This is a genomic window from Salmonella sp. SG203, assembly GCF_013350575.1.
Classification (GTDB): domain Bacteria; phylum Pseudomonadota; class Gammaproteobacteria; order Enterobacterales; family Enterobacteriaceae; genus Salmonella; species Salmonella enterica.
The window spans coordinates 1-114,361 of record NZ_SNMT01000007.1 but is presented as its reverse complement, the minus strand read 5'-3'; the positions used below and the strand labels follow the sequence as shown (position 1 = coordinate 114,361).

Annotated in this window: 117 protein-coding genes and 1 pseudogene (1 of these 118 cut by a window edge); 47 read left to right on the top strand and 71 right to left on the bottom strand. The window is 53.9% G+C overall.

Annotation, left to right across the window (positions count from 1 at the left end; all coding sequences use genetic code 11):
- On the bottom strand, nt 1-71 hold the 5' end (the start) of the coding sequence (locus tag HV477_RS12595; RefSeq protein ID WP_000172399.1) for an oxidoreductase. It extends 967 nt beyond the left edge of the window; only the first 71 of its 1,038 coding nucleotides appear in the window; the start codon lies at nt 69-71; its stop codon lies beyond the left edge, outside the window.
- Between the two features lie 468 nt (nt 72-539).
- Here HV477_RS12595 and yhhY point away from each other — a divergent pair, with 468 nt between their 5' ends.
- From yhhY to HV477_RS12570, 5 genes are all read left to right on the top strand, one after another.
- Nucleotides 540-1,028 carry an N-acetyltransferase gene (gene yhhY, locus HV477_RS12590; RefSeq protein WP_001290279.1) on the top strand — a complete coding sequence of 163 codons (489 nt, stop codon included), beginning with the start codon at nt 540-542 and terminating at the stop codon, nt 1,026-1,028.
- A gap of 265 nt (nt 1,029-1,293) precedes the next feature.
- Nucleotides 1,294-2,508 carry a PfkB family carbohydrate kinase gene (locus HV477_RS12585; RefSeq protein ID WP_079898864.1) on the top strand — a complete coding sequence of 405 codons (1,215 nt, stop codon included), beginning with the start codon at nt 1,294-1,296 and terminating at the stop codon, nt 2,506-2,508.
- A gap of 15 nt (nt 2,509-2,523) precedes the next feature.
- Nucleotides 2,524-3,285: a glutamine amidotransferase gene (locus tag HV477_RS12580; protein ID WP_079898865.1), complete on the top strand. Its 762-nt coding sequence runs from the start codon at nt 2,524-2,526 to the stop codon at nt 3,283-3,285.
- 53 nt (nt 3,286-3,338) lie between these two features.
- Complete coding sequence (locus tag HV477_RS12575; protein ID WP_023227427.1) at nt 3,339-4,310, top strand: DMT family transporter; 972 nt, start codon at nt 3,339-3,341, stop codon at nt 4,308-4,310.
- Entirely contained in the window at nt 4,307-5,341 is a 1,035-nt protein-coding gene (locus HV477_RS12570) for a phosphotriesterase (RefSeq protein WP_000675705.1), read from the top strand. The genes HV477_RS12575 and HV477_RS12570 overlap by 4 nt, the downstream gene beginning before the upstream one ends.
- A gap of 44 nt (nt 5,342-5,385) precedes the next feature.
- Here HV477_RS12570 and ggt read toward each other — a convergent pair whose 3' ends face one another.
- Nucleotides 5,386-7,128 carry a gamma-glutamyltransferase gene (gene ggt, locus HV477_RS12565; protein WP_079898866.1) on the bottom strand — a complete coding sequence of 581 codons (1,743 nt, stop codon included), beginning with the start codon at nt 7,126-7,128 and terminating at the stop codon, nt 5,386-5,388.
- A gap of 125 nt (nt 7,129-7,253) precedes the next feature.
- Between ggt and HV477_RS12560 the strand changes: the two genes are divergently transcribed.
- Nucleotides 7,254-7,670 carry a DUF2756 family protein gene (locus HV477_RS12560; protein ID WP_000826041.1) on the top strand — a complete coding sequence of 139 codons (417 nt, stop codon included), beginning with the start codon at nt 7,254-7,256 and terminating at the stop codon, nt 7,668-7,670.
- Between the two features lie 12 nt (nt 7,671-7,682).
- On the opposite strand, the gene ugpQ is transcribed toward HV477_RS12560, so the two are convergent.
- The 11 genes from ugpQ to livK all read right to left on the bottom strand — a co-directional run bounded on the left by ugpQ (nt 7,683) and on the right by livK (nt 18,165).
- Entirely contained in the window at nt 7,683-8,423 is a 741-nt protein-coding gene (gene ugpQ, locus HV477_RS12555) for a glycerophosphodiester phosphodiesterase (protein WP_023233974.1), read from the bottom strand.
- A complete protein-coding gene (locus HV477_RS12550) occupies nt 8,420-9,490 on the bottom strand; it encodes a sn-glycerol-3-phosphate import ATP-binding protein UgpC (protein WP_000907836.1) in 1,071 nt (356 codons plus the stop codon). Before HV477_RS12550 ends, ugpQ begins: the two co-directional genes overlap by 4 nt.
- 1 nt (nt 9,491) lies before the next feature.
- Nucleotides 9,492-10,337 (bottom strand): sn-glycerol-3-phosphate ABC transporter permease UgpE, encoded by an 846-nt coding sequence (gene ugpE / locus HV477_RS12545; protein WP_000572196.1) that lies wholly within the window; start codon nt 10,335-10,337, stop codon nt 9,492-9,494.
- Nucleotides 10,334-11,221, bottom strand: a complete 888-nt coding sequence (gene ugpA, locus HV477_RS12540) for a sn-glycerol-3-phosphate ABC transporter permease UgpA (RefSeq protein ID WP_000099303.1) — start codon at nt 11,219-11,221, stop codon at nt 10,334-10,336. Before ugpA ends, ugpE begins: the two co-directional genes overlap by 4 nt.
- A gap of 104 nt (nt 11,222-11,325) precedes the next feature.
- A complete protein-coding gene (gene ugpB / locus HV477_RS12535; RefSeq protein ID WP_000624747.1) occupies nt 11,326-12,642 on the bottom strand; it encodes a sn-glycerol-3-phosphate ABC transporter substrate-binding protein UgpB in 1,317 nt (438 codons plus the stop codon).
- 232 nt (nt 12,643-12,874) lie between these two features.
- Nucleotides 12,875-13,153 (bottom strand): hypothetical protein, encoded by a 279-nt coding sequence (locus tag HV477_RS12530; protein WP_000621260.1) that lies wholly within the window; start codon nt 13,151-13,153, stop codon nt 12,875-12,877.
- Between the two features lie 163 nt (nt 13,154-13,316).
- On the bottom strand, nt 13,317-14,030 hold the full coding sequence (gene livF / locus HV477_RS12525) for a high-affinity branched-chain amino acid ABC transporter ATP-binding protein LivF (RefSeq protein ID WP_000416114.1): 714 nt from the start codon (nt 14,028-14,030) through the stop codon (nt 13,317-13,319).
- Nucleotide 14,031: 1 nt separating this feature from the next.
- The gene (gene livG / locus HV477_RS12520) at nt 14,032-14,799 is read right to left on the bottom strand and encodes a high-affinity branched-chain amino acid ABC transporter ATP-binding protein LivG (protein WP_175065039.1); all 768 of its coding nucleotides are present in this window, start codon (nt 14,797-14,799) and stop codon (nt 14,032-14,034) included.
- Nucleotides 14,796-16,073 (bottom strand): branched chain amino acid ABC transporter permease LivM, encoded by a 1,278-nt coding sequence (gene livM, locus HV477_RS12515; RefSeq protein ID WP_079898868.1) that lies wholly within the window; start codon nt 16,071-16,073, stop codon nt 14,796-14,798. The genes livG and livM overlap by 4 nt, the downstream gene beginning before the upstream one ends.
- Entirely contained in the window at nt 16,070-16,996 is a 927-nt protein-coding gene (livH, locus tag HV477_RS12510; protein ID WP_000003007.1) for a high-affinity branched-chain amino acid ABC transporter permease LivH, read from the bottom strand. Before livH ends, livM begins: the two co-directional genes overlap by 4 nt.
- Before the next feature lie 59 nt (nt 16,997-17,055).
- Nucleotides 17,056-18,165, bottom strand: a complete 1,110-nt coding sequence (gene livK, locus HV477_RS12505; protein WP_000822976.1) for a high-affinity branched-chain amino acid ABC transporter substrate-binding protein LivK — start codon at nt 18,163-18,165, stop codon at nt 17,056-17,058.
- Nucleotides 18,166-18,586: 421 nt separating this feature from the next.
- On the opposite strand from livK, the gene panM reads away from it, so the two are divergent.
- Together panM and HV477_RS12495 are read left to right on the top strand one after the other, a co-directional pair.
- A complete protein-coding gene (gene panM, locus HV477_RS12500) occupies nt 18,587-18,970 on the top strand; it encodes an aspartate 1-decarboxylase autocleavage activator PanM (RefSeq protein ID WP_000778873.1) in 384 nt (127 codons plus the stop codon).
- On the top strand, nt 18,948-19,082 hold the full coding sequence (locus HV477_RS12495; protein WP_001517957.1) for a hypothetical protein: 135 nt from the start codon (nt 18,948-18,950) through the stop codon (nt 19,080-19,082). The genes panM and HV477_RS12495 overlap by 23 nt, the downstream gene beginning before the upstream one ends.
- A 70-nt stretch (nt 19,083-19,152) precedes the next feature.
- On the opposite strand, the gene livJ is transcribed toward HV477_RS12495, so the two are convergent.
- The 5 genes from livJ to ftsY form a co-directional block, all read right to left on the bottom strand.
- Nucleotides 19,153-20,256, bottom strand: coding sequence for a branched chain amino acid ABC transporter substrate-binding protein LivJ (gene livJ, locus HV477_RS12490; protein ID WP_072276828.1), 1,104 nt, complete (start codon nt 20,254-20,256; stop codon nt 19,153-19,155).
- Between the two features lie 321 nt (nt 20,257-20,577).
- Entirely contained in the window at nt 20,578-21,432 is an 855-nt protein-coding gene (gene rpoH / locus HV477_RS12485; RefSeq protein WP_000159621.1) for an RNA polymerase sigma factor RpoH, read from the bottom strand.
- Nucleotides 21,433-21,677: 245 nt separating this feature from the next.
- Nucleotides 21,678-22,733: a permease-like cell division protein FtsX gene (gene ftsX / locus HV477_RS12480; protein WP_001081707.1), complete on the bottom strand. Its 1,056-nt coding sequence runs from the start codon at nt 22,731-22,733 to the stop codon at nt 21,678-21,680.
- Nucleotides 22,726-23,394 carry a cell division ATP-binding protein FtsE gene (ftsE, locus tag HV477_RS12475; protein WP_000617729.1) on the bottom strand — a complete coding sequence of 223 codons (669 nt, stop codon included), beginning with the start codon at nt 23,392-23,394 and terminating at the stop codon, nt 22,726-22,728. Before ftsE ends, ftsX begins: the two co-directional genes overlap by 8 nt.
- Nucleotides 23,395-23,396: 2 nt before the next feature.
- Nucleotides 23,397-24,872, bottom strand: a complete 1,476-nt coding sequence (gene ftsY / locus HV477_RS12470) for a signal recognition particle-docking protein FtsY (protein WP_079898869.1) — start codon at nt 24,870-24,872, stop codon at nt 23,397-23,399.
- A 125-nt stretch (nt 24,873-24,997) separates the two neighbouring features.
- On the opposite strand from ftsY, the gene rsmD reads away from it, so the two are divergent.
- Together rsmD and HV477_RS12460 are read left to right on the top strand one after the other, a co-directional pair.
- A complete protein-coding gene (gene rsmD, locus HV477_RS12465; RefSeq protein WP_000743277.1) occupies nt 24,998-25,594 on the top strand; it encodes a 16S rRNA (guanine(966)-N(2))-methyltransferase in 597 nt (198 codons plus the stop codon).
- Entirely contained in the window at nt 25,584-25,853 is a 270-nt protein-coding gene (locus HV477_RS12460) for a DUF1145 family protein (protein ID WP_000906757.1), read from the top strand. The genes rsmD and HV477_RS12460 overlap by 11 nt, the downstream gene beginning before the upstream one ends.
- A gap of 21 nt (nt 25,854-25,874) precedes the next feature.
- On the opposite strand, the gene HV477_RS12455 is transcribed toward HV477_RS12460, so the two are convergent.
- A complete protein-coding gene (locus tag HV477_RS12455; protein ID WP_079898870.1) occupies nt 25,875-26,246 on the bottom strand; it encodes a DUF2500 domain-containing protein in 372 nt (123 codons plus the stop codon).
- 141 nt (nt 26,247-26,387) lie between these two features.
- On the opposite strand from HV477_RS12455, the gene HV477_RS12450 reads away from it, so the two are divergent.
- The 3 genes from HV477_RS12450 (at nt 26,388) to HV477_RS12440 (ending at nt 31,136) form a co-directional block, all read left to right on the top strand.
- Nucleotides 26,388-27,014: a lysoplasmalogenase gene (locus tag HV477_RS12450; RefSeq protein WP_000964735.1), complete on the top strand. Its 627-nt coding sequence runs from the start codon at nt 26,388-26,390 to the stop codon at nt 27,012-27,014.
- Nucleotides 27,015-27,094: 80 nt separating this feature from the next.
- Nucleotides 27,095-29,293: a Zn(II)/Cd(II)/Pb(II) translocating P-type ATPase ZntA gene (gene zntA, locus HV477_RS12445; protein ID WP_000106655.1), complete on the top strand. Its 2,199-nt coding sequence runs from the start codon at nt 27,095-27,097 to the stop codon at nt 29,291-29,293.
- 199 nt (nt 29,294-29,492) lie between these two features.
- Nucleotides 29,493-31,136, top strand: a complete 1,644-nt coding sequence (locus HV477_RS12440) for a methyl-accepting chemotaxis citrate transducer (RefSeq protein ID WP_001620698.1) — start codon at nt 29,493-29,495, stop codon at nt 31,134-31,136.
- Nucleotides 31,137-31,159: 23 nt separating this feature from the next.
- Here HV477_RS12440 and tusA read toward each other — a convergent pair whose 3' ends face one another.
- A complete protein-coding gene (tusA, locus tag HV477_RS12435; protein WP_001541054.1) occupies nt 31,160-31,405 on the bottom strand; it encodes a sulfurtransferase TusA in 246 nt (81 codons plus the stop codon).
- A 169-nt stretch (nt 31,406-31,574) separates the two neighbouring features.
- On the opposite strand from tusA, the gene HV477_RS12430 reads away from it, so the two are divergent.
- Together HV477_RS12430 and HV477_RS12425 are read left to right on the top strand one after the other, a co-directional pair.
- Nucleotides 31,575-32,240, top strand: a complete 666-nt coding sequence (locus tag HV477_RS12430) for a 7-cyano-7-deazaguanine/7-aminomethyl-7-deazaguanine transporter (RefSeq protein WP_001519906.1) — start codon at nt 31,575-31,577, stop codon at nt 32,238-32,240.
- Between the two features lie 72 nt (nt 32,241-32,312).
- Nucleotides 32,313-32,870 carry a DcrB family lipoprotein gene (locus tag HV477_RS12425; protein ID WP_001245277.1) on the top strand — a complete coding sequence of 186 codons (558 nt, stop codon included), beginning with the start codon at nt 32,313-32,315 and terminating at the stop codon, nt 32,868-32,870.
- A gap of 3 nt (nt 32,871-32,873) precedes the next feature.
- On the opposite strand, the gene HV477_RS12420 is transcribed toward HV477_RS12425, so the two are convergent.
- Complete coding sequence (locus tag HV477_RS12420) at nt 32,874-34,133, bottom strand: MFS transporter (RefSeq protein WP_077906106.1); 1,260 nt, start codon at nt 34,131-34,133, stop codon at nt 32,874-32,876.
- 89 nt (nt 34,134-34,222) lie between these two features.
- Here HV477_RS12420 and HV477_RS12415 point away from each other — a divergent pair, with 89 nt between their 5' ends.
- From HV477_RS12415 to nikR, 3 genes are all read left to right on the top strand, one after another.
- Complete coding sequence (locus HV477_RS12415) at nt 34,223-35,272, top strand: AI-2E family transporter (protein WP_000179589.1); 1,050 nt, start codon at nt 34,223-34,225, stop codon at nt 35,270-35,272.
- A gap of 51 nt (nt 35,273-35,323) precedes the next feature.
- Nucleotides 35,324-35,902: a 4'-phosphopantetheinyl transferase AcpT gene (gene acpT, locus HV477_RS12410; protein ID WP_000284366.1), complete on the top strand. Its 579-nt coding sequence runs from the start codon at nt 35,324-35,326 to the stop codon at nt 35,900-35,902.
- 90 nt (nt 35,903-35,992) lie between these two features.
- Nucleotides 35,993-36,394 (top strand): nickel-responsive transcriptional regulator NikR, encoded by a 402-nt coding sequence (gene nikR, locus HV477_RS12405; protein WP_001190057.1) that lies wholly within the window; start codon nt 35,993-35,995, stop codon nt 36,392-36,394.
- A gap of 89 nt (nt 36,395-36,483) precedes the next feature.
- On the opposite strand, the gene HV477_RS12400 is transcribed toward nikR, so the two are convergent.
- The 4 genes from HV477_RS12400 to HV477_RS12385 all read right to left on the bottom strand — a co-directional run bounded on the left by HV477_RS12400 (nt 36,484) and on the right by HV477_RS12385 (nt 42,915).
- Nucleotides 36,484-37,608 (bottom strand): ABC transporter permease, encoded by a 1,125-nt coding sequence (locus HV477_RS12400; protein ID WP_001214755.1) that lies wholly within the window; start codon nt 37,606-37,608, stop codon nt 36,484-36,486.
- Nucleotides 37,608-40,349 (bottom strand): ribosome-associated ATPase/putative transporter RbbA, encoded by a 2,742-nt coding sequence (gene rbbA, locus HV477_RS12395; protein WP_079898871.1) that lies wholly within the window; start codon nt 40,347-40,349, stop codon nt 37,608-37,610. The genes HV477_RS12400 and rbbA overlap by 1 nt, the downstream gene beginning before the upstream one ends.
- Nucleotides 40,346-41,413, bottom strand: coding sequence for an HlyD family secretion protein (locus HV477_RS12390; protein ID WP_000359837.1), 1,068 nt, complete (start codon nt 41,411-41,413; stop codon nt 40,346-40,348). Before HV477_RS12390 ends, rbbA begins: the two co-directional genes overlap by 4 nt.
- Before the next feature lie 305 nt (nt 41,414-41,718).
- Nucleotides 41,719-42,915, bottom strand: a complete 1,197-nt coding sequence (locus HV477_RS12385; protein ID WP_079898873.1) for an NAD(P)/FAD-dependent oxidoreductase — start codon at nt 42,913-42,915, stop codon at nt 41,719-41,721.
- Between the two features lie 230 nt (nt 42,916-43,145).
- Here HV477_RS12385 and pitA point away from each other — a divergent pair, with 230 nt between their 5' ends.
- Entirely contained in the window at nt 43,146-44,642 is a 1,497-nt protein-coding gene (gene pitA, locus HV477_RS12380) for an inorganic phosphate transporter PitA (protein ID WP_000902764.1), read from the top strand.
- 140 nt (nt 44,643-44,782) lie between these two features.
- On the opposite strand, the gene uspB is transcribed toward pitA, so the two are convergent.
- Nucleotides 44,783-45,118 carry a universal stress protein UspB gene (uspB, locus tag HV477_RS12375; protein WP_000626193.1) on the bottom strand — a complete coding sequence of 112 codons (336 nt, stop codon included), beginning with the start codon at nt 45,116-45,118 and terminating at the stop codon, nt 44,783-44,785.
- A 387-nt stretch (nt 45,119-45,505) separates the two neighbouring features.
- Between uspB and uspA the strand changes: the two genes are divergently transcribed.
- Together uspA and dtpB are read left to right on the top strand one after the other, a co-directional pair.
- Nucleotides 45,506-45,940: a universal stress protein UspA gene (gene uspA, locus HV477_RS12370; protein WP_000323565.1), complete on the top strand. Its 435-nt coding sequence runs from the start codon at nt 45,506-45,508 to the stop codon at nt 45,938-45,940.
- A gap of 324 nt (nt 45,941-46,264) precedes the next feature.
- Complete coding sequence (gene dtpB / locus HV477_RS12365) at nt 46,265-47,737, top strand: dipeptide/tripeptide permease DtpB (protein ID WP_001098275.1); 1,473 nt, start codon at nt 46,265-46,267, stop codon at nt 47,735-47,737.
- A 91-nt stretch (nt 47,738-47,828) separates the two neighbouring features.
- On the opposite strand, the gene rsmJ is transcribed toward dtpB, so the two are convergent.
- From rsmJ to HV477_RS12350, 3 genes are all read right to left on the bottom strand, one after another.
- Nucleotides 47,829-48,587, bottom strand: coding sequence for a 16S rRNA (guanine(1516)-N(2))-methyltransferase RsmJ (rsmJ, locus tag HV477_RS12360; RefSeq protein ID WP_023250588.1), 759 nt, complete (start codon nt 48,585-48,587; stop codon nt 47,829-47,831).
- A gap of 6 nt (nt 48,588-48,593) precedes the next feature.
- Complete coding sequence (gene prlC / locus HV477_RS12355) at nt 48,594-50,636, bottom strand: oligopeptidase A (RefSeq protein WP_000184178.1); 2,043 nt, start codon at nt 50,634-50,636, stop codon at nt 48,594-48,596.
- A 181-nt stretch (nt 50,637-50,817) separates the two neighbouring features.
- On the bottom strand, nt 50,818-52,089 hold the full coding sequence (locus HV477_RS12350) for a phosphatase PAP2 family protein (RefSeq protein WP_000766151.1): 1,272 nt from the start codon (nt 52,087-52,089) through the stop codon (nt 50,818-50,820).
- A 210-nt stretch (nt 52,090-52,299) separates the two neighbouring features.
- Here HV477_RS12350 and HV477_RS12345 point away from each other — a divergent pair, with 210 nt between their 5' ends.
- Both HV477_RS12345 and gorA read left to right on the top strand, forming a co-directional pair.
- The gene (locus tag HV477_RS12345) at nt 52,300-53,142 is read left to right on the top strand and encodes a 23S rRNA (adenine(2030)-N(6))-methyltransferase RlmJ (RefSeq protein WP_000954233.1); all 843 of its coding nucleotides are present in this window, start codon (nt 52,300-52,302) and stop codon (nt 53,140-53,142) included.
- Between the two features lie 104 nt (nt 53,143-53,246).
- A complete protein-coding gene (gene gorA, locus HV477_RS12340) occupies nt 53,247-54,599 on the top strand; it encodes a glutathione-disulfide reductase (protein WP_000160780.1) in 1,353 nt (450 codons plus the stop codon).
- 46 nt (nt 54,600-54,645) lie between these two features.
- On the opposite strand, the gene fraE is transcribed toward gorA, so the two are convergent.
- The 5 genes from fraE to HV477_RS12315 all read right to left on the bottom strand — a co-directional run bounded on the left by fraE (nt 54,646) and on the right by HV477_RS12315 (nt 59,902).
- The gene (gene fraE / locus HV477_RS12335; RefSeq protein ID WP_079898874.1) at nt 54,646-55,689 is read right to left on the bottom strand and encodes a fructose-asparagine asparaginase; all 1,044 of its coding nucleotides are present in this window, start codon (nt 55,687-55,689) and stop codon (nt 54,646-54,648) included.
- 58 nt (nt 55,690-55,747) lie between these two features.
- Entirely contained in the window at nt 55,748-57,067 is a 1,320-nt protein-coding gene (locus HV477_RS12330) for an anaerobic C4-dicarboxylate transporter family protein (RefSeq protein ID WP_000498935.1), read from the bottom strand.
- Nucleotides 57,068-57,120: 53 nt separating this feature from the next.
- Nucleotides 57,121-57,966 (bottom strand): fructose-aspartate kinase, encoded by an 846-nt coding sequence (gene fraD, locus HV477_RS12325; RefSeq protein ID WP_000028433.1) that lies wholly within the window; start codon nt 57,964-57,966, stop codon nt 57,121-57,123.
- A 63-nt stretch (nt 57,967-58,029) separates the two neighbouring features.
- The gene (fraB, locus tag HV477_RS12320) at nt 58,030-59,007 is read right to left on the bottom strand and encodes a 6-phosphofructose-aspartate deglycase (protein ID WP_010989080.1); all 978 of its coding nucleotides are present in this window, start codon (nt 59,005-59,007) and stop codon (nt 58,030-58,032) included.
- 175 nt (nt 59,008-59,182) lie between these two features.
- Nucleotides 59,183-59,902 carry a GntR family transcriptional regulator gene (locus tag HV477_RS12315; RefSeq protein ID WP_000572565.1) on the bottom strand — a complete coding sequence of 240 codons (720 nt, stop codon included), beginning with the start codon at nt 59,900-59,902 and terminating at the stop codon, nt 59,183-59,185.
- Between the two features lie 326 nt (nt 59,903-60,228).
- Between HV477_RS12315 and HV477_RS12310 the strand changes: the two genes are divergently transcribed.
- The gene (locus tag HV477_RS12310; RefSeq protein WP_000934257.1) at nt 60,229-61,878 is read left to right on the top strand and encodes an alpha,alpha-trehalase; all 1,650 of its coding nucleotides are present in this window, start codon (nt 60,229-60,231) and stop codon (nt 61,876-61,878) included.
- A 12-nt stretch (nt 61,879-61,890) separates the two neighbouring features.
- Here the strand turns inward: HV477_RS12310 and HV477_RS12305 are convergent, their stop codons facing one another.
- Nucleotides 61,891-63,480 carry an STY4199 family HEPN domain-containing protein gene (locus HV477_RS12305; protein ID WP_023193893.1) on the bottom strand — a complete coding sequence of 530 codons (1,590 nt, stop codon included), beginning with the start codon at nt 63,478-63,480 and terminating at the stop codon, nt 61,891-61,893.
- 280 nt (nt 63,481-63,760) lie between these two features.
- Between HV477_RS12305 and HV477_RS12300 the strand changes: the two genes are divergently transcribed.
- On the top strand, nt 63,761-64,117 hold the full coding sequence (locus HV477_RS12300; protein ID WP_001522059.1) for a glycoside hydrolase family protein: 357 nt from the start codon (nt 63,761-63,763) through the stop codon (nt 64,115-64,117).
- A gap of 5 nt (nt 64,118-64,122) precedes the next feature.
- On the opposite strand, the gene HV477_RS12295 is transcribed toward HV477_RS12300, so the two are convergent.
- Nucleotides 64,123-64,725, bottom strand: a complete 603-nt coding sequence (locus tag HV477_RS12295) for a response regulator transcription factor (RefSeq protein WP_001196081.1) — start codon at nt 64,723-64,725, stop codon at nt 64,123-64,125.
- A gap of 630 nt (nt 64,726-65,355) precedes the next feature.
- Here HV477_RS12295 and HV477_RS12290 point away from each other — a divergent pair.
- The 3 genes from HV477_RS12290 (at nt 65,356) to HV477_RS12280 (ending at nt 69,029) form a co-directional block, all read left to right on the top strand.
- Nucleotides 65,356-66,255: a LysR family transcriptional regulator gene (locus tag HV477_RS12290; protein WP_000358051.1), complete on the top strand. Its 900-nt coding sequence runs from the start codon at nt 65,356-65,358 to the stop codon at nt 66,253-66,255.
- 72 nt (nt 66,256-66,327) lie between these two features.
- Nucleotides 66,328-67,356 carry an inner membrane protein YhjD gene (gene yhjD / locus HV477_RS12285; RefSeq protein ID WP_079898875.1) on the top strand — a complete coding sequence of 343 codons (1,029 nt, stop codon included), beginning with the start codon at nt 66,328-66,330 and terminating at the stop codon, nt 67,354-67,356.
- Between the two features lie 350 nt (nt 67,357-67,706).
- Nucleotides 67,707-69,029, top strand: coding sequence for an MFS transporter (locus tag HV477_RS12280; RefSeq protein WP_001148981.1), 1,323 nt, complete (start codon nt 67,707-67,709; stop codon nt 69,027-69,029).
- 39 nt (nt 69,030-69,068) lie between these two features.
- Here HV477_RS12280 and HV477_RS12275 read toward each other — a convergent pair whose 3' ends face one another.
- Nucleotides 69,069-71,129: an AsmA family protein gene (locus tag HV477_RS12275; RefSeq protein ID WP_000158674.1), complete on the bottom strand. Its 2,061-nt coding sequence runs from the start codon at nt 71,127-71,129 to the stop codon at nt 69,069-69,071.
- Nucleotides 71,130-71,238: 109 nt separating this feature from the next.
- Nucleotides 71,239-72,006: a cyclic-guanylate-specific phosphodiesterase gene (pdeH, locus tag HV477_RS12270; protein WP_000595625.1), complete on the bottom strand. Its 768-nt coding sequence runs from the start codon at nt 72,004-72,006 to the stop codon at nt 71,239-71,241.
- Between the two features lie 229 nt (nt 72,007-72,235).
- Here pdeH and HV477_RS12265 point away from each other — a divergent pair, with 229 nt between their 5' ends.
- Complete coding sequence (locus tag HV477_RS12265) at nt 72,236-73,165, top strand: sugar kinase (RefSeq protein ID WP_000037586.1); 930 nt, start codon at nt 72,236-72,238, stop codon at nt 73,163-73,165.
- 53 nt (nt 73,166-73,218) lie between these two features.
- On the opposite strand, the gene HV477_RS12260 is transcribed toward HV477_RS12265, so the two are convergent.
- From HV477_RS12260 to bcsR, 9 genes are all read right to left on the bottom strand, one after another.
- Nucleotides 73,219-74,706: a pitrilysin family protein gene (locus HV477_RS12260; protein ID WP_001163181.1), complete on the bottom strand. Its 1,488-nt coding sequence runs from the start codon at nt 74,704-74,706 to the stop codon at nt 73,219-73,221.
- 219 nt (nt 74,707-74,925) lie between these two features.
- Nucleotides 74,926-76,212, bottom strand: a complete 1,287-nt coding sequence (dctA, locus tag HV477_RS12255) for a C4-dicarboxylate transporter DctC (protein ID WP_000858228.1) — start codon at nt 76,210-76,212, stop codon at nt 74,926-74,928.
- A gap of 157 nt (nt 76,213-76,369) precedes the next feature.
- Complete coding sequence (hmsP, locus tag HV477_RS12250) at nt 76,370-78,376, bottom strand: biofilm formation regulator HmsP (RefSeq protein WP_079898876.1); 2,007 nt, start codon at nt 78,374-78,376, stop codon at nt 76,370-76,372.
- 173 nt (nt 78,377-78,549) lie between these two features.
- A complete protein-coding gene (gene bcsC, locus HV477_RS12245; RefSeq protein WP_131535276.1) occupies nt 78,550-82,092 on the bottom strand; it encodes a cellulose synthase complex outer membrane protein BcsC in 3,543 nt (1,180 codons plus the stop codon).
- A complete protein-coding gene (gene bcsZ, locus HV477_RS12240; protein WP_017465356.1) occupies nt 82,074-83,183 on the bottom strand; it encodes a cellulose synthase complex periplasmic endoglucanase BcsZ in 1,110 nt (369 codons plus the stop codon). The genes bcsC and bcsZ overlap by 19 nt, the downstream gene beginning before the upstream one ends.
- Nucleotides 83,184-83,186: 3 nt before the next feature.
- Nucleotides 83,187-85,487, bottom strand: a complete 2,301-nt coding sequence (gene bcsB, locus HV477_RS12235) for a cellulose biosynthesis cyclic di-GMP-binding regulatory protein BcsB (protein WP_079898878.1) — start codon at nt 85,485-85,487, stop codon at nt 83,187-83,189.
- A 10-nt stretch (nt 85,488-85,497) separates the two neighbouring features.
- The gene (bcsA, locus tag HV477_RS12230) at nt 85,498-88,122 is read right to left on the bottom strand and encodes a UDP-forming cellulose synthase catalytic subunit (protein ID WP_001728751.1); all 2,625 of its coding nucleotides are present in this window, start codon (nt 88,120-88,122) and stop codon (nt 85,498-85,500) included.
- Nucleotides 88,119-88,871: a cellulose biosynthesis protein BcsQ gene (gene bcsQ, locus HV477_RS12225; protein WP_023204142.1), complete on the bottom strand. Its 753-nt coding sequence runs from the start codon at nt 88,869-88,871 to the stop codon at nt 88,119-88,121. The genes bcsA and bcsQ overlap by 4 nt, the downstream gene beginning before the upstream one ends.
- On the bottom strand, nt 88,872-89,075 hold the full coding sequence (gene bcsR / locus HV477_RS12220; protein ID WP_000282616.1) for a cellulose biosynthesis protein BcsR: 204 nt from the start codon (nt 89,073-89,075) through the stop codon (nt 88,872-88,874).
- A 244-nt stretch (nt 89,076-89,319) separates the two neighbouring features.
- On the opposite strand from bcsR, the pseudogene HV477_RS12215 reads away from it, so the two are divergent.
- Nucleotides 89,320-89,955 (top strand): annotated as a pseudogene (locus tag HV477_RS12215) (BcsE family c-di-GMP-binding protein); the annotation flags it as partial.
- A 193-nt stretch (nt 89,956-90,148) separates the two neighbouring features.
- On the top strand, nt 90,149-90,400 hold the full coding sequence (locus HV477_RS12210; RefSeq protein WP_175065038.1) for a hypothetical protein: 252 nt from the start codon (nt 90,149-90,151) through the stop codon (nt 90,398-90,400).
- 362 nt (nt 90,401-90,762) lie between these two features.
- Here the strand turns inward: HV477_RS12210 and HV477_RS12205 are convergent, their stop codons facing one another.
- From HV477_RS12205 to HV477_RS12095, 23 genes are read right to left on the bottom strand one after another with little or no spacing between them, the layout of a single operon-like run.
- Nucleotides 90,763-91,323 (bottom strand): Mor transcription activator family protein, encoded by a 561-nt coding sequence (locus HV477_RS12205; protein ID WP_175065037.1) that lies wholly within the window; start codon nt 91,321-91,323, stop codon nt 90,763-90,765.
- Nucleotides 91,324-91,346: 23 nt separating this feature from the next.
- Nucleotides 91,347-91,787 carry a gp16 family protein gene (locus HV477_RS12200; protein WP_175065036.1) on the bottom strand — a complete coding sequence of 147 codons (441 nt, stop codon included), beginning with the start codon at nt 91,785-91,787 and terminating at the stop codon, nt 91,347-91,349.
- Nucleotides 91,784-92,290 (bottom strand): hypothetical protein, encoded by a 507-nt coding sequence (locus HV477_RS12195; RefSeq protein ID WP_175065035.1) that lies wholly within the window; start codon nt 92,288-92,290, stop codon nt 91,784-91,786. The genes HV477_RS12200 and HV477_RS12195 overlap by 4 nt, the downstream gene beginning before the upstream one ends.
- Entirely contained in the window at nt 92,287-92,967 is a 681-nt protein-coding gene (locus HV477_RS12190) for a DUF2786 domain-containing protein (protein ID WP_175065034.1), read from the bottom strand. Before HV477_RS12190 ends, HV477_RS12195 begins: the two co-directional genes overlap by 4 nt.
- A complete protein-coding gene (locus HV477_RS12185; RefSeq protein ID WP_175065033.1) occupies nt 92,957-93,874 on the bottom strand; it encodes a hypothetical protein in 918 nt (305 codons plus the stop codon). Before HV477_RS12185 ends, HV477_RS12190 begins: the two co-directional genes overlap by 11 nt.
- A 21-nt stretch (nt 93,875-93,895) precedes the next feature.
- Entirely contained in the window at nt 93,896-94,159 is a 264-nt protein-coding gene (locus HV477_RS12180) for a hypothetical protein (protein ID WP_175065032.1), read from the bottom strand.
- A gap of 19 nt (nt 94,160-94,178) precedes the next feature.
- A complete protein-coding gene (locus HV477_RS12175) occupies nt 94,179-94,442 on the bottom strand; it encodes a hypothetical protein (RefSeq protein WP_175065031.1) in 264 nt (87 codons plus the stop codon).
- 2 nt (nt 94,443-94,444) lie between these two features.
- Complete coding sequence (locus HV477_RS12170) at nt 94,445-94,642, bottom strand: hypothetical protein (protein WP_175065030.1); 198 nt, start codon at nt 94,640-94,642, stop codon at nt 94,445-94,447.
- On the bottom strand, nt 94,629-94,838 hold the full coding sequence (locus HV477_RS12165; protein ID WP_175065029.1) for a hypothetical protein: 210 nt from the start codon (nt 94,836-94,838) through the stop codon (nt 94,629-94,631). Before HV477_RS12165 ends, HV477_RS12170 begins: the two co-directional genes overlap by 14 nt.
- Nucleotides 94,813-95,001 (bottom strand): hypothetical protein, encoded by a 189-nt coding sequence (locus tag HV477_RS12160; protein WP_175065028.1) that lies wholly within the window; start codon nt 94,999-95,001, stop codon nt 94,813-94,815. Before HV477_RS12160 ends, HV477_RS12165 begins: the two co-directional genes overlap by 26 nt.
- Complete coding sequence (locus tag HV477_RS12155) at nt 95,001-95,537, bottom strand: host-nuclease inhibitor Gam family protein (protein ID WP_175065027.1); 537 nt, start codon at nt 95,535-95,537, stop codon at nt 95,001-95,003. Before HV477_RS12155 ends, HV477_RS12160 begins: the two co-directional genes overlap by 1 nt.
- Nucleotides 95,538-95,559: 22 nt before the next feature.
- On the bottom strand, nt 95,560-95,799 hold the full coding sequence (locus HV477_RS12150; RefSeq protein ID WP_175065026.1) for a hypothetical protein: 240 nt from the start codon (nt 95,797-95,799) through the stop codon (nt 95,560-95,562).
- On the bottom strand, nt 95,799-96,086 hold the full coding sequence (locus tag HV477_RS12145) for a hypothetical protein (RefSeq protein ID WP_175065025.1): 288 nt from the start codon (nt 96,084-96,086) through the stop codon (nt 95,799-95,801). The genes HV477_RS12150 and HV477_RS12145 overlap by 1 nt, the downstream gene beginning before the upstream one ends.
- On the bottom strand, nt 96,086-96,463 hold the full coding sequence (locus HV477_RS12140) for a DUF2528 family protein (protein ID WP_175065024.1): 378 nt from the start codon (nt 96,461-96,463) through the stop codon (nt 96,086-96,088). The genes HV477_RS12145 and HV477_RS12140 overlap by 1 nt, the downstream gene beginning before the upstream one ends.
- 9 nt (nt 96,464-96,472) lie before the next feature.
- Complete coding sequence (locus HV477_RS12135) at nt 96,473-97,660, bottom strand: ExeA family protein (protein WP_175065023.1); 1,188 nt, start codon at nt 97,658-97,660, stop codon at nt 96,473-96,475.
- Between the two features lie 12 nt (nt 97,661-97,672).
- Entirely contained in the window at nt 97,673-97,921 is a 249-nt protein-coding gene (locus tag HV477_RS12130) for a hypothetical protein (protein ID WP_175065022.1), read from the bottom strand.
- A gap of 44 nt (nt 97,922-97,965) precedes the next feature.
- Nucleotides 97,966-98,115 (bottom strand): hypothetical protein, encoded by a 150-nt coding sequence (locus HV477_RS12125; RefSeq protein ID WP_175065021.1) that lies wholly within the window; start codon nt 98,113-98,115, stop codon nt 97,966-97,968.
- Nucleotides 98,116-98,152: 37 nt separating this feature from the next.
- Nucleotides 98,153-99,961: a DDE-type integrase/transposase/recombinase gene (locus HV477_RS12120; RefSeq protein ID WP_175065020.1), complete on the bottom strand. Its 1,809-nt coding sequence runs from the start codon at nt 99,959-99,961 to the stop codon at nt 98,153-98,155.
- A 2-nt stretch (nt 99,962-99,963) separates the two neighbouring features.
- On the bottom strand, nt 99,964-100,194 hold the full coding sequence (locus tag HV477_RS12115) for a hypothetical protein (protein ID WP_175065019.1): 231 nt from the start codon (nt 100,192-100,194) through the stop codon (nt 99,964-99,966).
- Complete coding sequence (locus HV477_RS12110; RefSeq protein ID WP_175065018.1) at nt 100,191-100,433, bottom strand: hypothetical protein; 243 nt, start codon at nt 100,431-100,433, stop codon at nt 100,191-100,193. Before HV477_RS12110 ends, HV477_RS12115 begins: the two co-directional genes overlap by 4 nt.
- On the bottom strand, nt 100,423-101,358 hold the full coding sequence (locus HV477_RS12105; RefSeq protein ID WP_175065017.1) for a DUF3102 domain-containing protein: 936 nt from the start codon (nt 101,356-101,358) through the stop codon (nt 100,423-100,425). Before HV477_RS12105 ends, HV477_RS12110 begins: the two co-directional genes overlap by 11 nt.
- Nucleotides 101,359-101,371: 13 nt before the next feature.
- On the bottom strand, nt 101,372-101,680 hold the full coding sequence (locus tag HV477_RS12100) for a helix-turn-helix domain-containing protein (protein WP_175065016.1): 309 nt from the start codon (nt 101,678-101,680) through the stop codon (nt 101,372-101,374).
- Nucleotides 101,681-101,725: 45 nt separating this feature from the next.
- Nucleotides 101,726-101,914 carry a DNA-binding protein gene (locus HV477_RS12095; RefSeq protein ID WP_175065015.1) on the bottom strand — a complete coding sequence of 63 codons (189 nt, stop codon included), beginning with the start codon at nt 101,912-101,914 and terminating at the stop codon, nt 101,726-101,728.
- Between the two features lie 77 nt (nt 101,915-101,991).
- Here HV477_RS12095 and HV477_RS12090 point away from each other — a divergent pair, with 77 nt between their 5' ends.
- Both HV477_RS12090 and HV477_RS12085 read left to right on the top strand, forming a co-directional pair.
- On the top strand, nt 101,992-102,342 hold the full coding sequence (locus HV477_RS12090) for an AlpA family transcriptional regulator (RefSeq protein WP_175065014.1): 351 nt from the start codon (nt 101,992-101,994) through the stop codon (nt 102,340-102,342).
- Nucleotides 102,343-102,883: 541 nt separating this feature from the next.
- A complete protein-coding gene (locus HV477_RS12085) occupies nt 102,884-103,351 on the top strand; it encodes a hypothetical protein (protein WP_175065013.1) in 468 nt (155 codons plus the stop codon).
- A gap of 1 nt (nt 103,352) precedes the next feature.
- Here the strand turns inward: HV477_RS12085 and HV477_RS12080 are convergent, their stop codons facing one another.
- Nucleotides 103,353-104,246 (bottom strand): hypothetical protein, encoded by an 894-nt coding sequence (locus HV477_RS12080; protein ID WP_175065012.1) that lies wholly within the window; start codon nt 104,244-104,246, stop codon nt 103,353-103,355.
- A gap of 131 nt (nt 104,247-104,377) precedes the next feature.
- Here HV477_RS12080 and HV477_RS12075 point away from each other — a divergent pair, with 131 nt between their 5' ends.
- From HV477_RS12075 to HV477_RS29005, 14 genes are all read left to right on the top strand, one after another.
- Nucleotides 104,378-104,737, top strand: coding sequence for a putative holin (locus tag HV477_RS12075; protein ID WP_175065011.1), 360 nt, complete (start codon nt 104,378-104,380; stop codon nt 104,735-104,737).
- A gap of 2 nt (nt 104,738-104,739) precedes the next feature.
- On the top strand, nt 104,740-105,468 hold the full coding sequence (locus HV477_RS12070; protein ID WP_175065044.1) for a transglycosylase SLT domain-containing protein: 729 nt from the start codon (nt 104,740-104,742) through the stop codon (nt 105,466-105,468).
- Nucleotides 105,458-106,099, top strand: coding sequence for a hypothetical protein (locus tag HV477_RS12065; protein ID WP_175065010.1), 642 nt, complete (start codon nt 105,458-105,460; stop codon nt 106,097-106,099). Before HV477_RS12070 ends, HV477_RS12065 begins: the two co-directional genes overlap by 11 nt.
- Nucleotides 106,096-106,419 carry a hypothetical protein gene (locus tag HV477_RS12060; RefSeq protein ID WP_175065009.1) on the top strand — a complete coding sequence of 108 codons (324 nt, stop codon included), beginning with the start codon at nt 106,096-106,098 and terminating at the stop codon, nt 106,417-106,419. The genes HV477_RS12065 and HV477_RS12060 overlap by 4 nt, the downstream gene beginning before the upstream one ends.
- Before the next feature lies 1 nt (nt 106,420).
- The gene (locus HV477_RS12055; protein ID WP_175065008.1) at nt 106,421-106,732 is read left to right on the top strand and encodes a hypothetical protein; all 312 of its coding nucleotides are present in this window, start codon (nt 106,421-106,423) and stop codon (nt 106,730-106,732) included.
- Between the two features lie 2 nt (nt 106,733-106,734).
- Complete coding sequence (locus HV477_RS12050; RefSeq protein WP_175065007.1) at nt 106,735-107,289, top strand: DUF3486 family protein; 555 nt, start codon at nt 106,735-106,737, stop codon at nt 107,287-107,289.
- A complete protein-coding gene (locus HV477_RS12045; RefSeq protein ID WP_175065006.1) occupies nt 107,286-108,602 on the top strand; it encodes a terminase large subunit domain-containing protein in 1,317 nt (438 codons plus the stop codon). Before HV477_RS12050 ends, HV477_RS12045 begins: the two co-directional genes overlap by 4 nt.
- Entirely contained in the window at nt 108,602-110,122 is a 1,521-nt protein-coding gene (locus HV477_RS12040) for a DUF935 domain-containing protein (protein ID WP_175065005.1), read from the top strand. The genes HV477_RS12045 and HV477_RS12040 overlap by 1 nt, the downstream gene beginning before the upstream one ends.
- Entirely contained in the window at nt 110,106-110,963 is an 858-nt protein-coding gene (locus HV477_RS12035) for a phage minor head protein (RefSeq protein WP_254621657.1), read from the top strand. Before HV477_RS12040 ends, HV477_RS12035 begins: the two co-directional genes overlap by 17 nt.
- Nucleotides 110,960-111,511: a phage virion morphogenesis protein gene (locus HV477_RS12030; RefSeq protein WP_175065004.1), complete on the top strand. Its 552-nt coding sequence runs from the start codon at nt 110,960-110,962 to the stop codon at nt 111,509-111,511. The genes HV477_RS12035 and HV477_RS12030 overlap by 4 nt, the downstream gene beginning before the upstream one ends.
- Nucleotides 111,512-111,755: 244 nt before the next feature.
- Complete coding sequence (locus tag HV477_RS12025) at nt 111,756-112,895, top strand: peptidase (RefSeq protein WP_175065003.1); 1,140 nt, start codon at nt 111,756-111,758, stop codon at nt 112,893-112,895.
- 9 nt (nt 112,896-112,904) lie between these two features.
- Nucleotides 112,905-113,858, top strand: coding sequence for a hypothetical protein (locus HV477_RS12020; RefSeq protein WP_175065002.1), 954 nt, complete (start codon nt 112,905-112,907; stop codon nt 113,856-113,858).
- Between the two features lie 2 nt (nt 113,859-113,860).
- Nucleotides 113,861-114,202, top strand: a complete 342-nt coding sequence (locus tag HV477_RS12015) for a capsid cement protein (protein ID WP_217487779.1) — start codon at nt 113,861-113,863, stop codon at nt 114,200-114,202.
- On the top strand, nt 114,203-114,361 hold a 159-nt coding region (locus tag HV477_RS29005), incomplete at its 3' end, for a phage protein Gp36 family protein (protein ID WP_175064998.1).

Here is a 114,361-nt window from a genome sequence, read left to right as displayed (position 1 = left end):
TTCAGAACGTAGGGGAGATGGTAACGGGTGGTACTTTTGCCGAATCCAATAAATGCGCAGTGTAAGGTCATGAGACGATCCTTTTGAAGATGATTGTTTACACCATAGCGCAAAGCGTGAGGAGACTGAATGTTGGATTCTTTGCCGGATGCGGAGAAGCCTTTTCGGGCCTACAAAAGCAGATGCCTCAAGATCAGCCGTCGGCGTCGCGGTCAGTTTGTTCACGGCAAGCGCGCAGGGCCCGGAGCGTGCTAAATGTACGTGAGGAGCACGAGCACTTCCCGGGGACAAAATGACAAGTAAGCCAGGCTGAAACAAAACCCAAAAAAAAAAGCCAGCAAAAGCTGGCCAAAATAATACTGGAAGCAATGTGAGCAATGTCGTGCTTTCAGGTTCTCCGTAGGGGTTCCCCTGAATGCAAGGCAATAATAATCATTCTCATTCGCACTTGTCTACTTCTTTTTGCAAAAAAATGCGGTTGACGGAATTTTCTTTCTCAGCGAGTGTAAATACACAATTAACCCTGCAGGAGATAAGGAATGAGTGAAATAGTGATACGCCACGCTGAACCGAAAGATTACGACGCCATTCGTCAGATCCACGCCCAGCCGGAGGTGTACCACAACACGCTACAGGTTCCTCATCCTTCCCTCGAAATGTGGCAGGCGCGGCTAACCGAGCAAGCCGGGGTTAAACAACTGGTTGCCTGCATTGACGATATTGTCGTTGGCCATCTTTCTATTCAGGTCACCCAACGCCCTCGCCGCAGCCACGTGGCCGATTTTGGTATCTGCGTGGATGCCCGGTGGCACAATCGCGGTATTGCCAGCGCGCTGATCCGCACGATGATCGACATGTGCGACAACTGGCTGCGCGTCGAGCGTATTGAGCTAACAGTGTTTGTTGATAACGAGCCCGCGGTGGCGGTGTATAAGAAGTACGGCTTTGAAATCGAAGGCACCGGTAAGAAATACGGCCTGCGCAACGGTGAGTACGTTGATGCGTACTTTATGGCGCGCGTGAAATAGCGCTTCCCCGCCCCATCCTGTGGGGCGAAACGTCACAAACCTTCATCACATTCCAGTTATTGCAACCTACTTCCCCTATATCAAAACAATAACCATCTGAATTTCATGGTTATTGCCACTTTAAACTTTATCACCGTTTTTTCCGTAATTTTAGCAATATTAATATTACATTTTTGTTTTTTTTTTGGTTTCTGCCATCACTTTATGGTGACAATCACAACAATATACTCCTCCCGGGACTAATTTAACCACGGTGAGGTAAAAAATGAAATTTGAACGCCATCATAGAATATTGAAGGAACTCAGTATTTCGGGAGTTGTAAAACTTTCAAATCTGGCGAAAAGTCTCAAGGTAACAAAGGAAACTATTCGTTCAGATCTCAATGAACTTGCCGGACAGGGATATCTTACTCGCTGTCATGGTGGTGCATTTATTACCCTTGATTCTCTTGATAACGTCGCAAAAAATGAAATTGCTTATGTGCTGGAAAAATATGAATCAGCGCAGAAAATAAAAAAAGGTCTCTCTGCCATGAAAAATAATGTATGTGTTATTGGCTCGTTCAATGTTGATATTATCAGTTATCTACCGAGATTACCCTCAACGGGAGAATCATTGCTGGCCGATAAATTTATTTTTTCACCCGGCGGTAAGGGATGTAATCAGGCATTAGCAGCAAGCTATGCCGATTCTGATGTGCATTTTATTACTAAAGTCGGCTCAGATCATTTTAGTGATTACGCCATTAATTTTATAAACTCATCAAAAATCCATAAAAGTGTTATCTACCAGACCAAAGAAACACAAACAGGTACAGCAACCATCATGGTGAATGGAGATACCGGAGATAACGTCATCGCTATCTACCCTGGCGCCAACATGACAATTTCCCCTGATGAAATCACCATTCAGAAAGAAGCCATTGTTCATTCAGATATTGTTCTTGTCCAACTGGAGACGAATTACGAAGCGCTGCAGCAAACAATTCGTCTCGCACAAAAAAATGACATACCGGTCATCATCAATCCAGCGCCATACAATGACATGGTTAACACCATCATTGATAACATTGACTATATTACGCCAAATGAAACGGAAGCAGGCCTGCTGGCCAATATGGCGGTTAATGATATCGAATCAGCCAAATGCGCGGCCAAAATTATTCATCAGAAAGGCGTCAAAAATACCATTATTACATTAGGTAGCAAAGGTTCGCTTGCTTATGACGGCACACAATTCATCTATTCCCCGGCATTTCCGGCAGTTGTAAAAAATACGGCGGGAGCGGGTGACGCTTTCAATGGCGCCCTCGCATCTGGTCTTGCAAAAGGAAAGTCACTGGCATCCGCATTGTGCTACGCCAGCGCATTTGCCTCACTTGCGGTTGAAACTCCTAATGCCTCTGATATGCCGGAAAACGACTCCGTTCTTCATCGTATTCAGGGTTCACATTACAAACAAACTATCTCTACTCACTAAATCAAGGAGCAGACTATGAACAATACGCAGAAAAAACTAAAGGTGCTCTTTATTGGAGAATCCTGGCATATTCATATGATTCATTCAAAAGGTTATGACAGTTTCACCTCCAGTAAATATGAAGAAGGCGCCACATGGTTACTGGAATGCTTGAGGAAGGGCGGCGTTGATATTGATTACATGCCTGCCCACACGGTACAAATTGCCTTTCCAGAGAGTATTGACGAATTCAACCGTTACGATGTGATTGTTATTAGCGACATTGGTAGTAATACCTTCCTGCTACAAAATGAAACCTTCTATCAGCTAAAAATAAAGCCAAACGCTCTGGAATCCATTAAAGAGTACGTCAAAAATGGCGGTGGACTACTCATGATTGGCGGTTATCTGTCATTTATGGGTATTGAGGCAAAAGCCAATTATAAGAACACCGTTCTTGCTGAGGTTCTGCCAGTTATTATGCTTGACGGCGATGACCGGGTAGAAAAGCCAGAGGGTATTTGTGCTGAGGCTGTCTCACCTGAACATCCTGTTGTTAACGGGTTCTCAGATTACCCGGTATTTCTTGGATATAACCAGGTCGTCGCCAGAGACGATGCCGATGTCGTATTAACAATAAATAATGACCCATTGTTAGTGTTCGGTGAATACCAACAGGGTAAAACCGCCTGCTTTATGAGTGACTGCTCCCCACACTGGGGAACCCAGCAGTTTATGTCATGGCCATTTTATACCGACCTGTGGGTCAACACGCTTCAATTCATCGCCAGAAAATAAAAAACAATGGAGTAACGAAAGTTACTCCTTTTATAAAATATAAGGATTGATGTATGAACAAGAATAAGTACTCAACCCCCTTACTGATGCTTGCCACCATCTTAGCCGGTATGCTTTCCCCGATGCAGTCTGCCGTTAATGGGCAGTTAGGACATTGGTTACAAGACGGTAATGCTTGCGCAGTAATCTCGTTTGCCAGCGGTCTGGTCGTCATGTTTTTTATTATTATTGCGCGCAAAGAAACACGCCAGCAATTCGCCTCAATCCCTACGCTGATTAAAAAGAGAAAAATCCCGCTATGGAATTGGTTTGCAGGATTATGCGGGGCGATGGTCGTATTTTCTGAAGGCGCATCTGCCAGCGCGCTGGGCGTTGCCACCTTTCAAACGGCATTAATTTCCGCTCTGCTCCTTTCCGGCCTGCTGTGCGACCGTTTTGGCGTTGGTGTGGATGAGAAGAAATATTTTACGCCATGGCGCATTACTGGCGCATTGTTCGCCGTTATCGCCACCATTTTTGTCGTGTCGCCACAGTGGCACTCAACCTCGTTTATCCTGCTCGCTATCCTCCCCTTTTTGGCAGGGTTACTCGCTGGCTGGCAGCCTGCGGGGAATGCTAAAGTCGCCGAGGCAACGGGCTCCATGCTGGTGTCCATTACATGGAACTTCATCGTCGGCTTCTGTGTCCTGGGCGCGGCGCTGGCGATACGTATCGCATTAGGCCATGTCACCATCCAGTTACCCGATACATGGTGGATGTATCTCGGTGGCCCGCTGGGTCTGCTGTCCATAGGGCTAATGGCGATTCTGGTGAGAGGCTTAGGGCTATTGATGCTGGGTGTAGCGTCAACAGCAGGCCAACTGCTTGGCTCAGTGCTAATTGATGAATTGATCCCTTCATTAGGCAATACGGTCTACCTGGTCACCATCATCGGTACGCTGTTCGCGTTAGTCGGTGCGATTGTGACCACCATCCCTGAATACAGAGCATCCAAAATGGCGCAAAGAATGGAGGTGTCAGAATGAAAGGTTTCCTGCAAACCGTAACAGGCCCGGTGGCGCATACGGATATGGGGCTGACGCTACCGCATGAACATCTGTTTAACGATCTGTCTTCGGTCGTAGACGAGCCACATTATGCTTTTTCACAGCAACTGGTGGGAAAGAAAGTCAGTGCTGACCTGCAGTGGGGGCTGAAACACGACCCATACTGCTGCGCCGATAATATGGACCGCAAAGAGATTGATGATGTTATCTTCGAAATCAATAACTTTATGGCTTTAGGCGGCAGGACGATTGTCGACGCCACCGGTTCAGAATCCATTGGGCGGGACGCCTCAGCGCTGCGAGAAGTTGCCTTAAAAACGGGTTTGAATATCGTTGCGTCATCCGGGCCTTATCTGGAGAAATTTGAAAGCACCCGGATACATAAACCTGTTGAGCTGTTAGCCTCACTCATTGATAAAGAACTGAATCAGGGTATTGGCGAGACGGATATTCGCGCTGGCATGATCGGTGAAATCGGCGTATCCCCCGCGTTTACCCAAGCGGAGCGCAACAGCCTGCGGGCAGCGTCTCTGGCACAATGTAACAACCCCCATACGGCGATGAATATCCATATGCCAGGGTGGCTGCGACTGGGTGATGAGGTGCTGGATATCGTGCTGGAAGAAATGAACGTCTCTCCGGCAAAAGTCTCGCTGGCGCATTCGGACCCTTCAGGAAAAGATGTCGTCTATCAACGTAAAATGCTCGACCGCGGCGTATGGCTTGAATTTGACATGATTGGTCTGGACATAACCTTTCCAAAAGAAGGTGTCGCGCCGGGCGTTCAGGAGACCGCAGATGCAGTAGCGAATCTGATTGCACTGGGTTACGCCGACCAAATCGTTTTAAGCCATGATGTTTTTCTCAAACAGATGTGGGCGAAAAATGGCGGAAATGGCTGGGGGTTTGTCCCGAATGTCTTCCTCGCCTATCTGGCTGCTCGCGGAGTAGACAACGATACTCTGCGCAAGCTTTGTATTGATAATCCAGCCCGATTACTCACGGCATAATCTGCAAATAGCCCGGTGTCTGACACCGGGCCTGGAATTAAAAATCAGTATCCCGCCGTTAAATCATCCACCGAACGCGGGTCAGACGCGCCATACAGTTCGCCATCCGGTCCAACCATAATACTTTGGGTGCTGCCCATCGCTTCTTTCAGCGCAACTTTCTGCCCTTTCTGTTCCAGCAACTTTAGCGTATCGGGGCTGAAGCCCTTTTCTACCCGCAGTTCGTCCGGCAACCATTGATGATGGAAACGCGGCGCGTTGGTCGCTTCGGCGACGTTCATGCCAAAATCAATGCTGCTCACTACCATTTGCAGCACGGTAGTGATGATTCGACTCCCGCCAGGACTACCGGTCACCAGCCAGGTTTTGCCGTCTTTTACCACGATAGTCGGCGACATCGACGACAGCGGACGTTTTTTTGGTTCGACCGCGTTAGCATCGCCGCCCACCAGGCCATAAACATTGGGTACACCGGGTTTAGCAGAAAAATCATCCATTTGATTATTCAGCAGAATACCGGTATTTCCCGCCACAATTCCTGTGCCGAAGGTGGTGTTCAGGGTATAGGTCACCGCCACGGCATTGCCGTCTTTATCCACCACCGAGAAGTGGGTGGTCTGGTTGCTTTCATACGGGGCGAGCTTGCCAGGTTTGATCTGGCTGGAAGGTTTTGCCTTATTAATATCAATTTGATCGGCCAGCGTTTTCGCATAGGCTTTGTGGGTCAGCGCCTGCCACGGCACTTTCACAAAGTCCGGATCGCCCAGATACTCTGAGCGGTCAGCGTAGGCATATTTTTCCGCTTCCGCCATGATTTGCATGGCATCGGCGCTGCCAAAGCCGTACTTCTTTATGTCGAAGTTTTCAAGAATATTCAGGATCTGCACGATGTGAATACCGCCCGAGGATGGCGGCGGCATGGAGAAGACCTGATACCCGCGATAGTCACCACTGATGGGCGTACGCTCAACGGCTTTATAGCTGGCTAAATCCTCTTTGGTCATCAGCCCGCCGTTCTTCTGCATTTCCCCGGCAATCTGGTCGGCAATCGCCCCTTTATAAAACGCATCCGGGCCGTTTTCGGCAATCATTTCCAGGCTTTTCGCCAGATTCTTCTGGACCAGCTTATCGCCTTTTTTCAGCGGCTCGCCGTCTTTCCAGAAAATGGCTTTGCTGTTCTCATGGTTGGGGATCACTTCGCTGCCGTAAGTTTTTAAGTCGTCGGCCAGCGCATCGTTAACCACAAAACCCTCTTCCGCCAGCTTCATCGCCGGACGCACTACTTTATTCAGCGGCATCGTGCCGTATTTCTCCAGCGCCAGCGAGAACCCCGCCACGGTACCCGGCGTACCGGATGCCAGATGCGACGTCAGCGACTTTTTCGCATCGGCGTTACCCTGATCGTCGAGGAACATATCACGGGTCGCGCCAGCCGGCGCCATTTCACGAAAATCGATCGCCGTGGTAGCACCATCTTTAGTGCGCAGCAGCATAAATCCCCCGCCGCCCAGATTCCCGGCTTGCGGATGCGTGACAGCCAGCGCATAGCCCACGGCGACGGCGGCATCCACGGCATTACCGCCCTGCTTTAAGATATCCACGCCAACCTGCGTCGCCATTGCATCCACGGACGCCACCATCCCTTGCGTCGCCCGTACAGGATGAAAGACATCTTCTTCAACACCATAGGAGACTGGCGGCGCGACGGGAGGATTGGCCACCGCGCTAAACGTCCCCCCGGCCAGCAGAGCGGCGATCGCCACCCAGCGCATAAACGTTGGTTTCATCGTTGTTTTTCTCCAGATAAATGGGTGTATGTCCCGTTTAATCCTGGTCCACAACGCTTAAAAAATCATCATCATGGCGAAATAGAGGTACACTTAAAAAGAGGCCTCATCGGGAGGAGACGACAATGAAACGCTTACTACTTATTACGGCTTTATTACCCTTTGCTGTATTGGCCCAGCCAATTAACACTATGAATAATCCTAATCAGCCAGGTTATCAAATCCCCAGCCAGCAGCGTATGCAGACGCAGATGCAAACGCAGCAGATTCAGCAGCAGGGTATGTTGAAACAACAGATGCAAACGCAGGCGCGCAGCCAGCAGCAAAATCTACAGTCGCAGTTGAATGCCAATACGCAGCGGGTTCAGCAGGGACAGCCGGGTAACGGTATGCTCGGTCAGCAAACGCTGCCCAATACGCAGGGCGGAATGCTCAGCGGCAGCGGAAATCCGGACCGGATGCTAAACCATTCCCAGCCAATGTTGCAGCAGGACAGCGGGACGCCGCAGCCTGACATCCCGCTGAAAACCATCAGCCCTTAAAACTGACAGCCCTTAAAACTGAAAGTGAGGGCCGATGTCATCAATGCGATCGGTGCAGATACAATCCACGCCCCAGCGCAGCAGATCTGCCGCCCGCTGGGGCTGATTGACGGTATACACCAGAATCCGCAGACCCGCGGCCTTAATCTCTTGCACTCGCGTCTCATCGAGTAATTTATGGTTGAGATGGAGGGAAACACAGCCCAGACGGGTCGTCAGTTCACGCCAGTCTTCACGCCATTTATCCAGCAGTAACCCACGCGGCAGTTCAGGTGCTGCCGCCTGCGCCGCTTCCAGCGCCTCTATCTCAAAGGAAGAAAGCAGCGGCGGCGTCATCCCGGCCCACAGTTCGCGGGCGGCCAACGCCACGACGCGTCCTGTTAGCTTTCCGCTCCCCGTTGTCGGTTTGATCTCAATATTCGCCATCATGCCGTGTTTACGGCAGCGCTCCGCCACCTGCGAGAGCAGCGGCAGCGGCTCGCCTTTAAATTCGCCGCTAAACCAACCGCCAGCGTCCACACGCAATAAATCCTGCCAGTTCAACTCGCCCGCCACGCCCCAACCATTGCTGGTGCGCTCCAGGTTATCGTCATGCAGCAGGAAAATTTCGCCGTCTTTCGACAGCTTGGCATCAAACTCAATCATGGTGTGCCCGTATCGCGCGCCCACGTCAATCGCCGCCAGAGTGTTTTCCGGCGCCAGTTTACCGCCGCCGCGATGGGCGACAATGTGGGGATAAGGCCAGTTACTCATACACGTTGTCCTGTTTCGCCATCAAAAAGATGCCGCTGATGTTCCGGCAGATGCAGCCATAGCGTACTGCCCGCCGCCGGGCGCTGCTGATGCGCCAACCGCACCACCAGTTTCTGATCGCCCCAGCGCCCATGCGCCAGATTATCCGCGCCCAGAATCTCCAGCGTGTCTACCGTTAACGGCACGCCGCCTTCCGCCTGCGAGCTTAACGCAATATGCTCCGGGCGGATACCCAGCGTCATTTTACGTCCGGCATGACCCCGATAGTCCGCACCAATCGGCAACGCCAGACCGCCAGGCAATTCGAAACGGTCGCCGGAAGCGCTGATAACGCCGTCCAACAGATTCATCGCCGGGCTGCCAATAAAGCTCGCCACGAAGCGACTGGCCGGTTTTTCATACACCTCTACCGGCGTGCCAATCTGTTCTGCGACGCCTTTATTCATCACCATCACCCGCTGGGCCAGCGTCATCGCCTCTACCTGATCGTGAGTAACATAGAGCGAGGTGGTACGAAGGCGACGATGCAGATGTTGTAACTCCAGACGCATCTGCACGCGCAGCTTGGCGTCGAGGTTAGAGAGCGGTTCGTCGAATAAAAAGACTGCCGGCTCGCGGACGATCGCGCGCCCCATTGCCACGCGCTGCCGTTGACCGCCGGAAAGCTCGCGTGGACGGCGTTTAAGCAGGCCGTCCAGCTCCAGAATGCGCGCCGCCTCCCGCACACGTTCTTCAATATGCGCTTTGCTCATACCACGAATTTTTAGTCCCCACGCCATGTTCTCCTCTACGCTCATATGGGGATAGAGAGCATAGTTCTGAAATACCATCGCGATGCCGCGATCTTTGGGCTCCATCTCGGTGACCCGTTTGCGATCAATCCAGATATCGCCGCTGGTCACGCGTTCCAGACCAGCCACCATCCGCAACAACGTTGATTTGCCGCAGCCGGACGGCCCGACCATCACGATAAATTCGCCATCCGCCACGTCCAGCGTCAGCGGTTGAATGACCTGGGTTTTGCCGTCCCAGCTTTTGGTTACTGCCTGTAGTTTTAAACCAGCCATTTTATTTCTCACTATCGACCAGGCCACGCACAAACGCGCGCTGCATGGCTAAAACGATGACAACCGGGGGAATAAGGGTCAGCAGCATTGCCGCCATCACCTGGTTCCATTGCGTGGTACCTTCGCCAGTGGCGATCATCCCTTTGATACCCGCTACGGCAGTGCCAAGATTCACGTCGGTGATAATCAACAGCGGCCACAGATACTGGTTCCAGCCGTAGATAAAGGTGATGACGAATAACGCCGCCAGGTTGGTTTTTGACAGCGGCAACACGATGTCGCGGAAAAAGCGCATCGGCGACGCGCCGTCAATACGGGCCGCCTCCACCAGTTCATCCGGAAGCGTCATAAAGAACTGACGAAACAGGAAAGTGGCGGTAGCGGACGCCATCAGCGGTAGCGTCAGACCGGCATAGCTGTCGAGCATTTTCAGGTTGGCGATCACTTCCACCGTCGGGAAGATACGCACTTCAACCGGCAACATCAGGGTGATAAAAATCATCCAGAAGAACAGGTTACGCAGGGGAAAACGAAACCAGACGATGGCGAATGCGGAAAGCATAGATACCGTGATTTTGCCTACCGTAATGCTGAACGCCATAATGAAACTGTTAAGCATCATCAGCCAGAATGGCGCGCTATTAACACCGACGCCGTTGACCCAAATAGTTTTGATATTCTCCAGTAACTGCGTGCCGGGAAGCAGCGTCATCGGCGTCTCAAACACCGCACGGTCGTCCAGCGTCGCCGCGACAAACGCGACATACAGCGGAAACAAAATGACCGCGATCCCCAGAATCAGCATGGTATGGCTGAATATTGTCAGCCCGCGACGATTCTCTATCATTGGTAACGCACCTTACTTTCCACATAGCGGAACTGCACCACCGTCAGAATGATGACGAGGAACATCAACACCACCGACTGCGCGGCGGACGCCGAGAGATCCAGGCCGGTAAACCCTTCGCGATAGATCTTATAAATCAGCGTCGTGGTGGCTTGTACCGGCCCGCCGGCGGTCGCGGCGTCGATCACCGGGAAGGTGTCGAAAAAGGCATACACCAGGTTGACCACCAGCAGGAAGAAACTGACCGGCGCAATAAGCGGCAAAGAAAGCCGGAAGAAACGACGAATCGGCCCGGCGCCGTCAATGGCCGCCGCTTCCACCAGCGAGCGGGGAATGGATTGCAGCGCGGCAAAGAAGAATAAAAAGTTGTAACTAATCTGCTTCCAGACTGACGCAAATACCACCAGGAACATCGCCTGACCGCTGTTTTGCGCGTGGTTCCAGTCATAGCCGAATTCGCCGAGGAAATGGGTGATTAATCCCCGCCCCGGGTTAAACAGGAAAATCCACAATACGGCGGCGACGGCGGGCGCGACGGCATAAGGCAGCAGCATCAGCGTCTGATAAAAACGGCTGCCGCGCACCACGTAATCCACCAGGGCGGCGAAAAACAACGAGACCAGCAGGCCGCTAAACGTGACCAGCGCGCTGAATTTAATCGTCGTCCAGAAGGCATCGAGATAATAACTGTCGTGAAAAAGCGCGACGAAATTCTCCAGCCCGACAAATTGGCTGGAAAAACCAAACGGATCGACGCTTTGCAGCGAATACCACAGCGCTTCGCCCGCAGGCCAGATAAAGAAAATAACGGTGATAACCAACTGCGGAGCAACCAGTAAATACGGCAGCCAGCGCGAGCGGAACACCGGACGGGATGATGACATGAAGATTCTTTTCCTGGAAGGTGCCGGATGGCGGTGCAAGCACCTTATCCGGCCTACAAACGCTGTAGGCCTGATAAGCGCAGCGCCATCAGGCACTTATACACTTAAGATTTGCTCGCTTTCTCAAAACGACGCAGTAACTGATTCCCGCGATCCACCGCGGTATCCAACGCCTGTTGTGGGGTTTTCTTCCCGGTCCAGACGCTTTCCAGCTCTTCGTCCACGATGGTACGAATCTGCGGCATATTGCCCAGACGCAAGCCTTTGGTGAAGGGTAACGGCGGCTTATTCAACATCTGGCGAGTGGCGATATCCGCACCGGGGTTTTTATCGTAATAACCCTGCTCGCGGGTCAGCTCGTAGGCGGCGGTGGTAATCGGCAGGTAGCCGGTTTTTTGATGCCATTCAGCAGCGTTTTCCGGTTTTGCCAGGAAGTCGAGGAATTTGGCGACGCCGGTATAGGTTTCTTTATCTTTACCCTGCATGACCCATAGGCTGGCTCCGCCGATAATGGCGTTTTGCGGCGCGCCCTTGATATCAGCGTCGTACGGCATCATACCCACGCCATAGTTAAATTTGGCATACTGGCGGATATTGGCGAGCGAACCGGAGGACGCGGTTGTCATCGCGCAGTCACCGTTATAAAACTTCTCGGTAGACTCGTCCTTACGCCCAACATAGCTAAAATCGCCTTTTTTATTCATCTCTTCCAGCAGCGCGATATGTTTCACCTGCTCTGGCTTATTAAACTCCAGCACCGCATCTGTACCGTCAAAACCATTGTTTTTACTGGCGAAGGGGAGACCGTTCCAGGCGCTGAAGTTTTCCAGTTGGATCCAACCTTGCCAGCCGCTGGCGTAACCGCATTTCATGCCTGCCGCTCTCAGTTTCGCGGTATAGTCAGCCAGCTCCTGCCAGGTTTTCGGCGGCTGTTCCGGATCTAAACCGGCTTTCTTAAAGGCGTCTTTGTTGTAGTACAGTACCGGCGTGGAGCTGTTAAAGGGCTGGGAGAGCAGATGCCCGCTTTTAGCATCGGTGTAGTAGCCTGCAACGGTTGGTACAAACTGGGACTCGTCAAAGTTAATACCGGCGTCTTTAAACACTTCATAAACCGGCTTAATGGCTTTCGAGGCCATCATGGTCGCTGTCCCAACCTCATAAACCTGCAATATTGCCGGCGCGTTGCCGGTACGGAATGCCGCGATCCCAGCGCTCAGGTTCTGTTCATAGTTCCCCTTATAGACCGGAACGATTTTGTAATCCGGATTGGCCTGGTTGAAACGTTGCGCCAGTGAATCAACTTCTTTGCCTAACTCCCCTTCCATTGAATGCCAGAATGGAATAGTGGTGACGGCCAACGCCTGACCCGTAAATGCCAGACTCAGCGCCAGTCCTAAAGCTGTATGTCGTAACGATATCATCGGTTATCTCTCTTTTTGTGCCGGGATGCGCGATATCACGCGTTTTATGTTCGCGGGGGTAACATGACATGCTCGAATGACAGAAAAATAACTTTTTTATTACAAAAAAAAGATAGTAAGGCGACAGAGAGATGGCAAGGCAGTGAAAGCGCCGGAAAAGAAAAGTGGGAGCTACGGCACGTCTGACAGCGTAATGCTGACCAGACATGCGTTATTTAGCTGGCGTCAGCAGTTAATCACGATGAGAATACTTTTTGTACAGATTTTGTAAGCGCCGCTGATCTCGCCGCTCGCGTTCACGCTGAATGTCGGATTTTTCATCCTCCCACGTTGCACAATCCGGATGATGACGCACTTCGCAGGTCGTTGCGGCCAGTGGATAAGGCGTTGCGGTTTCTTCTTGCCAGATAGCAGGATCGCGGGGATCAAAATCGTTTGAGGTTAAGGCGTTAACACTGAACGAAGCCGCGAACAACAGCGTTCCCATTATGCAGGCGCCTGAACGTATCATCCTTGCTCCTTCTTCGGTGGTTATAGTTGATAACTATTCTCAACTATAACATATTGGTACGAAAAATGTTCTACTGATTTGCCGAATGCCGAGTAATCCGCCAGGTCCGGTAAGCGGTAGCGCCACCGGGCGCGTTTGCCAGATGGCAGCTGTAAACTGCGCCTTATCCGCCCAGATAGGCGCTGCGCACCGCTTCGTTCGCCAGCAGCGCATCACCGGTATCGGATAGCACCACGTGGCCGTTTTCCAGCACATAACCGCGGTCGGCGAGCTTCAGCGCCTGGTTGGCGTTCTGCTCGACAAGGAAGATGGTCATACCCTGCTCGCGCAACTGCTCAATGGTGTCGAAGATCTGCTGGATGATGATCGGCGCCAGCCCCAGCGACGGTTCATCCAGCAGCAATAGCCTCGGCTGGCTCATCAGCGCGCGGCCAATCGCCAGCATCTGCTGTTCGCCACCGGACATGGTGCCCGCTCGCTGGATACGGCGTTCATGCAGGCGCGGAAACAGCTCGTACACCCATTTGATACGCTCCTGAAACCGATCGCGCTCGGCAAAAAAACCGCCCATCGCCAGGTTCTCTTCTACCGTCATCCGCGAGAAGACGCGCCGCCCTTCCGGCACTATCGCCACCGCTTCACGCATGATTTTCGCCGTCTGCCAGTCGGTTATGTCTTTACCGTCAAACACCACCCGTCCGCTGGAGGCGCGCGGATCGCCGCACAAGGTGCCAAGCAGCGTCGTTTTCCCCGCGCCGTTAGCGCCAATCAGGGTAACGATTTCCCCCTGGTTGATGTGCAGACTGACGTCGTGCAGCGCCTGAATCTTGCCGTAGTGGGCGCTGACTTTTTCAAACGTTAACATCGTTTTTTCCATCTTATGCCTCACCCAGATAAGCGCGGATGACGTCCGGGTTGTTGCGGATCTCTTCCGGCATGCCGTTCGCCAGCGGCGTGCCCTGGTTCACCACGTAAATGCGATCGGAAATGCCCATCACCAGCTTCATATCGTGTTCAATCAGCAAGATAGTGGTGTTGTGATGGTTACGTAGTTCGGCAATCAGCTCATCCAGCTCTTTGGTCTCTTTCGGGTTAAGGCCAGCCGCCGGTTCGTCGAGCATCAGAATTTCTGGCTGCGTCACCATGCAGCGGGCAATCTCCAGCCGGCGCTGGTCGCCGTAGGCCAGATTACTGGCCTGGCGGTTGGCATGTTCCAGCAGGCCAATACGCTCAAGCCAGGTCGCCGCGCGGTCCAGCGCTTCGCTTTGCGCGCGGCGGAAAGCGTGCGTTTTCAACAGGCCGGAAAAGAGGCCCGTTTTCAGTTGCTGGTGCTGCGCCACCAGCAGGTTTTCAATCACCGTCATTTCGCGAAACAGGCGCACATGCTGGAAAGTACGTACCACGCCCATGCGGGCGATCTGCTGGCCCGGCAATCCTTCCAGATGCCGCTCGCGCAACATGATCGTACCGCCTGTCGGCTTATAAAAACCGGTCAGGCAGTTAAACACCGTCGTTTTACCCGCGCCGTTAGGGCCAATCAGCGACACAATTTCCCGCTCACGCAATTCCAGCGATACATTGTTGACCGCCAGCAAACCGCCAAAGCGCATCATCAGGCCGTTAACCGCTAATAATGGCTGACTCATGCCTGCTCTCCTTTCGCCTGACCACTTTTCAGCTTCAACTGCGGACGCGTCATCGGCAGCAATCCCTGCGGGCGCCAGATCATCATCAACACCATCAAACCGCCGAGCATCAACATGCTGTATTCGTTGAAGTCGCGCATCAATTCGCGCGACACCACCAGCAGAACCGCCGCCAGGATCACCGCAAACTGCGAGCCCATTCCGCCCAGCACCACAATCGCCAGCACGAAGGCGGATTCGGCGAAGGTGAAGGATTCCGGGCTGACAAAGCCCTGGCGGGCGGCAAACAACGTCCCGGCGAAACCGGCAAACGCGGCGCTGATAGTAAAAGCGGTCAGCTTGATGCGCGTCGGGCTTAAACCTAATGAGCGACAGGCGATCTCATCTTCACGCAACGCTTCCCACGCCCGGCCCAACGGCATACGCAGCAGGCGGTTAATGACAAACAGCGACAGGACCACCAGCAACAGGGCCACCAGATAGAGGAAAATGACCCGGTCGGATGGGTCGTACTTCACGCCAAAGAAATTGCTGAAGGTATCCCAGCCGCCTTCGCGGGTGCTGCGGCTAAACTCCAGACCAAACAGCGTCGGTTTGGGGATCTGGCTGATACCGTTCGGGCCGCCGGTAATTTCAGTGTTATTGAGCAACAGGATACGGACGATTTCGCCGAAGCCGAGCGTCACAATCGCCAGATAGTCGCCGCGCAGACGCAGTACCGGGAAGCCGAGCAGGAAACCAGCAGCGGCGGAGACCAATCCCGCCAGCGGCAGGCAGGTCCAGAAACCCAAACCATAATAATGGTTGAGCAGCGCAAAGGTATAAGCGCCGATGGCGTAAAAGCCGCCGTAGCCCAATACCAGCAGACCGGACAGCCCCACCACCACGTTCAGCCCCAGACCGAGGATGATATAAATCATGGTCATAGTGGCGATATCCACGCTACCGCGCGACACCATAAACGGCCACGCCACGGCGATAACCAGCAGCGCCATCAGAAACAGCTTTTGCTTAACGGTAGAGCCATCGATCGCCGGCAGAATAACCTTCGGTCCGGAGACGTGCTTCAGCGCTTTCTGGAACATCGGACGCAGCAACTGAAAGAAAAAAACCACTGCCGTACCGATAAAGATCCACTGCCAGCGGATGTCGGCGGCGGTATCCACCACCAGTTTGGTGCCGTCCAGCTCCAGTTGTACGCCCATGAAGACGCCAGCCAGAACGAAGAACATCGCCGCAGAGAACAGAGCCATCGCAATATGCATCGGTTTCATACTTTCTCTACCTCCGGACGCCCCAGGATACCGGTCGGCATCACCAGCAGTACCAGAATCAGCAGAGCGAACGATACGACATCTTTATATTCGGTACTTAAATATGCAGACGAGAGCGCTTCGGCAACGCCCAAAATCAGACCGCCGATCATCGCGCCCGGAATGCTGCCAATACCGCCCAGCACCGCCGCGGTGAACGCTTTCATCCCGGCCATAAAACCGATGTAGGGGTTAATCACGCCATAGAACTGGCCGAGCAGCACGCCCGCCACCGCCGCCATTGCCGCGCCGATAACAAACGTTAGCGCAATGACGCGGTCGGTATTAATGCCGAGCAGGCTGGCCATTTTCAGATCCTCCGCGCAGGCGCGGCAGGCGCGGCCCATCCGGGAGTAGCGAATGAAAATGGTGAGCGCCAGCATAGCCAGAAAGGTGACTATCCAGATAACCGCCTGCATGGTGGTGATGGACGCGGAAAAGTTTTCGCTGCTGCCCACAATCCACTGGCCGTTAAACAGGCTGGGTAACGCCACGTCGCGCGAACCTTCCGTCAGGCTGACGTAGTTTTGCAGAAAGATGGACATCCCGATGGCGGAAATCAGGGCGATCAGGCGCTTGGAGTTGCGCACGGGCCGGTAAGCGACTCGCTCGATACTCCAGCCGTAGGCGCTGGCAATAATAATCGCGCCGATAAATCCGGCGGCCACCAGGAGCCAACTGGTGTCTATTCCCATCATCATTAGCGCGGCGATGATCATAAAAGAGACGTAGCTGCCGATCATATACACCTCGCCATGAGCGAAGTTGATCATGCCGATAATGCCGTACACCATCGTATAACCGATAGCAATCAGCGCGTAGGTGCTCCCCAGCGTGACGCCGTTAAACATCTGCTGCAAGAAATAGAGAAACTGCTCGGACATAAGGTAACCTTTTTAAACCCGCCCGGCGTGCGGGCGGTGGGATAACTTATCTTCTGGCATTACTTCGCGACGGTTGACGAGCCGTCGGCGTGCCACTGGAAGACGCCAAATTCAAATCCCTTAAGATCGCCTTTTTCATCCCATTTCAGCGGCCCAATAACGGTATCAGCCCCGTTAGCTTTAAGATCTTTCACCAGATCCAGCGGAGCGTGGCTGGCGCTACGCGTCATTGCGGTTGCCAGCGACTGGACGGCGGCGTAGGTGATCCAAACGTACGGACCGCTGGGATCTTTCTTGTCGGCTTTCAGCGCCTCGACAATCGCCTTATTCGCCGGGTCCTGGTCATAACGTTTTGGCATCGTCACCAACATGCCTTCCGCCGCACCGCCCGCAATATTGGACAGCGACGCGTTACCCACGCCTTCCGGCCCCATAAATTGCGTTTTCAGGCCATTAGCCCGTGCCTGGCGCAGCATCTGCCCCATTTCCGGGTAGTAGCCGCCGTAATACACAAAGTCGATATTCTCTTTTTGCAAGCGAGCAATCAGGGCGGAGAAATCTTTTTCACCGGCGGTAATACCATCAAAAAAGACAATATTGGCATTGCCCTGCTTCAGGCCATCCTGCACGGAGCGCGCCAGTCCTTCGCCGTATTGCTGTTTATCGTGAATGATAGCGATGCGCTGCGGTTTCACCGTTTCCAGGATGTATTTTGCGGCCGTTGGCCCCTGGGAGGAGTCCAGGCCGGCGGTACGCATAATGTACTGATAGCCGCGCTGGGTCAGCTCCGGGTTAGTCGCCCCCGGGGAGATCATAAGAATACCTTCATCTTCATAGATATCGGATGCTGGCTGAGTAGAAGAAGAACACAAGTGACCAATAACGTACTGAATACCGTCGTTAACGATTTTGTTGGCCACCGCCACCGCCTGTTTTGGATCGCAGGCATCATCGTACTCTACGCCGACCAGCTTATCGCCTTTAATACCGCCTTTCGCGTTGATGTCTTTAATGGCCTGACGCGCGCCGTTAAATTCCATATCGCCCCATTGCGCTACCGGGCCGGACATCGCCCCGACTATGGCGACTTTAATATCATCTGCCATTGCCCCCTGCGAGACTGCTAATGCAACAATCCCTGCGATTATTGTTTTCGCTTTCCGTTTCATGTGCCTGTATCCCCATTCGTGATGTTATATGTTTTGTTTTTTGCTGGTTAAAAAGCAGACTGTACTTTTTATAAATGGTGCGCTTTTTACTGACTCATTAATGAGTTAGCGCAGCATTTAAAGCATAATAAGATTAAAATCTCTATTTTTCAGTCTATTAAGAAAAGATAATATTCTGCTTTTCGTTATAGATAAACAAAAAAAAGCACGCTTGTCAGCATAAAATAACGGCACATTAAGCGGAATAATTCACTAGCATTCAGGGAATTATGCTGCCTGTTTTCCATTCTCTAATGCTTCAAACTGTAATTATCGTTGTTAAAAAATTAATAACCTGGTAAATGACACAAAAAAGAGAAAGCATCTGGCCTGCCTGTTTCGGTACACTGATCGCATCTTTTGAAATCGGGACAAGCCGTCGATGAAGCTGACCATTCTTCGTTTAGAACACTTTAGCGCTCAGGATCAGATCGATCTGGGCAAAATCTGGCCGGAATATTCCGCCTCCTCATTAAGCGTAGATGAAACGCACCGGATTTATGCCGCGCGGTTTAACGAGCGTTTGTTGGGCGCCGTAAGAGTGACGCTGAGCGGAACGCAGGGCGCGCTGGATTCCTTACGCGTGCGTGAAATCACCCGTCGCCGCGGCGTCGGGCAATACCTGGTAGAAGAAGTCATCCGCGATAATCCCAACGTCTCGTCGTGGTGGATGGCGGATGTCGGTGTTGAAGACCGCAGCGTGATGGCCGCGTTTATGCAGGCGTTAGGTTTTACCGCCCAGCATGACGGCTGGGAGAAGCGCTAAAAGAAAGCCGGATGGCGCTGACGCTTATCCGGCCTACATGCCGGGAGAAAAGATAAAAACCACCTCGCAATTTTCCAAGAATTTCGCGTTGCAGGCAGGCGGCAAGTTATGAAAACATAAGTAAGTGACCGGGGTTGAATAACGTAGCCAACGCACCTGCAGCGCGAAAGGCGCCAGGAAAATCACTTGGCGTCTGTCGCCGTACCATTCGCATGCCAGTCAAATACGCCGAACTCAAATCCTTTCAGATCGCCTTTCTCATCCCACGACAGCGGTCCCATTACGGTGTCGACCGTGGCGCCTTTCAGGTATTTGGCGATTTCCGCCGGATCGTCGGAGTGGTTCAGACCCGCCTGCAACGATTGCAGCGCGGCGTAGGTGGTCCACACGAATGCGCCGCTAGGATCTTGTTTCTTGGCTTTGATGGCATCCACAATCGGTTTGTTCGCTGGCACCTGATCGTAGTTCTTCGGTTTGGTGACCAGTAAGCCTTCCGCCGACTCTCCGGCGATGTTAGACAGCGACACGTTCGCCACCCCTTCCGGCCCCATAAACTGGGTTTTCAGCCCTGCGGCGCGGGACTGGCGCAGGATCTGCCCCATTTCCGGGTGATAACCGCCGTAGTAGACAAAGTCGATATTCTCTTTCTTCAGGCGCGCTACCAGAGTGGAGAAATCTTTTTCGCCGGCGGTGATGCCGTCAAAGAATACGACGTTAACGCCGCCTTTCTTCAGACCGTCCTGCACCGCGCGCGCCAGCCCTTCGCCGTACTGCTGCTTATCGTGGATAATCGCGATGCGCTGCGGTTTTACCTTCTCCAGAATATACTTTGCCGCCGTTGGCCCCTGGTCAGAGTCCAGACCGGTGGTGCGCAAAACCAGGTTATAGCCGCGTGCGGTCAGCTCCGGCGCGGTCGCCGCCGGGGTTATCATCAGGATACCTTCGTCTTCGTAGATATCAGAGGCTGGCTGTGTGGAAGAGGAGCATAAGTGTCCGATAACATACTTGATGCCGTCGTTCACCACTTTGTTAGCGACAGCTACCGCCTGTTTCGGATCACAGGCGTCGTCATATTTCACCGCGACGAGCTTATCGCCTTTAATACCGCCTTTCGCATTGATATCGGCAATTGCCTGTTCCGCACCGGTAAACTCCTGATCGCCATACTGCGCCACCGGACCGGACATCGCGCCGACAACCGCGACTTTAATGTCCTCGGCGAATGCCATATGGCTTAATGACAGGGCGATACATCCTGCCAATAACGTTTTACCCTTCATATTCATCCTGATAATCCCCATTATTCTGGTTGTTACGTGTGTTGTGGTGTTATTGTTCAGCACTTTATTTCGATTATTGGCTAGCTACCCATGCTTTAGCAGCATACTCTGCTAAAACATACCCGATTTTTATTATTTTGGAATAGCTAAATTTACATCCAGATAACAGATTTGTGTCGGTGGGGGAGAGGAAGGGCCCGTAGGCCCGATAAGCGAAGCGCCATCGGGCAAACGTGTTGCCGGATGGCAGGGTAAACGCCTTATCCGGCCTACAAAAAACAAAACCCCCGAATTCACATTCGAGGGTTCATTGGCAATTCGCGAAGATTACGCTTCGATCGCAGCGCGAAGCTTTTTCATGGCGTTCTTTTCAAGCTGGCGCACACGCTCAGCGGAGACGCCGTAACGATCGGCCAGCTCCTGCAACGTAGACTTATTGTCTTCGTCCAGCCAGCGAGCGCGGATAATATCCTGGCTACGCTCGTCGAGCCCCTGCATCGCGTCGGTCAGTCGGTTGGCGGCCTGCTCTTCCCAGTTATCGTCTTCAATGCCGTCGGCAAAGTTAGACGATTTATCCTGCAGATACAGCACCGGCGCCATTGGCTGGCTGTCGGACTCATCGTCCGAAGACATGTCAAACGTCATGTCCTGCGCCGCCATACGCGACTCCATCTCACGCACGTCTTTACTGGAAACACCCAGTTCGCGCGCCACCATTTCAACCTCATCCTGATTAAACCAGCCCAGACGCTGCTTGGTTTTACGCAGATTAAAGAACAGCTTACGCTGCGCTTTCGTGGTTGCGACTTTAACGATACGCCAGTTACGCAGCACGTATTCGTGAATTTCTGCTTTAATCCAGTGTACGGCGAAGGAAACCAGGCGCACGCCTACTTCCGGGTTAAAACGACGTACGGCTTTCATCAGGCCGATGTTGCCTTCCTGGATCAAATCCGCCTGCGGCAGACCATAGCCCGCATAGTTACGAGCAATATGAACAACAAAGCGCAGGTGAGACAGGATCAGCGTTTTAGCTGCTTCCAGATCGCCCTGGTAATGCAGCCTTTCAGCCAATGCCCGCTCCTCGTCAGCCGATAACATCGGCCACGCGTTCGCCGCCCGGATATAAGATTCCAGGTTGCCAACAGGGGCTAAAGCTAAATTTTGCATTTCTTTGGTCATTCAAATCCTCTCAATCAGTATTGCCTGGCACCGTCAGCGAGCAACAACCGTGCCAAAGCCGATGAGCAACGAGAATATCATCCACTCTTTTATCAGACAGTGATTTTATCCACAAGTTCAATGTAACACTGTGCATAATTTACACACATAATGTGACATGAAGATGAAACGCGGGGAAGAGACAACAGGGACTCTTTCCCTGCGAACGGAAGCCCATTGCAGGGAAAGATTATACCACGATTTTATCAATCGGGAGTAAAGTGACGTAAATGTTGCACCGTAGCCAGCCAGGCGGCGATCCAGCCGATCATGGAACAGACCAGCAGCAGCAACAGGCACTCATCGAACGATAAACCATTGAGATCAAACTTCGTGCCGAAGACCTGCGCCACTTCAGTCACCGCCGATGATAAACGCATCACCAAAATTTCAGACAATATCAGTGACAGAAACGCGCCGGAAAAACCGAGCAACGCGCCGCCATAGAGGAACGGACGCAGGATAAAGCCATCGGTCGCGCCAATCAGCTTTTGCACGTTAATGGTGTCGCGACGGGCAAAAATGCTCAGGCGCACGCTGTTGCCGATAACGAGGAAGACCGCCGCGACCATCAGCACGCCGATCATCGCCGACACGCGGCCCACCAGCCCAGTGAGCGCCGCCAGGCGCGCAAACCAGCTATCATCCATGCGGACTTCGTCAATGCCGTTAATCTGCGAGATACGGTCGCGCAGCGTATTAAGCGAGGCGGTACTCTGGAAGTCCAGCTTGGGGATCACCACCGCCACCGCCGGTAGCGGGTTCTCTTCCAGCATATCCAGCGCGCCGCCAAAACCCGACCAGTTGCGGAATTCTCCCAGCGCGTCCTCACGGGACAGGTAGTTGACCTTCTCAACGCCCTGCTCGGCCTGAAGCTGCCCAACAACCCGTGCCGCCGCGTCATCATCCAGCGTTTTTTGCAGATAAACGGTGATCTGCGGCGACGGATAATACTGAGTCGCCGCCTGGTTGACGTTCTTATAGACCATGTAACAGACGCTGGGCAGCGTCAGGGAGATGGCGATCACCATCACCGTCAGAAACGTCGCCAGCGGTTTGCTTTTCAGATCCTGCAGCGCGCCGTGCCAGGCATAGCGCACCTGTTCATTAAAGACATTTGTTTTACGTGAGTTCGGTTTCGGCGTCGGCTTCTGGCGTCCTGGCGCGTTGCGCCCGCCGCCTGTTCCGCCGCGAGACTTACGCAGTCGATCCAGCCGTCCGCCGAACTGCCTGATTTGGTTAATCGCGTCGCGCCTATTCATTGGCCAGGCCTCCATGCAGATGTCCATCGCTCAGGACGAGCTGCCTATAGGAACGACGGGAGATAAGTCCAATATCGTGCGTCGCCATCAGTACCGTCACCCCTACGCGGTTAAACTCTTCAAACAGACGTAAAATCCCTTCCGACAACGCGTCGTCCAGGTTCCCGGTCGGTTCATCCGCCAGCAATACCGCTGGCTTATTGACCACCGCGCGGGCGATGCCCACGCGCTGTTGTTCGCCTCCGGAGAGTTGAATCGGGAAGTTTCTCGCTTTGTCCAGTAGTCCAACCTTATCCAGCGCCGCCGACACACGACGACGGATATCATCGCCGCTGGCGCCGGCAATGATTAACGGTATCGCCACATTGTCATAGACCGTGCGATCCATCAGCAGATGGTGATCCTGGAAAATCATCCCAATCTGGCGGCGCAAAAACGGCACTTCGCGGTTTTTCAGGCGCGTAATATCATGCCCGCTGAAGAAGATTTTGCCGGCGCTGGGCCGCTCAATCCCACAGATTAGCTTCAGCAGGGTACTTTTCCCCGCGCCGGAGTGGCCGGTCAGAAACGCCATCTCGCCTGGCCGCATATGGAATGTCACTCCCTGCAGCGCTTGTCTCCCGCCGAGATAGGCCTTGCTGACATGTTCAAAGCGAATCATTGTTAATCCTCTCGGGCAAAAAGTGCCTCAATAAAATCGTCCGCCTTAAACGGACGCAAATCCTCGATACGTTCGCCCACGCCAATGTAACGGATAGGAATGCCAAACTGGTCAGCTACCGAGAAAATCACCCCGCCTTTCGCCGTACCGTCCAGCTTGGTCAGGGTAATACCGGTTAAGCCTACCGCTTCATGGAACAGTTTGGCCTGGCTTACCGCGTTCTGTCCGGTGCTGGCGTCAATGGTCAGCATAACTTCATGTGGCGCTTCTTCGTCCAGCTTTTTCATGACGCGAACGATTTTTTTCAGCTCTTCCATCAGGTGCGACTTGTTCTGCAGACGCCCTGCCGTATCGGCAATTAACACATCCACATTACGCGCCTTCGCGGCCTGGATAGCGTCAAAAATCACCGAGGCGGAGTCCGCGCCGGTATGCTGGGCGATAACCGGAATGTTGTTACGCTGTCCCCAGACCTGTAGCTGTTCGACCGCCGCCGCGCGGAAAGTATCCCCCGCCGCCAGCATCACTGATTTACCCTGCTGCTCAAACTGGCGCGCCAGTTTACCGATAGTAGTGGTTTTACCCACGCCGTTCACGCCAACCATCAGAATAACAAAAGGCGTTTTACCTTCAATATTAAGCGGTTCGTCTACCTTCGCCAGAATCTCGCCCATCTCGTCTTTCAACAGACCATACAGCGCCTCGGCATCTTTAAGCTGTTTGCGGCTGGCGCCTTCCGTCAGATTAGCGATAATCTTACGCGTGGTTTCCACCCCGACATCAGCGATGAGCAACTGCTCTTCCAGCTCCTCGAACAAATCATCGTCGATTTTCTTGCCGCGGAACAGACTGATAAATCCGGAACCGAGATTTTCTTTGGTTTTCAGCAGACTGCGTTTCAGGCGGGCAAAGAAACCTTCTTTAGTCGGTTTTTCCTGCTCCTGAACGATCGCTTCCACCGGCTCGTCTTCTTCCGCCGGCGGAACAACCATCACCGCCTCTTCCGCCGCCTGAGCGGCCAGCGCCTGCGCTTCCAGCTCTTCGTCGGTGAATTTCGCCGCGTTTTCGCCCTCTTCTTCTACCGCGGCAATGACCTCTACGGTTTCCGCTTCGGCCTGCCACTCTTCCGGCGAGATAGCCTCGTCTTTGACCTCTTCCGGCAGCGGCAATTCCTCGCGTTCCACCGCGATCTGCGGCGCTGCCGTCTCAACAGCCGCCGCGGGCTCCGGCTCTACCGGCTGCGGTTTTTCGCTCTCCTGAACTTTCTCAGTAACGTCCACCACCTCTTCCGCAAAGGCTTCTGTTTCTGCTTTGCTGTGCGCGGGCGTTTGCGCGTCTACGTCTGCCGCCGTTTCAACAGGGGGCTCAACCGGTCGTTGTTCCTCAACAATCTGCTGTTCTTCGGTCTGTTCCTGCTTCTGCTCTTTATCACCGAAGCCCAACCAGGAAAAGAAGCCACGTTTTTTCTGTTTTGCCATCTGCGACTACACCCCTCGCGGCGCTATATACATGGAAGCTAAAAAAATGATGAAATAGTCTATCACTTAACTTAATTCACATCACCGCCTGGAATAACTTGCAACAGGCGGTTCGAGCAAGAGAAATGAAAAAACCGACTCACTCTGGCAGCGGCCAAATCCGCATTATTGGCGGGCAATGGCGTGGCCGTAAATTACCGGTTCCGGACAGCCCGGGTCTGCGTCCCACCACCGATCGCGTGCGCGAAACGTTATTTAACTGGCTGGCTCCGGTAATGGTAGACGCCCATTGTCTGGATTGCTTTGCCGGCAGCGGCGCGCTGGGTCTGGAAGCGCTATCGCGTTATGCGGCCCAGGCAACGTTACTGGAAATGGATCGCGCCGTATCGCAGCAGTTGCAAAAAAATCTGGCGACGCTGAAAGCCAACAATGCTCGCGTCGTCAATACCAATACTCTGACCTTCCTCAGCCAGCCGGGGACGCCGCATCACGTCGTCTTTGTCGACCCGCCGTTTCGTAAAGGGCTGCTGGAAGAGACGTTACAATTGCTGGAAACCCAGGGATGGCTGGCCGACGACGCGCTAATCTACGTAGAAAGCGAGGTGGAAAACGGTCTGCCGCCCGTTCCGGCGAACTGGGCATTGTATCGAGAAAAGGTGGCCGGACAGGTCGCTTATCGTCTGTATCAGCGCGACGCGCAAGGAGAAAATGATGTTGATTAATCTGGGCCGCTTATTAATGCTCTTCGTGTGGGCATTTTTGATTCTTAATCTGGTGCATCCCTTCCCGCGCCCGCTCAATATCTTCGTCAACGTGGCGTTGGTGTTCATGGCGCTGATGCACGGTATGCAACTGGCGCTACTGAAATCAACGATACCGAAAGCGGGTCCGCAGATGACGACGGGAGAGAAAATCCGCATTTTCCTGTTCGGCGTGTTTGAGCTGCTGGTCTGGCAGAAGAAGTTTAAGAACAAAAAATAACGTTTGCTGCCGGATGACGGTTTATTCGTTATCCGGGGTACGGCTAACAAACCCGACGAACCGCGTTCCCTTATAGCTCAGCGTACCTTGATCGCCCACCGTCAAAGCGTGGTACTGCTGCGCTTGTAAACGGAACGTTTTTTCCAGACCGCCATTGAGCGGCTTAAAACTTGCCTCATAGCGCATACTGGTTCCCGCCGGGCTCACTTCCTGCTGGCGAGAGCGTCGGTCGTTAACCGGCTTCTCCCGTTTATTGCTGACCACGACCTGATTTTGCTGTAACGGCGCCGCCTCATTAGCGGCTTTTTCCCGCCGTTGCTGAACGAAGCGAAACGACGCGGCAACTACGATTAATGCGATGATTATAATGAAGAAAAGCGGTGGCTTACTCATACTGTTAACCTGTCAGAAAATGCGGAAATAAGCATACCCTGCCCGTTATAGTGTTGTCATCTGACCGTCACGGCCTCTACACTGAATAATAGAGCCGCAAGCATACCGTTTGCGAAAAAATAACGAATTCAAGGAATTAAGATGCTTTGGTCGTTTATCGCTGTCTGCCTGTCCGCATGGCTGTATGTGGACGCCTCCTATCGCGGGCCAGCCTGGCAACGCTGGGTTTTTAAGCCCGTCACGTTATTACTATTGCTGTTACTGGCCTGGCAAGCGCCGATGTTTGACGCCATCAGTTATCTTGTGTTGGCCGGACTGTGCGCCTCGCTGGTCGGCGATGCGTTAACGCTCTTGCCGCGTCAACGCCTGCTGTACGCCGTCGGGGCATTTTTCTTATCGCATCTGCTCTACACCATTTACTTTGCCAGCCAAATGACGTTGTCGTTCTTCTGGCCGCTGCCGCTGGCGTTACTGATAGTCGGCGCGTTGCTTATCGCCGTTATCTGGACGCGACTGGAGGAGCTACGCTGGCCGGTATGTACTTTTATCGCCATGACGCTGGTCATGGTCTGGCTGGCGGGCGAACTGTGGTTCTTCCGTCCAACGGCGCCAGCCCTTTCGGCCTTTACCGGCGCGACGCTGCTGTTCATCGGCAATATCGTCTGGCTGGGTAGCCATTACCGCCGCCGTTTCCGGGCGGATAACGCGATTGCCGCCGCCTGCTACTTTGCCGGACACTTCCTGATTGTTCGCTCGCTGTACCTGTAAATAATAGCGCTTGACTCTGGAGTCGACTCCAGAGTGTATCCTCCGGTTAATGAGAAAATTATCATCAACCGGAGGACGTTATGTCGACCCCTGATACCGATGGCAAAAAAGTCCCGCCCTTTACCTCCTTCAGATTAGCCCCGGCAATACAGAAGGCCGATAGCTGCTGCTGCGAAGAACATTGCGCGTCCAGCGCGCCTGTTTCTACTGCCGTGGCAGGCACGCGCTATACCTGGAAAATCTCCGGCATGGACTGCGCCGCCTGCGCCCGAAAAGTGGAGAATGCGGTACGCCAAATTCGCGGCGTCAACCAGGCGCAAGTGCTGTTCGCCACCGAAAAGTTAGTGGTCGATGCCGACGCCGACCTCCGCGCGCAAATTGAACGCGCCGTACAGAAGGCGGGTTATACCTTGCGTAGTGAAGATTCGCGCGACGCCGCGCCTGAATCTCGTCTTAAAGAGAACCTGCCGCTTATTACGCTGATCATTATGATGGCGATAAGCTGGGGGCTGGAGCAATTTAACCACCCGTTCGGCCAACTGGCCTTTATCGTCACCACTCTGGTCGGTCTGTATCCTATTGCCCGCCAGGCGCTGCGGCTGATGAAAAGCGGCAGTTGGTTCGCTATTGAAACGCTGATGAGCGTCGCCGCCATTGGCGCGCTGTTTATAGGCGCGACGGCGGAGGCAGCAATGGTATTGCTGCTGTTCCTCATCGGCGAGCGCCTGGAAGGATGGGCCGCCAGTCGCGCCCGTAAAGGCGTCAGCGCGTTAATGGCGCTTAAACCGGAAACGGCGACCCGTCTGCGCGACGGCGTGCGGGAAGAGGTCGCTATTAATACCCTGCGACCGGGCGATATTATCGAAGTCGCCGCCGGGGGGCGTTTACCCGCCGACGGTAAACTGGTTTCCGGTTTCGCCAGCTTTGATGAAAGCGCGCTCACCGGCGAGTCTATCCCGGTGGAGCGCGCAACGGGCGACAAAGTCCCGGCAGGCGCGACCAGCGTTGACCGTCTCGTCACCCTGGAGGTGTTATCTGAACCTGGCGCCAGCGCGATTGACCGTATCCTGACGCTGATTGAAGAGGCGGAAGAGCGCCGTGCGCCCATTGAGCGGTTTATTGACCGTTTCAGCCGCATCTATACGCCAGTCATTATGGTCATCGCGCTGCTGGTGACGCTTATTCCGCCGCTGATGTTCGATGGCGGCTGGCAGGAGTGGATTTATAAAGGGCTGACGCTGCTATTAATCGGTTGCCCGTGCGCGCTGGTGATCTCCACGCCCGCGGCCATTACCTCCGGGCTGGCGGCGGCGGCACGGCGCGGCGCATTGATTAAAGGCGGCGCAGCGCTGGAGCAACTGGGCCGTATCACGCAGGTCGCCTTTGATAAAACCGGTACGTTGACCATTGGTAAACCACGGGTGACGGCGATTCATCCGGCAAGCGGTATCAGCGAAGCTGAACTGTTGGCGCTGGCGGCAGCCGTAGAACAAGGCGCTACGCACCCGCTGGCACAGGCTATTGTCCGCGAAGCGCAGACACGCGATCTGGCGATCCCGACGGCGGAATCGCAGCGAACGCTGGCTGGCACCGGGATTGAAGCGCAGGTTAACGGCGAACGTATTCTGATTTGCGCGGCGGGAAAACAGCCTGCGGCAGCGTTTGCCGGGCAAATTAGCGAACTGGAAAACGCCGGGCAGACGGTGGTTCTGGTGCTGCGTAACGAGACCGTACTTGGCGTCCTCGCCCTCCAGGATACGTTGCGTGACGATGCGCGCGACGCCATCCGCGATCTGCATCAGTTAGGCGTTAACGGCGTGATTCTAACTGGCGATAACCCACGGGCGGCGGCAGCGATTGCCGGCGAGCTGGATCTGGCGTTTAAAGCCGGACTACTGCCGGAAGATAAGGTACGGGCAGTCACCGCCCTTAACCAACAAGCGCCGCTGGCGATGGTGGGCGACGGCATTAACGATGCGCCCGCGATGAAAGCCGCCAGTATCGGAATTGCGATGGGCAGCGGTACTGACGTCGCGCTGGAAACGGCTGACGCCGCCCTTACTCATAACCGTCTGCGCGGGTTAGCGCAGATGATTACGCTGGCGCGCGCTACCCACGCGAATATCCGGCAGAACATCACCATTGCGCTGGGGCTGAAAGCCATTTTCCTGGTGACGACGCTACTTGGTTTTACCGGGCTATGGCTGGCAATCCTGGCGGATACGGGAGCCACGGTATTGGTGACTGCCAACGCGCTACGTTTGCTGCGTAAAAACTAATCTTCTCCCGCCCGGCGGCGTCGTGTCGCCGGGTTATCCCGCGATATTCCTTTCTTTGTACATATTATTCACGCGAAAATCATTTATTTTCTATTACTTATCAAACCATTAATCAGAAATAGCGCGATTTGATGTAAGGTTAATTTTTATCCAACCGATATTGATCATACCGTCTACAAAATAAGGAATGTTAGGCACTATGAAAAATATCAAAGTCATCACCGGCGTTATCGCGACGCTGGGCATATTTAGCGCCTTATTGCTGGTGACAGGAATACTGTTTTATTCCGCCGTCAGCAGCGATCGGCTGAATTTCCAGAATGCGAGCGCGCTGAGTTACCAACAACAGGAACTGGGCGGCAGTTTTCAGACATTGATCGAAACCCGCGTTACCATTAACCGCGTGGCGATACGCATGTTAAAAAATCAGCGCGATCCCGCCTCGCTGGACGCCATGAACACGCTGTTAACCAACGCTGGCGCGTCGCTCAACGAAGCGGAAAAACATTTCAACAACTACGTGAACTCCGAAGCGATCGCGGGAAAAGATCCGGCGTTGGATGCCCAGGCCGAAGCCAGCTTTAAGCAGATGTATGACGTTTTGCAGCAGTCTATCCACTATCTTAAAGCCGATAATTACGCCGCCTATGGCAACCTTGACGCGCAAAAAGCGCAGGATGACATGGAGCAGGTATATGACAAGTGGCTCTCTCAAAATGCGCAATTAATAAAATTAGCCAGCGATCAGAATCAGAGCAGTTTTACCCAGATGCAATGGACGCTGGGGATAATTCTACTTATCGTACTCATCGTGCTGGCGTTTATCTGGCTGGGGCTGCAACGCGTTCTACTCCGCCCGCTGCAACGGATTATGGCGCACATTCAAACGATCGCCGACGGCGATCTTACCCATGAGATAGAGGCCGAAGGACGCAGTGAAATGGGCCAACTGGCCGCCGGTCTTAAAACGATGCAGCAGTCGTTAATCCGTACCGTCAGCGCGGTGCGCGATAACGCAGACTCTATCTATACTGGCGCAGGCGAAATTTCCGCCGGTAGCAGCGACCTCTCTTCCCGTACCGAACAGCAGGCCTCGGCGCTGGAGGAGACCGCCGCCAGCATGGAACAGTTAACCGCCACGGTACGGCAAAACACCGATAACGCACGACAGGCGACGGGTCTGGCGAAAACCGCATCAGAAACCGCGCGTAAAGGAGGACGCGTGGTGGATAACGTAGTGAACACCATGAACGATATCGCCGAAAGCTCGGAAAAAATCGTGGACATCACCAGCGTGATTGACGGTATCGCCTTCCAGACTAATATCCTGGCGCTGAACGCCGCGGTAGAAGCCGCCCGCGCCGGCGAACAGGGGCGAGGATTCGCGGTCGTGGCCGGAGAGGTACGCACGTTGGCCAGCCGTAGCGCGCAGGCCGCCAAAGAGATCAAAGTGCTGATTGAAAACTCCGTGTCGCGCATTGATACCGGCTCTACGCAGGTACGCGAAGCGGGAGAAACCATGAAAGAGATCGTTAACGCCGTGACCCGCGTGACCGATATTATGGGCGAAATCGCCTCTGCCTCCGATGAGCAAAGCAAAGGCATTGAGCAGGTGGCGCAGGCGGTATCGGAAATGGACAGCGTGACGCAGCAAAACGCCTCGCTGGTAGAGGAATCCGCAGCAGCGGCGGCAGCGCTGGAAGATCAGGCTAACGAGCTTCGTCAGGCGGTCGCCGCGTTCCGCATCCAGAAACAGCCTCGTCGGGAGGCGTCGCCGACGCCGTTAAGCAAAGGTTTAACGCCACAGCCCGCCGCAGAACAGGCGAACTGGGAAAGCTTCTAATCAGAATGCTATCTGCCGTGCGGTTAATGCGCTTTACGCAATAAATAGCGGTACGGCAGACCCTCCGTCTCTTGCGCCAGCAAATCGTGTTCCATAAAGGTACAGAACCCCGGAATATCACGCGTTGTCGCCGGATCGTCGGCGATAATCAGCAATGTTTCGCCAGTTTGCATGTTGCGCACCGTTTTGCGCACCATCATTACTGGTTCAGGGCAACGCAGCCCCAGGGCGTCAAGCGTATGGTCAGGGGAGGAAAACAGATCGCTCATCTTCGTCTCAATGGTAGAAAAACGGCGATATTTTACGCCCATCTTCGTCAGTAAGCCAGGCAGGTTAACGATTGCGTGAAAATTAGCCATTGCAATGCCAGCGCAAAACAGTATTATGCGGCGGTTCTTTATTGGGTTCCCTCACCCCATCCAACAAAAAGGTCACAATATGACTCCGTTTACACAATCACAGCGCGTAAAAGCGTTGTTCTGGCTATCGCTATTCCATTTACTGGTGATCATTTCCAGTAACTATCTGGTGCAGCTCCCCATCACTATTTTTGGTTTCCACACGACCTGGGGCGCGTTTAGTTTTCCTTTTATTTTTCTTGCCACCGATCTTACCGTGCGTATTTTTGGCGCACCGCTGGCGCGCCGCATTATCTTCGCCGTCATGATCCCTGCGCTGCTGGTGTCGTATGTGGTGTCATCGCTGTTCTATATGGGCGCCTGGCAAGGTTTCGCCGCGTTGGCGAACTTTAATCTGTTTGTCGCCCGTATCGCCGCCGCCAGCTTTATGGCCTACGCGCTGGGACAGATCCTTGATGTCCATGTGTTTAACCGCCTGCGCCAAAATCGTCGCTGGTGGCTGGCGCCGACCGCTTCAACGCTGTTTGGCAATATCAGCGATACCCTTGCCTTTTTCTTCATTGCGTTCTGGCGAAGCCCCGATGCCTTTATGGCCGAACACTGGATGGAAATTGCGCTGGTGGATTATTGCTTTAAGGTGCTCATCAGCATTATTTTCTTCCTGCCGATGTACGGCGTTCTACTGAATATGTTGCTGAAAAAGCTGGCAGATAAATCTGAAATTTCCCCATTACCGGCAAGTTAAAGGTTCGTTTTCCGAGTTGTGATAAGATGAGCGAATGAGCCGTTATGGCCGTTTATCGAAAGGAAGAAGTCAATGCGCAATTTGGTTAAATATGCCGGTATTGGCCTGCTGGTTATGGGGCTTGCAGCCTGTGATAACAACGATACAAAAGCGTCGGCAGAAAGCGCCGCCGCAGAAAGCCAGGCCTCCGGCCAGCCCATCAGCCTGATGGATGGCAAACTCAGTTTCTCGCTGCCGGCGGATATGACCGATCAAAGCGGTAAGCTGGGCACCCAGGCGAATAATATGCACGTTTATTCTGACCCGACGGGCCAGAAAGCGGTGATTGTTATCGTCGGCGATAATACCGATGAAGCGTTGCCGGTGCTGGCAAACCGCCTGCTTGAGCAACAGCGTAGCCGCGACCCGCAGCTTCAGGTGGTCACCAATAAGTCTATTGAGCTCAAAGGCCATACGTTGCAACAACTGGACAGCATTATCTCCGCGAAGGGCCAGACGGCGTATTCTTCCATCGTGCTGGGCAAAGTGGATAACCAATTGCTGACGATTCAGGTCACGCTGCCTGCGGACAATCAGCAAAAAGCGCAAACCACGGCTGAAAACATCATCAATACGTTGGTTATTAAGTAACCTTTACGACGATGATGCGGCCTCCGGCAGTGCAGACGGAGGCCGTTTTTTTAAGCGCCAGGTCAGCAATAGCGCCATCGCTACCAGCCCGGCCGCCGCCAGATAAATCACCGGCACGCCCGCCCAGGTCATCACCAGCCCTGCCAGCGGCCCGGTAACCCCCAAAGACATATCCATAAAGACGGTATAGGTCGCCAGCGCCGCGCCCTGGTTCTGCGGCGGCACGGCTTTGACGGCCACCACGCCCAGCGCCGGAAAGACCAGCGAAAACCCCATCCCCGTGAGTAAAACGCCGATTTTTGCCATCCACGGCATGGCTGCCGTCCCCACCAGTAACAGACCAATAATCTCCACGCCAAAGCAGATCATGGCGACATTTAACCCGCCTAAGCGATTGATGCCGTTAGGGAACAGCAAACGCGTGCCGACAAACGCGACGCTAAATAACGTGAGCGCAAAAGCGGCGCCATCCCAGCCTTTAGCATCATAAAATAAGGTAATAAACGTCGCGATGACGCCAAACCCTGCCGAGGCCAGCGCCAACGCCATACCATACAGCCAGACACGCCCCAGCACCGCGCGAAACGGCAGCGGCTTGCCTTTGTTCGCCTTCACCGACGGACGTGGAAGCGCTAACAGTATCGCGAACAGCGCCACGCCCATCACCGTTAGCGCCAGTCCCTGTAACCCGCCCCAGGCATAACACAGCACGCCCAGCGGCGCGCCCATCGCCATTGCGCCGTAGGTGACGATACCGTTCCAGGAGATGACCCGACCAATATGCAACGACCCGACGACGCCGACGCCCCACAGTGTCGAACCGGTGCCGGCAAAACTTTGCCCAATCCCTAAAATCACGCGACCCAGCCCCAGTAGCAACAAACTGATCATCGGCCAGGCGCTGGCGATATCCGCCAGCAGGTAGCCGAGTCCGCTTAAAAAACAGCCGCATAAGCCAAAGACAACGATTTTTTTCGGCCCTAATACATCCGCATACCGCCCGGCATGGGGACGGCTTAACAGAGTGGCGAAGTATTGCAGGCTGATAATAAGCCCCGCCCAGAACGCGCTGAATCCCATCGCATCATGCACATAGCCGGGCAAGACGGCGAGCGGCAGGCCGATGGTCAGGTAGCTGGCAAAGTTAAACATCACAATGGAGACAATACGCAGATTGAGGCGCAATCCGTTTAGCGCCGGTTCAGCGACGGGTTCGGGCATGAGTATCACCGCATTTTTACAACATGTTTTCTTTTCTATCATGGCGCGCGGTGAAAATCAGTAGTGAGATTCAGATTATCGGTATCAGGGCAGCCGCTACACTTAGAAAAAAACACAACAAGGAAAACTTCATGGCAACCGCTCAACCCGACAAAACGGGTATGCATATTCTGCTGAAACTGGCCTCCCTGGTTATTATTCTCGCCGGGATTCATGCCGCGGCGGATATTATTGTACAACTCTTGCTGGCGCTCTTTTTCGCCATCGTTCTTAACCCATTAGTGACCTGGTTTATTCGTCGGGGCGTGAAGCGACCACTGGCGATTACTATCGTGGTGGTCGTCATGCTGATCGTGCTTACCGCGCTGGTGGGTGTACTTGCCGCATCGCTTAATGAATTTATCGCTATGCTGCCTAAATACAGCAAGGAGCTGACGCGTAAAGTCTTACACCTTCAGGAGTTAATGCCCTTCCTGAATTTACATATGTCGCCGGAACGTATGCTCCGCGGGATGGACTCCGATAAAATCATGCTCTTCACCACAACATTAATGACCGGCGTATCGGGCGCGATGGCAAGCATTGTGCTGCTGGTGATGACCGTGGTTTTTATGCTGTTTGAGGTGCGTCACGTGCCTTATAAATTACGTTTCGCGCTAAACAATCCACAAATCCATATTGCCGGCCTGCACCGCGCCCTGAAAGGCGTCTCGCATTATCTGGCGCTGAAAACGCTGCTCAGTTTATGGACGGGCGCGATTATCTGGCTGGGACTGGCGTTAATGGGTATTCAGTTTGCGCTAATGTGGGGCGTACTGGCCTTTTTGCTCAATTACGTTCCTAATATCGGCTCGGTGATTTCCGCCGTTCCCCCCATGATTCAGGCGCTGTTATTTAACGGTTTTTACGAGTGCGTACTGGTCGGCGCGCTCTTTTTGGTGGTCCATATGGTGATTGGCAACATTATGGAGCCACGCATGATGGGCCATCGTCTGGGAATGTCCACGCTGGTGGTATTTCTTTCGTTATTGGTCTGGGGATGGCTATTAGGCCCGGTCGGGATGCTCTTGTCCGTTCCTTTGACCAGCGTCTGCAAAATCTGGATGGAAACCACTAAAGGCGGCAGCAAACTGGCGATCTTACTGGGGCCAGGCCGACCGAAAAGCCGTTTACCGGGATGAGGCGACAGATGCTACAATCTCCTCTTCTTCATAGGCAACGTTGGTCCTGATATGTACCAGATCGTTCTGGGAAAAGTGTCAACATTAAGCGCAGGTCAATTGCCCGACGCGTTAATCGCTCAGGCGCCGCAGGGCGTTCGCCGGGCAAGCTGGCTGGCCGGGCGCGTGCTGCTTTCCCGTGCGCTCTCGCCGCTACCGGAGATGGTGTATGGCGAACAGGGTAAACCGGCTTTTTCCGCCGGAACGCCGCTGTGGTTTAACCTCAGCCATAGCGGCGACACTATTGCTCTGTTGCTTAGCGACGAAGGTGAAGTCGGCTGCGATATTGAAGTGATCCGCCCGCGCGATAACTGGCGTTCGCTGGCAAATGCGGTATTCAGCCTCGGCGAACATGCTGAAATGGAAGCGGAACGTCCGGAGCGACAACTGGCGGCCTTCTGGCGTATCTGGACGCGTAAAGAAGCCATCGTAAAACAACGCGGCGGCAGCGCCTGGCAAATCGTCAGCGTGGACAGCACGTTGCCCTCTGCCTTGTCGGTCAGCCAGTGTCAGCTCGATACGCTCAGTCTGGCAGTCTGTACCCCCACACCGTTTACGCTGACGCCGCAGACGATAACAAAAGCGTTATGACACATTAATTTTCCCTCTGGCGGCGGACGTGTGTTACAAAATGCGGAGCTTCCCATGCGCCGACGCGCCATACCAAAAGGTTTAAGTCAGATGCAACGTGTCACCATCACCCTCGATGACGATTTACTGGAAACGCTGGACAGCCTGAGCCAGCGACGCGGCTATAACAATCGCTCCGAAGCGATCCGTGATATTCTGCGCGGCGCTCTGGCGCAGGAGGCCACCCAGGAACACGGTACACAGGGTTTCGCGGTACTTTCATATGTTTATGAACATGAGAAACGGGATTTAGCCAGCCGCATCGTCTCCACCCAGCATCATCATCATGATTTATCCGTCGCCACGCTGCACGTCCATATCAACCACGATGACTGTCTGGAGATCGCCGTTCTGAAGGGCGATATGGGCGACGTACAGCATTTTGCCGATGATGTTATCGCCCAGCGCGGCGTGCGCCACGGCCACTTGCAGTGTTTGCCGAAAGAAGACTAACGCCGGGGGCGCTTCGCTTGCCCGGCCTACGCTCGCACGTCTGTCGTTTGTAGGCCGGATGAGGCGCAGCCGCCATCCGGCAATAATGTTTACGCCATCGTGCCAATCGTTTTTCTGAAGCGTAACAGCGCTATCAGGAAGAACACGCCGCCTATCGCCAGCAGGGTCAGGAACTGCGGCCAGACGATACTCAAACCTGCGCCGCGATAAAGAATAGCCTGGGCAAGACTGACAAAATGCGTCGTCGGCATGGTCAGCATAATATCCTGCACCGCCTGCGGCATACTTTCACGCGGCGTGGAACCGCCGGAAAGCATTTGTAGCGGCAACAGCACCAGAATCATTAATAACCCCAGCTGCGGCATCGAACGGGCGATGGTGCCCATAAAAATCCCAATTGAAGTGGTGGCGAACAGACTCAGCGCTACGCCCAACATAAACAATGGGATCGATCCTTCAATCGGTACGCCAAGTACGCCTTTCACCATCAGCATCAAAGACAAACCGGAAACCACCAGCACGACCAGCCCCATCGACCACACTTTTGCCATCATGATCTCAAAGGGCGTGACCGGCATCACTAACAGATGCTCTACCGTACCGTGTTCTCGCTCGCGGATCAGCGCCGATCCGGTCAGCACTATCGCCAGCATGGTAATGTTGTTGATAATCGCCATCACGCCGCCAAACCACGCCGGGTCCAGATTCGGGTTAAAGCGCATCCGAATTTCCAGCGATACCGGCTGAACGCTATCTCCCCGCGCGCGCGCCACAAAGCTGTTGACCTCGCCGCTAATAATATTCTGGATATAACTGTTGCCGGTAAACGCCTGGCTCATGCGCGTCGCATCGACGTTAACCTGGATATCAGGCTGACGTCCGGCCAGCACATCACGCTGGAAATTCGGCGGAATATTGACCGCAAAGGTATAGCGTCCGGCATCCAGTCCGGCATCCATTTCCGTTGCCGTAATCATCTCCGGCGGCAGAAACCACGGGCGGTAAAAACTATTCACAATACGGTTAGACAACTGCGACTGATCCATATCGGCGATGGCGATAGGGGCAAGATGCAACGAACCGGGCAGGACGGTAGCGGAGGAGTAAACCGAAATCGTAAAGGCGAAGACGATCAGCGCCAGCATCGCTTTGTCGCCCAGCAGACTGCGCAGTTCTTTAACGCCGAGGTTATAAATATTACGTAATCCGCGCATTACCCCTCCTGTTTTTTCAGCAGCAGAATGCTCAGACCCATCACCACCGGGACGGCAATCAGTAACGGCATAAATAACGGCCAGAGATCGGACAGATCCAACGCTTTGGAAAACGTCCCGCGCGCGATCGTCAGAAAATGGCTGGTCGGGTAGATCTCGCCGATCCATCTTCCCGGTCCTTCCAGCGAAGCCACCGGATCGATCATGCCGGAAAATTGTGTTGCCGGAATGAGGGTAATAATCGATGTCCCAAAAATAGCGGCGATTTGGCTCTTCATAAACGTGGAGATCAGCAGCCCCAGACCGGTGGCGATGATGACGTAAAGTAGCGCCGCGAGGGTAAGCGTGAGAAAGCTGCCTTTCAGCGGCACGCCGAACACAAAGACCGACAGCGCGCACAGTAGCAAGAAGTTCAGCATACCCAGCGCGATATACGGCAGTTGTTTACCCAGCAAAAATTCGCTGCGCGTCGTCGGCGTTACGTACAGATTAATTATCGACCCCAGCTCTTTCTCCCGCACCACGCTCAGGGCGCTAAGCATTGACGGGATCATCATGAGCAGCAGCGGAATGACCGCCGGAACGATAGCGGGCAGACTTTTCACATCCGGGTTATAGCGATAGCGCGTTTCAATGTTGAGCAGCCCGGTCTGTTTAACCGGGTTCGGCTGACGACTTGCCGCCTCCTGCAGCCAGCTTTGGTGCATCGCCTGAACGTACCCCTTCACCGTCTCGGCGCGGCTGGGCATGGCGCCATCCACCCAGACGCCAATCTGCGCTGGCGTACCGCGAGCAATATCGCGGCCAAAATTAGGCGGGATCTCAATGGCAACCGCCAACTCTCCCGAACGCATCCGCCGGTCAAGCTCGTCATAGCTGGCGAGCGGCGGCTGTTCGATAAAATAGCGCGATCCCGCCAGATTGAGCGACCATGCCTGGCTGCTGACGGTTTGATCGCGATCGAGTACGGCAAAACGCAGGTTCTCCACGTCCATACTGATGCCATAGCCCATAATCAGCATCAGAATTACCGTTCCCAGCAGCGCCAGCGTCGAGCGTACCGGATCGCGGCGTAGCTCCAGCGCTTCGCGGCGACTGTAGCTGAACAAACGCCGGAAGCTCAATCCCTGCCGCGACGGTTTACCTGACGCGGCGGGCGTCTGGGATGGCGGTATTGGGGTTTCAGGCGCCGCTCCCGCAGCTTCCTGTAGCCAGGAAATAAACGCCGCCTCCAGATTGGCCGCGCCCCGCTGTTGCACCAATTCCTGCGGCGTACCGCTGGCAAGCACTTTACCGGCGTGCATCAATGACATTCGGTCGCAACGTTCCGCTTCGTTCATAAAATGGGTCGAGATAAAAATCGTCACCTTATCCTGACGCGAAAGATCGACCATAAGCTGCCAGAACATATCCCTGGCGACCGGATCAACGCCGGACGTTGGCTCATCAAGAATCAGCATTTCCGGGCGATGGATCACCGCTACCGCCAGCGATAAACGCTGGCGGATACCGAGCGGCAACGAAGCGGGGAGCGTATCTTCCACCTCCGTTAGCATAAAGCGTTCGATCATCTGCGCGACGCGCGCCGGGATCTCCGCTGGCGGAATATGAAACAGGCGGGCATGAAGTTCCAGATTCTGCCGCACGGTGAGTTCGTTATAGAGCGAAAAAGCCTGCGACATATACCCGACCCGGCGACGGGTGTCGATGTCGTTCGGGTCTACCGGCTGGCCAAATAGCCAGGCCTGGCCTTCGCTGGCGGGAAGCAGACCGGTCAGCATTTTCATGGTGGTCGATTTGCCGCAACCGTTTGAACCGAGGAAGCCAAAAATCTCGCCGCGCGGAATACGGAAATTAACATGGTCAACCGCGACGAACTTACCGAAACGCATGGTCAGATCTTTCGCCTCAATGGCAATCTCTTCCTGCTCAGCGTGATACGGCGGGATCACCACTGGCTTATGCGCCTGGCGCTGCGCTTCTGGCAACAGGGCGATAAACGCCTGTTCCAGCGTCGCGCTATGGGTTTCTGCCCGCAGTTGCTGCGCGCTGCCGGTTGCCAGTATCTCGCCCGCATTCATCGCCACCAGCCAGTCAAAACGCTCCGCCTCTTCCATATAGGCCGTTGCGACCAACACGCTCATATTGGTCTGCCGTTGGCGGATACTGTCGATTAAGTCCCAGAACTGAGCGCGGGAGAGCGGGTCCACGCCAGTGGTAGGCTCATCAAGAATCAGCAATTCCGGGTCATGAATCAGCGCACAGCACAGCCCCAGCTTTTGTTTCATCCCACCGGACAGCTTCCCGGCAGGACGGTCACGAAACGGCGCCAGGCCGGTGCTGTTCAGCAGCTCGGTAATACGCGCTTCGCGTTCAGCTTTGTCATGACCAAAGAGACGAGCGAAAAAATCGACGTTCTCATAAACCGATAGCGTGTGATAAAGGTTTTTCCCCAGCCCCTGCGGCATCCAGGCGATGCGCGGACAGACGTCGCGGCGATGTTTCGCATCGCGCATATCGCCGCCCAGGACGATAACGTTCCCTTGCTCAATCACCCGAGCGCCAGAAATCAGCGACAGCAGGCTCGACTTACCCACCCCGTCCGGACCAATCAGCCCGACCATACTACGGGCGGGAATGTCCAGCGTGATATTGTTCAGCGCGACCGTTTTTCCGTAATGCTGGCTCACCCCCTCAAGCTGCGCCACGGGAGGAACAGGCACCAGCGTCAGCGACGTCATTGCGACAGCCTCACGTTCAGATCGTCAGGCCAGGGCACGCGCTCATCCAGACGAACCCAGGCCATTCCCGGCAAACCGGTTTTGACATATTCCAGATGCTGTCGCAACAGCTCTGGCGGAATACGCGCTTTGACGCGGAACATCAGCTTCAGCCGTTCATCGTGGGTTTCCACGGTTTTGGGTGTGAACTGCGCCACGCTGGCGACAAAACTGATCGTCGCCGGAATACGCAGATCCGGCGCGGCGTCCAGCACCAGTCGCGCTTCGCCGCCGATCTTCAACAACCCCGCCTGTTCGGTTGGCAGGAAAAATGTCATATAAACGTCGCTGAGATCGACCATGTTCAACACCCGGCCGCCAGCCGATAACACTTCGCCCGGCTCCGCAACGCGGTACTGCACGCGTCCATCGCGCGGCGCTTTTAATTCGCTGTCGTCGATGTCGGCGACAATACGCCGCTCGGTCGCCTGCGCCGCTTCCACGCGCGTTTGCGCCTGGATAATACTAGTACGCGCCGCCTCAATCGCCGCTTTTGCCGCAGATACCTGCGCTTTGGCGGTCTCCAGGGCGGCGCGCGCGCTTTCCGCCGCCGCGCGATCGTCATCTAACTGTTGTACAGATACCGCGCCACGCTGCGACAGCGAACGGGAACGCACGTGACGTTTAGAGACGGAGTCCAGCTCAGCTTCCCGCTGTTTGACGACCGACTGCGCGGCGCGCATTTCACTCTGGCGTTGCTCCAGCAAGGCACGGGCGGCGGCAACCGCGCTTTCGGCTTCTTTGATTTGCGCGATCGCCTCCAGCCGCTGCTCCTGCAATACGCGGGTATCCATTTTCGCCAGCACCTCGCCCTGACGAACGAACTGCCCTTCCGAAACGAGGATGGTATCAATACGCCCGGCAATCTTAGTGGCAATATCCACTTCGGTGGCTTCAATTCTGCCGTTGCTGGCGGCAAATCCCTCCGGTATTCCCGCAGGGCGCAGCATCCACCAGGCTATCGCGGCCACCGCCACAAGAATCCCCGCTCCCCACCACACCAGATGACGCTTCATTTTGTCCATAATCGACCCGCCGTAATCCCTGTTGTCTAACCATGCGTGTCACAAAGTCCGCCGGGCGTGCGCTCAGCGGGGGTTTCCATTCGGGATAAGAATGAAAAAAGAAAAGGGGCCAGACGACGAACAGACGCCGATGAAGCGCTCGCCGTCAAAGGGAGTGAATGATGTAGGTACCCGGAAAAGAGGGAGTAATGTTGTCATCATCAGCGTTCCTGGCCGTAAATGAAACACGCATACTCATAACTGCTATAAATCGATACTAACACCTCTGTCCGGGATGTCTATTCGCTTATTGTTTGTAATGGTGCTTAACGTTTTGCCGCCAAATCCTGCGCGCAGGCCCAGGCGCTCGACCACGCCCACTGGAAGTTATAGCCGCCCAACCAGCCGGTGACGTCCATCACTTCGCCGATAAAATAGAGACCCGGCACGCGGCGCGCTTCCATAGTCCGCGATGATAGTTCGTTTGTATCCACGCCGCCCAGCGTCACTTCCGCTGTCCGATAGCCTTCGGTGCCGTTAGGCTGCACTTGCCAGGCAGTCAGCGTGTCAACCAACGTCTGCTGGTCACGAACGTTCAACTGCCTGAGCGATACATCCGGGATCTGCCCCAACTGTTGTAAACACTCCACCAGCCGTTTCGGCAGATGCATCGCCAGCGTGTTCTTCAGACTCTGGTTCGGATGCGCGTTACGCTGTTCATTGAGAACGTCTTCCAGCGAGAGATCCGGCAATAAGTTAATGCTCACTAACTCTCCCGGTTGCCAGTAGCTGGAAATCTGTAAAACAGCGGGGCCGGACAGCCCACGATGGGTAAAAAGTAGGTTTTCCCGAAATACCGTGCCATTGCGGGCGGTAATTACGCAGGGCACAGAGACGCCAGACAGCGTCTGGAGCTGTTCTAACAGCGGCTTATGCAGCGTAAAGGGCACCAGCCCGGCGCGCGTCGGCACCACCTTGAGACCAAACTGTTCGGCGATTTTATAGCCAAACGGCGATGCGCCAAGCCCCGGCATCGACAGGCCGCCGCTGGCAATCACTAGCTTTTGCGTAGTCACCGTCTCACCGTTCAACGCCAGTACGAAACCCGACTCATCACGCTCGACGCTCAGTACCTCGCTACGCAGGCGCATCGTTACGCCGCCTTTGTCGCACTCGGCAACCAGCATATCGACAATGCGTTGGGCGGAATCATCGCAAAAAAGCTGTCCCAGCGTTTTCTCATGCCAGGCTATCCCATACCTGCCGACCAGATCGATAAAGTCCCACTGGGTATAGCGGGCTAATGCTGATTTGCAAAAATGGGGGTTCTGGCTCAAATACGCAGCAGGCTCAACATAAAGATTAGTAAAGTTGCAGCGTCCACCACCGGACATGAGGATTTTACGTCCTGGCTTCTTGCCATTATCGATGAGCAGCACGCGGCTACCCGCCTGTCCTGCCTGCGCGGCGCAAAACATGCCCGCTGCGCCAGCGCCTATAATAACGGCATCAAACCTTTCCACGTCGCCTTCCTCTCTCAAATTCGGGCGGGAATTGTAAAGTTTCCTCAGTGGTCGCACCAGCGCGAAAAGCGCCTGAAAATGGTATTTATCTGAAATATATAAGATAATTCTTTAGTGATATCAAACAAAGCACGAAGTACATCAAAAAAAGTCTATATTTCACTTTGCCCGCGCCGCCAAAGTCACTGATAATGCGCCGCGTTCATGTCCTCAAAATGGCGTAACGTCCTATGCTACATTTGTTTGCTGGCCTGGATTTACATACCGGGCTTTTATTATTGCTTGCTCTGGCTTTTGTGCTGTTCTACGAAGCGATTAACGGCTTCCATGACACAGCCAATGCAGTCGCAACCGTGATTTACACCCGTGCGATGCGTTCGCAGCTGGCGGTTGTCATGGCGGCGGTGTTTAACTTTTTTGGCGTTTTGCTGGGGGGTCTCAGCGTGGCGTATGCCATTGTGCATATGCTACCAACGGATCTCCTGCTCAACATGGGTTCCGCGCACGGCCTCGCTATGGTCTTTTCCATGTTGCTGGCGGCGATTATCTGGAACCTCGGCACCTGGTATTTCGGGTTGCCGGCGTCCAGTTCCCACACGCTGATTGGCGCCATTATCGGCATCGGTTTAACCAATGCGATGATGACCGGCACGTCAGTGGTGGATGCGCTTAACATCCCGAAAGTTATCAATATTTTCGGTTCACTCATTATCTCCCCTATTGTCGGTCTGGTATTCGCCGGCGGTCTGATTTTCTTGCTGCGCCGCTACTGGAGCGGTACTAAGAAACGCGCCCGTATCCACCTGACGCCAGCCGAACGTGAAAAGAAAGACGGCAAGAAAAAGCCGCCGTTCTGGACGCGTATCGCGCTGATCCTCTCAGCTATCGGCGTGGCGTTTTCGCATGGCGCGAACGATGGTCAGAAAGGCATTGGCCTGGTCATGCTGGTGCTGATTGGCGTCGCGCCTGCGGGTTTCGTGGTCAATATGAATGCCTCCAGCTACGAAATCACCCGTACGCGCGATGCTATCAACAATGTCGAAACGTACTTTGAGCAGCGTCCTGACCTGCTGAAAGCCGTCACCGGCGTTGACCAACTGATTCCGTCTCCGGAACCGGGCGCGACTGAACCGACTGAATTCCACTGCCATCCGGCTAACACCATTAACGCGCTTAACCGTGCGAAAGGGATGCTGGCAAACGTGGAAAGCTACGACAAGTTAAGCGTTGAACAGCGTAGCCAGTTGCGTCGCATTATGCTGTGCATTTCCGACACGACCGACAAAGTCGTGAAATTGCCTGGCGTAAGCAGCGATGACCAGCGCCTGCTGAAAAAGCTGAAGACCGATATGTTAAGCACCATTGAGTATGCGCCGGTGTGGATCATTATGGCAGTGGCGTTGGCGCTGGGTATTGGTACGATGATCGGCTGGCGTCGCGTGGCGACCACTATCGGCGAGAAAATTGGTAAAAAAGGCATGACGTATGCGCAGGGAATGTCGGCGCAGATGACGGCGGCAGTCTCTATCGGTCTTGCCAGCTACACCGGTATGCCAGTTTCTACCACTCACGTACTCTCCTCTTCAGTGGCGGGAACCATGGTCGTTGATGGCGGCGGGTTGCAGCGTAAAACCGTGACCAGCATTCTGATGGCCTGGGTATTTACGTTACCGGCGGCGATTATTCTTTCCGGCGTGCTGTACTGGCTTTCCCTGAAGATTATTTAAGCCAAATGGGCCGGATAGCGCTGTCGCTAATCCGGTCTGTCAGGATGAAACGACACAGGCCTGATAGGCCGCTGCAAGCGGCGTCATCCGGGAGGCTTATCTAACACAAGCGGGTCAGGAAACTGGCCCGCTTTTTTTATTCAGTGCCAAATCATGAGCGCAATCAAGCTCACCACCACCAAACCGCATAACGCGCTGGTCAGCAGAAACTGGCGGCGCACGCGTTCACAACGGCGAATAAATTCTTCATCATGATGATCGCGATAGCGCTGAGCGTAGATATACCATACCAGGCGCACCTGTTTGTTGGGCTGACCATGCGTGGTAAAGAAGCCGCCGCCATCGACATATTGATAGAGCAAAGGATCGCAACCACGAAGTACCACTAACAGTGCGCGTAGCGATGAGAAATAGCGCGCCATATTAACAATGCAAACGACACATAAAGCCCAGAATAGTGAGACGGTGCTTATCATATCTCCTCCCCGGCGACCCGCCCACGGAGTTCCTCTCCGGGACTACCGCTCCCCGATACCCTGCCAGACAATCAGTGAAAGAGTACTACGAAAGCCGTCCATATTAGCGCTCCGCATTCGAACGGCTCTTATACACATTGTAGGAGATCAGTTAATTTTTTTACCAGAAGGTTAATCACTATCAATGCAATTCCCTGAAAATTTTGTTTAACTAGCTGGCAAGCAAGGCAGATTGACGGATTATCCTGGTCGCTATAATGTAAGGATAGTTATGGTAAACGGCTGAGCTAGCCCCGCGCATAGAGTTCGCAGGACGCGGGTGACGCGGCGGCATAAGAAACGCCAGTAGCTCAATGGTCATCGACAACTTATGGAAGGAGTAACACTATGGCTTATAAACACATTCTTATCGCAGTTGATCTCTCCCCGGAAAGTAAAGTTCTGGTTGAAAAAGCGGTCTCTATGGCGCGCCCCTACAACGCGAAAATCTCCCTCATCCACGTTGATGTGAACTATTCTGACCTGTACACCGGTCTGATTGACGTCAATCTGGGCGATATGCAGAAACGTATCTCCGAAGAAACCCACCACGCGCTGACCGAGCTGTCTACCAACGCTGGCTACCCTATCACTGAAACCCTGAGCGGTAGCGGCGATTTGGGCCAGGTGCTGGTTGACGCCATCAAGAAATACGATATGGATCTGGTCGTTTGCGGTCATCACCAGGACTTCTGGAGCAAACTGATGTCTTCTGCGCGCCAGCTGATCAACACCGTTCACGTTGACATGCTGATTGTGCCGCTGCGCGACGAAGAAGAGTAATACTTGCCGTGCCGGCTGGCGGCTAAGACCGCATCTGGTCTATAGTCAATCAGGTTGGCCTGAACCATCAGGCAAATTCCGGCTATCAACAACAACGCCCGCTTATGTGGGCGTTTTGTTTATCCCCCCTTCTTCGCAGTACTCAGTACATCATTCCATCACACCAAACATAATTAGTGTGATCCACTAATTAGTTTGCGTATCATTTGTATAATAACCTATTGATCAGGCTAATAACCGCAGTCTATATCAGGGTAAGTCTTTTCGGCGCGTTTTGATATACGCGCTCATACGTTTCGGGATGGCATTAAAAGGCGAAGGAATATGAATACAACTGCACCTACGGGCTTGCTGCAGCAACCTCGTCCATTCTTCATGATCTTTTTTGTAGAATTATGGGAACGATTTGGCTATTACGGCGTCCAGGGCATCCTGGCGGTCTTTTTCGTTAAACAATTGGGTTTTTCTCAGGAACAGGCCTTTATTACCTTTGGCGCTTTTGCGGCGCTGGTTTATGGCCTGATCTCCATCGGCGGCTATGTTGGCGACCATCTGTTAGGGACTAAACGCACCCTGGTCCTGGGCGCGATTGTGCTGGCGATTGGCTATTTTATGACCGGCATGTCGCTATTAAATCCCGATCTGATTTTTATCGCACTGGGTACGATTGCCGTGGGCAACGGGTTATTTAAAGCCAATCCCGCCAGCCTGCTCTCTAAATGCTATCAGCCTAAAGATCCCCGGCTGGATGGCGCTTTCACCCTGTTTTATATGTCGATTAACATCGGTTCTTTGTTATCGCTATCGCTGGCGCCGGTGATTGCCGATAAATTTGGCTATGCGGTGACCTATAATCTGTGCGGCGCTGGTTTAATTGTTGCGCTTCTGGTGTACTTCGCCTGCCGTGGCATGGTGAAAAATATCGGTTCTGAACCGGATCATAAACCGCTACGTTTTCGCAATTTGCTGCTGGTACTACTCGGCACCGTCGTCATGATTTTCCTCTGCGCCTGGCTGATGCACAACGTTAAGATTGCCAATCTGGTGCTCATCGTCCTTTCTATCGTCGTCACTATTTTCTTCTTTCGCGAAGCGTTTCGTCTGGATAAAACCGGCCGCAATAAAATGTTCGTGGCGTTTATTCTGATGATTGAAGCCGTGCTGTTTTACATTCTGTATGCGCAGATGCCTACCTCGCTGAACTTCTTTGCGATTAATAACGTGCATCATGAAATTCTTGGATTCGCCATTAACCCGGTGAGTTTTCAGGCGCTGAACCCATTCTGGGTGGTCGTCGCCAGTCCGGTACTGGCAGCGATTTACACCCGACTGGGTAGCAAAGGCAAAGATCTGACTATGCCGATGAAGTTTACGCTCGGTATGTTCCTCTGCGCGCTGGGTTTTCTGACCGCCGCCGCCGCCGGGATGTGGTTTGCCGATGCGCAAGGATTGACGTCGCCGTGGTTTATCGTGCTGGTGTATCTGTTCCAGAGTCTGGGCGAGTTGCTGATTAGCGCGCTGGGGCTGGCAATGGTCGCCGCTCTGGTGCCGCAGCATCTGATGGGCTTTATTCTGGGAATGTGGTTCCTGACCCAGGCCGCCGCCTTCCTGCTCGGCGGTTATGTGGCGACCTTCACTGCCGTACCGGAAAACATCACCGATCCGTTACAGACGCTGCCCATTTATACCGGCGTCTTTAGCAAAATTGGTCTGGTAACGCTGGCGGTCACCGTGGTGATGGCCATTATGGTGCCGTGGTTAAACCGAATGATTAATACGCCAGGTACCGAACAGTAATACTCAGTGCCGGATGCGGCTTACGCCTTATCCGGCCTACAAATAATTGAGAATCGTAGGCCCGATAAGCGCAACGTCATCGGGCAATCCGTTACTCCGTCAGAGGGGTTCCGGCATAAATATCAAACCTATGCCCTTTGGTGACGATGGCGTTGGGCGTCGCGACATCCGCCAGCGGCGGCGCATAATCGGGACGTTTGACCACCACGCGTTTGGTCGCCAACTGACGCGCCGGTTCCAGCAGTCCGTCGGCGTCTAAATCCGGCCCCACCAACGACTGAAACACCCGCATCTCTTTCTTCACCAGCGCGCTTTTCTGCCGGTGAGGAAACATCGGATCGAGGTAGACCACCTGCGGGCGCGGCGTGATATCGGTCAACGCCGTCAGGCTGGAAACATGAATCAGCTGCAAACGCTCCTGAAGCCAGCCGCCAATGTCCGCATCGGCATAGCCGCGCGTCAGACCGTCGTCGAGCAGCGCGGCAACCACCGGATTACGCTCCAGCATCCGCACGCGGCAGCCGACTGACGCCAGCACAAACGCATCGCGCCCCAGTCCGGCAGTGGCATCAACCACATCCGGCAGGTAATCGCCTTTGATACCGACGGCTTTCGCCACCGCTTCGCCGCGCCCGCCGCCGAACTTGCGCCGGTGCGCCATCGCCCCGCCGACAAAATCGACAAAAATGCCGCCGAGTTTCGGTTCGTCGCGCTTGCGCAGCTCCAGATGTTGCGGCGTCAATACCAGCGCCATCGGGTTGTCTTCGTCATGCTCCAGTCCCCAGCGGGCAGCCAGAGCAGATAAGGCGCCGTCAGTGGCGCCCGTTTCATCCATTAAGCAGATTTGCACGTAAAATCAGCCTTTAATCCCGTAATGCTCCAGCATCGCGTCCAGCTGTGGTTCACGGCCACGGAAGCGTTTAAAGAGTTCCATCGGCTCTTCAGAACCACCGCGAGTCAGGATGTTATCAAGGAACGACTGACCGGTCTCACGGTTGAAAATGCCTTCCTCCTCAAAGCGGGAATAAGCGTCCGCCGCCAGTACGTCGGCCCACAGATAGCTGTAGTAGCCTGCCGCATAGCCGCCAGCAAAGATATGGCTGAACGCATGTGGGAAACGGCCCCATGTCGGTGACGGCACCACGGCGACCTGTTTTTTAATTTCAAAGAGCGTCTCAAGAATTTTCGCTCCTTGCTGCGGGTTAAATTCCGCATGCAGACGGAAATCAAACAGACCGAACTCCAGCTGACGCAGAATAAACAGCGCCGCCTGATAGTTTTTCGCCGCCAGCATTTTATCCAGCAGTTCCTTCGGCAGCGGCTCGCCGGTTTCATAGTGGCCGGAGATAAACGCCAGCGCTTCCGGCTCCCAGCACCAGTTTTCCATAAACTGGCTCGGCAGTTCGACCGCATCCCACGGCACCCCGCTGATACCGGAGACCCCGGCGGTCTCAATGCGGGTCAACATATGATGCAAGCCATGACCAAACTCGTGGAACAGGGTGATCACTTCGTCATGGGTAAACAGAGCGGGTTTACCGTTCACCGGACGGTTGAAATTACAGGTCAGATAAGCGACCGGCTTTTGCAATGTGCCGTCCGCCTTACGCATCTGGCCGACACAGTCGTCCATCCACGCCCCGCCGCGTTTGTGTTCACGCGCGTACAGGTCAAGGTAGAAGCTGCCGCGCAGCTCGTTATTTTCGTCATACAGTTCAAAGAAACGCACTTCCGGGTGCCAGACATCAACGTCAGTACGCTCTTTGGCGGTGATGCCGTAAATACGTTTCACCACTTCAAACAGGCCATTCACGGCTTTGTTTTCCGGGAAGTACGGACGTAGCTGCTCATCGCTGATGCTGTACAGGTGCTGTTTTTGCTTTTCACTGTAGTACGCGATATCCCACGGTTGCAGTTCCTCAACGCCAAATTCGGCTTTGGCGAAGGCGCGCAGCTGGGCCAGCTCTTTTTCCCCCTGCGGACGGGCGCGTTTCGCCAGATCGGTTAAGAAATCGAGCACCTGCTGCGGATTTTCCGCCATTTTGGTGGCCAGCGATTCATGGGCATAATTTTCGAAGCCCAGCAGTTGCGCCAGTTCATGGCGCAGCGCAAGAATTTCTTCCATCACCGGGCTGTTATCCCACTTACCGGCGTTCGGCCCCTGGTCGGAGGCGCGAGTGGAATAGGCGCGATACATCTCTTCACGCAACGCCTGGTTGTCGCAGTAGGTCATCACTGGCAGATAGCTCGGGATATCCAGAGTCAGCAGGTAACCTTCCTGCTCTTTGGCTTCCGCCTGGGCTTTAGCGGCGGCGAGCGCGCTTTCCGGCATTCCCGCCAGCTCGGCTTCGTCGGTGATGAGCTTCGTCCAGCCCATGGTGGCATCGAGCACATTATTGCTGTACTGGTTGCCTAGCTCAGACAGGCGGGTGGCGATTTCGCCGTAACGCTGCTGTTTCTCTTTCGGCAGACCGATGCCGGACAGTTCAAAATCACGCAGCGCGTTATCAACCGCTTTCTTCTGCGCGGTATTCAGAGTGGCGTAATGATCGCCGTCGCGCAGGTCGCGGTACGCGTTGTACAGTCCTTCATGCTGGCCAACCCAGGTGCTGTATTCCGACAGCAGCGGTAACGTCTGTTCGTAGGCTTCACGCAGCTCCGGGCTATTTTTCACCGAGTTTAAGTGGCTAATTGGCGAGAAAATACGCCCCAGAACATCGTCGGCTTCCGCCAACGGCTGGCAGAGGTTTTCCCAGCTATACGGCGCGCCATGCGCCACAACGCCTTCTACCGCCGCCCGGCAATCGGCCAACGCTTTGGTGACCGCAGGCACCACATGCTCCGGTTTAATTGCAGAAAAAGGCGGCAGTGAAAAAGACGTTAGTAATGGATTGGTCATATGCGCAGTCCTGTAGAAGAAGGTGAGTGGAGCGCGCTTTTGGCGCTCTCGCGATGAGATCTAGAATGGGGGATAGTAAGGGGAATTTCAATGATGGACAGCGTACAGACGTGGGTATCGCTGCAATAAGCCGCCCCTTTAACATCATCCCGGCTTACGTTTTATAAGCCGGGTGACAACGTCAGCGCGTTTTTCTCGCCATCTCGTAAGCAGCGGACAGATCCAGACGCTGCCAGAACTGTTGATCCTCGGTCTCGCCCGACAACGGATATCCTGCCGGTAACGCCGTCTCTTCCATTAACGCCTGACGCTGCGCTGGCGACAGGTTCGGCAGCGCTGTCTGTAGCAGAACATCGGCGCCTTTTGGTATTTTCAACGGCTGATGCTCGCCTTTCTGTTGCGGCAGGTTATAAGTCATGGTGAAGCGGTAGAAAGTATGCATGGCCGGATCGCGGTACGGATCGTCTTTTCCAGTCGATGCCGCGCATTCGACAATCGTCGTACCGCACTCTTTCACCAGCGCCTCGCGCAGTTGAGCGCGAGCTTCGTTGAATAACGTACGGTAATACGGATCGTTAAGATAATGCGCGACATTACGCTGCGCGACCATCCGCGCGCCCATCACATCCAGCGGATAGTGTACGCCAAGGACCAGGCGAGAATAGCCATAACGCGCGCCACGAATCACCAGCGCATCAAAGCGTTCCGGGATCATTTCCGCCATTAACAGCGCATCCGTATAACCGGTATTCGTGTGTCCGCTGGGGAAAGCACCGCCACCCGCGGTATAAGGATGACCATCTTTTACCACCACATCATCCGGCGTCAGATGGATAGTATTACCCGGCACCTGGTAAGGACGCGGGTAATGAAAATATTTTTTCGCCGCGCCGGTGCTGACTTCCGAGGCTTTAATCAACGCCGCCGCTTTGCCCAACTCACCTTTATCATAAGCGGCGAGAAATGCCCGCCCCAGCCGCGGCCCCATTGCGTCGCTCAGGAAATAGAGATACTCCACGCTTTCCGCATCCGCCAGCGCCTGGTGACGGGTATTAACATCGGCATCGTGATTAATCGCCGTCACCGTCGCCAGATTGTCTTTCAATACTGCTTCCGGCAATGTATTGAAGGCGGAAAGTAGGGTAATCCCCATCTGTTGATTCTCAGTAGTATGAAAATCATAACCGCTAGCCTGTAACCAGGCATTATCCGCCTGGATGGAATTCTGTCGCATCTGAGCCAAGGCGTCGCGAGTCAACGCGGCGGTATCGCCTTGTAATGCCTTACGCAACTGTGTCAGCCATTGAGCCTCAAGGTCATTAAAGGCGACGCTCGCCGAGTCGGGCGTCACGCTTTTCGCTATCGACTCCGCCTGGGACAGGGGAATATCTTTCGCCAGTGCCGGCATCGCCAGCGCCAGAGATGACGCCAGTACAGTAATGTGTAGTTTCATTATGGTTCCTTTCATTAAAAATAACGCCAGGTCAAAACTACTACCTTGCCCACAGGCGATGCTGGCCTGCGCAGTTGACGGTTTGATGATACGAACACGTCTTGCAATACTTTCACAACGCGCGAAACAACATGGCGGTACTGGGGTAATCTCTACGGATCTGCGGTAAACTATCGGCTAACTTGTTTACTTCCCGGAATATCTGCATCCATGCTCAGTTATCGTCACAGCTTTCACGCTGGCAACCACGCCGACGTCCTTAAACACACCGTTCAGAGCCTGATCATCGAGTCGCTAAAAGAGAAAGAAAAACCGTTTCTCTATCTGGACACGCACGCGGGCGCGGGGCGTTATCAGTTGGGCAGCGAACATGCTGAACGTACCGGAGAGTATCTGGAAGGCATCGCCCGTATCTGGCAGCAGGACGATCTGCCCGCCGAACTGGAACCGTATATTAGCGTCGTAAAACATTTCAACCGCAGCGGGCAGTTACGCTACTACCCGGGCTCCCCGTTAATCGCCCGCCAGTTGCTGCGTGAGCAGGACAGTCTGCAACTCACGGAATTGCATCCCAGCGACTTCCCACTGTTGCGCGCGGAGTTTCAAAAAGACAACCGCGCCCGTGTGGAACGCGCTGACGGCTATCAGCAACTGAAAGCCAAATTACCGCCGGTTTCCCGCCGCGGTCTGATCCTCATTGACCCGCCTTATGAAATGAAAACCGACTACCAGGCGGTAGTCAGCGGCATCAGCGAGGGTTATAAACGTTTCGCCACCGGGACATACGCGCTATGGTATCCGGTGGTGCTCCGCCAGCAAATTAAGCGCATGATTCATGATCTGGAGGCCACCGGCATCCGTAAAATCCTGCAAATTGAGCTGGCGATCCGCCCGGACAGCGATCAGCGCGGGATGACGGCGTCCGGTATGATCGTGGTTAACCCGCCGTGGAAACTGGAGCAGCAGATGAACAACGTGCTACCGTGGCTGCACAGCAGGTTGGCGCCAAACGGTCACGGACACACTTCGGTAAGCTGGATCGTGCCGGAGTAATCACAGCCATCGGTGGAACCTTTCACCTTCAGGTATACAATCGCGAATATTTTGGCGGGTAGCGCAGAATCTATCCGTCCGACAACGAACATAAAGGAGCGGTCATGACCAAACACTATGATTACATCGCTATCGGCGGCGGCAGCGGCGGTATCGCCTCGATTAACCGCGCCGCTATGTACGGCCAGAAATGCGCGCTCATCGAAGCCAAAGAGCTGGGCGGTACCTGTGTTAACGTGGGCTGCGTGCCGAAGAAAGTGATGTGGCATGCCGCGCAGATTCGTGAAGCGATTCATCTGTATGGCCCGGACTACGGTTTTGACACCACGATTAATCAGTTCGACTGGAGCAAGCTGATTGCCAGCCGTACCGCGTATATTGACCGCATCCATACTTCATACGACAACGTGCTGGGCAAAAATAACGTGGATGTGATTAAAGGCTTTGCCCGCTTTGTCGATGCCAAAACCATTGAAGTGAACGGCGAAACCATCACCGCCGACCATATTTTGATCGCTACCGGCGGCCGTCCGAGCCATCCGAGCATTCCAGGCGTGGAATACGGCATTGATTCCGACGGTTTCTTTGCGCTATCTGCCTTGCCGGAGCGCGTCGCGGTGGTAGGCGCAGGTTATATCGCCGTTGAACTGGCTGGCGTTATCAACGCGCTGGGGGCGAAAACGCATCTGTTTGTCCGTAAACATGCGCCGCTGCGCAGTTTTGACCCGATGATTAGCGAAACGCTGGTTGAGGTGATGAACGCCGAAGGCCCGCAACTGCATACTCACGCCGTGCCGAAAGCGGTGGTGAAAAACGCCGACGGCAGTCTGACTTTGGAACTGGAAGATGGCCGCAGTGAAACCGTTGATTGCCTGATCTGGGCCATTGGTCGCGAACCGTCGACCGACAATATTAATCTGGCGGCGGCGGGCGTGAAAACCAATGAAAAAGGTTACATCATCGTTGATAAATGGCAGAACACGAACGTAGAAGGCATTTACGCCGTTGGCGATAACACCGGCGCAGTGGAGTTAACGCCAGTCGCCGTCGCCGCCGGTCGCCGTCTCTCCGAACGCCTGTTTAACAACAAGCCGGACGAGCATCTGGACTACAGCAACATCCCGACCGTGGTCTTTAGCCATCCGCCTATCGGCACCGTCGGGTTAAGCGAGCCGCAGGCGCGCGAGCAGTACGGCGACGAGCAGGTGAAAGTCTATAAATCATCGTTTACCGCTATGTATACCGCGGTGACGACGCACCGCCAGCCGTGCCGTATGAAGCTGGTCTGCGTCGGGCCGGAAGAAAAAATTGTGGGTATCCACGGTATCGGCTTCGGCATGGATGAAATGTTGCAGGGCTTCGCGGTAGCGCTGAAGATGGGCGCTACCAAGAAAGACTTCGATAATACCGTCGCCATTCACCCGACCGCATCGGAAGAGTTTGTGACCATGCGTTAATATCTTGTGCGCCCATCTTCAAGGGTGGGCGCACAAGCCTGCATGATTAATACGTACTGAAATAACTCTGGATCAGTTCCGGATTACGCGTCTGAGTTAATGCCGTCATCAGCAAGACTCGCGCCTTCGCCGGGTTGAGCGAGTCAGACACCAGCCCTGGCTGCCCTTTATCCAACGGTACTACGCCGTTTCCGGTGCGGGAAGCACGCACCACGATAATCCCGGTCTTCTCCGCTTTTTTAATCCCCGCGTCGCTGCGTACCGAGACCGAACCTGCGCCGGTTCCGGCATAAATAATACCGTCCGCGTGATGGGCGATCGCCGCATCATACATATATTCCGGGTCGTCCTGATAGCCGTAAATAATCACCACATTGGGTAATTTCTTGATATTACGTACGTCAAAAACAGATCGCAGGGTATGAATTTTTTCCACCCGCGTTTCGAACTGTGGCTTACCATTAACGATGACCCCCAGATAGCCCTCTTCCGGCGCTTTAAAGGTATCCAGAGTCGTGGCATTGGTTTTCGTTACAAAGCGCGCCGAACCAATACGATCGTTTAAAACGACCATTACACCGCGTCCCTTCGCATTCGGGTCAGCAGCCACCGTGACCGCTTCCAGCAGGTTCATTGCGCCATCGGCGCTGATTGCCGACGCGGGCCGCATTGCAGCGGTAAACACCACCGGTTTGTCGCTTTTCACGGTCAAATTAAGAAAGTAGGCGGTTTCATCGAGCGTGTCAGTGCCATGAGTAATAACCACACCGTCAACATCGTCCCGCGCCAATAACGCATTCACCTTCTGTGAAAGTTTCAGGATGATATCGCTGGTCATATTTTCGCTACCAATATTCGCCACCTGCTCGCCGTCAACGCGAGCGATATTATTCATTTCCGGCACGGCATTTATTAATGTTTGCACGCCAAGCTCACCGGATTTATATCCGGCGGTTTGCGTATTATTGGCTGCCGTCCCGGCGATAGTACCGCCTGTCGCGAGAATAACAATATGCGGTAGTGACGTTGTGCTAAATACACAGTGGCTGATGAGCAGCAACACGGTGGCCATGAAAACTCTAATTTTCATTTTCTTCCTCTGAATTAAAAATAATAAGTGGCGTGTGCTATAAAAACATGAATAACAATCAGGCCAGAACCATTTTTCCTATTAACAGCCCGACAATGACCGAGACAATCACGTTAACTAATCCCGGACGCATAAAACTATGGTTAAGCACATATTTGCCGATACGCGTCGTACCGGTGTCGTCAAACGCCAGCGCCGCCAGACACTGTCCCGCCACCGGAATAAAGAAATAGCCGTTAACGGCAGGCCAGGAACCGATTAATGCATAAGCGGGCAACCCTAACGCCAGCCCCAGCGGCAACAGAATTAACGTCGTTGCCGCCTGGCTGCTGACCATAGCGGACACGAAAAACATCATAATGGCGATAAGCCAGGTATGCTGTTGCAATAGAGTTTGCACTTCTGCCTTAATCAACGCGATATGACCATTCACGAACGTCTCACTCATCCAGGCCAGGCCGAAGGCGCAGACAATCGCCAGCGCGCCCGCCCGAAATACCGTACCGCTGATAATCTGATCGACCTGCGGCCGGCATAACAACACAATCAGGCAGGCAAAAGAGAGCATCGTAATCTGGATAGCGGCGGACATCGAAAGCGGTTGTAGCCCTTTCGCTGTCTCCACCATGGGCCGCAGCGCCGGAATCAGTCCTAACAGAACGATAACGATCGCGCTGGTCAGAAATAACGCCACCGACAATTTGGCGCGCGAAGTGACCACCGTATTTTTACTTTCTTTCTGCGCAGGCTTAATTAACCCTTCAGCAAGCCGACGTTGATATTCCGGATCGTCTTTTAACTCTTTTCCTTTATTAAACGTCGCTATTGCCCCCATCGCTACGCCGATCAACGTGGCGGGCACGCAAATCATCATTATGGTTGAAATAGAGACGCCCAACGGCGCCATTAAACCAATCATCGCCGCCATGGCGGCAGATATAGGGCTGGCGGTGATCGCCTGTTGCGATGCGATAACGGAAATAGATAAAGGACGTTCCGGTCGAATACCTGAATCCCGTGCGACCTCAGAAATAACCGGTAACAAGCTATAAACGACATGCCCCGTTCCTGACATAAAAGTGAAGATATAACAGATAAACGGCGCTAATAACGTAATGTAACGAGGGTGGCGACGCAGAATTTTTTCCGCCAGTTTGACCAGTAAATCCAGCCCGCCGGAGGCCTGTAAAGAAGCGGCCGCCAGGACAACAGAAAGAATAATCAGAATAACATCAATCGGTGGCGTAGAAGGCGTCAAGCCAAAAATAAAAACCATCACGCCGACGCCTAACCCGCCGACCATCCCTAAAAATACGCCGCCGATCCTGGCGCCTATCATCAGGGCCACAAGGATAAAACATAATTCCGTCCAAAACATACTTCCTCCTGGGTTATCTGGAGTGAGTGTCGCTTTACATTGAGGGACGTAACCTATTGTGCAAACGGTTTACCAAAACCAAATGCGCCGTAATGAGATAACACCTGCGCCGCCGATTTCCCGCCCTGCCGCATGGCGCGTAACACGCTTTCTTTATCGGGTTCCGCCATACCCGATTGCAAAATGGAAAGCAAAAAACCGGTTAAGAAGGCGTCGCCTGCGCCCAGCGTATCGACAGGTTCGATATAAGCAGGTTGCCACTCCAGATAATCCGCGCCGGAAAAATAATAAACTTTTTCATGCCCGCAGGTGGCAATAATATGCCGACAGCCATAACGATAAAGTTTATTGAGTTTTATTTTGATTTCATCTGGCGATAACCCGCTACAGGAGATAAATCCATAATCTACCCACGGGCATACCTTTTTAAAATAGTCGTCTGTACCGCGCCCGGAAAAATCAAAAGAGAGTAAGACGGTTTGTTGTTTAATTTTCTCCAGTTCCGATTCCAGGTGGCCGTTAATACTGGAATGGACTAAGGTAAATTGTGATATATAGCGAAGATCGTCGTCAGACAGACTAAAAGGATGTTCCCGCAATACGCCGTTTTTGTTGCTGGCGACAAATTGTCGATCACCATGCGAGAGACGGATACAGGCATACCCATTTTCGCCGGTATAATGGCGGCTGTGAGAGATGTCTATCTGTAGCTGGTGTAATACATCCTGTACGTGCTGCGCGGCGTCGTCATTGCCAAACGCCCCCATAAACGCGCTGGGGATGTCTGCTAATTTCGCATAGACAGCAAAATTTAATGCATTACCGCCGGGGTACATGATGCCGGAATGCAGGTATTTATCGACAACGTTGTCGCCAATACCCAATACGCTGATGCTCATCATTATTCCTTGTTTGTCTTTACAATAAAAAGCGTCCCTGCTTTTTTATCCATCCTGATGTAATTAATATTCCACTTTCCACATATAGCGGCGCGTCGTTAACGGATGCTGACGCGCCTCAGCTAACGCCCGATTGTAAACGGGATAAACGTTATTAAAGAGAGAGTGGTTAAAGTAATCAATAACCGTGGTTTTAATGGTCGATAGCCCCAGCTCTTTCGCATCGACAACTTCAATCCGGCGGCCATATTTTTTCAGGAAGTTTAACGCGCGTTCATCCACCGCCCGCGTATTGCCCTCGGAAAACTGGAAGAAGAAAGGCGTATTCGCATCGGTAATTTCAAACGGCCCGTGGAAAAACTCACCGCTATGAATACAGGCGGAATGTATCCATTGCATTTCCATAAAGATACAGATGCTCTGTAGGTAGGCTGCGCCATAGCCCGCGCCGCTGGCGACGGTGTAAATGACTTTATCGTCTTTATATTCCTGCGCGAACGCCTGCGCGCGTTCCGCAACCTGCTCGCAAGCGCGCCAGACGATACGGTTGATTTTGCTGACGCCATCCTGAAAATCGTCGTAGTGCGCATACCCTTCCGTCTGCTGGAGCAGTTCGACCGCACTCAGCAGGCCTTTCATCGTTTTCTCTCCGGCAATATCTTTACCGTCGCCAAACGTGTACGTTTCCACATAGTCGCAATGCGCCACCAACGGTGAATCCATTATCCAGGTTAAACCAATGACCGGCGCGCCGTGCTGACGGGCGATTTCAGCCGCTTTGATTGTCTCTGGCGTATTACCTTTGTGGGAGGCGACAACCACAACGGCATTTTCTCCCAGCGCTACCGGCGGGTTGTTAATAAATTCTCCGCTGTTATACAGACCGACAGTCAACGCTTTCGCTTCTTTTTCTAAAAATGCTTTCGCCGGATAGAACGCCGCATAAGAACCGCCGCACGCCACATAATAGACGTGTTTAACGCCTCCTTTCTCTGCCTGGCTGGTCACAATATTGCTAACTGTCTCTTTCATACCCATCATGCTTTCCTCTGGTTCCATCAATGATACAGGCGAGGATTCGCCATAAATGACTCATAATGTATTATTATTTTTATATGACATTTAAAGACATTTGATCAAGATGGAAACTAAAAAAAATCGGGATCCGCGATCTGGATCCCGATTCAGCCTGCTCTTCGTTAGCGTAATGCTGACATCATACGGTAAACCGTATTTTATCGCCGACAATCAACTGTTGCGAAACGCAGGAGAGTTCTCCTTTGTTATCAATCATTTCACTTTTTATCAGGATCAGCGGATAACCCTCGTTGACGCCAAGATAATGGGCGACTTCAAAGCTGGCATAAACCAGTTCGATCATCTTACGGGAGTGGGTAAACCATAAGTGGTGTTTCTCGCGTAAGCATTCATACAAAGAGTGATTATTAAGATCTTCGTCCAGCAAAAACGCAAAACGTGGGGGAAGATGTACGGTTTCCAGCGATACCGCCACATCGTCGGCATAGCGGATACGTTCAATGACGACCGCTTTTTCGCCATCGTTCATATTCAGTAACGCTTTTGTCTCATCGTCTACCGATTCAAAAACGGATTTGATGGTGCGTGACCCCGGGCGACGTCCCTGGGACTGGCATAACTCGCTGAAACTCATGATGCCGGTCATGCTGCGCTGAAATTTCTCACCAGAGACAAAGGTGCCTTTGCCGGAGACACGGGTCAGCAAATTTTCACGCGTCAGCGCATCCAACGCCTTACGGACCGTGACCCTGCTCACCTGCCAGCGCGCGCTCAGTTCATTTTCCGTCGGGATCTGCTGGCCTGGTTTATACTCTCCACGCGCAATGGCCTCTTTTAAGGCGGCTTCAAGCTGCTTATAAAGCGGTTTGGCGCTTTTACTGTCGGGTTGCTCGATCATTTGTATCCATTCGTATTATCATGGTGCCATAGCTTGTATTATAACTATTTACGTTACCTTTGCTTGTGAATCCACGCCATGCGGTGACGTAGTGATACCGCTATGAAACGAATGTTCTGATTTTAGGTCTGGGGCGGGCGTCATGAAAATAGGGTTTTCGCAATACTATTCAGTAAGTTATGAAGTGTTTTTTCTTGAGAGGTAAATTGCAAAATGTGATCTATCGCACACTTTGCCACTCAGGTATCGAAGCGAATGTCTACGCTTAATAGACAGCCGGGCAACACCCGTATCTTTTACGACGCAAGCCGGAGGTCCTTGTCATTATGCTCAACCAGAAATTAAACCCCACGCCTTCTGAAGATCTGACTATTGATGTCGATCTGCTTTATGAAACAGACCCGTGCGAGTTAAAGCTGGATGAAATGATCGAGGCGGAGCCGGAGCCGGAGATGATCGAGGGGCTTCCCGCCTCTGACGCCCTGACCCCTGCCGATCGGTATCTCGAACTGTTCGAGCATGTACAGTCAACAAAACTGTTTCCAGACAGTAAAACGTTCCCAGACTGCGCGCCGAAGATGGACCCGCTTGATATCCTGATCCGCTACCGTAAGGTCAGACGCCACCGTGATTTTGACTTACGCCGCTTCGTCGAGAACCATTTCTGGCTACCGGAAACCTTATCCAGCGAGTATGTCTCTAACCCCGAAAACTCGCTCAAAGAACATATTGACCAGCTTTGGCCGATACTGACGCGCGAACCGCAGGATCATATTCCGTGGTCTTCGCTGCTGGCGCTACCGCAATCCTATATCGTGCCGGGAGGCCGTTTTAGCGAAACCTATTATTGGGACTCTTATTTTACCATGCTGGGTCTGGCGGAAAGCGGGCGCGAAGATTTACTTAAATGTATGGCGGATAATTTCGCCTGGATGATTGAAAACTATGGCCATATTCCCAACGGCAACCGGACCTATTATCTGAGCCGCTCGCAGCCGCCGGTTTTCGCCCTGATGGTTGAACTGTTCGAAGAAGATGGCGTGCGCGGCGCGCGGCGTTATCTCGACCATCTCAAAATGGAATACGCCTTCTGGATGGACGGCGCCGAATCGCTGGCGCTCAACCAGGCTTATCGCCACGTTGTGCGGATGCCGGACGGTTCCCTGCTGAACCGCTACTGGGACGATCGCGACACGCCGCGCGACGAGTCCTGGCTGGAAGATGTCGAAACTGCAAAACATTCCGGTCGTCCGCCCAATGAAGTCTACCGGGATTTGCGCGCCGGGGCGGCGTCCGGCTGGGACTATTCTTCACGCTGGCTACGCGATGCGGGCCGGCTTGCCAGCATACGTACGACCCAGTTTATCCCTATCGATTTGAACGCTTTTCTGTATAAACTGGAGAGCGCTATCGCCAATATTTCAGCGCTGAAAGGCGAACGTGACACCGAGGCGCTATTTCGCCAGAAAGCCAGCGATCGACGCGCCGCCGTAAACCATTATCTGTGGGATGATGAAAACGGCTGTTATCGGGACTATGACTGGCGACGCGAAGAAATGGCGCTCTTTTCCGCCGCCAGTATCGTGCCGCTGTATGTCGGTATGGCGAACCATGAGCAGGCCGACCGCCTGGCAAATGTGGTACGTAGCCGTCTGTTAACGCCCGGCGGGATTATGGCGACCGAATACGAAACCGGCGAACAGTGGGATAAACCGAACGGCTGGGCACCGCTGCAATGGATGGCGATTCAGGGCTTCAAACGGTATGGCGACGATATGCTGGGCGATGAAATCGCCCATAACTGGTTAAAAACGGTGAACCATTTTTATCAGGAGCACCATAAACTGATCGAGAAATACCATATTTCCGGCGGTACGCCCCGCGAAGGCGGCGGGGGCGAGTATCCGCTACAGGACGGGTTCGGCTGGACCAATGGCGTGGTGCGCCGCCTGATTGGCCTTTACGGAGAGCCTTAACCTGCTCCGACCTCAGTGAATCGCATCATAAATGGCTGACTGAATTTTCAGCCATTTTTTATTGTCTGCGCTGGGCCGGGCCTGAGCGCGCAATCGGGCCTGCTCCGTATCGTGCTGCTGGCGCGTCACAACAGCCGGAACGGTGCAAAACGTTTGCAAATAGGTTTTATGCATCGCGGTCAGCGGCGCGCCGCTCGACATGTCATGACTTAACGTTGTGATAAATCGTCGGCAGGGTTTGACCTCATCCATCAGCGCGGGATAACGCAACAACAGTTGCAGCACCTCGGTATGTCCTGCCGCAAACGCCTGCTCCGTCCACGCGAGCTGCCAGTTCATTCCGCCCTGGAGGAACAGCGCCGTCACCCGCGTATCATTGCGCTCTATCGCCGCCCGCATGGTAAACGCATCCCAGGTAATCCCCATATGATTGAGCGTTTCCCGCGCGGAAGGCGCCTCGCGCGGCGGTTCATCCTGCGCCATTGCGGGAGCTTGCCCGTTATCGGAGCCTGGCGACGACGAACTAAATAGCCAGAACGCGCCCGCCAGTATCGCCAGCGTCATGACGCCAACCCCGCCCCACAAAGCGCCGGAAATAAGTTGCTCACGCTCTTCAGGCGTACGCGGAGGCCGCTTACGCGGTGGTTCTATGCTCTCGCTAATCTCATGCTTATCTCCCCCGGCCTGCCGATCTTTAAGCCGCGCGGTTTCCCAGAACTGGCGCAATTCACGTTCATCCGCCAGCAGAAACGAAGCGGGATTCACGCGGGTACGTTTTTCGGCATAGGCGCGCTGGATGGGCCGAACGATTTGCTGATACTGAACGTTTAGCAGCATAAGCTGCGCTGAGGTAAGCGGCTGCCTGGCGATAACCTCGTTTCGCGCGAGGCGACAATCATCCAGAAACATACGCAGAGTGGTGCGCGACTCGGCGAACAGCGTTAACGCTGAGGCGTCATTAAAAATTCTGACGTAATGACGGGCAAACAATTTTTTATCAACCACCATAAGCGCCAGTTCGCTGAACAACATGCCCTCCAGCGCATGTTGATCTTCTCCCTGTTTTAACCACTGGCGCAAACGGTCCGGGCCGAAATGTTGCTTGAGGTAGTGATTCAGGGACGCCCGATCCGGCCATGCGCGCGCAATAAGCGCTTTTAACGTCAGTTCTATCGCCCGAAGCTGACGCTGCGCCTCAAGATGCGCCTCCTGGTCGGGTTCTTCCAGCTCAGTTTGATACGTCAGTAGCGGCTGCTGCTGACGTAGATGTTCCAGCGAGGTGACAAAACGCAACGCGGCAAGGAGTTGATTTTCGCTCACCTCTTGCCCGCTGTCATACTGGGGAACATGCTGCTGAAGGTGACGCAGTTGCAGCATAAACTGGCTCAACTGCGCGTCATTTATCCGCAATTTTTTCGCCACCGCGCCCCAACCGCCCAGGTTAAGACGCGCCTGCTCAAGTTGTTCCATGAACCACCGGGGCTCTTTTCCCTCTGTGGTATGAATACCCAGCAGCAACAGGATTTCTATTGATGCCTGGCGGATAATCCCCAGGCTATGTTCAAAAGGCGCACGTGTCGCCTGCGAAGCGCTATTCGTCATTATCTTCCCTAAAAAGACGATCCCGCGACGAGATCTTCGTTTTCTTTTAATTATGTTTTTTCATAGATATAACAGATTTAGCCACATTTCAGTGACTTAATCTTAATGATTGCAAATTTATAAGAAGATCGGTTACTAACCAAAAACATCAGTTTTTCATTCTGTCAACGCGGCGTGACGCTGAACGGCATAGACCTTTTCCCTGCCTGCGTTTGGCCGTCTGACCGCTAGCCACGCGTGCAGCACACTTTATAATCGCGCTTTTTATGAGAAAGATGCCATGCCGCACATTTCATCTCGCTTTAGCTCCGCCTGCATCGCGTTTATTAAACAGTGGCAGGGTCTGTCGCTGGAAAAGTATCGCGATCGGCAGGGTAACTGGGTGATTGGTTACGGGCATATGTTGACGCCGGATGAGACGCTGACGTTCATTACGCCCGAACAGGCGGAGGCATTCTTGCTGGATGACCTCAATAGCTGCGATATTCTGCTACAGAATTGCTTGCCGGAACTTAACGATCGGTTTCAACGCGAAACGCTTATTGCGCTGATGTTCAGCATCGGACATCAGCGTTTTTTATCATTAATCAATACGGGTGATATTTCACAGCCAGAAATAAGCGGACTGCGAATTTAACGTCGTTAATTCGATTCATTTAACATCATGGCGGCCTGGGTACGATTTTTTACATCCAGCCGCCGGTAAAGCGACTCCAGATGCGCTTTAACCGTCCCGGTACTAATATTTAACGCCCGCCCAATTTGTTTATTTGATTCTCCTGCGGCAAGCATCTGTAAAATTTCCCGCTGGCGGGCGCTTAACGCTTTTATATCACGGGACTCCAGCTCCGTTGAATTTAACCAATCCCCCGGTAAAAACATCATCCCGCGAGCGACAGCATTGAGCGCAAGGACAAAGGTTTCGGCATCAGAATCGCGTGGCACCACGGCCTGAACGTTAAATTGCATGACTTCATGCAGCCACTTTTGACTGCCATCCATCGCCGTGATAATAATCTTCACCTCCGGAAATTGCTGCGCGATTCTTTGTAACACCTCGCGGCAAAATTCAGCATCCAGGCCGCTATCCAGCATGACCAGCGCATCCGGCGCGCTTTCTATTTTTTGCCAGAGTTCTTCTGCCTGACCGACACTCTGGATACTTATTCCTGGAATGTGCTGCTGCAAACTGATTTTCATTCCATGAATAAATATTGACTGCCTGTCAAACATGATTACCTGCATTACTTTTCTCCACCTGGGTAAGATAATAGTCTCAAGATGAGGAAGGGTATTACCCGTAGGGTAAAATAAGAAGTCGCCATTTGGTATAGGCCATTTTACCGATAGTCATTGGTTGAGGAAGGGAAAGGTTATGAATATTTACAGCTTCAACATCGGGATTACAGAATTCGCTAAAATTAGCGTTTTAAAGTAAGGAATATCTTATTAGTACAAACAGATAAGGCTAATTTGAATATTAATTTAATGAAGAGTACGCCTGGCGCGTCACAAAGGAAATATCTGCTTTTCGCCTTATGTGTTACAAAAAATAAAGTAGCACATTTTGTTAAAAAATAGCCAATCCGCCTGAAAACCGCGACGATGGGTCAATGACAATACCGTATATGTACATGCATTTCTCTCTCCCACTACACCCGCGGCTATCAGCGTGTTTTACCGCTCTCGTCCCGTTTATCGGCTTTTTGGCGCTAAAATGCCTGGCCGGAAGGCGATAAATCCGCCGCGCAACGCGATCAGACGTATTCGTCACGCGAGCAATGATTGCGAAAGGGCTTATTAGGTGCTAGAAAATCAATAAAACCAGCCGCTTCAGCGTCACTGTTTCAATAAAAACAATAATAGAGCCTGATGATGGATAAAATATATGCAATGAAATTGTTTGTACGCGTGGCGGAACGGGAAAGTTTTTCCCGTGCAGCAGAAGATATCGGCCTTCCCAAAGGCAGCGTCTCACGGCAAATACAAGCGTTAGAACATCAACTGGGCATCCGCCTGCTCCACCGCACCACCCGGCGGGTACAGCTTACTCAGGACGGTATGGTTTACTACGAACGGGCAAAAGATCTGTTGAGTAACCTGGATGAACTGGAGGGTCTTTTCCAGCCTGATCCCGCCAGTATCAGTGGCAAAATACGGGTAGATATCCCGCCAGGTCTCGCAAACAGCCTCATCATGCCGCGCCTGCCCACTTTTTTGCATCAGTATCCCGGCATTGCGCTGGAACTTTGTAGTAGCGATCGACAGGTCGATTTACTACGGGAAGATTTCGACTGCGTGGTGCGCACAGAACCGCTACATGCGCCAGGGATACTGACGCGCCCGCTTGGCAAACTGAGAAGAGTGAACTGCGCCAGCCCACAATACCTGGCGCGCTTTGGGTATCCAGAAAACCTTGACGATCTCGCCTCACATGCGGTGGTGCATTATTCATTGACCCCGGGAGTTTCTTCACCGGGTTTTGCCTTTGAAACTCCCCACGGTATGCAGTGGGTAAAAACCGGCGGAATGCTAACGGTAAACAGTACGGAGACCTGGCATACGGCCTGTCTGGCAGGATTAGGGATCATTCAGACGCCGCGCATTGCTGTACGGGAGGCGTTACGCGCCGGAACGCTCATTGAAATTTTACCGCAATATCGCGCCGCTCCACTGCCGGTGACGCTGCATTATCCCCATCGCCGTAATCTTTCCCGCCGGGTACACCTGTTTATGGTATGGCTGACGGAAACCATTAAAGAGGCCGCAGAGTAGCCGCATTTTCAGCATCCACCGGGGAGAAGCTATACTGACATATTCTATTAATGATGAAGGACTACCGACCTGATGACGCAGGAAAATGACGTAAAACGCCCTATTCAGGAACTGGAGCACGACCCGATACAAAAAATAGAAACGCAGCCGCATGACGCCCCGGAAAAAAACGAAAAGGCAAATCAGGCGTTGCATTCCGTCACCACCCTGATGCAAAAAATTCAGCGTCAACCGATGGTGGCCCACCTCATTCGCGCGACCGAACGTTTTAACGATCGACTGGGTAATCAGTTTGGCGCGGCTATCACCTACTTTTCGTTACTGTCGATGATCCCGATAATGATGGTGTCCTTTGCCGCGGCAGGTTTTATCCTCGCCTCGCACCCTAATCTACTGGAAGATATTTTCAGCAAGATATTGATGAATGTGAGCGATCCTACGCTGGCGTCCACGCTTAAAAATACGATTAATACGGCGGTTCAACAGCGTACCACGGTAGGGCTGGTCGGACTGGGTATCGCGCTCTATTCCGGCGTTAACTGGATGGGCAACCTGCGGGAAGCGATTCGCGCCCAGTCACGGGACGTCTGGGAGCGCAAGCCGCAGGATCAGGAGAAAATCTGGCTCAAATATCTGCGCGATTTTATCTCGCTGATTGGATTATTAATCGCTTTAATCATTACGCTGTCCATTACTTCCATCGCCGGTTCCGCCCAGCAGATGATCATCTCCGCCTTGTATCTCGACAGCATCGAATGGTTAAAACCGGCCTGGCATTTGATCGGTCTGGCCATCTCTATTTTTGCCAACTATCTGCTTTTCTTCTGGATTTTCTGGCGACTGCCCCGCCATCGCCCACGTAAAAAAGCGTTGATTCGCGGGACATTTATTGCCGCTATCGGTTTTGAGGTGATTAAAATCATTATGACTTATACGCTGCCGTCACTGGTGAAATCGCCTTCCGGCGCGGCGTTTGGCTCCGTACTCGGTCTGATGGCATTCTTCTACTTTTTTGCCCGCCTGACGTTATTCTGCGCGGCCTGGATAGCCACCGCCGAATATAAGGACGACCCGCGAATGCCGGGTAAAACGCAACGCTAGTCTGCGGCTTGCTGCCGAATGGCACGCACGGCGTCGTCATTCGGCCTACTGCTGTGTGGACCCAGGCCGGGCATGCAAAGCGTACCCGGCGGTACAATCAGGCACGTCCTTCCGCCTCATCTCATTGTTTCAGCATATAAATCCAGTAATTAACTTTTATTTAACCTGAAACCAGTTTCATCCACTAATTCTAAAATTATGTGAAGCATTTCATAGACGCAAAATGGCTGGCTTAAACATTATCCCCTTTTTGCGCTTTTTTTGACCATTTTTGGCTTTTGTTACACATTGAAATATAACTTTTGCTGTGCGTAATATGGCTATTCGTTCGCTAAAAATAAGAAAATAGTATGCAAGCAACCGCCACAACACTCGACCATGAACAGGAACATGTTCCGGTAAACTCACGCAATAAAGTCGTTATTGCCTCGCTTATCGGCACCGCGATTGAGTTCTTCGACTTCTATATTTACGCCACCGCAGCGGTGATCGTGTTCCCCCTTATCTTCTTCCCCCAGGGCGATCCCACTGCGGCAACGCTACAATCGCTCGCCACCTTCGCTATCGCGTTTGTGGCGCGTCCGATTGGCTCTGCGCTATTCGGCCACTTCGGCGACCGGGTAGGCCGCAAAGTCACGCTGGTGGCTTCGCTACTGACGATGGGGATCTCCACGGTCATTATCGGTCTGTTACCGGGCTACGCGACGATAGGTATTTTCGCGCCGCTGCTGCTGGCGCTGGCGCGTTTCGGTCAGGGACTGGGGCTGGGCGGCGAATGGGGCGGCGCGGCGTTATTAGCGACGGAGAATGCGCCGCCGCGCAAACGCGCGCTGTATGGCTCCTTCCCGCAGTTGGGCGCGCCGATCGGCTTCTTTTTTGCCAATGGCACCTTCCTGTTGCTCTCCTGGCTGCTGACCGACGAGCAGTTTATGAGCTGGGGCTGGCGCGTGCCGTTTATCTTCTCGGCGGTGCTGGTGATTATCGGCCTGTATGTGCGCGTGTCGCTGCATGAAACGCCGGTGTTTGCGAAAGTCGCCGCAGCGAAAAAACAGGTAAAAATACCGCTGGGCACGTTGCTGACGAAGCATGTCCGCGTAACCATTCTCGGCACGTTTATTATGCTGGCGACCTACACGCTGTTCTATATCATGACCGTCTATTCCATGACTTACAGCACTGCCGCCGCGCCGGTGGGGCTTGGCTTGCCGCGCAATGAAATACTGTGGATGCTGATGATGGCGGTGATTGGTTTCGGCGTGATGGTGCCCGTCGCCGGCCTGCTGGCGGACGCATTTGGCCGTCGGAAAAGCATGGTCATCATTACCACGCTCATCATTCTCTTCGCGTTGTTCGCCTTTACCCCGCTGCTGGGTTCAGGCAATCCAGCGCTGGTCTTCGTGTTCCTGTTGTTAGGTCTGAGCCTGATGGGGCTGACCTTCGGCCCAATGGGAGCGCTGCTGCCGGAGCTATTTCCGACGGAAGTACGCTATACCGGCGCATCGTTTTCCTACAATGTGTCATCGATTCTGGGCGCTTCCGTCGCGCCGTATATTGCCGCATGGCTGCAAAGCCACTACGGGCTGGCGGCGGTAGGGGTTTACCTGGCGTCAATGGCGGCGCTGACGCTGATTGCACTGCTGTTAACCCATGAGACGCGTCATCAGGCGTTGTAATAGGGCGCCGGATGGCGTCATCCGGCGCTACGTTTCACATTACTGCTTCATCTGCGTTAAAATCGTCCGGCACTGATTGGCTTCGCCCTCAGAGGGCGAAATGAGCGCCAATAGCGCGGCGGCGGGCGTTACCAACGTCGCCAGCGCTGCCGCAACCGCGCCGCGCGCAATCAGCGGGCCGGGCTTGACGCCCGCCTGCGGATTTTTAAATGTCCCGCGCACGTACAGCGGCGATCGCAGCGTAATAATACGAATCCCCTTACTTTCCGGATCAATGGTTAAATCGAGCTGTTCAGAGGCGAAGCTCGCCGTACCGGTCACGTTAATCAACGCATTTTCTGTATCAAAAGCAAAAATTTGCGGTCGCGCCACGCCGTTCGCAATATTGAGATTCGCCGCCGCGCAGTTAACCCGCACTTCGTCATCGCCAAAAATCTGCCCGACAATATAGTTGCCGACGTTCAGCCCCACGATTTCCATCAGGTTGCGGCTAATCAATCCATCATTCATCAATAATTTCAGATTGCCGTTACTGTTGCCAAGCAGCGCGGCGACCGAGTTGCCCGTTCCGCGAATATCCGCATCGCCGTTCAGCTCGCCCAGCGTTTTCTGCATCAGCTCCACATCCGGCATCAGTTCTTTAAGCTTCAGCCGACGCGCCTGTATATCCGCCCGCCCCTGCATCGGCTTTTTATCCCCTTCCAGATGGATGTTGGAGACAATACTGCCGCCTGCCAGACCAAACTTCAGCGGCTGTAGACGTAAGTCGGCGTTTTTCAGGATGATATGGGTCGAAAGATCGCTAATCGGTAGACTGCCGCCATGCTCAATACGCCGGCCTTTAAACCGGACATCGGCGTCCATAACATCCCATTTGTCGGTTTCAAAGCGATCGTAAGGCAACACTTTATCCGCTGGCTGAACATTCTTCTCGCCTTTGCGCTGTTCAGACCGTTTCGACTGCTCAGCGTCTTTCCCGGAATCCACGCCAATCAGCGGCCCAAGATCGGCCAGGCGTAACTGACGCGATTCGACATCACCTTCCAGTTTAGGGCGCGGTTTACCGGTGGTATAAGTGAGGGAGCCGTGGATATCACTGTCGCCAATGCGCCCGTTAAAACCGCGATAATCAAATACCGATGACTTTTCGGCGTCAATTTTCGCTACCAATCGCCCATCGGTCTCAAACGGCGGCGTATCCGGCAGCAGCACGCCGGTTAAATCATATAAATCGCCCAGTGAATCGCCAGAGAATTTAAGCCGCAGATCGACGCCGCCCATTTTCATCGGTTCGTTCACCACGCCGCTAAAAGCCACCCGCGTATTACCAGAGCGGAAATCGGCCTGCACAGGAAAAGGCGTACTTTCGCTGCGTAGCGCCAGCATACCGCCTATTTTCCCCGTACCGGTCAACGGTTCCCCGTTATAACGCCCCTGCGCCTTCAGGCCGAAGACATAGTCGCCCACGGTGGATTTGTCTGCTTTGCCTTTCGTTCCCGTCACTTCGCTGAACGGCAACGGTTTGCCTAACGGATCGATCAGAATAGTGATATCCGCTTTGCTGACCTTATCATCGATCGCGATTCGCCCCTGGTCGAAGAGAATATTATCCAGCCGGAAGGACCAGGCGGAAGGTTTAGCATTGGGGTCCGTATTCTTGTCTTGCGCGAGGTTAAAGGTCCAGTTATTGGTTTTCTCGGACAGACGAATAAGACGCGCGTCGGGTTTCACTAGTTTGATCCACGGCAGCCAGACGGTTTTGGTCAGGAGCGCCAGCGGGGCAAGCGTCGCCTCAACGCGTGGCAGATGCACCATCGTGACTTCCGGAATATCCGGCGGATTGCCAAGAATGACGTCTTCCGCGTGAACATGCGGCCACGGTACCCAGCTTCGCCAGCCGGTTTCCTGTTTTTGGCGTTCCCACACCACGCCTAAATCGCCGCGAATAGCGAAAGGCCGGTTCAATTCGGTAGAGACTTTCTGGTTGATGGTCGGTTTGAGGCGGTTCCAGTCAAATGTTGCGATCAACAAAATCACTATGGCGATCAACAACAAGAAAGTCCCTGTGATGGCGGCGGTTATTTTGCCTGCTTTAGTCATGTGTTATTTCCTCACTTCTTCCCTTGCCTGTCCTAAAGATAGTTCAGCCAGACGAAAAAGGAGGATGACCGCACCTCGTAATACCACGTATTACGGGAACAGTCTGGCGTTACAGGGTCAGAATCACCTCTTCGAGCGATATCAGCGGCACGGGTCGAGAAAGAAAATAGCCCTGGGCGGCAAAGGCGGGCGAACGCTGCACATCACGCCACTCCTCCAATGTCTCCACGCCCTCGACAATAACGCCGCGGCAGTAGCGGTTCATCAGTTGCAGCAGCAGAATGAACAGGTTGCGCCCCTCCGGGGACTGGCGCAGCATGACAAACAGCTCGCGCGCCACTTTAATGTAGTCATAACGCACTTCGCTCAGCGCTGAAAAATTGGCCATACCAGTACCAAAATCATCCAGCCACAGCGGGCCGAACTCACACATCGAGGCGAAAGAGGAGTCTTTCGGCAAACGAATATGTTCCACCAGTTCGAAACGCAGCCAGGGTAAGCGCTCCATCGCGGCCAGAATGTCCGGCTGTCGTCGCATGGCAATCAGCGTAGGGCCGTCGACATTGACTGATGCCAATAAGTGATGGCGAGTGAAAAAATCCGCTTTTTGTTCAAGCTGATGAAGTTGTTCTTTCACTACGTCAATGCGGTGTCGAACCGCTAACTCCGCGAAATAACGATCCGGGGCAATACGTCTGGAAGGGTTATCAGGATGAGTGACGACAGTGAGAAGTTCAACCGCCATCAGACGGCCATCTGTCTGGTATATCGGCTGGTAAGTATAGGCACGCTCGCATTGCAGCCAATAGCGCCGTTCCTGCAAATTCTCTATACCTGCATCAGGAACGCGTAGCTGCTGGATAACCTGCTTTATCATCTCAGTTGTCCTGTTAATGGGAGTGTGACTGTCCGGACTCGTCAAAGGTTATCGGCGTTCAGGCAGAGAACTTTACCCTCGGTCCCTGGCAAAATAAAAAACAGACCACGAAACTTGTCAAAAATACGCACTTGCTCAAAAAAATAATGGACCGATGTTTTAATATTATTGACCACTAAACATCCACAGCGCACACTAACGCTAATTTTTACAGATCAGGTTCACGACTATGTCTAAAAAGATTGCCGTGATTGGCGAATGCATGATTGAGCTGTCGCAGAAAGGCGCTGATGTTCAGCGCGGCTTCGGCGGCGACACGCTGAATACCTCCGTTTATATTGCCCGTCAGGTCGATTCTGCCGCTCTGGCCGTTCACTATGTGACGGCGCTGGGTACCGACAGTTTCAGCCAACAGATGCTGGAGGCGTGGCAGCATGAAAATGTGGATACCTCGCTAACGCAGCGGATGGAAAATCGCCTGCCAGGCCTCTATTACATCGAAACCGATGACACTGGCGAGCGTACCTTCTACTACTGGCGTAACGAAGCGGCAGCGAAATTCTGGCTGGAGAGCGAGCAGTCAGCGGCTATCTGCAAGGCGCTGGCGACCTTCGATTATCTCTACCTGAGCGGCATTAGCCTCGCGATTTTAAGCCCGACCAGCCGTGATAAGCTGCTGTCTTTATTGCGTGAATGCCGGGCCAACGGCGGGAAAGTCATTTTTGATAATAACTATCGCCCGCGTTTATGGACAAGTCGCGAAGAAACGCAGCAGGTCTATCAAAAGATGCTGGAATGTACTGATATCGCTTTCCTGACACTGGACGATGAAGACGCGCTATGGGGTCAGCAACCGGTGGAAGAGGTCATTGCCCGCACCCATGCGGCAGGCGTGCAGGAAGTGGTGGTAAAACGCGGGGCGGACTCTTGCCTGGTCTCAATTCAGGGCGAGGCGCTCATTGACGTTCCGGCAGTAAAACTGCCGAAAGAGAAAGTGATAGACACCACTGCCGCAGGCGACTCCTTCAGCGCCGGTTATCTGGCCGTTCGTTTGACGGGCGGCAGCGCGACGGATGCCGCGAAGCGCGGACACCTGACGGCCAGCACGGTAATTCAGTACCGTGGGGCCATTATTCCGCACGACGCGATGCCGCAGTAAGTCATTTGCTCTTGCCCGGTGGCGCTGCGCTTACCGGGCCGACAGGCGGCAGCTTACTGTGCCGCCGGTGTCTCCGTCACTTCCGGATGCGCCTCATCGGCTTCAACAGCGGCGGCAGTTGCCGGAACCATGATTTCATCCCACGTCGCCTTTAACGCCTTCATATTAAATTCCGGCTCGCCTTGCGGTTGCAGCAAAATTAATGCCATCTCCTGCGATAGCTGCTGACGTAGATTCTGATTGAGCATATCGACGGTCAGGCTGTTGAGGAAATTCTGACGCAGCTTCTGATACTGCTCCGGCGCGATATCCACCACCTGATTCTGCAGCGAGCGCATACGCTGTCCAGTCAAAATGTCAGTATCGGTACGCGCGTAGGTCGCGAACAGCTTTTGCAATTCGAGATTTTTCTGCGCCACCAGCGCAGTAAACTCCTCTTCCGACAAACCTTTATCGCGTACTTTCGCCAGTTCATTCGCCACCAGGCTCAAATTGGTATTGAGCTTATCATTAGGTGATTCAATGTTGATGGCGCACTGCGCGCGCAGGAACAGAACCCGGCAGTCAAACCCCAGACCAATATCTTTCGCGTTATTTTTAGTAAGCTCTTGCTGGATATGCCAGAACAGCGCTTCGCGCGCCAGATCCGCCTGCCAGTAGCGCAACAGCGCCGCCGATTCGCGAATCGGTTGCCACGGCGTATCCCACATAATGGAGAGACGATCCTGGCGCACCGCATCGGTCATAATGCTCACTGATTCCGCCCGCAGCGGCGAAAGCGTCGGCACCGGGGCGGGCGTTTCGCGTTTACCTTTCAGCGTACCGAACGTTTTATTGATCTGCTCGGCGACGGAGCGCGCATCAATGTTGCCGACAACAATCAGCGTCATGGCATCCGGGGTGTACCATTTTTCATAGAAAGCCTGAATTTTGGCTGCGTCTACCGGCTGCTTTAACGGTTCCGCGGGATCGTGCCCCAATAACGCCGACCCTTTCAGCCGATAACGCCACCAGCCCTCTTTAGTATCTGCTGGCCACGTCGCAACCATATCTTCGCTGCTTAACGCATGATTCACCGTCTCTGGCGTAATGGTTAATTTACCGGAGACGTTAGCCAGATAGGTCAGCGCTTCTTTCAGCAGATCGTTACGGTTATTGGGTAAACTGAGGTTATAGAGCGTGGAATCATAAGAAACAATAACGGGCGGCATGGGACGTTTCGGATCAAACCCTTGCTGCCATAAAGAACGTGCCTGTGCGGCATCCAGACCACCGCTTTGCGTCAGCGCGATACGGGGAATCGCATGGCTGAACCCGCTCTGTTGCGTACTTTCGGTGAGCGAACCGGTATTAACCTGGAGACGAACTTCAATACGATCGCTGGGGCGCTGAGGCGTAGCCAACACTTGCCACTGTAACCCATTAGCCAGCGTCCCCTGTTGCCATGCCGGATCGGGCTGGAGCGCATCTGCCTGCACATAGCCGGCAGAGGCCAACATCAACAGACTGCCCGCTAAGAGTCGAATTTTTGTGCCCTGCATGTGAACCCCTGATCAACAATCCTGGTAATAAAAAGACAGCCCCGGCAGGGATGCCTGAATATGACGTAAAAACACTTCGTGTTAGACCGCGAGAACCTAAAAATGTCACGGAAGAAGTGAAATAATCCCTAAGCATCATGCTGTATGCTTTGGGCGCAGGGGTCAATTATGCGCAAACACCCGCAGTCCTGGAAGGGACTACGGGCATAAGTGGCGAGATTAGGAGGAAATTTCGTGCGTTTTGCCATCCGGCGCACGATTATTAAGCACATCGTCCAGCTTTTGGTGATCTAACTCTTTCACCCATTTAGCAACCACCACCGTCGCCACGCCGTTACCCACCAGGTTAGTCAGCGCGCGCGCTTCGGACATAAAGCGGTCGATACCAAGGATTAACGCCAGTCCCGCAACCGGTAAATGGCCCACGGCGGAGATAGTGGCCGCCAGCACGATAAAGCCGCTTCCGGTCACGCCCGCGGCGCCTTTTGACGAGAGCAGCAGCACGACCAGCAGCGTTATCTGGTGGAAGATATCCATATGGCTGTTGGTCGCCTGGGCGATAAACACCGCCGCCATCGTCAGGTAGATAGAGGTGCCATCGAGGTTGAACGAATACCCCGTCGGGATCACCAGCCCCACCACCGACTTACGGCACCCCAGTTTTTCCATCTTATCGAGCATACGCGGCAACGCTGACTCGGAAGAGGAGGTGCCGAGCACAATGAGTAATTCTTCCCGGATATAGCGAATAAATTTAAAAATGCTAAAGCCCGTTACCCGTGCAATCGTCCCCAGCACCACCACCACGAAGAGAATACAGGTGATATAGAAGCAGATAATGAGCTGCCCCAGTTGCACCAGAGAACCGACGCCGTATTTACCGATGGTGAAGGCCATCGCGCCGAATGCGCCAATCGGCGCCAGGCGCATGATCATATTGATGATGCCGAAAATGACCTGCGAAAAACTCTCAATCACATTGAAAATGAGCTGGCCTTTGCTGCCCAAACGGTGCAGCGCAAAACCAAACAACACCGCAAACAGTAAGACCTGCAGAATGTTGCCGCTGGCAAACGCGCCGATCACGCTGCCCGGTATGACATCCATCAGGAAGGCAATAATGCCCTGCTCCTTGGCTTGTGCGGCATAAACGGCCACCGCCTGCGCATCCAGCGTTGCCGGATCGACGTTCATCCCGGCGCCAGGTTGCACAACGTTGACGATGATAAGACCGATAATCAGCGCAATCGTACTGACAATTTCAAAGTAAAGCAGCGCGACCGCGCCGGTACGGCCCACCGCTTTCATGCTTTCCATGCCTGCGATGCCCGTCACGACAGTACAGAAAATGACAGGAGCGATGATCATCTTAATGAGCTTAACGAACGCGTCGCCAAGCGGTTTCATTTGTGCGCCCAGTTCAGGATAGTAATGGCCAAGGAGAATACCAATGGCGATTGCTGTCAGGACCTGAAAATAAAGACTTTTGAACAGAGAGGTTTTCATAGGGTGTCCTTGAAGTAAAAACCACAGGTCTTGTAAGGTTATGAGTAACCTGCGGCCTTAAAATAACACCCACACAACATGACAGAAATGCGCCAGGATCATAATTGAAACAAAAATGTTAAAAAGTTTGAGCTGGCTCGCACAAGCGCGACCTTTTTTAACTTTTGTAATCAGGATTTTCGTGCGACAGATACCGTTCTTCAAAGATATCCGCGGGAACGGGCCGAGCAAACAGGAAGCCTTGCGCGACGTTGACTCCCGCCTGTTCCAGCCACGCGCGTTGCGCCTCGTTCTCCACGCCCTCGGCAATCAATTGTAAATTAAGACTGTGGGCCATCAGAATAATCGCCGTCACCATACTGTGATCATCCGGTAACCCATCGACAAACATTTTATCAATTTTAAGGATATCGACCGGTAGCGACTTCATATGCTGTAACTGGCGCAGCCCCGCGTAACCCATGCCAAAATCATCCAGTGCGATACGCACGCCAGCATTACGTAACGGACGTAAGATAGCGACGGCAGCGTGCGGATCGTCGATACGGCGGCTTTCAGTGACTTCAAGAATCAGCGTACCTGGTTGAATACGATAGCGGTTTAACAATTCCAGCAGCTCCGACACCATGCCAGGGTGCATGAGCTGTAACGCGGAAAGATTGACGGAGAGCGGCAATGTCACGCCGCGCTCCTGCCAGGCGGCAAGCTGGCGACAGGACTCTTCCAGCACCCAATGGCCCACCGTGACCATCAGGCCGCAGGATTCAATGCGCTCAATCAGCCCCTCCGGCAATTCCCAGCTACCGTCCGGCTGCTGCATACGTAATAAGGCTTCGGCGCTTAATACGTTGCCGCTGCGCATCTCGACCTGCGGCTGCAGCCAAATGGCAAACTGATGGTTATCCAGCGCGGTAAGGATATCGCTCTCTTCGGTAAGACGCTGTTGAGCGGCCTCCATCTGCGTCGGGTCAAAGAACTGGATCTGATTTTTACCTTTTCGGCGCGCGGTAAACGCGGCGGAGACGGCGCGGCTATAGAGCTCTTCGGCGGTCAGATCGCCATAATACATCGCAATGCCAATACTGCAGCTTGGGCGCAGTTGAATACCCTGGATGGGCAGTCGTTCATTAATGATAGTGAGTATTTGCTGACCTAATGTGATGGCGTGCCACGGCTCTTTGACGCCGTGAGCGATAATGGCAAAGTCATACCCGCTGACCTGCGTAAGCACCATGCGCGGCGCCAGCACCGACTTCAGCTTCTCAACCAGCGTCAGTAATAGAATCTCCCGCTGCGTTTCTTGCAGCACGCCTGCCGTGTCACGCAACGTTTCGCACGTCACGATGATAAGCGCGGTGGTCTGTTGGCGGGTGATAACCTGTTCCAGCAGCGCCATTAAAAAGGCTTTATTGGGCAGCTCGGAAACCGGAAAACGCATCGCGTTGTCCGTTTGCTCCTCGCGTTGACGCTGCATAAGCTGCTGGTTGAGGTTATAGCTGCGCACCAGCATCCCAATTTCATCATCCTGATGCAGACGCGGCAACGCCAGCTGATGTCCGATCAGCTCCTGCTGCGGAATGTCGTTCAGCTCGCGGGCGATTTTGCGCAGCGGATGCACAATCAGGCGGTTTACGCACCAGGCGATGGCCACCGTCAGGATCAGCGATAAAAGTAAGTAAATGGTCACTAACGTAGAGAGCGCGCTCATGACGAACTTGTACATACGGTACGAATCCGCCTGCAATACAAGGTAGGCCAGCGGTTGCGGATTGGCGGGACGCTCCAGCGAATAAACCGGCAAAGAAATTTGTACCGGCAGTTCGAAGAGACGCGTCACCATAACCGGGACGGGGCGTTCAGGAATGAAGCGCTTACGCAACGCCTGGAACTGATTCGGCAATACCACATCGGCGCGACTCACCACGCCCGCAGGTTTAATACTTTCCAGAATGGTTTCCGCGCCGGGGAGATCCGCTTTTAAAATCGCGGAAGAAAGAGGTTCCCGAACAGATCGCGCGATGCTTTCCAGTTGCGTAGCCGTGTTGTAGCGGTTCTGCTGTACCAGATGGAACAACAAAACGGTGCAAAAGACAAAAACAAACACCATGACAACGGCCGCAACCATTGCCATCTGTTTAATTGTTAACGAGCGGCTGACGCGCAAATTGACTCTCCCTGGATATCCCGGACTGCCGCCTGAGTATACCCGATTGCAGCGGCATTAAGAGAGGCTGTATCTGAAAAGGACTTTTCTGAATAACGGTTAATGATAGCGTCTGATGGCGCTGCGCTTCTCAGGCCTACGACGCCTGTCAATTCGTAGGCCTGACGCAATGATTACCAGTCAGCGTAAGGCACCAGAGGCTGCGGCGGTAAATCCATATCCCCCTGCCAGCCCGCCGCGGAATAACGGACATACAGCAGCAGATGACTGGGGGTATAGTCTTTCGCCTGCTGAATATCGACAGCCGTACCCACAAACCAGTTGGCAGTAACCCGGCGTTCAATGAGCGCCCGCGCGGTATAGCCAAATCCCTGGCTGCTGCCTCCGCCGTTGGTCTGGTCACGCGCATCCTCCTGATAATCCGCCGGAATCAAATTCATCAGCGGATAACGCGGCATGGTACGGGTGCGGGAGTGCGACCAGGATACCGAGCCGCCTAGCTCCCACGACCAGTTTTCCGTACGCTGCCGCCACATCACCGGCACCGCAAACGACAGGTATTCCTGCGGGCTATAATAACCGCCCTGACCCAGCGAATAACCGCTCAAATCTTTGTCGTAATGCCAGATCATGTTATTCAGCCCGACGGTAACGCGGCGGTTATTCTCGTTAATCACCTTATAGTAATAACCGGTCATCCAGCGCACGCGCCAGTTATCTTCTACATTTTTACCGCTCAACTGGTCGCCGCTGAGCGACGCCCAGACACCGTTTGCTTCGCCTTTATCATAGCTGAGACTGACGCCGCCGCCGTTGGCCCGCACGCCGCCCCATTTGGTGCCGGTATTGCTGCTGGCGTCCTTTTGCCCGCCAAACGCCAGCAGCGAGCTGGAGATCGGGCGACGATGCGCGTTCAGGGTATAACTCAACGGCCCGATATCGTCGCTATAGCTGACGCCGCCGACCACATCAACGACATTAAAGCCCATCGGCGTCGTGCCGATATCCCAGCGCCAGGTCTCATTCTGCCAGCCGACCGCCACGCTCGCGCCCGTATCGGCCTGGCTACGATGTCCGCTGCATTTCTCCAGCGTACAGGTACCCCAGTTATTATCGTATTTTCCATCCGCATCCGTAGAGAAGCGGCCAACATCCATATTCACCATATCAGTACGAAAGAACGCCCGTCCGTCCGACCAGGGCGCATCCACCTGAAGCATCGTGGTATGCGCCTTCAGATCGGAGTAGCCGCCAGTCCCGCTCGACCCCCAATAATCGTGCGCCAACGTGACATTGAGATCCTGCTGACGGTACAACTCCGCCGCATCGCTACGCACGCCGCGTTTTAGCCAGTCATCTTTTTCATCATTGCGCGTCAGGCGGGTAAAGGTATCGTTATCCAGGGGACGAACCGGCGTAATCGCCGCGGCGACCATTGCCTCTTTGTAGGTTTCCAACGCCCGCTGCGGCTCGCCCGTTTGCGCCTGAAAAGCGGCGGCGTCACGCAATACCATCGCGCTTTCCATTGATGGCGGCTGTGCTTTTGCCTGCGGCGTAATGCGGTTGAAGGTCCGCGCCGCCGCCGTGATATCGCCAAGCTGGAGCTGCGCCAGCGCGACGCGGCGCTGCATGTTAATAGAGGTGATTTGCGACGCAGGCAGCGCCGCCAGCTGAGCGCGCGCCGCAGCGTTATCGCCCTGTGCGATGTCGATTTCCACCCGCCCCAGCATGGCATCGACATTACCCGGTTCCCGCGCCAGAACGGCGTCATAAGCGGCGCGGGCCGCCGCATTATCGCCACGCTGCTGCGCCCAGTCCGCCAACGTTAACGCAATGCGCGTAGAGGGCGGCTGCTGACGTAACAACGCTTCCGCTTCGCGTTCTTTGCCGCTATCGCGCAAGCGGTTAGCGCTTTCCAGCACCTGGTTACTTTGCAATCGGCCCGCCAGTTCCTGAATATTGCTGTTCCACTGGCTGGTCGGCAGGGTATTGAGATGCGCCAGCGCCGCCCGGTCCCGATCGCTGCCGGAAAGATAAAGCCCATAAGCATAGACCTGTTCCGGATCGTTTGGCTTCTGCTGCGCCAGAGAGCGCATTTGCGCATCGGCCTGAGCGTGCTGCCCGGCCTGCCACAGATCGCGTGACAGTCGGTACGTCACCCACACGCTCCCCGGATCTAATGCCAGCCGACGACGGTGCAGTTCTGCGGCCTGCGCCCATTTGCCCTCGCTTTCCAGCGTTTCCGCCTGCTGCGCCAGACGGTCATTTTCCAGACTGCGTTCGATATCGTCGATACTGTGCCGCTGGCTGGCGGAAAGAGAAGCGATAAACGCGGCGGCTTTTTGCGGCGACTGCTGGCGATAAAGATTCGCCAGCCCGCGTACAGCATTGGTATTACCGCTATCCATACGCAGCGTCTGCTGATAATAACGTTCGGCGGCGGCATTATCTTTGCGCGCCATCGCCACATCCCCCAGCCCCAGCACCGCGTAGCTGTCGGTGTTATCCACCGCTCGCGCCTGCTGATAGAAACGCTCCGCCTGGGCCAGATTATTCGCTTTTAAGGCCGCGTCGCCCTGCTGAATTAACAGCCAGTAGCGATTGACCTTCAGCAGACTCTCCCACTTATCGCGGCTGCTGCTGTGCGGCGCCATCGCCAGCGCCTTTTCAAACTGCGCGACGGCGCGGGCGCGATCGCCACGCTGTGAGTATGCCTGCCCCAGCGCGCCGACCGCCTCGCTGTCGTCCTGCCGGGCGCTCACCGCCTGCTGCAATTGCGCAATGGCGTTGCCGCCTTCTCCGGCATTAACCGCCGCGATGCCCTGCGAGCGCGCGCGGAACGCCGGATCGGCTAACTGTTTTTGCTGCTCGCTAAGCTGGGCGCGGGCGGCAGACACGCTATCGCCTTCGCTAAACTGCGTCAGATAGTCTTGCAACGCTTTTACGCTGGCGTCGCTCACCGGGAGATCTTTTATCTGCTGGTACCAGATGGCGGAGGCCGCGCTGCGTCCCGTACTGGATTTCGCCATCTGTTTAAGCACCGCGAATCCCTCATCGCGCCGCCCGCTGGCGAACAACAGTTGCGCCAGCGCATTTTGCAGAGCGTTATTACCCGGACTGACGGCATTGATTTTCTGTAGCTGGTTAATCGCTTCGTGACGGCGGGCGGGCAATTTCGCCACGGTCGTCCAGTATTCGACCGCCAGTTCGCCCTCCGGCGGATAACCTTTAAACAACTTGTCGTAGCTGGCGATCGCTTGTTCAGTATGGCCGGTCGTCGCCAGTAAACGCGCCTCCTGCAAAGACTGGCGTCCTTGCGGCGTGGAGAGCAGCATCGCGGTGCGGGAAGATTGATACGCCGTCGACTCCGGCGCCAGTTGCGCCAGCCGGTCAAGTAGCTTCTGCGCCCCGTCGCTATCCCCCTGGCGCAACAAATAGCGGAAACGGGCAGCGATAACCTGTGGATCATTGGGGTCGATCAGCTCCAGGCGATAGAGCGACTGACGGACTAAGTCCTCACGGTGCGTGGCCTCGCCCAGCCGAACCTGCTCCAGCAACTGTTGCTGCGCGGAGGTCGCTGCGCCGGCAAGCGGTGTTAGAGCCATACCAAGCGATAACCCCAACAATGCCCGAGAAACGCCCCTTTTGCCAGGTAAGGCATTTCGACCGCCAGCCGGCAAAAAAGCGTGCATGAGACTTAACGTGAACTTACGCATTCCTGGCCCCAGTCAGGTAATAATTCACCTTTGACGGTGAAGCGAAAACGGTGCTGATCCCAGCCTTGTCCAAAGAGAGTCAGCACATAGTTGTAATAGGCATCGCTGCCAGGAAAATGGTCTGCGACCCGCTGTCGCTGCACGGCCTGGGCGTCGCGATTTTGCAGGAAAGGCAGTAAAGCGGCGGAAAACCCGACCGGCCCCGTCCCTTGCGCATTCCCGCTGACGACATCCACTTTCTCCGGTGGAACGCCGTTTTTCATCGTTAACGTCGCCATCGGTTTAAATCGCGCCAGTAAACGCGCTTTTTGCGGATCGCCATCATGCATCATTCCCGCCCATAAATAGACGCGAATCGCATCGTAGCTACTGATCAGCGTCTTTTCCGCTTTCAACTGCCAGCCTTGCTTGCTTTCATAACGCACCCAGTCCGGCGAGAAACCTTTCGGCGCGGTTTCCAGCAAAAGCCGCAAATTGGTTTCCCGTAGCGTCGACCACGGCGCGCCAAAACGGCTAAAGTATTGCGCCAACTGCGGCGGCAGATAGCTTGGGTTAAAACGCCAGCTATTCGCCTCGGCAAAGCCGATTTTGCCAGGTAGCAGCATTGAGCCCAGCCCCGGCACATTCACGACCTCTTCGCGGGCGATGCGTTTTAGCAACGCCGTGCCCACCTCGGTATAACGCGTCTCTTTCCACAGGCGACCGGCCTCCAGCAGCGACCATGCCATCCAGATATCGCCGTCGGACGCGGAGTTGCTGTCCAGCACCGACCAGGTGTCGGGATCTTTTTGTCCCCACAGCCAGGCGGGCAGATGTTCACGCAGCGATCCCTGCGCCAGATTGTTTTGCGTCCAGTTAAACAGTTGCGCGAACGCCGGTCGATCGTTCGCCGCCAGGGCAAAGAACATGGCGTAGCTCTGCCCTTCGGAGGTGGTAATTTTTCGCGCATCGCCCGGATCGATAACGCGTCCCTGCTGGCTAATGTAATCTTTCTTGAACTGTTCCCACGCAGGCCAGCTACAGGCTGCCTGCGCATTTATTGCCGTCAGCATGACGAACATCGTTATCCACCCGCGCAGCATAGTCATCATGCGTTACTCATGGTCAGGGTCGAGACGACGGCGACTGAGAATACGTAGCAGACGCCACAATACCCACGCCAGTAATACCACACTGAGGGCCGCCAGTACCGCCAGCAGCACCGGGTGATTCGCCAGCGCATACCACAGCCGCTCAAACCACGGCAGATGTCCGACGTAATAGATATCGCCAACGCGCAGACTGTGAACGCCGGACTCGCGGATCACCGCCACGGAACCAAACATCGCGGCGCGTTTACCGCTGTCGTTCACGGCGTCGTTCAGTAGCTGGTAACCGCGCGGGCTGTCAGCCAGCAGAGCAATCACGCTGCGCTGATCGTTAAACGGCGACTGGAAGCCCACCACCGCCGCCATCGGGCCGCTGGCGGTGACGGTGGACTGCGCATCCGCCGCGCGATCGGCCTCATCCGGCATAATCGACGGGAAAGCGGTCTGCCGCATCGGGGTTTTTACCCAGCTTTGTGTCGCCTGTACCAACAGATCGATACGCTTATCGTCTTTTAGCTTGCCCGGAATAGCGCCAATAATCAGCAGATCGGCGTCTTTGTCGGCTATCTGAGCGCTATCATCGGTGATGGTCAGATTAATTGCCGGGAAACCGGTCTGCCCGCCAATGGCGCCGACCGTATTCAGCAGCGTTTCCATTTGTGCTTCGGTTGGAGTCTTCGGCATCACCGCCAGCGTGTCAGACAAGTCGGCCATCCGGCTGAACGGGAAACCCGCATTGGCGAACGCGCGTAAATCCGGCATCGCGATAAAGTGGTAATATTTCGAAAAATCGATAGTGGAGTCATCCCCTATCACCACATGATTCGGTACCGGCTGGAAGGTAATACAGTTGTCCACCGACCCGCCCGGCATCGGATTCATGTAGCGGAAGTCAAAACGTAGTTGGTTCATCGCCCCCAGTTTGAGCGCCGGAATAGACACATCCGTTTTACCATCCAGCAGTCCCTGAAGTACCGGCAAGCGCAACAGGAGTCGATTAGTTTCCTGCGTGCTGTTAAGGCTAAAGGCTTGCAGGAACTGGTTATTCAGACTGATATCCAGCCGTGAACTGTCTTTGGTCGGCGGCGAGGTATAACGGTAGTTGAGATCCATATCAATACCGTTGCTACGCAGCAAATAGAGATCCGGCGGCAGATTCAAAGAAACGTTGATGGGCGCCGGCTCCAGCCCACTCGACTGGAGCTGCTCTTCATAGGTTTTCAGCTCGCCAAAAGTGACCGGGCGATCGGTACGCACCCAGTTCGGCGCATCATACGGTTTGCGCGCCAGCAGCGGTTTTACATCGTTGACCACCACGCTGGAACCACGGAAGAGAATATTCCCTTGCGCGATACCTTTTGCCGCCTGCAACAGGTCTTTATCATCTCGACCAAACACAACCAGCAACTTCACATACGGATTATCCGGATGGCTCATCATCTCGATAACCGGCGCGTTAACCGCAGGATGATCGCGCAAGAAATCGGGGCGTCGATCGTTGGTGGCGAACACGATCGCATTGCGATCCGGCAGGTGATTATACAACACCGGGAAGCGCTGACCGCGCCAGCCCGCCCGCGAGCCAAACCAGGACGCGACAATAGAAGCCGCCTGCTGCTGCGCCAGATCCGGCATGTCAGCAAACACTATCGGCAACGTCACCGGACGGTTATCCCGCGGATCGAAAAACGGCACCGGGAAGTGTGACAGATCGTTATTCACCGGCAGCATGTTATAGGTCAGATCCAGGGCGCTATTTCGCCCGATGTCTAACCACAGAGTACTGCTGGCCGGGTTTTCACACACGTCGCGATAGTGGCCGACAAACTCCAGCCGCACCCGGTTAAAGTCGGTGATAAATAGCGGATTGATAGGTACCTGCGCCAGCGTCTTTTTCCCCAACTGCTCTTTTGTCACCGGCAGTACGCCCATCAGTTCATCATTGAGATAAACCTTGAGCTGCGACTGAACCGGCAGGAGCGACGGCGAGGGCGTATATTCCAGATTCAGCACCGCTTTCGACGCCACTTCATCGCTGCGCATACCAAATTCAATGCCGCCGTTAGGGTTAACGCCACGCAGCGCCATACTGCCCGGCGGCGGCGCGATTTGCGCAAAGGTCAGCTTGACCTCGCGCGAAGGCGCGGTCTGCGCCACGACGGGCGCCTCAGTTGCGGGCGACGGCGCAGGCTCGGTGGGTTCAGCATTTATCAATGGCGGCGTAGCAGGCGCCGCCGCCGTCATGAAAGCAGGAAACGCGCTTAATCCTATTACCGCCGCACACATCCAGGACAATTTTCTTTTCATCGCATTATCATCATTGTTGAGCCTGAGCCATAACCCGATCCGACGGCTGTATCGCCGCTTGCCGCTCCGGGCGACGCGGAATAAACGATACAATCCAGGCAATTAACGCCGTCAACGATCGGAAAATTACTTTTACTGAAGGCGGCGCGAACTCCGCGAGGTGGCGATATCCGCGGAAGCCCAGCTTCAGAATATCCAGCAAGCTTTCCAGCGGTTTATCTTCCGGGAAGCTATCTTGCCAAAGCGCCCACGTATCGGCGCGCGCGAAGGTACACTGCACAAAATCAATATGTTGTTTGGTGGTGAGCGGCATCAGTTGTAGTCCGACCTCATTGCCCGTTACGCGCACCACCTGCGTTGGAAAGACATATTCCTGCTGCCCGCGTTTAAGCAACAGATTCACTTTCTGCCCTTCCAGCACCTGCGCCTGACCGTTGATCTTGATGCCTAACCCGCCGTCGGAGAAGTCATGTACGGTACAGGAGAACAAATGTCCATCTTCGCGGGCGATGGCCCCCGGCATGGCAATTTCGACCCGATGCGCGCGTCTGACCTGTTTACTCTCTACCGAAACCGCAACCGCGCCGCCGAGAATGACCAGGTTGTAGAAGACCCACACCAGGCTAACGATGACGGTCAGCGTTTCATTTTCCGGCCCGTAATAGTATCGCCATACGCCCGCCGCCACGCCGAGCAGGTTAAGCAAGACAAGGAAGATATACGGACGCGAGATTACCCAGTCGACGTACTTCTCTTCCACCAGCCCGCCTTTCGCCGTGACGTTAAATTTCCCTTTGTGCGGATTGATCAACGCGACCAGAGTCGGCGGTGCGATATACCATGCCAGTACCGTTTCATAGATTTCACTCCAGAAAGAGTGACGATACTTGCCCTGAATCTTCGAGTTAGTCAGGCTGGCGTGGACCATGTGCGGTATCACAAATAGCGCAATCATCAACGCAGGCGCATAAATGATATAGGCGTGCAGCAGCAGAAAAGCCAGCGGCGCGGTCAGAAAGATCAGGCGCGGAATGCCGGACAAGAAATGGAACATCGCGTTGAGGTAGCACAGCCGCTGCGCCAGTTTTAAGCCTTTACCAAACAGAGGGTTATCGAGGCGGAAAATTTGCACCATACCCCGCGCCCAACGAATACGCTGCCCGATATGCGCCGACAGGCTTTCCGTCGCCAGCCCCGCCGCCTGCGGAATGCGCATATACGCTGAGGTATAACCTCGCCGGTGCAGCCGGAGCGAAGTATGCGCATCTTCCGTCACCGTCTCAACGGCGATACCGCCAATCTCATCCAGCGGCTTACGGCGAATCACCGCGCACGATCCGCAAAAGAAAGTGGCGTCCCACATATCGTTACCGTCCTGTACCAGTCCGTAAAACAGCGTGCCTTCGTTAGGCGTTTTACGAAAACGTCCCAGGTTGCGCTCAAACGGGTCCGGGGAGAAGAAATGATGCGGCGTCTGCATCATCGCCAGCTGTTTCTCTTTCAGGAACCAGCCCATTGTCATTTGCAGAAACGAGCGCGTCGGTACATGGTCGCAATCGAAGATCGCCACAAACTCGCCTTTCGCGTGTTTTAGCGCATTGTTGATGTTGCCGGCTTTGGCGTGTTCATGCGTAGCGCGGGCAATGTAATGCACGCCAACATGCCGGGCAAACTGACGAAATGATTCGCGCCCGCCGTCATCAAGGATCCAGATATTCAGCTTGTCCTTCGGCCAGTCAATGCCAAGCGAAGCGTAAATGGTATTTTTGACCACGTTAAGGTCTTCGTTATAGGTCGGTACAAAAATATCCACCGTCGGCCACTGCGACATCTCTTTCGGCAACGGCACCGGTTGACGATTTAACGGCCACACCACCTGGAAGTACCCCAGCACCAGCACAATCCAGGCGTAGGTTTCCGCAAACAGCAGAATCAGCCCGCACACCAGACTGACCGGGTCGTCCCAATTTAGCGTCGAGGTATAGCGCCACCAGATATAACGACAGGAGACCGTTAGCGACAGCACGATGAGCATCAGCGCGGAAAAGCGTCCCGGCATACGTCGTACCAACAGCGCAACGCCCCACAGCAACAGCAGAAAGATAAATTGCGATAGCGGGTTAAATGGCTGCGTAATACAGATCAGCGCCAGTATCAGTGAAAAGGTCACGATAACGCCCAGAATAAAACGCCGGGCGCCATTGCTAAGATGTCCCAGCTCTTTTTCCTTTTCCAGGTGCGTTGTCTTTTGGCGCACCCGTTCCGGTAAGGTATCCATCCATTGATGGTAACGTCCACGAACGTCCTTCAGGCGCGCAAATGACCGCCAGCGCGGTTCATGACGTTCTTTAGCCGACGAGATCATCACCAGCCAGAGGGTCTGAATGAGGTAACGGGCCGGGTCCAGCGGGCGCGGGCGGGCGGCGTTAATATGCGGATAAAGCGCTTTATGCCCGTCGCGAATACGCTGCCAGCGCGGATGCTCAAGCGGAAACACTATCCACGCCAGAATCGTCCACAGGCAGCCGAGCGCTGCGCTAAACGGCGACGCGCCGTGGCGGCGGTAACCCTGATAGCGCTCGCTCAAACGCGCGCTAACCGGCGGGATAAGCAGCCACCGGGAAAGGGCGCTCATCGCAGGCTCCCGGCGGACGTTTTGTCGCCCGCATCATGCAGCAGGCACCAGTTCGCCAGCGTTAACACCTCTTCGGCGGCTAACGAATCGCTGCGATATTCGCCTAACGGCTGTTTCGACGCCATGCACTCCGCCATCGCCTCATCGCGATGGATCACAATGGGCAGCAACCGGCGCTGGCTTTGCAGCCAGACCTGGTACAGATCGTCCTGTAACTGACTGCCAATGCGTAAGTCATTGATCAGAATATACGCTCCGGCAGGCAACGCCTGCTGATGAAGGCGAATATGGCAGTTAGCGTCAACCTGGGCTATCGCCAGCGTATGGTCGCAGAGGCTCACCAGCTGCCGTGTCAGCGGTAACGCGCCGTAGGGCAAGTCCAGTAAAATCCAGCTATAACGCCCGCTCGCTTTCAGCGCCTGGATAGCCGATCCGATCTCTCCCAGCGTCTCCTGCCAGGCCTGCGGATTTTCCCGCTCTTGCGCGGTGAGCTGTCCAAACGGCAGTAGATCAAGCTGTGAGGTATAACGTAATCCGGCATCACGCCAGTCCTGGCCGTCCAGCAACGATCGCGCCCAACCGCCCTGATGGACGAAGTCGACGTTAAACGACATGCGCAGCAGGTTATCGGGGCTGGCGTCAATCACCAGGACATTTTCCCCTAAGATTTGTAACGCCCAGGCGAGTGCTGCGGTGAGAGATGTGGTTCCCACCCCGCCGCGCACGCCCTGCAGTCCCAGAATCGCCATTCATGGCTTCCTTAATGAATGTGGTTGCGCAAATTCAGCCAGGAGTGGCCATCTTTTAATCGCCGCCGCCAACTGTTCGCGTTGGGAAATATCGGTGTAATCTATTTCGGGTAGTGAAAACGCCTGGCTTAATGCCAGAAAATCATTTTGAAAAGTGTAGCCCAACGTTGGATCGGACTGAGCGCCAGGTTCATTGTTATACATTCTGGTTGCTCCTTTTTAAATATTTCTCACTGGCAGCATTACGCCCCGTCGTCAATACGGGAGAACGCGCATTTTTCATCTTTCCGTGACATCATTTATAATGTGTAAAAATGCAAAGCGCAGAGTTACAGGGCATCCTGCCGGACAAATTGATTCACATGCTAAATCTGATGCGTTTTAATTTCAATGTTAGGTTTATTTCTGTGCTTTCGCTAGTAAACTGATAAACAGTTAAAATAGTGACATGAGGGACACTGTGGACCCCGTATTTTCTCTCGGCATCTCATCATTATGGGATGAACTGCGCCATATGCCAACCGGCGGCGTCTGGTGGGTTAACGCCGATCGCCAGCAAGATGCCATCAGCCTGGTGAATCAAACGATTGCGTCACAAACGGAGAATGCAAATGTCGCCGTCATCGGCATGGAAGGCGATCCTGGCAAAGTAATCAAATTAGATGAATCTCACGGTCCGGAGAAAATCCGCTTATTTACCATGCCGGATTCAGAAAAAGGGCTATACTCTTTGCCCCACGATTTGCTTTGTTCTGTTAACCCGACGCATTACTTTTTCATTCTTATTTGTGCAAATAACACGTGGCGGAATATAACGTCAGAAAGCCTGCATAAATGGCTGGAAAAAATGAATAAATGGACTCGTTTTCATCACTGTTCATTGTTGGTTATTAACCCTTGTAATAATAGCGATAAACAGTCCTCGTTGTTGATGGGCGAGTATCGCTCACTTTTTGGCCTCGCCAGTTTACGTTTTCAGGGCGACCAACATTTATTCGATATTGCCTTCTGGTGTAACGAAAAAGGCGTCAGCGCCCGACAGCAGTTATTGCTGTGTCAGCAGGACGAACGCTGGACGCTATCCTGATCAGACGTGAGATATTTGAAAGAGAGACGTGAGATAAATAACGATTCGGAGTGGGTTCTGACGAATCCTGTCGAATAGATTACTGTAATTAGTTTTCAGTATGTGAAACACATTTCAGCTAGTTTTCACCTCCGCACTCAGAAATAATAAATCTGGTCATGATGACCAAATGATACCGAGGAAAACGACCATGAAAAAATTCACACCCACCGATGAGAAGCAACTTGCCTTGTTTGCTGCCTACATTGCCTTAGTCAGAGCACTACAGTCAAATAAATCCCTGGATCTGTCTGATCTCATTATTCAACTGGAGCAAGCAGAACACCGCTACCAGATTGTTGGTGAGACTGGCGCGGCGCTTCATCTTGGTGAGCTTCTTATTGAAATCAAGCGTATGAGGCTGTACGAACCGCCCACCCCCTCGGAGGGCTCCAGGTCTTAAAATAATCTGCGCATTCAGTCGGTCTGGAGTCCTGGTTAACTCGTGGTTCTACAGAACACGCAGCGCTAAGCACTTCATCGGCCTTCTGAAACAACTCACTGGTGCAGTCAATCCTCGTTGCAGATTTGAGAAGTAGTTCTGTCTGCGCGAGTACCCGGCAAGCCTGACCAACTGACATGGCATGCAGATGTTCTTTGATGATGGACCGTGCCGTCAGCGTCACTTCGCTGTTGCTTAAAAATGTATCTTCGTAGAGGTTACCCATAGCATTTACTCCGTAGTTAAACAAAAGCACGCTGGAAAATCCACCGTGCTTTCATATTGCCAGCCTGTCAGCGTCGACACCTTTAAACCACTTTAACTTATCCATCACCGAACATATCAGCCTGCGCCTCATCAGAAACATTTCTCTCTTTCTTGATGTTCGCTGATTGCCCCTTGCGAAGTTCTGATGTCAGGTAGGCTATCTCCCTGCCAATGGCCAGCGCCTCGCTTTCATCGATATCTGGAATATACTGTCGCAGGCAGTACGCCGAATGGTCCATGATGTCACCGAGGGTTTTAAATTGTTCCCGAATAAAATCACTGATATCGCTGTTGTCGGGTTCATCGTTGCTGAACATATCCGGCTGGTGACGCTTTATATAATCATCTCTCATATCCTTAACAATGCTGTATACCCACTGGATGGACACCCCAAATTTTTCGGCTAACGCGTCGTGGTTATTCCCCTTAAACTCATCGAAGATGCGTTGATTGCGTCGCATAACTTCATGGTCTGGCGTTTTGGTTATGTAGATGGTATTTCCCTCCCAGGCGAAAGTGAGTTGCCTGACGATGGCTACGCTGATTGTATTGGCAACTGCAGCCGGAAAGCCGTTCCGGGAAAGGACGGAGAAGGCGGCCTCCCGGATGCCGCCCATTAATTTTTCCTGTGTAGTGATGCTCACGTTGCACCCCGTAATTTTTTCAGTTCCCGTTCCTGCCAGTTCTTGAGCCTCTCAATGGCATCGCTGGCCAGTTCCGGCTCCAGCCATTGCAGTCCGTCAACGCCGGTTTCCCGCTTAACCCACCGACACAGGGCCTCTTCCGAGCTGTCGCGTACAAAGCCCTGAGCGTACATCTCCAGCCACAGCGCCCGCAGCTTTCTTGCCTGTGGAGAATCCGCCAGTGAGCGCGTTGTGCGCGCCTTGCTGGCGGGTTTTACTTTGAACCCTTTCTTCTTCATGGCGGCCAGAACTTTATTGAGCTGGCCGGGATTCATAACGCTGGTTGATGTCTCGCCAGTAATGGACAGAAGCATCTGACGATAGGTATCGTTATCAATCCCCAGCTGGCTTTTGGCGATATGAATAAACTGGATGAGTCTGGTTCTGTTTGTTTTCATGCAGCACCATCCTTTATATCCAGAAGTACGCGTCGGGCCTGTATCGGAGCCTCGTTCATTTCCCGTATGCAGTCGGCGTCATAAAAGCTGGCTTTAATGTTGGTTTTGTTCATGACCATCTCGTGCATGGTCAGCATTCGGGCCAGTGCAATCTGCAGACGGTTAATCAACATGAAGGCCGGGAACGGCATGGCGTAAAGTGGTTGCCAGCGAGAACCTGGCTGTGTGCTGCACCATTCAGGATTGAACATTGAGGCATGCGAACAGGCATTCATTTCTGCCAGTTCGTCACTGTCAGTAAAGGCTGTGGGCTTCTGCTGCGCCAGTTCCAGACATGGTGCAGCCAGGTCAGTCATTGCCCGGATGATTTCTGCAACCAGTGAATGATGCATAACTGTTTCGCCTGTAAAGGTAACAGCAGCGCATTTCTGGATATGTTCAAGCCGGGTATTCAGGTCCGCTATTTCCTGAATACGGGCTGGTGATAGTCCGATATTATTCATGATGAGATTCCTAATTTTGCCTGTTCCTGCCCGTTAACTGGATGATGAAGACTGGCCTGTCTGCCTTCGCGGTAACCGTTATTCAGGGCGCTATCGTTATCGCGGGTCTTACCTGACTGACGAGCCTTGCGCGTGACACGGGTGTATTTCTTCTCCAGCCAGCGTTCAGCCAGCTCAACCTCATGGGCGGTTCTGGCCAGCTTCTCAATTTTATTCAGCACAGCAATAATCCAGCCCTCGGCGAATTTATCGCCGCGAGCGGTTTTAGTGCTGGTTTTAATGCGTTTATTCTGGGTTTTAATAAAGTCCTTGCGGGCTTTAATTAACTGGCGGCCTAATACCTCAAAGGTGTAGCCCGCCAATTGAGGGCGGTTATATAAGCCGTAAAAGCTGACGCCATTACCACCCAGCAGAATACAATCCACCCCAAACGCATCCTTTATAACCTGCAGCAGGTACGCCATATAACGCGGGGGATTACTGGCCCCAACGGGCCAGTAATCGCAGATGGATTCATTAATATCGCTGAGTTCGATATCGTCCTGAGTAATGCCGTGAGCGTCGGCCAGCTTCTGCGCGCGTGCCAGTGCGGCGGAGGCTTCATTGGCATTAGATGAACCGGTCAGCGCCATCAGCTTTTTAAGGCGTCGGATGACCTTTTCTTTATCATCTTTCATTGCTGTGCCCCTGTGCCGGTAATTCTGTACGCCAGCCGTTAGCCTGCATAAATGCCAGATAATTAATGCAGTCGATGGGGTCGCCTTTTTCCAGGTGGTGGAATAACGCCTGCAGACATTCTTCGCGCGTCCAGAAGTTACGACCATCGCCAGTTTCTTCACCCTCAACAGGTACGCGCCAGCCGTTGGTATAACCGTGTTTCTCCTGTGCTTTGTACAGTTTTTCCGCCATGGCGTCAGCGGTATCTATTACCAGGTATACCGTATCAGGGTGTAGACCTCTGGGAATATAAACCTTATTTTCTACTCCGTCGCTTTGTTCATAATCGTAATGGACGCGCATCATACTTGTAGTAATGCCTTCACAAAGCTTTGCGTGCAATACATCATTTTCATCACTATCGGCACATAGCGGACAGTATGAAAGACGGAAACGCAGACGGACTATTTCATCGGCAAAAACCTGAGCGATTACGTACAATTGCGTGATACTTGATGCGGCAAGCGATAAAGAAATTTGTTCCTCTTCTGAGTTTACATGTCCGACATAATAATTGATTACGTTGCTTAGGAATGAACTGTCGTTGTAACTCTCCAGCTCATGAAGCATCGACTCCTCTGTCAAGTATGACATTTTTTTACTGGAGCCATAGCTATCATCGCCTGGTGTTTGACGGTTTAACAAAGAATTTAAATAAGCTATCTCACTGGCTTGCTTTGTAATCAGGCTTCGCAAACCGGTAACATTTTCATTCGCCTCAGTGAAGCTTTCTGCTGAACCATAGTCTTTATCTTTTCTGTATTTTTGAGCATACATTAATAATAATGCGGAACAGTTATATGCGTTATTAACGTCAAACATAACCCTGTCAATAACACTTGGGGTGAGTAAAGAAAGCTTGTTCATTGTATTTCCTGTTTATCTTAATTAGTGTCTGAATTTCGCAGGTTTCATCATTTCCATAACCGCGTTTTCTATTTGTGCGCGATTGTTTTTCAGGTGCCGCTGTACACCGGCCAGTAGTTGTTCTGTTTCCTCAAACCCCACACCTCCCGCCAGTGCTTCCGAAATACCATAAAGAGCGATTTCAAGCACAAACGCCTTGTCCGTAAGTGACTGGCACTGGCAAAGCTCCTGAATAGCTAAAAGGCCATACGCCACCTTTGCACTGACTTTCTTTTTATCGATCATAATACCCTCTCATTAATTATCAGCATGTAGAAAAACAGGGAGGTCTGATAATGGATAAACAAATATTCCGGCCATCAATATCTTCAATACGCTGGTTGAATTTAAATTCAAATCCGTTACGGCTGTAGATCGTTATGGTAATGACTTCCTCCGGCGTTCTTCCGATCACTTTCATTGCGCTATCTGTACGATGATTGAAGTTTCTCAACATTGTTTCAATGGTACTTTCCAGCTTGCTTTGATTTGTAAGCTCAACTGATTTTTTGAAATGTACTGCTTTCATGATTACCCCCGCATCAAACCTAATATGAAGAAAAAGCCCAGCGTTAATCCGGTCCCGATAAAAAAGGCGTACCAGAAAAACAGTAAGCAATTGCCCAGTACCTTGACCATCTCAGGCAGTACATCACGAATGGCCTTTTTGAATGCCTGTAATTCGAAGCAAAGACGAGATCTGATGCGAGAGAAGTTAATCTTCAGCATGATCAGACTCCCGTTCTTTGCATTTCTCAAGGTGTAGCTGCATTTGTGCCAGCGCTCGCTCTTTACCCTCGGTGGTGTTAATCATTTCAAACGCGGCGATGGTCACTCCTGGAATAGAGCCTGCGATATCCATGCGCAGGTTTTTATTCCAGATGGTCGCTTTCACACGATTAGTGTATTTCTGTTTTGTTGCCATTGATTTCGTTCTCCAGTCCGCGTCCCAGTGTTATCAGTGTCACGCCTGCGCGCATGAATAACTTTGCTGCTTCAGGGGCGTTGCCGGACTCAGCAGCGCGCATGGCGCGGTTAATATCTTTCTCGGCCTTTTTTCGCAGGTGTTGAATAATGTCGAATTTCATCAGTCGAGCTCCTGCTCAAAGGGCGCAATGGAAAATGTCTCGGTATCTTTATTAACGATAATCCCTTTTATTTTTCCGACTTCTGCATCCTCATCAGCTTTAAGGGCATCATTGATAGCTGCTTTATTGATGTCGGTTTTGCGGGTAATGAACTGGTCCCACTTACGCTTTATTAATTCCTCCAGTACCGCTTTGGCACCTTTGATATTTACGGACAGTGGATTGGTACGCCATGACACTTCGCCGGTTGTGAACTTCACCGTCTTGGTCTTGCCGTTATTGGTCAGATCATCACGGTTGACTTCACACCAGGACTGGACGCCTTTTTTCAGCAGTTCCAGTTTGGTGTTTAATGCCTCCGTGTCCGGCGTGTACTTACTGGTGATGGCGGCTATCTGGTCATTTTTCAGGGTCTCCATACGGGTCAGTTTGCGCTGGATATCACCAATCTCTTTAATATCGGAAATAACCTGTTCTCTGGATTGCGGCATGTAGGATGCCGCCGCAGCTTTAAGCCGCGAAACTTTCTTCGCCATTTTTAATTACCTTTAAGTGGGGTTATTTAATTACTTCGAACTCTATGTTTTCGGGTTCATTAATATCTTCAATATCTTCGCCGTCACCATAAAAATCATATTTAAAGGCGATTTCTTTTATCTGTTCGTCAACTTCACGGGTAGATGACCATTCCTCGCAAATCTGCAGGTATTTATCGTAATCCGCCTTTTCCATCTCCACTATTTTACTGAATCTGGCGGTGGCTTCTGCCTGTATAACAACTTTTACTGTATCGCTCATTACCGAACCTCCCACGTTACGCGGCAGTTATTCACCTGAATCTGCCACCATTCATAATTACCCCGGTCATCATTGCCGGTGCCATAACGTACCGCCTGTCCCCGTTCCTGAGCCTGACGACAGCGGTTGTCGTAATGCACGCGAATATCGGGTCGTTGATAGCCGTCCATTTCAACACGGTCAGCGGTAAATCCCATCGCGGTAAGTTGTGCAATGGCAGTACCCACCTGTGAAATCTGCTCCTGAGTACGTTTGTTGTCGCAGTTAATAATTAAGCGGCTGCGCATCACAATACCTCTTCCACTTCCATGTCGTCGTAACATACATCTGGAGTATCACAGTTCAGTATTTTAATACCTTCACTGCCGTCCATCGGTGGCCAGCCTTCCATATTACCGTCTTCAAACAGGGCGATAAGTCCCTGTGCATTCCAGTCACCGGTCGGGCCTGTCTGTTCAGTAAAGCAGGCTGCTGCCAGCATTTTTAATACCGTAGTGGTAATGTCACAGTCACTGTTCAGATAACGGTCTTCTGCGTTAATAAAGAAGTTATTAATCTGGTGCAGTAATTTATCGGTACAAATGGAATGATCAATCTCCACGGTTAATACAGGTGCGTCCTGGTGTGCGCTCCAGGTGATTTTATAACGTTTTACGTCTGACATATTTCCTCCTTAACGGATGTGTGTATTGAGGTTTTTAATAATTTCTCCGTTAACCACCGGCACACCCAGCTCTGCGGCCTCATTCATGGCTGCAATCATCAGGTTGCCGATAGCCAGCGGATACAGGTTGCTGGCGGTAATATCACTGCCGGTTTTCGGGTTTCTGCCGACTTTGACAGTCATCTTCTGGCGAATCATCTGCACGCCACTTTCGTCGATAACCCCGTTAACATCGCAGCCCGCCCGTTCGAACTTAAATGCCAGAAAGGCTTCAAGATCATTATCCAGCGCTGTCAGGTGGATCATCTCGCAGCGCTGGACGACCTCGCGCACCGAGGCATTGCGCTCACTGAGTTTGTCGCGCAGCTCCTGCTGACCAATCAGGATGATGGAAAGCAGGCGCTTAAAGCCATGTTCCAGCTCCAGAAAGCGCTTGAGGTGTTTCAGGGTTGGCACCGGCAGCGAGTGCGCCTCTTCAATAATCAGCACGTGACCACACTGAGAACTGTCATAGCTGGCTTTGAGGGCCGCGTGCACCTGTGCAAACCGGGCTTCAGGCGATTGTTTCGGGCGTTCTCCCGGTGCGACCGCGCGCAGAATGGCCTCGGCGATGCTGGCAGATTTCAGGGTTTTGCCGGTGCGATCGTTATCCTCCATCGCCAGTACGTAGGGTTCGATAACCACCGTACCGCTGCTTTCACGGTGCAGGCGTTCAATCAGGTCACGGCGCAGGGTGGATTTGCCGGAGCCGGATTCCCCCCACAGTGCCAGCATGCCGCCGTGTGTGGCCGTCTGGAACATCACCTCGCGCACATAGCGTAAATCCGGCGTCACAAACATATCGGCGGCGCTCTGGACGGCGGTGTCGTCAAATGGGTTGGTGAATAATTTAAAGGCTTTTTTCGCCTTCTGGCTTAACGTCTGTTTTTTGAGTAACATGCTGTCCTCTTCTGTTGTCTGTTGTACCTGAGTAACGGCTGTTGCCTGCGGCCTGACCTCATCAAAACTGTGGGTGGCGTCCACGTCGTGACGTGTAAGCAGTTCAGTGATCCGCTTCCTGAGTTGTTCGGGGTTACGACGCGGCCACCGCCCGTGGTTTACCAGCTCCACTATCGCAGGCTTGGAAATGCCAGTTTCACTGGCAGCTTCCGCCAGGCTGATGTGCAGGTGTCTCAGTTGTTGTTTCAGCAGCAACATCGTTAAGTCCTCTCAGGCCGCGGCCTGTGGCGTATCAACACTCATAACCCGCCAGCGGCTTTCCACTCCGCTTTTGCGCGTGACATTTACAATCAGGCTGTCGCGCGGATACCAGTCATAGTGTGTGATGGTGACGGTCATGCCGCTGACAAGGCCCGGTATGCCGCGCAGGTTGTAGCTCTTGTCCCGGAAGCGCACCGTCAGGTCATGGCGCACTGCGCGTTTAACGGCGATCGCGAGGGGGTGGGTCTGCTGTGTCATAGGTGATTCTCCTCTTATGCATATAAAGGAAAGAAACGGCGTGATTACTCTTCGCCACCGATAGCTTTATAGAGACGTTCGGCTTCCGTGATGCCGTCATCAGAACGGTCTTCATTAAATGCGACAAAGTCAGTCCAGCTCTGGCCGATAAAGTCGCGGATGGTTGCAAGGTCAAATTCATCCACTTCGATCATGGTGTTGTCCTCATGGGTGTATATATAAAGGAAGGCATTATTTGCCTGCCGCCAGGCTGACCACGACGCTGTCGCTCATGGCCAGCAGTTCCTGCATGATGGCGTCCAGTTGTTCTTCCTGAACACCATCAGGGTAGTGATCCACCAGGTACTGATAATGGGTGGGGTTCCACTCGCGCCGCAGCGCCTCAAATCTTGTGCGTAGTGCCATGGCCGCTTTGACGTGGCTCATCGGCGGAATATCCAGCTGGCGGCGCGTCAGCGGGGAGTCCTCGCCCTTAACCGGTATATAGTCAGGGTGGTACTCGTTATCGAGCGCCGTCAGCGGCTTAAACCTGCCACCAAAGGGCAGCGTCTTTGACTTGCGGATATCTTCCGGCTTCACCGGCGTGGCGGAGTCCGCGATCAACATTTCCACTTCTTTAAGGTTCTTCTGCGCCTTCGTCTCAGGCAGGGCGCGGTATTCTTCACCAATCACGCAGGAATCCACGCGGAAGAAGTCCCCCTCAATGACGTCTGCCACCAGGCATTCATAGAATTTGTCCCAGCCATCCTCACCTTTCATGACGATATAAACGGCATTCGGGTTAAACAGGTTGCGCGTTACCTGCACGGTATCGCCGATACAGACCAGATCCATTGCCACCAGACGCGCCACGTTGTACTGCTGGCCGTTAAAGCTGATATGCATATCGCTTCCCACTTTGCGGGATTCCGGCGCGCGCATTGCGGCTTCGCGGCACAGCTCCACCGATGGCGCTTTCACCAGATGACCGTTCACACTTTCCAGCCAGCGCGCGGTGCGGGTCTGTTTGTGGCGGCTGTGTACAACGGTGCGATTGAACTTCATGCGCCAGACGCGGGCGCGGGCGTTCAGATCGTCAAGGTCAGTAATCCCTTCAAAGCTCAGTAGTGACTCAAAACGGCGCTCGATAATGTCACGCGCCTTTTCCACCGAACCGGTGGCGCGGGCGTTGCGGGCCTTGTGCTGAATCATGCGGATGCCCAGCGCCCGGCACATGTTGCCGAACGATGTCGCAATCAGTGCCGAGCCGGGGTCAGTAAAAAGCACTTCCGGCACGCCATGCAGCACATCAGCGCCGCCGCGTTCCTGCATGGCGTTAATCAGCACGTCGGCGTAGTGCTCGGCTTTCTCACCGCCGAAACGGTATTCCACGTAGATCCAGCCGCTGTTGTGGTCGGTGATTTCAAACGACCAGACGCGGTAATCGGTGACACGCTCGGCGTTACGTGGCTTGTTCTTGTTGAACTCGTCCTCGTACATCATGTACAGGTTGGTTGGCGCTGCCTGCTGTGCTTTCGATTTCTTTGGCTTTTTCAGGTAGTACAGCACGCACATGGAGGCGTCCATTTCCCATACATGGTTGGCATACTTGCTGCGCAGCTGCACGGACGGCGCAGGCTGCTTTAACTGCTTCGGGTGCATCTGCGCCCGGCTCAGTGCGCGCCTGACGGTGTCAGGGTGAACCGGTATCAGCTCTCCGGTCTCTTTATCCAGACGTGAAGCCACCACCATTCCCGCATCACGCAGTTCTTCAGCCGCCTGCGAGATGCTGAGGTTGCGTTTGTTATTCTGGCGTGTGGCCTGAATAATGGAGCCTGCGATGTATTTCATGTCGGTCATGGTGATACAGGTTTTCCCTTTATCGCTGCGGGTCTTGCGGGGTTTTTTACCCGCAACCTCACCCAGTTTGCGCAGTAACGTTTGTCTGGTGATACCGTATTTCTGGCAGGCGGCGTCGTAGATGGCCCCCTTCTGACCATGGGGTGCCATCCGCGCCGCTCTGGCGATATCAACGAGTGTTTCGTTCTGGATGGCGCTCATGGTTATTTACCCCGTGGTTCGGCGCGGTCTGTGGGCAGGGTGTCTTCCATCTTCCTGTAGATGCTGTCCACAAGAGGGAGTAAACATTCCACCTCAGACCAGTCGTCCTTCTCCGCATTACAGATGATGTCGTTAAGCCATGCACGGGCTGCATAAGCGGCTTTCAGGAACTCATCACGCTGCGCCTGCTGTACCGGAGTGCGGCGGAGTTTGATTACAGGTTCGTTAATCATGATTGCTTCTCCTCATTGACAGTTGATGGCACTTCCCGCGCGACGCATTTCAGGCCGTCAACAGTGCGTGAACAGACGTTCAGAAATTCCATCGCCAGCAGCCACTGGCCTTCCTGTGCAAACTCCAGTGCGCGGTTCGCCTGGTGTTGAGCGGTCTGTACGCCGCAGGTAAAGCGCATCAGGCGGTTACGTTCTGGTGTATCCAGATTTGCCGTTAAATCAGGATGGTTAGTCATCATCGCTGGACTCCAGTGAGCGGGTGGTGGTTTTCAGTTCCGGCATCTCAAAGTTCTCGTCCTCCTCGCTGGGGCCATCCTTCCAGGAGGTGTCTGGTTTGACTAACTCAGGAATGTCAAACTGCGCACGCACGCTGGCAATCTCACGTTCAATATCGTGGAGAAGTCCGGCCATCAGGCCCATATGGCTGACACCACGCGTGTTGTAGTCGTCCTCAAGTTTCTGGAAAAAGAAAGGCACTGTGCTGATAAAGGTGCGCAGAAACTTTTCGTGCTCTTCGCCGAAATCATGTATCCACTTCTGAATGACGCCGTCAGGGTCAACGGTACGGAATCTGGTTTCTTTTAATTCGTTGATTTCCTGACTTTTCTCGGCATTTAGTTTACGGCTGGCAGCGAGATCTTCTTTGGACTCGCGCAGGGCTTTACGGAGTTCGCGAGTCGTCATTCGATCGATATCATCTAACGTCAGGTCAGCGATAGTGCCGCCATCTGCAAGTGCAGCTAACTCTTCGTCATTTTCAGTCATTAACTCAAATAATTTTGTTTTCCCCAAAAGCGCAAGCGCTTGCGCTTTTGACTCAAGTTTGGGTGATAAATATTTGAGTGATGCTTGCATCATGACCTGAGCAGTTCGCTTAGATAGTGACAACTGCGATTCAACTATTTCGATAAAATCGCCATGAGGTTCATTTTCTTTCAGAATTACAAGGCGCTTTCCCGCTTCCAGCATGGCTTCAGCGCTCTGCGCCATGTAGAACTTAGCTTCATGAATTATTCTGGTGCGTTCATAGGGAAGCCCCTCACCAAATTGCTCCATGATCGCCATGCGATGCCGTGCTATTTCATTGAGTTCTACGTTCAAGTTGTCGGGTATATCACCGTCAATAGGATCAATAACCTGAAGGGGGGCAGGTTTGCGTGCCATCTATTTGCCTCCGTTAATTGTGACTGCCAGCCAGTACGCGCTGGTTGAGTTCTGCGATACGGGCCTGACCTGCGGCCATCTCGTTAGAGAAAGCTTGGGCGATGTAAAGGAGCTGCATACCAGGTGCATAACGACCTGATTCAAGGCGCTGCGCCATACCTTCACTTACCAGCGTACTCAGGGTGCGGGTGATATTGGCAGGTGACTCACCCAGCGCTTTAGCCAGTTCTTTGTTTGACAAACCATTAAGAGAGTGCCCCTTGAGGGCTTTCATCACGCGGATAGCGCGTGTAATGGTGATGGAGTTGGATTTTTCGTTCATCACATGGCCTCTCGCTTTTCAGTATTTGAAATGCTGTTACAATATTCAGGTTGTGGCATTGCTAGATTTGAGGCCGAGTGCAACAGCAATCTCGAACGATTTTCCGTATCGGGCTTTAGTCTGACCGTTAAGTACTTGGTAAACCTGATTGCGGTTAAAGTTATGTTCCCGTGCCCAACTGGTAACGGTTTTGCCTTGCTGGCGAAAGAGGCTTCTGACTTGTTCTGGTGTCATGATTGTCTCCTTTTATGTGTGATTATGTTTTGTTATGTGTGATTATTATTGTCCAATATTTTAGACAGGTCAAGTAAATGTCAAATATTTTAGATGGGTTGCATGATCGCTTGGTTTCTGAGTTAAAGCGCGTGGGGCCGTTAGTTGTATCAAGGGTCACTGGTATCTCGCGAGCTACCATCTATAACTGGATGGAAAAAGGTAATGTCCCTCTAGATAAGCTTTCGTTACTGGCGTCAGCAGGTGTTGATGTGACATTTATTCTGACTGGAAGTTATGTTGTCCCAGAAGCGGCTGAATATGGAACTGTGAAAAACGCCGATGAAGCCGAGATGCTTGCTGAGTATCGAGAGGGTAGCGAGGAAGCTCGTGATGCCGCCCGTTATACCCTTACAAGGGTTTCGAATAAGAAACGAGAAACAGGCTAGTTTTGTTCGTCTGAGACTGCGCGATGAGCCATTTATTGCCCCGACTTTCGACAGGCTTACCCGTGGGCCGCCGGAACACTCGTCAGACCGGAAGCATGAACAGGAATCAAAGGAACCTGATATCAATGTGATTGATTTCACACAGCGCAAGAAAATGAAAGATCAAAACGAGGAGGAAATTTAGATTGTTATCCGGGCCGCTATGCGTGGTTCGAGCCAGGAGGGTGATCTTATTTCCAGTCTAAAATAAGGCCGCGAACGGTCAGTGGTTGTATCAAAAGTTCCTGATGATAATTCCAGTTTCAGCGCCGGTCTGGCGCTCGACGCCCTTCATGTCATGCATGGCAAAGCCTGTCATTTCCTTTACTGTAACTTCTTTTCAATAGTTGAAAAATGTCGCCTGCTGACGGTAGGCTGTTCCTGTTCTTTCGGGAACGGAAGAGCCCTGGTTGACTCACAGGTATGCGCTGTGGGTTGATGGCCTGCCGATGGTTTAGGCACCTCCCGGCAGGTCGCTCTTTTTAATGTAAGGGACTTTAAAATGAATCTGAATATGCACTCAGAAATTAAAGCCATGCTGGCTGATGCAATCAGTCTCCGGGATGAACAAAAGCTGGCCGAGGTGAAGATTGCCTTATTGGACAAAATAACCCGTGCTCAGGAACAGTATGTTGATTTGTATGAAAAGTACATGCAACTACTACAGGAAAAAAGTGTACTGGAGTCTGAAGTTAATGAGATTAGCCAGTACGAGTTGCATCTGCTAAGTAAAAAGGCAGGGTTCTGGGCCTACCGGTTTATTACTGACGATGAGGAAAAATTACATTACCTGTGTCAGACCTGCTGGGATTCCACGCATAAAAAACAGGTACTCAGAATTAATGATGTGGGTTTTTGTGAGTGCCCGGCGTGCGGGCATGACAAGGGGGTGTATTTAAACGGGCGACCAGATATCCCTGTTCGTAGTGGTCACCCAAGAGTTATGACTGACATTCTCAAAAAGTATTGAGTTATTGCGCCATATCCTGCTGATTGTTTATGTCGGCAATCACCTGAATCAGTATTTCAACCAGCAGTGATTTATCGTCTTTCATCTCTTCCAGTATTTTTCGCCAGAATTTATATGCCCGGACCATATCGGTTTTGCCATAGAGTTGTGACATGACGCTGATATAGATATCCGATATTTTTTCAGCCTGGCGCTCCTGTTCCGGGAGGGCTTCAGGTATACCGTGTGTGTTGATACCTCTTGCCATAATTTTATGATGGCATCGGCCAACCGCGCAGTTAAGCGCAAAGGCCAGGTGGTTTGCCAGACGTGCAACGTCTCCATCCTTTGTTACGTTGTACCAGATTGCGCGGGCAGTGACAGGGTCAATACTTCCCTTTATTTGCTGATCGACCAGTTCGGTAACCCTGCGAACCGTCTCTTCCGGGGTGAATGGTATTGTCCGTTGATCATGTTGCCTGTCTGATCGTTGCTTTTGCTCCGGGATGGCAGGTGTTGTCAATGCCCAGTTCACCAGGTCAACAACCGGCTGCAGATCGGTTTCCTGATACGCTTCAAACGAGATGCCGAGCTTGCTCATCAGCGCCTGGACAGGTACCGGAACCGGGCGGTCGTGCAGGTCTTCAACTGTTATCGGGGTGGCAATGCAGCGCCCTGTGTTGATGGGGTGATTTATCTCTTCCAGCTTAAAGAGGGTGCCGCTGCGTGGCTTGTGCCAGGCGGTATGATCATCTCCGCACATTTCCTTTTCCACTTTCACGTCAGGCGCGTCAATAATACAGTCGCTGTGGATGAGCTTCAGTACATCCGCAATCACAGCCAGTACGCGGCTTTTGCCTGAGCCTGTCGGGCCTGATACGGTAACAGTGATGGTGGGGTTTAATGTCTTCGTCATCGCGTTATCCTCTTCTGATAAGTTCACCTCCATCCTGCACGCCGGTATTTACTGTCACTATTAAAGCCCTTTAAAGGCACTTTAAATCCCGCTTTGCAATGCTGTCTCCATCATTCAAGGAGACGCATCCAATGAAAAAACTCAAACGCCTTTCCCGTTTTGTGGCTACTGCACCACGCCCGCGCCTGTGGGGCTGGCTGGTTGCTGCTGCCGTGATGTTTCTGGTGATTGCGGTGGTATCACCGCAGCAGCTGCCGGTGGTGATTTACAAGCTCTCACTCATTTCGCTCGCCGCCGTGCTGGGGTACTGGCTTGACCGTTCGCTGTTCCCTAAAGCCCGTCCGGGGCAGTTTCAGCGCCACGTTCCGCAATTGATGGATATCGGGCGCTACCCGGTTGAAGTCGGTTGTCATCTGGTCTTTGCGGCCTCCCTGATTCGTCGCGCCATCATTGTCGCGGCGGTGTGTCTGGCTGTGGCGATGGGGTTATGACGATGATTTTTCACTGGCCGCAAATTGTCTGGTGTGCGCTGGCCCTGATGGGGCTGGGGGTGGCACTGGTAAAAACCAACAGAAAAGAGAATGACGCTCTTGATCTTCTGGCAACCCTGATTGCCACGCTGATTACCGCCTGGCTGCTCTGGTGCGGCGGATTCTTCTCGCAGGCGAACGCCGCTGAACCACCGACCGCTGCCCTCAAATACCGCAGCGATGTGATCCGTTCTGCCCGCGTGGACTGGGGGCTGAATGCCCCGGTCGCCGACTTCGCCGCGCAGCTGCATCAGGAGTCCGGCTGGAATCCTGCTGCCCGTTCGCCGGTTGGCGCGCAGGGGCTGGCGCAGTTTATGCCATCGACCGCTGACTGGATTGCCGGGCTGATGCCGCATCTGACCACGCGTGAACCGTATAACCCCGGCTGGGCCATCCGGGCACTGGTCAGCTATGACCGCTGGCTGTGGCAGCGCGTGGTCGTTCCTGACGGCTGCGAACGTATGGCAATGACGCTGTCGGCCTACAACGGGGGTTTAGGCTGGGTGAACCGTGACCGCAGGCTGGCACGTTCGCGCGGGCTTGATGATACGCGATGGTTTGGCGCGGTGGAAACGGTGAATGCCGGGCGCGGTGTGGCTAGCTGGCGGGAGAACCGTCACTACCCGCAGCGCATTCTGCGCGAACTGGCTCCGCGTTACCTGTCATGGGGAGGAGCAAGCTGTGTGGGCTAAATGGCTGAAGCGTATTCCGTGGGGTGACCTGCTGTTACTGCTGGTTGTGGCGGTGCTCCTCGGATGGGTGTGGGTTAAGGGATACGCCAGCGGACATCTTGATGCGCAGCGTGACGGTGATAAAGCGCTGGCACAGCTGCAGTCGCAGTTTGATACGTACAGACGCGAGAGTGCTGAACAGCAGAATGAAGCGCTGCGGTCTGTCGTGGCTCGCTATAACGCACAGGTTGCCGCCGCTCACCAGGCGGACGCGGATTTTCAGGCGAAAAAACAACAGCTGGAGCGTGAAAATGCTGACCTTAAAAAACAGATTGCGGACGTTACCCGTCACTGGGTGGATGAGAAAGGCAAACATCATCCCATTAAGTGCGTGTTTACTCGCGGTTTCGTGCAGCAGTACAACGCCGCTATCGGGGCCAGCGCCGGTGACGGTGGAATGTCCGCTGCCGCCGGTTCCGCCAGCGCTGGCCAGGCGACCGGAACCACTGATACCGCTCTCGCCCGGTTACGCGACTCAGGCGTCAGTCAGGCCGACGTCCTCGCCAACGTCACCGACAATGCCCGGCAGTGCCGCGTCTGGCGTGAGCAGGTGAACAGCCTGCTGGATTACACAGAAGGATTACATCAATGACCATACAGGTGGAGTTCTGGACGCTGGTCGGGTTCCTGATTTCCTTTATCGGGGCCGTCTGTGGTCTGGCGAAATGGCTGTTCAGCAATGCCGAAGAGCGTCAGGTGGCCCGTTTTCGGTCGCTGGAGCAGACCATGAAGGAGACCGCCTCACGCTGGAACGATCTGGAGCGTGAGTTTCTGGAGTTTAAAGCCCGGCTGCCTGTCGACTACGTTCGCCGTGAGGACTACATACGTGGGCAGACGGTGATTGAAGCCAAGCTCGACGCCGTCTACGAAAAGCTCGACAACGTTCAGAGCCGTCAGAATCTGAGAGGTTAATATGACTGATATCATCCGCGTTCGTCGCGAGTCCCTGCGCTGGAGCCTGCTGGTTGCGCTCAACAAGTCACGCCCGTACACCACCAGTGAGCAGTTGCTGTTTGATGTTGCCCGTTCTATTTTCCCGGACGCCACAAAACTGGAAGTGCGTCAGGAGCTGGATTACCTGAGTGACCGGCGTCTGACTGAAATAACAAAACAGCCCAGCGGCATGTGGTTTGCTGACCTGACCCGCGTCGGCATTGACCTTGTGGAATACACCATCCCCTGTGAGCCGGGTATTGCCCGTCCGGACAAATACTGGAGTGAATAATCATGGGACGCAAAAGTTCACTTGATGTGTTGCCGCAGGACGTCCGACGCTGGCTGGAGCGTGCGCTGACCGAGCGCAACTTCACCGGCTATGCCGAGCTTGAAGCCCTGCTGAAGGATAAGGGATTTGTGATCACCCGTTCCAGTCTGCAGCGCTTTGGCTACAAAATGGAACAGCAGCTGGCGCGGGTACGTGCAGCCACCGAGGCGGCACGGCTGATGGCCCGTGAAGCGTCTGACGACGGTGACGACCGCTCCGGTGGCCTGATGGCGCTTATCCAGACCGAGTTAATTGATATCCTGATGCGCCTGAAAGCTGTTGAAGGTGATGATCCAAAAGAAAACGAGAAGCGCGCAAAACTGCTGGCTATCGCCTCAAAAAACATCGCCACCCTGACACGCGCCTCCGTGAGCCTGAAAAAGTTCCAGCTGGATGTGCGTGACAGGCTGGATGCAAAAATGGATGAACTGGAGCGTCAGGCCAAAGGCGGCGATGGTCGTCTGAGCCTTGAGACGCTGAAGCTGGTTCGCGAGCAGATTTACGGGATCGTGTCATGAGTGCCGCCGTTCGTCTGTACCCTTATCAGCAGGCATGGTTCCTTGACCGCGCCCGCTTCAAGATTGGCATGTTTGCCCGCCAGACGGGGAAAACCTTCACCACCACGCTTGAGCTGGTTGACGACTGCTTTGAGGTGGAAGCCTCCGGCGGACGTACCCGCTGGGTCATACTGTCGCGCGGGGAGCGTCAGGCAAAAGAGGCTATGGAGGAAGGGGTTAAAAAACACTGTCAGGCATACAGCATGGTGGCTCAGGAAGTGGAAAGTTACTACCACGGCGCCAGTGGCGAACGCTACACCATGCTGGAAGCGGTTCTGCCGGGCGGCTCCCGTATCACTGCGCTGCCTGCCAACCCTGATACCGCGCGTGGCTTTGCGGCCAACGTCTTTCTGGATGAGTTTGGTTTCCATGCCGACAGCCGCAAAATCTGGACGGCGCTGTTCCCGGTGATTTCCAACGGCTACAAACTGCGCGTTACCTCCACCCCTAACGGCAAGGGCAACAAGTTCTACGAGCTGATGACCGATAAGGCGCTGGACGCCGTCTGGTCGCGCCACACGGTAGATATTTACCGCGCGGTGGCTGACGGTCTGCCACGTAACATCGATGAGATGAGGCTGGCGCTTAATGATGATGATGCGTGGGCGCAGGAGTTTGAGCTGAAGTGGCTGGATGAGGCCAGTGCGTGGCTGTCCTACGAACTGATTGATGGCGTCGAGCATGATATGGCGGGCCTGCCGGAACACTATACCGGCGGCCCCTGTTATGTGGGTGTGGATATCGGTATTCGTCACGACCTGTTTGTGATTTGGGTCATCGAGCAGGTCGGCGATGTGTTCTGGGTGAGGGAGATTATCACCCGTAAACGTGCGACCTTCGCTGAACAGGATGCGCTGCTCGATGATGTCTTCTTTCGTTACCGCGTGCTGCGCTGTTGTATGGACCAGACAGGGATGGGCGAGAAGCCGGTGGAGGATGCGAAGCGGCGTCACGGGGAGTCCCGTGTGGAAGGGGTGATATTCACCCCGGCGAACAAGCTGACGCTGGCAACAAGGGGCAAGGAGGCATTTGAGGACCGGAAGCTGCGTATTCCTATGGGGGATACTGCGCTCAGAAGTGACCTGCACAGGCTGCAGAAGGTTTCCGGGCCAACGGGTCAGCCGCGTTTCGTGGCGGAAAGCGATGCCGCCGGTCACGCCGACCGGACGTGGGCATGCTTTCTGGCGCTGAACGCCGCCGGAACCGACACCGGGCCGACGCGGGTGTATTCACGCGGTGCGCGTCGCGTACCGGGTATTCTGAGGGGGTACTGATGGCCAGGGGTATTTATGTCTCACCGACGCAGTTCGTCAGCTTTGCCGAGCGCGACAAGCGCCGCCTGACCGATGAGATTGCCTCGCGCGGTAACACCGCCTGGGGATTTGGATCTTTCCTCGGTATGCTGCCTAATCCCGATCCGATACTTAAGGCCACAGGCCAGGATATTCGTGCCTACCGTGACATGCGCTCTGATCCTGTGGTCGGTGGGGCCATTCGTCGTCGTAAGTCGGCAGTAAAATCGCTGGAGCGCGGATTCAATGAAGGTGACACCGACACGCCGGTCTGTGAGTTCTTAAAAGCGATGATGGCCTCCTGGGATATGGACGCCATTATCGGCGGTCTGCTGGATGCGCCGCTCTTTGGTTACCAGCCAGCGGAGCTGATGTGGGAGAAGGATAACGGGCATTTTGTTATCCGTAATGTTGTCACCAAGCCGCCGGAGTGGTTCACCTTTGATACCGATAACCGGTTGCGATTCCGGGGGAACAACGGTCCGGCTGAGGGTATTCTGCTGCCGGAATATAAGTTTATCTGCCCGGCACAGGATGCGACTTACGACAATCCCTACGGTTTTCCTGACCTGTCGATGTGCTTCTGGCCTGCACTCTTTAAAAAGCACGGCTGGAAGTTCTGGATGACCTTTGTCGAGAAGTACGCCACGCCATGGGTGGTGGGTAAACACAAATCCGGTCAGAACGAAGGCAGTATTGATGAACTGATGGATGCACTGGAAAAGATGGTCCAGGACGCGGTGGCCGTCATCCCGGATGACAGTTCGGTGGAAATTAAGGAGGCCATGGGTAAGGCGGGCTCCAGCGGTATTTTTCAGCAGATGATCGCCATGGCCCGCGCGGAAATCTCCATCGCGCTGCTGGGGCAGAACCAGACCACGGAGGCTGATGCCAACAAAGCCTCGGCGCAGGCCGGGCTTGAGGTAACGGATGATATCCGCGACGGCGACGCCGCCATCGTGACGGGGGCCATCAACCAGGTACTGCGTTGGGCTGTGGAGCTGAACTTCGGCGATGTGCCGGTGCCGGTCTGGAACCTGTGGGAGCAGGAGACCATCGATGATACTCAGGCGAAGCGGGACCTGACACTGTCGCAGACGGCGGGCTTTTTCAGTGAGCAGTATTACCAGCGGGAGTACGGCCTGCAGCCGGGCGACCTGCTGCCGCGTCAGGGAATGCCGCTGCTGCCGGACACGGCTGGCGCACGCCTTCCTGTGTCGCTGGCCTTTGCTGAAAGTGCCGCGCAACGCGATTTTGCCGCGCAGGATGAACTGGATAAGGCGCTGGATCAGCTGCTGCAGACCGGCGTCATGACGCGGGAACTGACGGTGATGCTGAACCCCCTGCTTGACGCAGTCAGCGACGGCCTCTCACCGTCGGAGCTGATGGGGCAGCTTGCTGAACTGTACCCACAGATGGACGCCGACGGGCTGACGGAGCGGCTTGCCCGCGTGATGTTTGTGGCAAAAATTATGGGGCGTCTCCATGCAACCACTGAATAACCAGGACATGGCCGCACTGTTCGGTCTCCCTCCGGAACGCGCCATCGCGTACCTGAAAAACAAGGGATACAACATCACCTGGGACTGGGAGGACATGTGGCAGGACGCTCACGCGAAAGCCTTTACCGTGGCAAAACTTACCCGTATGGATATTCTGGAGGATATCCGCCGGGCGCTGGAGCAGGCGCTGGCGGAGGGAAAAACGGGAAAATGGTTTGCGAAAGAGCTGACACCGGTGCTGAAAGCGAAGGGATGGTGGGGAAAAACCACTGCCGTCAACCCGGTCACTGGCGAAGAGGAGGAGGTGCAGCAGGGCAGCCCGTGGCGGCTGGAGACCATCTTTCGCACCAATATGGACACGCTTTACAGTGCCGGTCGATGGGCGGAACAGCGGGAGAACGCCGGAGAGCGGCCTTACTGGATGTATGTCGCCATCCGGGACAGCCATACCCGCAAAACCCATCTGGCGATGCATGGTCTGGTGTTTCGCTGCGACGATCCGTTCTGGGATGCGTTTTACCCGCCGAACGGCTGGCGCTGCCGGTGCAGCGTGATTGCCCTGACGCAGGCGGAGGTCACCCTGCGCGGACTGCAGATCCGGGACAGTACCGGCGCGCTCGGACAGACACTGCGGCTGGTCAGTGAGAAGACCGGTGAAATGCAGCCGGTGACCACATACCGGATGCGTGACATCATCAATAACAGCAGCATTATCATCAGTCCGGACGTGGGCTGGTCGTATAATCCCGGTCGGGGATACCGCCCTGACCTTGCAAAATACGGTGGCACACTGGCCGCTCTTGCGCAGCGTGAGCTGGGGAACACAGGAGGCCTGCAGTGAAACAGAACATGATGCAGCTTACCGTGAAGGACGGTCCGCTGCGGCTGGCGCTGAAAGGCCTCGCCGCTGCCGGAACGGATATGACGCCGCTGATGCGGGCCATTGCCGGGACGCTGGCGACCGAAACCGCCGTTAATTTTGAGGAAGAAGGTCGCCCGCCATGGGTGCCGTCGCTGGCAGCACAGAAGCGGGACGGGATGACACTCTCCGACACAGGACACCTGCGCCGCAGTATCACCACGGACTATGACGCCCACAGCGCCGTTATCGGGACGAATGTGGAATATGCCCGGATTCACCAGCTGGGCGGCAGGGTTGAGCGCAGGAACCGGGAGGTGTACTTTAAACAGGGTAAGGACGGCACGGTCGGCAGTCGCTTCGTGAAAAAAGTGCACAGCAACTTCGCGCAGACGGCCCGCGACCACACGGCAGACTATCCGGCGCGTCCGTATCTGCCGGTGAACACGGACGGTACCCTGCAGGACGGCGTGGAGCAGAAACTGCTCGACAGTGCGCTGAAATATCTGCAGAATGCCGCGCGTCCGTGAGACGCCCTGTAAGGGGTTATACGCGCCTGAGCGGTTTCAGTGCGTCATCGTATGGCTTTTTCCTGTCAGGTGTCTTATGACCGATTATGACCGGCTTCCTGACGATCCTGCGGGGTGACCGTCTGTCCCTGATGGCATTTCCCCTCCGGCGTCCTGCATTTCTCTCCGGTGCCCTTCTTTAAAGTGCTTTAAAAGTCATCGCCACACCCTCCCGTTATCGTGACCAAAACAACGGGAGTCACTCATGAACCTGATCCATATTTTTCGCGCCGGTACACATACCGATATGCACGGGCGGCGCATTAATTTCAGCGACGCCGACTTAAACGAGATTGCGCAGAACTACAACCCGGCCCTGCATGAAGCGCCGGTTGTTGTCGGGCACCCGAAAACCGATGCGCCGTCTTATGCCTGGGTCAGTGCGGTTAAAAAAGACCGTGACGGTCTCAAGGCGGAGCCACGCGATATCGATCCACAGTTTGCTGAACTGGTTAAAAACCGTCGTTACAGCAAGGTGTCAGCCTCCTTTTACTGCCCGGATTCACCCGGCAATCCGACACCGGGCAAATATTACCTGCGCCATGTCGGTTTTCTCGGTGCGCAGCCGCCCGCCATCAAGGGATTAAAGCCCGTGTCCTTTGCAGAAGATGAGGAAGGGGTTGTTGAGTTTGCTGACTGGAGTCTGCAGACCACAGCATCGCTGTTCTCGCGCATCCGGGATTTCATCATCAGCCAGTTCGGGCTGGAAAAGGCCGACAGCGTGGTGCCGGACTACATGATTGACAGCCTGCGGGATGATGCCGCCCGTACCGCCACAACCGAAGCCGCCCCCGCATTTTCTGATCCTGCCGGGATACCGGCAGACGGGATTATTCAACCCAGGCCTGAACATCAGGCCCCCACACCACCGGAGGATACCGCCGTGGATAAAGAGTTACAGGTGAAGCTGGAGCAGGAAAATGCCGACCTGAAACGCCAGCTTGATGAGCGCAATAAAGCCGAAGCGCAGCGCGTGGCCACTGAGCGTCATAACGCCAATGTGGCGTTTGCGGACAGCCTGGTCAGTGATGCGCGTCTGGCACCTGCCGGAAAAGGTCTTGTGGTTGCCGTGCTGGATGCACTCGGCAGTGGTGAATCGCCGGTCAGCTTCAGTGAGAACGGCAGCGAGCAACCACTGGTTGAGGCGTTTAAGGCACAGATGCAGAAGGCCCGGCCGTTGCTTGACTTTGGCGAGGTGGCGACCACTGACAGGACCGACCGCAGCGCCATTCCGGCTGAGTTCGCCGAAGCTGACCCGTCCCGTCTTGAGCTGCACACCAAAGCGGTGGCGCTGGCGAAGGCTGAAAACATTACCTACGAAGCGGCAGTTGCCCGCCTGATGTAAGGAGAGACCATGTCTGACTACTTAAAAGGCAAGCGCGTTGCTGACCCGGTATTAACCAGTGTGGCGCGTGGCTATAAAAATGCGGCGTTCATCAGCCAGTTTATCTTCCCGCGCGTCGGGATGAAAAAGGAAGGCGCGAAGGTACCGACCTTTGGTAAGGGGGTGTTCGCCACGTATGAGACCCTGCGCGCTGTGGGTGGCAAAAGTAACGTCGCCACCCGCGAAAAGACCGGCACGATGGATATCGTACTGGATGAACACGATCTGGCCGTTCCGGTGGACTACCGCGAACAGCATGAATCGATGTTCAACGAGCAGGCCAAGGCCATCAAACGCGCCCGTAACGGCATCCTGTTAAGCCAGGAGGTGGCGGCAGCGGCAATGGCGCAGAACACCTCGCTGTACCTGAAAGACTCCGTGCGTAAGTTTACTGCCGCCGACAGCTGGAAAGACGGTAAGGGTGACCCGGTGCGTGATATATCAGCAGGTATGGATGTGGTGCGTGACGCCATCGGCCTGCGCCCGAACCTGATGGTGATGGGGGCCTCCGTTCTTCCGCTACTGCGTTTCCATCCGGCCCTGCAGAAAGTGATGGGTGCCAACGAGCACAAGCGCATCACCATTGAGCTGATGAAAGATATTTTCGAGATTGAAAATATCGTTATCGGCTATCCGGTACGGCTTGAGGATAACGATAAAAAGGATGCGAAGGCGAAGACCGTCGATATCTGGAAGGATAACCTGATGCTGTATTACGTCTCCGGGCCGCAGAACGCGGGTGACAACGGCGACGAGAACGAGCCGTCGTTTGGTTACACCTTCCAGTTAAACGGTATGCCGATTGCCGACACTTACCCCGGCGAGGGCGGCAAAATCACCTACTCACGCTACACCGATATCTACAAGATGGCGGTGGTGGGCAGTGACGCGGGTTACATCATGACCAACCTGAAGGGGGCGTAATTATGACAACGCAACAGGTTCTTCTGACCACCACCGTGGTGGCCACCGGTACGCTGAAACAGCAACACCTGGTGGGGTATGACGGTGCCCCCTGTGGTAAAGGGGCGCTGGCATTTGGTATCGCCGAAGTGGATGCGGTCGCCGGTGATGCCACACCGGTCAATGTGGCGGGGATTCTGGCGGCTGTGGCGGGCGCTGCCATTACTGCCGGTGAGCCTCTGCAGTCAGATGAAAACGGCTGCGTCATTCCGCTGGAGGCCACCGGCTCACCGGCCCGCGTCGGTGTGGCTGTGACGGCGGCGGCAGCTGCCGGAGCCTCCCTGAAGGTGATGTGGGGGGCGTAAATGTACTGCACCCCGGAGGATGTGATGAAGGTGCTGCCGCGCCAGCAACTCACTGAACTGACCTGCGACATGTCAGGTCGTTCCGTCACACAGGCGCTGCCGGAACAGCCTGATGAGGCGGTGGTGAATGAGGCCATCCGCTACGCCAGCGAATACGCC

Coding starts and splice junctions, on each gene's coding strand:
- HV477_RS12195 (WP_175065035.1), bottom strand. CDS start 92,290: ATGAATAATATCGGACTATCACCAGCCCGTATTCAGGAAATAGCGGAC.
- HV477_RS12015 (WP_217487779.1), top strand. CDS start 113,861: ATGACAACGCAACAGGTTCTTCTGACCACCACCGTGGTGGCCACCGGT.
- HV477_RS12205 (WP_175065037.1), bottom strand. CDS start 91,323: ATGGGCGGCATCCGGGAGGCCGCCTTCTCCGTCCTTTCCCGGAACGGC.
- fraB (WP_010989080.1), bottom strand. CDS start 59,007: ATGATGGGTATGAAAGAGACAGTTAGCAATATTGTGACCAGCCAGGCA.
- HV477_RS12330 (WP_000498935.1), bottom strand. CDS start 57,067: ATGTTTTGGACGGAATTATGTTTTATCCTTGTGGCCCTGATGATAGGC.
- HV477_RS12390 (WP_000359837.1), bottom strand. CDS start 41,413: ATGGACAAAATGAAGCGTCATCTGGTGTGGTGGGGAGCGGGGATTCTT.
- HV477_RS12570 (WP_000675705.1), top strand. CDS start 4,307: ATGAAAGGTTTCCTGCAAACCGTAACAGGCCCGGTGGCGCATACGGAT.
- nikR (WP_001190057.1), top strand. CDS start 35,993: ATGCAACGTGTCACCATCACCCTCGATGACGATTTACTGGAAACGCTG.
- HV477_RS12135 (WP_175065023.1), bottom strand. CDS start 97,660: ATGTTGCTGCTGAAACAACAACTGAGACACCTGCACATCAGCCTGGCG.
- HV477_RS12400 (WP_001214755.1), bottom strand. CDS start 37,608: ATGCGCGGATTACGTAATATTTATAACCTCGGCGTTAAAGAACTGCGC.
- HV477_RS12060 (WP_175065009.1), top strand. CDS start 106,096: ATGACCATACAGGTGGAGTTCTGGACGCTGGTCGGGTTCCTGATTTCC.
- HV477_RS12125 (WP_175065021.1), bottom strand. CDS start 98,115: ATGATCGAAGTGGATGAATTTGACCTTGCAACCATCCGCGACTTTATC.
- uspA (WP_000323565.1), top strand. CDS start 45,506: ATGGCTTATAAACACATTCTTATCGCAGTTGATCTCTCCCCGGAAAGT.
- bcsQ (WP_023204142.1), bottom strand. CDS start 88,871: ATGGCGATTCTGGGACTGCAGGGCGTGCGCGGCGGGGTGGGAACCACA.
- HV477_RS12070 (WP_175065044.1), top strand. CDS start 104,740: ATGATTTTTCACTGGCCGCAAATTGTCTGGTGTGCGCTGGCCCTGATG.
- HV477_RS12415 (WP_000179589.1), top strand. CDS start 34,223: ATGGCAACCGCTCAACCCGACAAAACGGGTATGCATATTCTGCTGAAA.
- HV477_RS12085 (WP_175065013.1), top strand. CDS start 102,884: ATGAATCTGAATATGCACTCAGAAATTAAAGCCATGCTGGCTGATGCA.
- HV477_RS12100 (WP_175065016.1), bottom strand. CDS start 101,680: ATGAACGAAAAATCCAACTCCATCACCATTACACGCGCTATCCGCGTG.
- HV477_RS12040 (WP_175065005.1), top strand. CDS start 108,602: ATGGCCAGGGGTATTTATGTCTCACCGACGCAGTTCGTCAGCTTTGCC.
- yhjD (WP_079898875.1), top strand. CDS start 66,328: ATGACGCAGGAAAATGACGTAAAACGCCCTATTCAGGAACTGGAGCAC.
- rsmD (WP_000743277.1), top strand. CDS start 24,998: ATGAAAAAACCGACTCACTCTGGCAGCGGCCAAATCCGCATTATTGGC.
- HV477_RS12420 (WP_077906106.1), bottom strand. CDS start 34,133: ATGATAGAAAAGAAAACATGTTGTAAAAATGCGGTGATACTCATGCCC.
- HV477_RS12175 (WP_175065031.1), bottom strand. CDS start 94,442: ATGAAAGCAGTACATTTCAAAAAATCAGTTGAGCTTACAAATCAAAGC.
- livM (WP_079898868.1), bottom strand. CDS start 16,073: ATGAAACCGATGCATATTGCGATGGCTCTGTTCTCTGCGGCGATGTTC.
- HV477_RS12550 (WP_000907836.1), bottom strand. CDS start 9,490: ATGGCTGGTTTAAAACTACAGGCAGTAACCAAAAGCTGGGACGGCAAA.
- fraD (WP_000028433.1), bottom strand. CDS start 57,966: ATGAGCATCAGCGTATTGGGTATTGGCGACAACGTTGTCGATAAATAC.
- tusA (WP_001541054.1), bottom strand. CDS start 31,405: ATGAGCGATCTGTTTTCCTCCCCTGACCATACGCTTGACGCCCTGGGG.
- HV477_RS12090 (WP_175065014.1), top strand. CDS start 101,992: ATGTCAAATATTTTAGATGGGTTGCATGATCGCTTGGTTTCTGAGTTA.
- HV477_RS12035 (WP_254621657.1), top strand. CDS start 110,106: ATGCAACCACTGAATAACCAGGACATGGCCGCACTGTTCGGTCTCCCT.
- livK (WP_000822976.1), bottom strand. CDS start 18,165: ATGAAACGGAAAGCGAAAACAATAATCGCAGGGATTGTTGCATTAGCA.
- HV477_RS12280 (WP_001148981.1), top strand. CDS start 67,707: ATGCAAGCAACCGCCACAACACTCGACCATGAACAGGAACATGTTCCG.
- zntA (WP_000106655.1), top strand. CDS start 27,095: ATGTCGACCCCTGATACCGATGGCAAAAAAGTCCCGCCCTTTACCTCC.
- panM (WP_000778873.1), top strand. CDS start 18,587: ATGAAGCTGACCATTCTTCGTTTAGAACACTTTAGCGCTCAGGATCAG.
- HV477_RS12210 (WP_175065038.1), top strand. CDS start 90,149: ATGAAAAAATTCACACCCACCGATGAGAAGCAACTTGCCTTGTTTGCT.
- HV477_RS12290 (WP_000358051.1), top strand. CDS start 65,356: ATGGATAAAATATATGCAATGAAATTGTTTGTACGCGTGGCGGAACGG.
- ugpB (WP_000624747.1), bottom strand. CDS start 12,642: ATGATATCGTTACGACATACAGCTTTAGGACTGGCGCTGAGTCTGGCA.
- HV477_RS12075 (WP_175065011.1), top strand. CDS start 104,378: ATGAAAAAACTCAAACGCCTTTCCCGTTTTGTGGCTACTGCACCACGC.
- pitA (WP_000902764.1), top strand. CDS start 43,146: ATGCTACATTTGTTTGCTGGCCTGGATTTACATACCGGGCTTTTATTA.
- rbbA (WP_079898871.1), bottom strand. CDS start 40,349: ATGACGTCGCTGACGCTGGTGCCTGTTCCTCCCGTGGCGCAGCTTGAG.
- HV477_RS12145 (WP_175065025.1), bottom strand. CDS start 96,086: ATGCGCAGCCGCTTAATTATTAACTGCGACAACAAACGTACTCAGGAG.
- acpT (WP_000284366.1), top strand. CDS start 35,324: ATGTACCAGATCGTTCTGGGAAAAGTGTCAACATTAAGCGCAGGTCAA.
- HV477_RS12180 (WP_175065032.1), bottom strand. CDS start 94,159: ATGATCGATAAAAAGAAAGTCAGTGCAAAGGTGGCGTATGGCCTTTTA.
- HV477_RS12105 (WP_175065017.1), bottom strand. CDS start 101,358: ATGGCACGCAAACCTGCCCCCCTTCAGGTTATTGATCCTATTGACGGT.
- HV477_RS12575 (WP_023227427.1), top strand. CDS start 3,339: ATGAACAAGAATAAGTACTCAACCCCCTTACTGATGCTTGCCACCATC.
- HV477_RS12150 (WP_175065026.1), bottom strand. CDS start 95,799: ATGAGCGATACAGTAAAAGTTGTTATACAGGCAGAAGCCACCGCCAGA.
- fraE (WP_079898874.1), bottom strand. CDS start 55,689: ATGAAAATTAGAGTTTTCATGGCCACCGTGTTGCTGCTCATCAGCCAC.
- HV477_RS12495 (WP_001517957.1), top strand. CDS start 18,948: ATGACGGCTGGGAGAAGCGCTAAAAGAAAGCCGGATGGCGCTGACGCT.
- HV477_RS12130 (WP_175065022.1), bottom strand. CDS start 97,921: ATGACACAGCAGACCCACCCCCTCGCGATCGCCGTTAAACGCGCAGTG.
- bcsR (WP_000282616.1), bottom strand. CDS start 89,075: ATGTATAACAATGAACCTGGCGCTCAGTCCGATCCAACGTTGGGCTAC.
- HV477_RS12185 (WP_175065033.1), bottom strand. CDS start 93,874: ATGAACAAGCTTTCTTTACTCACCCCAAGTGTTATTGACAGGGTTATG.
- HV477_RS12345 (WP_000954233.1), top strand. CDS start 52,300: ATGCTCAGTTATCGTCACAGCTTTCACGCTGGCAACCACGCCGACGTC.
- HV477_RS12120 (WP_175065020.1), bottom strand. CDS start 99,961: ATGAGCGCCATCCAGAACGAAACACTCGTTGATATCGCCAGAGCGGCG.
- HV477_RS12455 (WP_079898870.1), bottom strand. CDS start 26,246: ATGAGTAAGCCACCGCTTTTCTTCATTATAATCATCGCATTAATCGTA.
- ugpQ (WP_023233974.1), bottom strand. CDS start 8,423: ATGAGTAACTGGCCTTATCCCCACATTGTCGCCCATCGCGGCGGCGGT.
- livH (WP_000003007.1), bottom strand. CDS start 16,996: ATGTCCGAGCAGTTTCTCTATTTCTTGCAGCAGATGTTTAACGGCGTC.
- HV477_RS12305 (WP_023193893.1), bottom strand. CDS start 63,480: ATGACGAATAGCGCTTCGCAGGCGACACGTGCGCCTTTTGAACATAGC.
- bcsC (WP_131535276.1), bottom strand. CDS start 82,092: ATGCGTAAGTTCACGTTAAGTCTCATGCACGCTTTTTTGCCGGCTGGC.
- HV477_RS12260 (WP_001163181.1), bottom strand. CDS start 74,706: ATGCAGGGCACAAAAATTCGACTCTTAGCGGGCAGTCTGTTGATGTTG.
- HV477_RS12200 (WP_175065036.1), bottom strand. CDS start 91,787: ATGAAAACAAACAGAACCAGACTCATCCAGTTTATTCATATCGCCAAA.
- pdeH (WP_000595625.1), bottom strand. CDS start 72,006: ATGATAAAGCAGGTTATCCAGCAGCTACGCGTTCCTGATGCAGGTATA.
- bcsZ (WP_017465356.1), bottom strand. CDS start 83,183: ATGATGACTATGCTGCGCGGGTGGATAACGATGTTCGTCATGCTGACG.
- yhhY (WP_001290279.1), top strand. CDS start 540: ATGAGTGAAATAGTGATACGCCACGCTGAACCGAAAGATTACGACGCC.
- ggt (WP_079898866.1), bottom strand. CDS start 7,128: ATGAAACCAACGTTTATGCGCTGGGTGGCGATCGCCGCTCTGCTGGCC.
- bcsB (WP_079898878.1), bottom strand. CDS start 85,487: ATGAAAAGAAAATTGTCCTGGATGTGTGCGGCGGTAATAGGATTAAGC.
- ftsY (WP_079898869.1), bottom strand. CDS start 24,872: ATGGCAAAACAGAAAAAACGTGGCTTCTTTTCCTGGTTGGGCTTCGGT.
- HV477_RS12440 (WP_001620698.1), top strand. CDS start 29,493: ATGAAAAATATCAAAGTCATCACCGGCGTTATCGCGACGCTGGGCATA.
- HV477_RS12315 (WP_000572565.1), bottom strand. CDS start 59,902: ATGATCGAGCAACCCGACAGTAAAAGCGCCAAACCGCTTTATAAGCAG.
- HV477_RS12275 (WP_000158674.1), bottom strand. CDS start 71,129: ATGACTAAAGCAGGCAAAATAACCGCCGCCATCACAGGGACTTTCTTG.
- dtpB (WP_001098275.1), top strand. CDS start 46,265: ATGAATACAACTGCACCTACGGGCTTGCTGCAGCAACCTCGTCCATTC.
- HV477_RS12045 (WP_175065006.1), top strand. CDS start 107,286: ATGAGTGCCGCCGTTCGTCTGTACCCTTATCAGCAGGCATGGTTCCTT.
- HV477_RS12170 (WP_175065030.1), bottom strand. CDS start 94,642: ATGCTGAAGATTAACTTCTCTCGCATCAGATCTCGTCTTTGCTTCGAA.
- HV477_RS12020 (WP_175065002.1), top strand. CDS start 112,905: ATGTCTGACTACTTAAAAGGCAAGCGCGTTGCTGACCCGGTATTAACC.
- ugpA (WP_000099303.1), bottom strand. CDS start 11,221: ATGTCATCATCCCGTCCGGTGTTCCGCTCGCGCTGGCTGCCGTATTTA.
- HV477_RS12155 (WP_175065027.1), bottom strand. CDS start 95,537: ATGGCGAAGAAAGTTTCGCGGCTTAAAGCTGCGGCGGCATCCTACATG.
- livJ (WP_072276828.1), bottom strand. CDS start 20,256: ATGAATATGAAGGGTAAAACGTTATTGGCAGGATGTATCGCCCTGTCA.
- ftsE (WP_000617729.1), bottom strand. CDS start 23,394: ATGATTCGCTTTGAACATGTCAGCAAGGCCTATCTCGGCGGGAGACAA.
- HV477_RS12160 (WP_175065028.1), bottom strand. CDS start 95,001: ATGAAATTCGACATTATTCAACACCTGCGAAAAAAGGCCGAGAAAGAT.
- HV477_RS12055 (WP_175065008.1), top strand. CDS start 106,421: ATGACTGATATCATCCGCGTTCGTCGCGAGTCCCTGCGCTGGAGCCTG.
- HV477_RS12425 (WP_001245277.1), top strand. CDS start 32,313: ATGCGCAATTTGGTTAAATATGCCGGTATTGGCCTGCTGGTTATGGGG.
- HV477_RS12140 (WP_175065024.1), bottom strand. CDS start 96,463: ATGTCAGACGTAAAACGTTATAAAATCACCTGGAGCGCACACCAGGAC.
- HV477_RS12300 (WP_001522059.1), top strand. CDS start 63,761: ATGCCGCACATTTCATCTCGCTTTAGCTCCGCCTGCATCGCGTTTATT.
- HV477_RS12025 (WP_175065003.1), top strand. CDS start 111,756: ATGAACCTGATCCATATTTTTCGCGCCGGTACACATACCGATATGCAC.
- livG (WP_175065039.1), bottom strand. CDS start 14,799: ATGAGTCAGCCATTATTAGCGGTTAACGGCCTGATGATGCGCTTTGGC.
- uspB (WP_000626193.1), bottom strand. CDS start 45,118: ATGATAAGCACCGTCTCACTATTCTGGGCTTTATGTGTCGTTTGCATT.
- HV477_RS12430 (WP_001519906.1), top strand. CDS start 31,575: ATGACTCCGTTTACACAATCACAGCGCGTAAAAGCGTTGTTCTGGCTA.
- HV477_RS12050 (WP_175065007.1), top strand. CDS start 106,735: ATGGGACGCAAAAGTTCACTTGATGTGTTGCCGCAGGACGTCCGACGC.
- dctA (WP_000858228.1), bottom strand. CDS start 76,212: ATGAAAACCTCTCTGTTCAAAAGTCTTTATTTTCAGGTCCTGACAGCA.
- HV477_RS12115 (WP_175065019.1), bottom strand. CDS start 100,194: ATGATTAACGAACCTGTAATCAAACTCCGCCGCACTCCGGTACAGCAG.
- ugpE (WP_000572196.1), bottom strand. CDS start 10,337: ATGATAGAGAATCGTCGCGGGCTGACAATATTCAGCCATACCATGCTG.
- HV477_RS12350 (WP_000766151.1), bottom strand. CDS start 52,089: ATGAAACTACACATTACTGTACTGGCGTCATCTCTGGCGCTGGCGATG.
- HV477_RS12190 (WP_175065034.1), bottom strand. CDS start 92,967: ATGAAAGATGATAAAGAAAAGGTCATCCGACGCCTTAAAAAGCTGATG.
- HV477_RS12580 (WP_079898865.1), top strand. CDS start 2,524: ATGAACAATACGCAGAAAAAACTAAAGGTGCTCTTTATTGGAGAATCC.
- HV477_RS12560 (WP_000826041.1), top strand. CDS start 7,254: ATGAAACGCTTACTACTTATTACGGCTTTATTACCCTTTGCTGTATTG.
- prlC (WP_000184178.1), bottom strand. CDS start 50,636: ATGACCAATCCATTACTAACGTCTTTTTCACTGCCGCCTTTTTCTGCA.
- HV477_RS12165 (WP_175065029.1), bottom strand. CDS start 94,838: ATGGCAACAAAACAGAAATACACTAATCGTGTGAAAGCGACCATCTGG.
- HV477_RS12585 (WP_079898864.1), top strand. CDS start 1,294: ATGAAATTTGAACGCCATCATAGAATATTGAAGGAACTCAGTATTTCG.
- livF (WP_000416114.1), bottom strand. CDS start 14,030: ATGGAAAAAACGATGTTAACGTTTGAAAAAGTCAGCGCCCACTACGGC.
- bcsA (WP_001728751.1), bottom strand. CDS start 88,122: ATGAGCGCCCTTTCCCGGTGGCTGCTTATCCCGCCGGTTAGCGCGCGT.
- HV477_RS12265 (WP_000037586.1), top strand. CDS start 72,236: ATGTCTAAAAAGATTGCCGTGATTGGCGAATGCATGATTGAGCTGTCG.
- HV477_RS12450 (WP_000964735.1), top strand. CDS start 26,388: ATGCTTTGGTCGTTTATCGCTGTCTGCCTGTCCGCATGGCTGTATGTG.
- HV477_RS12530 (WP_000621260.1), bottom strand. CDS start 13,153: ATGATACGTTCAGGCGCCTGCATAATGGGAACGCTGTTGTTCGCGGCT.
- HV477_RS12095 (WP_175065015.1), bottom strand. CDS start 101,914: ATGACACCAGAACAAGTCAGAAGCCTCTTTCGCCAGCAAGGCAAAACC.
- HV477_RS12310 (WP_000934257.1), top strand. CDS start 60,229: ATGCTCAACCAGAAATTAAACCCCACGCCTTCTGAAGATCTGACTATT.
- ftsX (WP_001081707.1), bottom strand. CDS start 22,733: ATGAATAGGCGCGACGCGATTAACCAAATCAGGCAGTTCGGCGGACGG.
- rpoH (WP_000159621.1), bottom strand. CDS start 21,432: ATGACCAAAGAAATGCAAAATTTAGCTTTAGCCCCTGTTGGCAACCTG.
- gorA (WP_000160780.1), top strand. CDS start 53,247: ATGACCAAACACTATGATTACATCGCTATCGGCGGCGGCAGCGGCGGT.
- HV477_RS12110 (WP_175065018.1), bottom strand. CDS start 100,433: ATGATGACTAACCATCCTGATTTAACGGCAAATCTGGATACACCAGAA.
- HV477_RS12080 (WP_175065012.1), bottom strand. CDS start 104,246: ATGACGAAGACATTAAACCCCACCATCACTGTTACCGTATCAGGCCCG.
- HV477_RS12295 (WP_001196081.1), bottom strand. CDS start 64,725: ATGCAGGTAATCATGTTTGACAGGCAGTCAATATTTATTCATGGAATG.
- HV477_RS12460 (WP_000906757.1), top strand. CDS start 25,584: ATGTTGATTAATCTGGGCCGCTTATTAATGCTCTTCGTGTGGGCATTT.